This is a genomic window from Paenibacillus sp. FSL P4-0184, from assembly GCF_038004625.1.
Lineage (GTDB): Bacteria > Bacillota > Bacilli > Paenibacillales > Paenibacillaceae > Paenibacillus_AQ.
Window position 1 is genome coordinate 1,038,084 of record NZ_JBBORN010000001.1, and the last position, 115,343, is coordinate 1,153,426.

Genomic DNA, 115,343 nt, shown 5'->3' on the forward strand with positions numbered 1-115,343 from the left:
GATCCTTGCCGCCAATTGAAATCGATAATTGCATCAGTTCTAGTAAGAGCTGCTGTTCCCGATAGCTGTATGTTGTTGTAATATTCTCCTGCAAGCCCCTTCGCAAGAGGAATGGCTGCCTCACCATCTTCTTCGGGAGGTGCCGGCGCTGGTGCAGCGCTAGGTGTCGGTGCCAGACCAGTATTTAATTTATCTCTGGTCAGGGTGTAGTTGCTATTCATAAATGTTTTGATTGTGTCTGCACTGTTATTCTCGTAAAGCATTTTTCCCCAGCTCATCATATACGTCCATTTACTTTGTGATTGCTGAAGCTTCTCCAGATTAGGCATTTCACCATTCTCCCCGATCGCAATCGGTTTGCCTGCGGCTAGACTCAACAAGCTGTCATAGTATTTTTGCTGGTAATCATTTTCGTATATATCTACTGCCAGAATATCTACTTTATCAGCACCTGGATAAGTTAGCGCATAAGGATCTGACCAAACATTGGGAGCATTCGGACTCCATACCCATAACAAATTATTTAATTTATGAACGTTAACAAAACGGTCATACATAATATTCCAAAGTTTAGAAAAGTTATTTTTCTTCCCCCACCAGAACCAGTTCCCGTTCATTTCATGATAGGGTCTCCAAAGCACCGGAACATTGGCATCGCGCAAGCTTTTTAAAGAGACTGCCACCTTATCAAGTTCAGCGATCAGACTGTTATATTGCTTGGTACCCGGTGTAACGTAACTATCGAACTCATTCTGACTAAGTGTTTTTTTCACATTATCCCAGTCATAAGAGGTGCCCGGCAGGTTAGCATGAAAAGTCATAGCTACGATCCCGCCCGCTTTATTCCAGTTGATGGCGCTGTTCACCACATTTTGACGCTGCCAGGTCATCGTTCCTTCTGACTGACCGCTGATCGCGCCCAGTTCATAACCGTGAAGAGCGGCATATTGTCCGCTGGTTCCCTTCAGCATATTGTTAATTTCATCTGGACTTTCTAAATAGTCATGTTGACCAGCAATAATACCTTTTCCTGAGATCGAGTAAAAATAGTTAAGCAGCTTTACGGCTTCAGGTGAGGCTCCTGGGGTAACTGGCGTTCCAGAATTTGAAGCAGCTATGACAACAGACGGCGAAATTCCAACAGTAAGCGGAAGTGCAGTCAGAAACAAGACGAGTGACAGAAATGCGCCAAATAATCGATACGTACGGTAAGCTTTCAAAATAATCTCCCTTTCGGTAGCCAGGCTGCCACTCTTTCGAAGGCCCTATAGCTTTGCGTCCCTACCTTTCGATAGGTTTGCCTTTTCAATTTAAGAGAAATAATCTCTCTTACCGTAAGTATCGACGACAATTAATGATATATTTAGTGTTTTTATGACTTTTTTTGATAATTGAGTCAATTTACCTGTTTCAAGAAATTTTGGATTGGTTAAATAGATAGGTTAGACCTATGAAATGAATTGTTGTAGTTCTATATCATTCCAGTCTAAAGTAATACGAATGTTATCTTCTTCTACTAATTCAGAACCCGTCTGTACCTCTATAAACTCGACATCCGTCAAAGCAAGGATCGCGTGCTTCGTTCCTTCCGGTATACGTACCACGTCCCCAGCCTTCACATTATGTTTTTTCTCATTCAGCACAATACTTGCTTCGCCGCTGACGATTGTCCAAATTTCACTACGCTTGCGATGTAATTGATAGCTGATATTATTCCCCTCGGATATAAAAATCCGTTTGGTCAGCACTTCATTGCCTTCATCATATTTCACATAATCAATAACTTTGTAATGGCCCCAGCGGCGTTCCTCGTACATCGGTCTTTGTTCAAAGGTCTTCAGCACTTCTTTAATCCGCGGGCTCTCAGCTTTATGGGTAACTAGAATCCCATCCGGGCTAGCCGCAATGATCAGATCCTTCGCACCAATTACCGTAATCGGAATATCCAGCTCATTAATCAAGCAAGTCCCCTCAGAATCCGCCGTTACAAAACCTTTTCCTACATGTTTGCTACTCATTTCCTCTGTCAGCGTATTCCACGTTCCAAGATCCTTCCAGAATCCATCATACGGCTGTACTACAATATGTTCTTCTTTCTCTACCACTTCATAATCAAAGCTGATGGAAGACAATAGCTTATACTGCTTCTGCAATTCTTCATATCCTAAAGGCAACCCTTTACGCTGCAAAATATCTAACAAGTACCCTAAGCGGAAGGCAAACACTCCACAATTCCACAATGCATTTTGCTCGATGAGCTGTTCTGCTTGTATGCGGTCTGGTTTCTCTTGAAAATGACTCACCTTCATAAAACCATTTCCCCCCGCCTCTTCGGTGGTAGGAATAATATATCCGTATTTCTCTGAGGCATGTTCAGGAACAACACCCATTAGTGCCAGATTTGCTCCACTTTCCAGCATGGTCCCCTCAAGCATAGCTATGGTATCGAAAAAGGATGCTTCTACATAAGGGTCAACAGGCAATATTGCTACCGTCTCCGCTGGAGAAACACCTGCCACTGAATAAAGATAGGTAGCTGTTAAGGCGATAGCCGGAAAAGTATCCCGACGCTCCGGTTCAACGATAATCGGCACATGACTTCCCAGTTGGCTTTGTATCATTTCTACTTGGCTGCGGCCGGTGGCCAGATAAGATGATTCTGCCATCCCCGCTTCCTCCAGCTGTCTCCAGACACGTTGTACCATGGATTCTGGTTCACCTTGAGGGCTTTCAAGTACCTTTAGAAATTGCTTTGAACGTGAGTCGTTGGACAACGGCCATAACCGTTTACCTGAACCGCCTGATAGAAGTACCATTTTCATAGAATGAACCCTCCTTGAATGGAATGTATTAAAAGCTATGTCTTTGTTAGGTAGAAACCACTCCAAGGGATTTTGGACTTCCGATCGCTGTTATCCTCAGATTTCCTGATTGGACCGCTTCTCGCGGTAGAAATCCGAGGATAAAGGCGAACACTCCGTTTCTACAGTTCCAAATTCCCTTTCCGTTCTTAACCTAACCAACTACTTTTTAACAATGATCCATGCGCACCGGGCTGTACCAGCCGGAAGCGAGCACGTTTTTCTAAAGATTCGCTTCTGCTCCGGGGGAGGCAGCTGCAACTGCAAGAACAACTGCAAGAACAACTGCAACTACAAGAGCAAGACTAGTTGCCACCACAGAGACAGAGACAATGACAACTACAAATGTTACTGCTACTGCGGTATATAATCAGAGTACCTAACTTTATAAATTGCTTAGAAACTTAAGATTAAGGGAATGGAGTGGCGGAAGAGAATTTTGGAACTGGAGGAGCGATAGCGTCCGCCTAAAAGCTTTCCGTAGGAAAGCTCACTTCGTAAGCATAAGCTTTTCCGGATTTCTACCGCTATTAGCGGTTAAAATCAGGAAATCTGCAGACAACAGCGGCCGGAAGTCCAAACATTCTCTGGAGTCACGCCTCATCCCTAAATAGAAAAATCTCAAGTTCAATATATATAGATTAAACCGCTCCAGCCACACTAGCAGAATAACCGCTCAATCCACCCATCTGCGGGCGGCCGACAGAATGATAAACGAGGCCGGTACCCTCGATTTGCTCCTTGGAATACACATTGCGTCCATCGATCAATACCCCATTACGCATGCTTTTCGCCAGCTGATGCAGATCAATCTCCTTGAGTAGGCTCCAATCGGTCAAGAGGCATACGGCATCGCTGCCCTCAGCCGCTTCCTCAGGCAGATTGCACCAGCGAAGCTGCGGATGATCGTATTGCAGCCTGAAATTTGTAGCTGCAATTGGATCATATAGTTTGACTGTTGCCCCCTCAGCCACCAGTGCCTCAACAATCTCTCTGGCTGGAGCTTCGCGGACATCATCAGTATTAGGCTTAAAGGCAAGCCCCCAAATCCCAATCGTCGAACCGCGCAGGCTGCCAAGTGATTCATGCAGCTTGGAGATGATCATAAACCGTTGTCCCTTGTTCACTTCGACTACAGATTTCAATAATTTGAATTCGTAATCGACGTTACCCGCAATTTGAATGAGCGCATTAGTGTCTTTCGGGAAACAGGAGCCTCCATAACCGATGCCAGCCTGCAGGAAGGATGACCCGATTCTTTGGTCCATACCCATTCCTTCGGCTACCTCGGTTACATCAGCTCCCACTTTTTCGCAAATATTGGCGATCTCGTTAATAAAGGAAATCTTCGTGGCCAAAAATGCATTTGAAGCATATTTGATCATTTCAGCACTGCGTATATCTGTTACAAATACATTTTCAGTGAAACCCTTATGAAGCTCGCGCATGGTTGGTTCCAGCTCTGGATTATCAAGACCAATGACAATTCTGTCGGGATGGAGGGTATCGCGAATCGCTGACCCTTCACGTAAAAACTCAGGTGCAGACACGATATCAAAAGAATGTTGGGTATACTTAGAGATCATTTGAGAGATTTTTTCATTTGTTCCTACTGGAACTGTAGATTTAGTCATTATAATTTTGTGCCCTTCCATCGCTTTGGCGATTTCAGCGGCTGCACCCTCAATGTAGGTTAGGTCTGCTTCACCGTTAGGCAATGATGGCGTACCTACAGCAAGAATGATAATATCTGAACGGCGCACCGACTCTTGAAGATCTGCAGAAAAAGATAACCGTTCCTCACGAAGATTCAGTTCAATCAGTTCCTCGATTCCCGGCTCATAGATAGGCGATTCCATCTGTTTCAGCTTCTTAATCTTTTCCTCGTCCTTATCCACACAGATGACATGATGTCCCCCCAGTGCAAAGCACACGCCAGATACAAGACCCACATACCCAGTACCGATTACTGTCAGCTTCATACAATCATCCTCCTTTTAGAAAATTGACGTAGGCCTGCTCAACATACTGCTTGAACTTAACCATAAACGCCTGCTCATCGAATTTACGTGCATGCTCCATGATTTGATCGATATCCCAAGCGTAGGACTCTACCTCATAAATAGCCTTAAGCAGATCCTCCACTTCTTGATGCTGAAAGAACACACCATTTACATAAGGAATAATAGTATCCAGTGCCCCACCTGCTTGATAAGCAATTACCGGTCTTCCTGCAGCGTTCGCTTCCAGCGGTGTAATTCCAAAGTCCTCTTCTCCTGGAAAAATAAACGCTCTACACTGTGCCATCATTCCAGTCACTTGCTCATCTTCTAGCCGGCCCAGAAACGATACATTATCCTTAGCCATGCCTTCGAGACGCTTGCGATCCGGTCCATCCCCTACGATATAAAGCTTAAGACCGTTACGATTGAAAGCCTCTACGGCCAGATCAATCCGCTTGTAGGAAACAAGCCGAGAGACAATTAAATAATAGTCACCAATGGTAGAAGAGCTTGTAAACCGGGCTGTATTAATCGGTGGAAATATGACATCTGCATCCCGGTGATAATAATTCTGAATCCTCGTCTTCACTACTGAAGAATTGGCTACGAACTGATTCACATTTTTGGAAGTCCGCTGGTCCCACGTTTTGAGCTGCTGCATGTATACCTTAAGCATTTTCTTGAACAACCCAGAATTCGACTGACGTTCCATGTAGGTGTCGTAATCCCATGCGAAGCGCATAGGTGTATGGCAGTAACAAAGATGAAACGTATGTTTAGGAACCTGAATACTTTTCATAAAAGCACTGCTGGAACTCAGGACGATATCGAAACCGCGAAAGTCCAAATCACGGATGGCCATTGGATAAAGTGGCAGCACCCCTTTAAAATTGGTCTTTACCCCCGGAATCTTTTGCAGCCAGGAGGCACGGATATCCGCATCTTTGAGATTGTCAGTAAGGCGGCTTCCGTTAAAAACCGTTGTGTAGATTGGAGCCTCGGGATACATGTGATGAAAGACTTCCACCACTCTTTCCGCGCCGCCCATTTGGATTAAATAATCGTGCGCTATCGCAATTTTCATGTGAATCATCCTCAAAGTTTTATGGAGCATCATCTTCAGAATTACCGCGTCATATCATCTGTCAGGTGCCCGCCAACAAACCTTTATAGTAGTCAACGATGTCCTTGACCGTATTCTCGATAACAAAATGCTCTTTCACTCGTTTCATCCCATTGTCCGCCATCCGCCGTCTTTCCTCTGGGTGATCCAGCATCCATTTAATGGAGTCTGCCAGTATCGCCGCGTCACCAGGCTCTATCAGTAGTCCTGTCTCACCTTGAACTACAATTTCTACCGGCCCGCCTTCATTGGAGGCGATCACCGGTAATCCCGCTGCCATTCCTTCAACGATAACTTGGCCAAAAGGCTCAGGAGTTACCGAAGTGTGAATCAGTAAATCAGCAGTATTCATAAGGCCTTGAATATCATCCACATGCCCTAGCATGCTCACATTAGTAAGCTCGTCGTTTTTTATCTTTTGCAGCAATTCCTGCTTATAAGCCTCTTCTCCAAACAGAGCGTCTCCGGCCAGCCAGAACTTCACACGAGGTTCGTTCTTAAAGCTTTTTGCGGCTTCCAGCACAATATGCTGACCCTTCCAATGCGCCAATCGACCAACTAGCAATACGTTAAAATCCTTCTGGTCCCGCATACCGATCCCATTACCAATCGCTTTAGCGAATGCGGAGTATACGACCAGCGTTTTTTTCGATCGCGGCAGCTCCAAAGCATTCAGTGTAGAATGTGAATTCGCGATGACTCCATTGGGGAGCAGGCGCGACAGCAAACGAATGCCTTTGGCAACGATAGGCTTTAAATAAGGGGCCCCAATATGATCCCGGATGTGCCAAATCAATGGAACGCCCGCTATTTTTGCAGCGATAGCTCCGTATAATGCAGATTTCAGGGAATTGGTGTGCACGCAATCTACCTTCTCCGCTTTTAAAAGCGGCGCAAGCTTGCGGCCATAAGCCAACAGCTTGAAGGCTGCAGCAGGTGCTCCCAAGTTGACTGCATTTCTCCCCCGACTTCTGATACTTTCATCCAGCGGAATAATACGGACATCCATCCCATTTTCTCGTAGCCGTTCAGCCAGCGCACCATCCTCAGCCAGAATTATCAGCGGATCAATCTGTTCTCCAATATGGGTAAGGATGTTAAACAGGGCTACTTCTCCACCACTCCATTTAGCAGTGTGATCTATATAGGCCACTCTAAGCATTACGTGGTCACCTCCTCTCCTAAGGCTTGCAGGAACACGGATTCTACTTGATCCGTAACATGCTCCCAGGTATATCTCTCCAGCACATGCTCTCTACATTCATCCCGGCTCGGAAGCAGCTTTCGATTGCTAAGCATATGGATCATACCTTCGGCCATGTGGTCACTACTTGAACTCTTAAATAGCAATTCCGGCCGGAAGCCTTGCAAAATTTCCTTATTTCCGCCAATCGGTGTAGCCATCACTGGCAATCCTGAGGATAAGGCTTCAACGGTAATCAAACCAAAGCCCTCCAATGCCTGTGAGGGAACCACGAACATGTCCGCTGCCTGATAATAAGAGGCCAGTTCATGATCAGGAATGTAGCCTAGCAGCCTTACCTTGTTGCTTAAGCCATAGTCGGCGATCTTTTCTTCCAGTTCCCCCCGCAACGGCCCTTTACCACCAATCAGCAGAATTGCATTCGGGAACCGCTCCGCAACTTGCTTCCAGGCTTCAAGCAGCTGGAGTAGTCCCATCCGATTGACCAAACGCCGGACAGTCAGCACGGTTGTTGCTCCCTCAGGTAAATTCAAGGTCCGGCGAATCGCCAATCGATTCGTAGCGGGGATAAAACGTTCCACATTAGCTGCGCCTGGAATCACAATAATTTTGTGTAGTGGCACTCCGTGCAGCTTATGGAGAATATCGCGGAACGTCTCACTAAGCACGATGAACTTATCCGCAAGCTTATAGGCTCTATGTTCAATGGATTTGGCGATGGTTGTTTTGACCCGGTGCTTAATGCCTTGGCCTTCGATTTTCATTTCTTCATTCCATGGGCCATGAAAAGTCATCACTACAGGAATCCCACGTTTCTTTGCTTCCAGGGCTGGACCAATACCATAAGGAGCAAAGTGAGTGTATAAAATATCTATACGGCCACTGCCCTCTCCCATCAGATCGGCCGCCTTACGCTGGAAAGCATCCTTACGTTTCCAGATCCCATCTTTTGGATCTCCGGCATTGTGAATAATCAATTCCTCAGGGGTAGCAGGCGTCTCTTGACTGCAAATCAGCGCATGCACCCGATTACGTGAGGAGAGTTGCTCGCAAACGGATTTGAAATACGTGTTAAGCCCACCCGGCTGTAGCGACGGCCAGCTAAGGCCTGTCGTCATAATGTTCAATCCGTCACTGTACGGCATAGCTTCTCTCTCCTTTATTCTCCTTCTCGGTCTGACTCGTCTTCGCATTGTGCTGAGTCAGCTTTCCCGATCTAATTAATTCGTAATGCTTGAAGCCGACCATGAATTCATACATGACCCAGAATACGGATACTCCGAAACCTGACATTCCCTTCTTGAACAACCCGTGTAAGAAATACTTTTGCAGGAAACGGGCTGGTGGTCTTAACAGCAGATGACTGACCCGAAATCGTTTGCCCTTGGCATACGCACTTTCAGCTTCCAAGTCAGTGTACTTATTGAAACGTGCCACATGATCGTTAATACTGCGGTAACCATAATGCCAGAGGGTTCCTGTCAAACGTATGGTTCGCTCTTCAGAGACCTCGGGCATCTCGTGCACCAAGCTATTTCGAATTCCATACGCTTTGCGGTTGTAAAGGCGCACAAGATATTCGCCACGATCCAGCCATCTGCCCATAAAATCACCGATCCGGTAGATAGAATAGGCAACCGATTGATCCATAAGCCCCGGTTTCAGTTCAAGAATACTCGCGGCCAACTCGTCGCTGACCACTTCGTCAGTATCAATAAGGAAGACCCAATCATGAACCGCGCGTTCTACTCCGAACTCCCTCTGTTTCGCATATCCGGGCCAAGGGTTGACGTATACACGACAATTCAAGCTTTCAGAAAGCTGTACTGTCCCGTCTTTGCTGCCTCCGTCAATCACAACCACCTCGTCGGCGAATAACCTGCAGGATTGTATGGCCTTAGATATTCGAACTTCGTCATCCTGAGCGATGATGACAGCCGATATTGGATAATTGCCTTGGCCGCCTACCACGCTTTTTACTGAATCCATGAAGGTTTCCTCCTTTGTCTTTCGCATTATCCATTCATATCCATCGGTTTCTTGCGAATGTAAGAATTCATCGTCGTCTTCATCCACTGGATGTCCTCCCGGGTAATGAGCAGCCGGGGTAGTTTAACTTTTAAGGTGTACTTTATATTGAGAACAATGAAGAAGAATCGCAGGATTGCTGATGACAACATCGCTATCCCTGCTCCGAGTAAGCCAAATTTAGGGATGAGCAGGAACAACATTGGGATAACCAAGAGTAAGCCAAAACCTTGAAGCATCGAAACAATTTTCGGCTTGCCTAGCGCCATAAAGGCCTGCGCCAGAATGATCGTCCCCCCGCTAATAGTCACTTCAAGGAGCAACAAACGAAACACGGTTAATGCCGCATTGAAGTCTTTGCCGTACATCAACGGAATTACTAAAGGGGCTAAGAGCATCAGGAATACTCCGCCAAGCATGGTGAAGGTCGTACTTATTCGGAAGGCTTTGAATGTTAACTGAACTGCTTGTTCTTTGGACAGCTCAGAAGCCTTAGGAAACAAGACGATCGTAATCGAACTTGAGAAAAAATTAACCATCCGCGATAGACTCACAGCCACTACATACAGCCCCAAATCAGCAGGTCTTAACAAACCGGCAATTACGATCTGATCGATATAGGTAGAGAAATTGCCAAGCAAGTCATTACCGTAGGAACCCAGCCCGTAAGTGAACAATCTTTTTAAATTTTGATAGGCCCCTCTCATCTTCACCTTATAGGTGCGAAGCAAGGAAATCGTCATTCCGATAAACAGCGGCGCTCCAGGAAGAAGATAGGCAACTGCAGTTGTAAATGGATTCATCTGATCCAGCGCGATCAATATCCCGATCATCGTCAGTGTAAGCAACGGCACTAGATAGCGAATCCAATTAAACCTCTTGTATTCACCTCTGAATTGAAAAGCTGCATTGTTAATTTGAGAGATCACTATAATCGGACACAGAATCATAGACCACTGAGCAAAGGTCACGACCTCCGGACTGAAGGATTTCAGCCAATAAGGCAAGACCACGATACCTATAATCATCGCTATGACCCCAAAAATGGTACCGAGCAGCAATGCCATACGATAAAGCACTCCGGCATCCTCCGGGTTTTTCTTAGCGTTATAGATGAGAGCTGATGGAATCCCAAAGCTCATGCTAAAGGCCAGAAACTGTGACCAGTTAATCATTGCCGTCTGTTCCCCACGTCCTGTCGGTCCAAGATAACGGGCGGTCAGTACACCCGTTAACATGTTAATCAGTAGGATCATGACACTGACAAACATTGTCTTCACGGCTGCCGAGCTGTTGTCCTTACTCTTCGCGAACAATCTAAAAGATGACCAGATTGTTCTAGCGGGGAGAGATTTTGCATTCAACTGCTGCATACGGTGTTCCCTTCCTTCTACTTTGTGTGATCTCCCTTGCGCTGAGGCCAAGACCGATCAGCATCCAGATTAAGTATCCCTTGAGTCCGGGAAACCCATTATCTGATACCAAACTGACTATCGCACCGGTCCAAGTAGCAAGAGCAAGTCGGGCGTATGGCTGCAATTGGTCCCTGCTGATTACTCTAGCGAATATCTGTTTGACAACTGCGCCTAAAGCTCCGAAGAAGAAAACAGCACCCAGAATACCAAAGGTAAGCAGTAAGGCGATAACTCCGTTATCCATAATTCCGTACTCTCCAAGCTCGCCGTCATTACCAAGCTTAGTCCCTTGGCCTACACTACCGATTCCCTGACCTACTGGATTGGCGGCGACCATCGGCAGCATGTTTTGCCATAAGCTTAGCCGTTCATTATAAGAGTGATCTTCCTGAACAGAAGAAAGTGTCTCTACCCGAGCAACCAGTCCTTCGGCACCCGGCAATTTCGGCACAACCCAGAACAACGCAGCAGCCACAAAAACTAATTGAATCAAAGTTTTCCACTTTCCCTTAGAAGGAGAGGTTCCAATGTACATGAGCAGCATCACCAGAAGAATCAGCCATGCCGCGCGTACTAAAGTAGTCAGCAGGCAGATTACAACCAGCAGTACGCCGATCCAGCGAAATGTTCCCCGCCATTTTTTCTCCAGTATCATCGGAACTAAAGCAAACGCTAAGAAGGTTGCAGCCGGTCCGGGCGAATTCAGCGTAGAGAACACTCGGATTTCCAATGGATATGGATTTCCGATGGACATCATATCCGCATGTTTCATCCAGAACACATCCCAAGGTGGCACCGTCAAATACTGAACAATCCCGTAAATGGCAACTAGGACTGCAATATTGGCAAAAGCGGTAAGCAATCGATCGATATCCTTCGGCTTGAACTTCGTGACGGCAAAGTACGGCAATAACAGCAGTGGCACAATATAATTCGCTAAGTCATAAACTGAGCCCATGCCATTCTTAGCCAAACCGATTAAAGCACCATAACCCAGCGCAACTGCGAACATTAACATGATCCGCGTGGAGGCTTTTTGAATATTATGAATCTCCTTCAGCAGCGGAATGATCAAGGTTACACCGGTTAACAAGGGAGCTAAGCTCAGCAAGGATACAGAGTGATACACTCCTTCTGACCAGTCAGCAATGCGGCGAAGCTCTGGAGCTACGGCCCAGATTAGCAAGGTATAAGCAACCAGCATTTTCGGTCTAAGTACGGCTAACAAGAAAGCCGGGAATAGGATGGCTGAGAGAATGGCTCCCTGCAGACTGTTCGATGAACTCAGCATCGCACTGGAGAAGCCGATGATCAGCGGAAGAGAGACACCTATAGCAGCAGTCCCCCCTATTAATCCAGCTGTCTTGATGAACCTAAGTGATGGGGGCGTAAATACACTCATTCCAAGCCTCCTTCCTTCACCTTATCCCGCTTACGCAGTTCCTTAAGTAATAAAAGTAGAAATTGTGCATCGTCCACAAGATATCTTTTCCAGAGCCGGCCCGGCTCCTGGCTAAGCCGCCAGAACCATTCGAACCCTGTTTTTTGCATGAAGCTAGGTGCTCGTTTCACTGAGCCTGACAGAAAATCAAAGGTCGCTCCCACTCCGATCGATATCGGAGCTTGATAAGAGGTATAGTGGCGATAAATCCACTTTTCCTGCTTAGGCGCTCCTACACCAACAAACACGATATCTGGCTGGCACTCTGTCAGCATTTCTATAATGCGTTCATTCTCCTCCTCATTGTGCTCGAATCCATAGGATGGAGAATAACAGCCAACCACATTTATTCCGGGATGCGCTGTTTTCAAATTCATCGCTGCCCGTTCCGCCACGCCTTCAGCTGAGCCTAAGAAGAACAGCCGGTACTTCCTTTGCTCAAAGGCGTTGCCCAATCGATTAAATAGATCCGCGCCGGATACCTTCTGCTTAAGCGGCTTGCCTAGCATTTTGGATGCCCAGATCAGTGGCATTCCGTCAGCAACAACTGCGCCTGCCTTGGAATATACCGTTTGAAATTCTTTATCCTTACGAAGCTTGATCACATGATCTACATTGCAAGTGAGGATATAAGACTGATTCCTCTCCTGAATGGTTTTATCAATGTAATCAAGCAAATCCATGAAATCATAGTTATCAAAATTGACATCGAACATATTCACTTGACTCATCGTATCACTTCTTTTTGTGGGGAATCGGTTGGCTGTGAAGATCGATACAGGCAGTTCAGGTACCAACAGAACGGAATAATAAATTGGACCGTCGACAGCGTGTTATCGGAGAATGAGTAGATTAAAAACGCTGCAATAAATAACAGATAATAAGGTTTGATCGGCGGAGCCAATGCTCTGTACACCAGAATAAATACAGCCAATAAAGAGAACATCAACAGAATAGCGCCAATATATCCCCCATCGAAGTAAAAGCGGATATACTCGTTGTGCGGAACTACAAAACCCTTATACAATGTTCCATCATTTGCTACCGTCACTGCTCCAAGCCCTCTACCAGACCAAGGAGAGTCCGCAGCCTTATTTAAAAAATACTCCCATGCCTCCGACCTTCCTGATAAATCAACAGCCGTATCTGTCTGTCTCTCAAAGGAACGTTTCTCAAAATTATCGAGCTGCCAGAAAACGGCGACCATAATCAAGAAAAATGCACCCATCAACGGAATTAGCAGATAGGTTCTGCCCTTCAAATATTGGCGGAGAATATCATAGAAGTAATAGAGAACGGTAAGTCCAAGTGCCAATATAGGCCCTCTTGTTCCTGTTCCAATCAAGATAAAGAAATTTAGAACTAACATGATATAGAAAAAGCGTGCTTGCTGCGGATTCCGCTTCACCTCTATAAATGGAATCGCTACTCCCATAAAGGCCAGCATCGCTAGATGCGCAGGAATATTAGCCCCCTGAATCCGTACAGCGCCTGTATACTCGATGTTGAGAAAATTATGAACATGCGCAAGCTGCAGCAACAAACCAACCACTACACTAACAAGGGGAAGCATACAGATAATTTTGATTTGCAGCTCGGCTACATTCTTTTTCCAGTTAATTAATAAAAATACGAATGGAATCGATAGACCGATAAAAGCTTTAACTGCAATGGATGAGGTCATTTCCGGCAGCCAGATCGAAGATCCAAAGGTAATCACTAGCAGCGCTACCATTGCCCACAAGGGGTGACTCAGACGAAACCGCAAGCCATTGACCAGAATACAAGGAACAAGCAGCATCACGATAACCAATTTATAAAGTGACAGTATCTCCATTCCGAACATGCTGCCGTCATATAAGAAGTTAATCGATATTGCCGTCGTGATTAGAACGAAATAACTGATCAGTTCAGGCCGTGAAATCGAGATTCCCAGCAAAATAATCAGAAGCACGGCAGCTATCGCAATCATCGGCTGGTAGATGACCGCCGTTCCAAAGAACAGGGCCGACATGAGATAGAGCATCCCGTATGGCAAAACATTTAATTTGGAGCCCCACTCAAAATTTGTCATGTTAATCCCTCACCCCGCTGCGGAATGCCTCTCCCGATTGAGAATCATATGAAGCGTTCCACGAATACTCTCCAGCCTACATTTGTTCAAAAGCCTTCTTCCTTTGCTCCTTGAGAGAATAGAATCAGCCAGGATATACACGAGCTTAGCGGCTGTCTTTCCCACTAGAATTAGCTTGCCTTTTAGTCCTTCGCTTTTCATAGCGTTAGAAATACCTTGGCTATAATAGCGCCTCATAATCCAGTCTTCCGTCAAACGGGCCGCCGGAACGAAATGGTCAACCGCCATTTCCGGATGGTAGAGGATGGAATGCCCTTCTTTTTGAATCTGTCCGAATAACCAGGTCTCTTCACCGGAGAGTAGAGAATCACCCTTTCTTCCGAGATCTAGGGGAAAAAGACTGATGTCGAATACGAGCTTCCGCATCGCCATATTGGCCCCACAAGGATGAAGTTGCTTGGGATATTCCTTAATCCGGCTACCTAAATCAACAATCGTATACGGAAGCTCAAAGGGTTTAATCAACCAGTCTGGACGTTTACTTTCGAATATCGGAGCGATTTTGCCTCCCATAGCCATGACCTCCGGTTTACTCTCGAAAGTACTGACAATCGTTGTTATCCAACGCTGGCAAGGTATCGCATCATCATCGAGAAAGGCAATCAGCGGCGATTTGGAAGCCAGAATTCCTGTATTTCTAGCCGCTGAAAGCCCCTGCATAGGTTCCATCATGTAGCGGATATCCATATCAGCTCCATGCTTTCCTATAAACTTTTTGACGCAAGCTTCAGTATCATCCTTGGAACAGTTATCCACAACAATGATCTCCGCCTGCTCTAAGTGATCCAGCTTTAAAAGTGACTGAAGCGTCTTGATCAATAAAGGTGCTCTGTTGTAGGTACAGATGATAATGGAAAGCTTAGGAACGTCTCCGTATTCACGCATCGGCATTCACCTAATTTCCACATTATTAATAAGCATCTTTTGAACCGAGTAACATCAGTCCGGTTTTAGCAATGATTTTTAGATCCAGCATGGTGCTCCGAATATGGATGTAGGTTAAGTCCAGCTGTACCATTTCGTCGAAGCCGACACTGTTTCGGGCATTCACTTGCCAATATCCGGTACAGCCTGGTGTAACCGTCAAACGCTGTTTGTCATATTCCGTATACTGAGCCACCTCTTCAGGCAGCGGAGGACGAGGACCGACCAGACTCATTTGACCTATCAGCACATTCCACAGCTGAGGCAGCTCATCAATGCTCGTCTTGCGCAGGAATCTCCCTATTTGTGTGATCCGCGGATCGTTCTTAATCTTGAACATGGCACCGCTCACTTCGTTATAGGCCATCAGGTTTTCTTTTAACTCTTCAGCGTTACTAACCATGGATCTAAACTTATACATCGGGAATTGCTTTTCATTCTTCCCAACCCGGTTTTGCCGAAAGAACACCTTTCCTTTCGGATCCTCCAGCTTGATCAGAATCGCCACTACAACAAATAATGGCATTAACACGAGAAGACCAAGAGCGGAAAAAAAGATATCGATCATCCGTTTCATTATCAAATAGGACTCCGCTTCTTTCCTTCTCTCATCGGTATGCAGCATGTAAAGTTTCGGCAGGACCGCCTCGTAGTCTTCCGGCAGTTTTTGCATGCTCATCCTCCTCATCTAAAATTTTGCGAACTCAACTTAACTACTCAAGCTGGTTTGTCCCATTTTATTCAGCCATTCCGCCATTGCATCCATCACCGGATAGCGCAAATCTTCGCTCTGCAGTGCAAATTCAAGTGTTGTCAAAATATATCCAAGTCGCTCGCCGACATCATATCTTGTTCCGTCAAAATTATAGGCATATACCCGTTCGCTCTGATTCAGCTTTTGAATGGCATCTGTCAACTGGATCTCTCCGCCAGCGCCTTCTTCCATCAAATCGAGATACTTAAAGATCTTCGGAGTAAACACATACCGGCCCATGATCGCCAGATTGGAAGGTGCCGTACCTAGTGGCGGCTTCTCTACAAAATTGTTAACCCGATACAATTTACCGTCCTGCAAATCGGGTTCAATAATACCGTAGCGATTCGTGAATTCATCAGGAATCTCTTGAACTCCGATAACCGAGTTTTGTGTTTCTTCATATTGATCGATCAACTGCTTAAGGCAAGGTACTGCTCCTGTGACGATATCATCGCCTAACATGACACCAAATGGCTCATCACCGATAAACCGTCTTGCACACCATACGGCATGCCCCAGACCCTTTGGTTCTTTCTGGCGGATATAGTGAATTTCTACCTTGGCTGAACGCTGAACCTCTTTAAGCAGATCCAGCTTTCCATCTTCCAGAAGCCTAGACTCCAGCTCAAACGCATTGTCAAAATGATCCTCAATGGCTCTTTTACCTTTACCAGTAACAATGATGATATCTTCAATACCGGAAGCAATAGCTTCCTCAACAATGTATTGAATGGTTGGTTTATTGATAATCGGAAGCATTTCTTTAGGCATGGCTTTCGTTGCAGGAAGAAAGCGCGTACCTAGTCCTGCCGCGGGTATGATTACTTTTTTTACCTTTTTCATCGCACTTTACCTCCTAAAAGTTTTGTGAGCATTAGCTTCAATGATCCCACTTCGTACAAAACTCACTTCGAAAGCATAAACTTAAGTTTTGTGAGCATTAGCTTCAATAATTTGACTTAGAGCAAAACTTACTTCGAAAGCATAAACATTTACTTCGCCTGGTTCATGGCAATTCCGATTAGATTAGAGCCGGTCTGTTCAAGCAGCGTCTTCGCTTTGCGAATCGATTCCCGTTTGGACTTTCCGTATCTGGCCACCAGGATCACGCCGTCCGCTTGAGGTGCCAATATACGAGCATCACTGAAATCGACTGCCGAAGGAGAATCCAGCAGGATCAGATCGTAGTTTTCTTTTAGTTCCTCAAGCAAAGCGGTCATTTTGGGGTTCCCCAGCAAATCCGGCGGACTAACATGAGTTTTTCCTGCCGGGATGACTGAAAGATTGGCTAAGTTTCCGAGGACAGCGATGTTATCCGCTTCCTCTTGCCCACTTAAATAAGCCGCAAGCCCGTCACTTCCCTCTACTTCAAACACTGTATGAAGACCGGGATGTCGCAGATTGCAGTCCACCACCGCTACCTTCTTGCCATCCTGGACGAAAGACACCGCTAGATTTGACAAAATCGTCGTCTTACCTGCTCCAGCTTCTGCTGACGTAAAGAGTAGCACTTTTCCTCCGCTACCCTGCGCTATTCCAAGCTGGCGTATATATGTGCGTAGCGATCGGAACGATTCCGAGATATGCGAGGATGGATTAACGTCCGTAACCAGACTCTTATTTAGCCGCAACATAAGCACCCTCCTTCACTCTTGTGTTGCCGCCTGCTGCCTTACCCAAATCGCTTTTACGAATGGTTGCGATCGAAGCAATTACCGGAAGACCAAGGTCATATTCCGCTTCCTTTTCAGACCTTAATGTGCCGTTAAGAGTTTCCATCAGCAAAATAATTCCTAGGGCAGCCATAAGCGATACAACAAAGCTGATGATGAGATTCATCGCAAACCCGCCGTTCGAGGGCCCTGGAACATCAGTCGGATCGGCCGGTGTCAGCAAGGTCACATTGTCTACCCTCATCAGCGATGGCAATTCACGAATGAATGTCTGCGAAACCGCATTTACGATCCCGGCAGCTTTGGTGTAGTTTTCATCCTGAACATTGAGGTTGATCACCTGGCTCTTCTCTGAAGTTTTAATCTCAAGCTTCTGACTTAGTTCATCAGCCGTCAGACCAAACTCCGGGTGATTTTCTATTACGTTTTTCATGATGGTCGGTGATTTCATAATTTCCTTGTAACTCTCAATTAAATTCAGGCTAAAGCTCAAATCGTTAAGATTGTTGCTCTCGGGAGCCTTGGCAATATTGTTGACAAGCAGCTGTCCGGAAGCGGAATAGACGGGTTCAACGAAGTTTTTACTAACGTAGTAAGTCGTAGCACAGGAGATCAAAACGAACACCATGATGAGCCAAAACCTTTTTTTAATCAGGTTAATGTAATCCAGAATCGTCTTTTCCACAGTAACCCTCCTTCCGCTAAAATTACATTCTGAAAGCATTCATGAAAGTTTCAGTTGTTGCTTTAATTCTATCAATCCACACCATTCGCCACATGGCTCATACCATCACTTTCCTCTTCACTTTGGAGTAAGACGTTGTACTCCTTAAGAGGGGGGTGGGGTATACTTTAGCGCCATATTTAGGGCTAATTTAAGTTTTGACGCACAAAAAAACACGGACATCCAGTCCGTGTTTATATACAATGCTTATAAATTAGTTCAACTTTCACTCATAAGACATTTCATATTTGGTCAATCCGACAGCATTTGCGTAAAGCGCTGCCTGTGTACGATCTGCCACCTGTAATTTCGCTAAAATCTGACTGACATGCTTTTTCACTGTAAATTCACTAATAAAAAGACGTGAGGCAATTTCTCTGTTGCAAGCGCCCTGTCCTAGTTCGATTAAGACTTCCTTCTCTTTCGGGGTCAATTCATCTGTCGGACTGCTTTCACTCATTCGCATCTTATCTTCCATCAGACCAGGATCATAATACTTTCTTCCTTTATGGACCAACTGGATAGCAAATAGTAACTCTTCTGGCAATGCCTCTTTCAGTACATATCCGTCTACCAGCACTTCCTCAGCTTTCAGAAAATCCTCTCTGCTTGCAGAGGATGTCAGCAGAATAAACTTACTAACGATTCCACGAGCACGCGCTTTCTTGATGACATCAAGTCCTGATTCATCCGCTAGTTTAAGATCAATGAGTACAAGGTCAGGCTGCGTCTCCTCAATCACAAGAAGCGCTTCTTGGCCGTTCGTCGCCTCTCCAGCAAACTTCACATTCGGTTGCATCGAAATAACGGATGCCAGCCCTCTTCTAACTAGAGGATGATCATCTACAATGACGATTTTCATTAGAAACGACCTCCCGCCCTAAAGTTTATGCATTCTTTAATTCAGCTACACCCACAGGAATGGAAATCAAGATTCTCGTTCCCATATTTTCATTACTGGACAGCTGGAAGTCGCCACCTAGCGACTGCGTCAAATATTGCATATTCTTCATGCCAAGCCCACTCGCACTATCTTCGGATTCAATCCATAACAAATCAGTATCAAAACCAACACCATTATCACAAATCAATAATCGAATCCAAGTCGGCTTCAGAGACAGTTCTACATCCACTCGACTGGCAGCACCATGCCTGATGGCATTACCAGTGGCTTCGGAGATAATTCGAAAAAGCGCCTTGTGGTAAGGATACGGGAGACTGAAATCATCTCCCGTTATTTTTAATTCAATATCAACATCATTTAATCTGGATAAGCTCTTCAAATGTGATCTTACCATACCGAGCCATGTAGGCCCGCCACTCTTCTTGGAGCTAAGACTGTAGATCGTGATCCGCAGTTCTTTAGCAACCTTTGTAGCAGAGTCATGAATAAGCTCAATTTGTTCTTCTAGCTCATGATCTGACATTCTCTTCCACGATTCCTTCAGCGAATGCGTCGCATACACAATACCAAAAAGGCTCTGGGATACACTGTCGTGCATTTCATCCGCAATCCGGTTCTGTTCGTTCGTGATGATCAACCGGTTCTCAATCACACCAAGCTCATGCCTTTCAAGAATATTCGCACTTAGCTCAGATAAGAATATCAATTGTTGAATATACCATCTGCGGCCTTCCAGCCCCTCTGTAGACTCCAGCTTGAGTCCAATCATCCCTACAAATCGGGTGCTCATCCGTACAGGCATCAGCAGGAAATCTCCTAATCCCGGAAGATTTCTAAAAATAGGCTCTCGCTGCAATCTCCATTCATGTTCATGTTTTCCCAGCTCTGAGAATAAGAACTGTTCCTCTTCCTGCTGCCAGCCGGTCTGCCTGCTCTGCGGTGCTGGTTCTCCGCTTTTCTTGGCGAACCAAAACAAAGCCTTATCCAGCTTCGTTAGCTTAACAACATAATCGGTGATCACTTGACCGATATTCATGAAATCATGTTGGCTTGAGGTTTCCACGATATGGTACAGCGATTTGATATGCTCCATCGTCTCTTTCGTGCGAGCATTCGATTCTTCACGTTGCCGCTTCATCCGATTAACGATCTGCATTATTATAACCGTAAGTACCAGTGTTAGAAACAGATTCCCATTTACAAATACAATTTCCAAAAAAGTTTTGTTCGCAGAATTAATAAAAAAATAACAGAGCACCGCAAAAATACTGATGTAACTTAAAAGCAGCGACCATCCAAAATAAATGGACAATGAGCCCGCAGCAATCAATACAGGGTTTAGCACATAGAGCCTAAAGGAACTCTCATACCCACCGGTAAACAAGGTCAATGCAATAATTCCCACCATCTCTATACTAACAGCCAGGACGAGGGTCTTTGGCCTGCTTCGTAACCTCCGATAAAAAAATGAGAACGTTTGTGCAAACAGAAAGAGTATGGCAATAACAAGGGATTTATAAATTACGGAAGGTCCCGTTTTATCTAGAAGATACATGAGCGATGTGAGGGACAAAGAGAAGTACCGGTAATACTCAATCAGTTTGTCTTCTGCAGTTGGTTTGATTTTCATCCCACCACCCTATTCTCCAGTTTTTTTGGAAAATGCGAGATTGTACTGTGCTCGATAAAAGCATCATACATGAGAAAAATCACAATAACAAGTTGACATCTTCCATGTTTGCGCTTCCATTTGAAAAATAGTTACAAAAAATTAATTATTTTTTTAGAAGGTTTTATACCTAAAATTTGTAATTTTATCCACTATAGTTATTAAGAACTAACGTATTTATGTAATATTAACCCATAATTTTCAACATATCTTATAAAACGACAACAATTATACAATTATAACAATTCACATTGGGACTCTAGTAGTATGATGTCGATTTAAATGTTACTACGACAAAGCTGTGGCGCAATCCCCATATACTTTTTAAATAAACGTGAAAAATAGAATGGATCATTATAATGAAGCATGCCCGATATTTCTTTCACTTGTAATGAAGTGTTGAGAAGCAGCTTTTTGGCCTCAGCCATTTTAAGGCGGTGAATATATTCATGAAGTGGATACCCGCTACTACGCCGAACAAGACGACGAAGGGTGGACATCGAGATATGATGTTTTGCCGCAATTTGCTCTAGGTCCATTTCACCATAAATGCATAAATTCAGGTCCTCCCGAATCTGACGCATATAATCTGCCTGAGCATTCCAACTTTTTTCTTCTATTATAAAAGAACACTCCAATAGCATCCTTTCAACGAGTAGTGCGGCCCGATCCGCATCTGCAGGTTCTCCACTCTCCATTCGTTGTAGTACCTCTTCAAATAAGGTCGAAAGACCTATGATCGAATTCGCTTGGAACACATTCCCGCCAGCGATTAGACCCGACTCCAGCCATTCCGATACACGTGTCCCATTAAAATTAATATAATACTCATCCCAGCTCCCTCCAGGTGGTGGGCCGAAATTGTAACTGTATCCTGGGCGAAAAAAGAATAAGCTGCCTTCACGCACCTGCTGTTCTTTCCCTGAAGTCTCCATATAGGTGCCACCACCTGATACTATGTAAACAATAGCCCAGTGTTCAAAAACTACGCCTGAACGGAATAACGTTCTTCCAGGCAAATGGCCGGCTTGTCCTACTCTAATATTTTTAAGCTTCAGCTTAGAGGACTCAACCTTCGGATCAATAATTCGTATTGGATATGGACTGATCATATAATCCATGCGCTTGGACATTATAGACATTCCCCCCTCTGTTTAGTAGTGATAAGGTTATTGTGAAGTTGATCATATTCTACATGAATAAGAGGTGTCCACGCTATGCTTAATCATTCTACACTACTGCTTCTACCTAATCCGCGTGAAATCACATTGTCACAAGACTCATACCGTTTCCCAATAAGCGGAAGCATTGTGCTTCCTAGTACGGGAGAGCAAAGTTCAATGCCTGCTGCACAAAAGCTGCAAGCAGTGATTAAACAAGCCTTAAATCTTCATTTGACCTTATCTATTGGCACACGTCCAACGGTTGTATCCGCTTGTATCTTTAGCTATGTGCCGTCATTATCTGAGCAGGCATACGAAATAGTTATTGATCAGAGCGGTATCGTTGTCTCCTATAGCTCACCTGTCGGTGCCTTCTACGCAGTAGCCACTCTGAAACAAATCATTGAACAAAGCGGCAGGTCTATTCCTCATCTGCATATTCGCGATGAACCTGATTTTGGAGCTAGAGGAATAACCGTTGATATCAGCCGCAATAAAATTCCAAAGCAAGAAACCTTGTACCGAATCATTGACCTTATGGCCGATCTAAAGATGAACCAGCTTCAGCTATATATAGAAGGTACGCCGTTCGCGTACGAATCTTTCCCTCAAGTGTGGGAGCTTGAGACTCCAATCACAGGAGAAGAAATCTTGCTTCTAGATGCCTACTGTAAGGCGCGTTATATTGAGCTTGTTCCAAACCAGAACAGCTTTGGACATATGGAAGGCTGGCTTTCCCGTCCTGAATTCAATGATTTAGCCGAAATTCCAGAGGGATTTATGCTTCCCAAGGAATTGTACATGGGGGATGTATATCCAGAAGGACTATTCATGCATCCCGGTACGTTTGATACCGAAGATCCCGCCGTGCTCCCTCTGCTAGAAAAAATGTTCGACGATCTGCTTCCATACTTCTCCTCTAATCAATTTAATGTAGGCTGTGATGAGACGTATGAGCTTGGTCTTGGCAAAAGCAAAGCGCTGGCTGAATCACAAGGTAAAGGTCAGATCTATTTATCTTTTCTTCAGAAGATTTATGAGCTTGTTACGAAACGCGGCAAGACGATGCAATTCTGGGGCGATATTATTATCCAACATCCCGAACTGATCCCTCACCTGCCTAAAGATATTATTGCTATGGAATGGGGTTACAGTGCAGAACATCCTTTTGAGTCGGATACCCTCAAATTCCGTGAAGCAGGCATTCCTTTCTATGTCTGCCCAGGTACCAGCTCATGGAACTCCATTACAGGGCGTAGCGACAATATGTTTGCCAATCTGCGTAGTGCAGCTATTCATGGCAAAAATAATGGTTCTATCGGCTATCTCATTACCGATTGGGGTGATCACGGGCATTGGCAGCATCTCCCAATCAGCTACACTGGATATGTTTATGGTGCTGCGCTTTCCTGGAATGTAGATAACAATCTAGATGTAGACACTGCAAAATATTTAAATACATTCATCTTCGCGGATCGTTCCGAGGGTATTGGTCAATTACTTCTCGATCTCGGCAATTACTATCAGCTTGAATCCGAGATTATTCGTTCAAATGATACGGAAATGTCCCTGCTTCTTCGTACTAATCTCGACAATTTATTAATTGTAGAGAAACTTACCGAAGAGCATTTCAACAATCTCGAAGAATACATGCTCTCTATCGAGGCACGTCTCTCGGGGCTTGATCTTCAATGTGATGATGCTGATCTTGTTCTTAAGGAACTGAGTAACGGAATCCATTTTGTGAAGCACGCTGTGCAGCTTGGAAGAATTAAACTGCAGTTGGCATCCGCGCCAGATTCGATTGACCCTAATCTGATTACGGAGCAAATCAATGATTTGAATGTTCTTCTTCATCAATATCGTCTATTGTGGACCGAGCGCAACCGAATCGGTGGCTTAGATCAAAGTATTTGGAGACTTCTACGTCTTAGAGGTCAATACGAAGCATTGAAATCGAAGTAATTTCCTTTTCATAGCTGCAATTGGCGAGTCGAACGTTGAATTCAACGTTTCCGACTCGCTAAGCGCAGCTCTTCATATTGATTTTCAAGCATTTCCCGCTCCCGCTTTTCATGCTTTTCTCTGCCAATTCCCTCTTTCATGCTTTCCTCATCCTCATAGATTTGCCACAGATCAGAGAACAAATAATCTTTGATTTTTACTGTTTTTCCATTCAATATCCCATTGGTCCAAATAAGTCCCGCAGAGGTACGCATCACAATGCGGCCGTCTGGCGTTTCAGCCTTTTGCCCCATTCGAATAGTCATAAGCATTTGTCCAAAAGTATAACACTCCATTCGTCCTTAAACCTCCTAAATTTTAGTTGTAATGGAATAAAGAGAAGGATATAATCAGGGCGAAAGAACCAGTTTTTTGCAATTTTATTGTAGGAGGGATGCAATGGATTGGCTAAATGATTACGAAGAAGAACTCCGCTTAGTATTTCAAGAAAGTAGAAAGATCATCTCCGAATTTCCTGAGCCTCTAAATTCACAAGGCATGTCCTATCTTGAACATTTTAACGTATTCAATGCGGAAAGCCACAAAAATTACATATGTTATCTATTGCCCTTTTGGCTTCAGAAAAGCTGTGGGCTCTCAGCAGAAATTACCCGTCAAATGTCGATGGGCAATGTCTTCTTCATGCTATATTTTTTCATACAGGATGACCTGATGGACAGCAAAGAATCCTCTACATACGAAAGACTACCTTTAGCGAACCTACTCTATGTTGAATTTTTGAATATCTACAGACTTTTGTTTCCGAATGACTCCTCTTTCTGGACATCGTTCAATCGTTATATCGCTCAATGGGCAGACAGTGTTAGTAATGAGACCACCAGTGATTATTTTCTTAATGATCGGATCAAGATCCCTTATAAAGCCAGTCCGCTCAAACTATCCAGTACCGCTGCCCTTCTGCTATCTGGTAAGGATTCTCTTGTACCGCAGTCTGAGGAAATGATCGACTCTGTTCTACTTACACTGCAAATGCTTGACGACTATGAAGACTGGAACCAAGATTTATCAGAAGGCAGCTATAATTGTCTCCTCTCACTCACACGAAGCTATCTATCCACTGATAAAGCAACCACACTCACATCAAAAGAGGTCGAATTCTTCCTGTTTACAGCAAACGGACTACGTACCTATGCTGAGCTAGCGCAGGATACGCATCGCAAAGTAATGGCTTCCAGCTTAGATATACCTCATCTCCTAGCATTCCACTCCATGTTGGTGACGAACTTACAACAGATCTCAGATTCTATCGAAGCAGAAAAGCAGCTTTTACAAGGTGGAGGCTTGTTTTATTATTTGTCAAAAAATATACAATAATTCTATTATTTTGTAATAAAAAGAATAGTATTAGCACAATTGCTATGTTATATTATTAAAGGTAAATATATACATTTCTGAAAGGGTGATTATTATGTCAGAAGCAGTTCTTAGAAATCAAGTCATTCAAAAGGCATGGGAAGATCCAAGTTTTAAGCAAAGACTACTCGCAGATCCAAAAGCAGCTCTCCAAGAAGCGCTAGGCGTAATCATTCCCGACAGCGTTACCTTGAAAGCCGTTGAAGAAGGTTCAAATGAATTCTATCTTGTAATCCCACCAAGTCCATCATCAGATGTATTGAAAGCAACCGCAGCACCACGCGGTTCTTGGTAAGACAGCAGGATTAACCTCATAGGGAGTAGGAATCATCCGGAGCTTCTGCCAATGGCAGTATGGTAATGGATTCGGTTCCTACTCCTTTTTTGCTTGTAAATCTCACTTCACCTTGCATAGCTTCAATGATGCGGAAGGTGACCATCAATCCTAAACCTGTTCCTTTATTTTTCTTGGTGAAATATGGTTCTCCCAGTCGGTGCAGAACATCAGGGTCCATTCCTTCCCCGTTATCTTTGATGTGAATAATCACTTTATCATCTTCACCGTACACCGACATATAAATGAACCCTTCTTCACTGAATGATTCAATGCTGTTCTTGATAATGTTAATGAACGCCTGCTTAAATTTCGAGGAATTTCCTTTTACCCATAATTGACCGGATACATCCAGAATCATTTTTCCTCCATTGATGTGACACAGGGGTTGCATAATACTCTCAATATGTTTGAATTCATCATATAAATTCAGACTAGAGATTGTCTCAAATTCTGGTTTAGCAAAGGTTAAGAAATCTGTAATAATATTGGATGCACGATCTAGTTCACTTAGGGCCATTGACATATAAATTTGCTCTTCGTTAACGGATTTCTCGCTAAGCAGCTGAAGAAATCCCCGGGTGACTTGTAGTGGGTTTCTTACTTCATGAGCTACGGATGCAGCAAGCTCGCTAATGATCTCCATTTTTTCCGAACGCTCCAATTCATTGTTGAAACGCTCTAGTTCTCTAAAGTAATTAACAACCTGTTGATGGTTATAGGCTAATCTTCGTTCCAGAATTACGATCAAGGAAATAATGAAAGCAACCAGCCCCCACTTCCACAAGAACAAATCATAATTCCCTTTTTGGATGTAATACCATAATAATTCTGCAACTACAGTAAACGCAGCGGTTCCAAATCCAATGGCAAACACAATAGCATCTTTATTTCCTTTAAGAGAGAACATAACCACACATGCGATCAGCAGGATGAATTGGAGGATAAGGATAAACCCTATAATGGTGGTAGAAATAAAATAATAGAACTCAATATAGCGATTATTTGATAGGAGATTGATTATAAGACATAACAAACAAAAAGAAGAGTAAAGCACTTGAAATTGACGAAATTTTCGAATGATACTGAATTTACCACTACCGAATAATTTCTCAAATAAAAAGGTAAGCGCTGGGAGAAGTGAAAAAAGGGCTAAGTCTAAGCATACGTTACTAATTGGCCCCAATTTATTATAAAAGGTATAGATGAAGGGGGAGTAGGTTATAGAAAGGATTCCGGTAGCCGCTATAACCACTGCTAGTGAAGCAACACTGGAGAAATAATCTCTGTTTATGTATAGAGCACTTATAAATAGAACGATAGCCACCAGAAAAAAAGCGCAGCCCAAAATCACATCACTTAGTCCATTCTCAATATATTCATTAATTAATTGACTATGTTCACCGATCATTACACTTTTTTTAATTCCAATTCTGTCTTGCATGGTTTCTGTCCAGATATATAGTGTTTTCCCGTTATCTTCTTTACTTAAAGGCAACAGCAAAGAATAGTTATCCTTGATATATTTACGATTTTCCTCGAAGATCAAACGATCCTCCACATACACTTTCACATGAAGAGCATATAAAGTATCGATATACACCGAAGGAGACACATAACTTAAATCGGGTAAGGAAATGCGGGTCCAAGAAGAGGATACTCCTGAAGGTAACTCTGGGAGTTCCTTCTTAGAATCTACGTTCATCCAGCTTTGCTGGCCTTCACTCCACGGAATCTCTTGTCCTGCATTTCCTGTTTCATCCCCCCATTTCATTTGCCACTTTGTAATTTCTTGGGATGAATTTGGGTTCGCTGCCGATACAATAATAGATCCACAACCTATCAAGAGGAGTGAAAGGGTGATTGTAATGTGGAGTATTCTAACCATCAAGCGCATATAGGCACCTCAGAAGGAAGTTTCAGAAACAATATTCTGTGTGTTACTACTTCGCTCACTATGCTACCCTTTCCTTCTAAAAAACGGAATAATCATTAAATTCTCCTAATTTTTTCTAGCCGTTGGCAATTTAATGATAATCTCCGTTCCTTCCCCCTTCTCACTTTGAAACTCAGTTGTCCCTTCCATCGCCTCAATTATTCGGAAGGTTACCATAAGTCCAAGTCCTGTTCCTTTTGTTTTATTAGAGTAATAAGGCTCACCCAATCGGGCCAGTTCACTACCATTCATCCCTTCTCCATTATCACGTACACTAATCATTACATGGGCTTCGGATTTCCAGGCCGTAACTCTAATAAGTCCATTATCCTGCAAAGCTTCGATGCTATTTTTTATAATATTAATAAACGCTTGTTTAAATTTGGCAGATGATCCAATCACGCAGAGTTCCGACTGCAGGTTGAGTTCAATGACTCCCCCTTGCAAATTCGCAAGCGGAGCGAGAATACCCGACACATGCCGTAACTCCTCGGATACATCAAGCCTCTCAATGGTCTCTAGCCCTGGCTTAGCAAAGGTAAGGAAGTCTGAGATAATAACCGTAGCTCTATCCAGTTCTGCGATAGCCATCTGCATATATTCCCTCTCCTTATAATCTGAGCGTTCTCCTAGGATCTGAAGGAAACCACGGGTTACCTGTAAAGGATTCCGTACCTCATGCGCTACAGAAGCTGCCAATTCACTTATAATCTCCATTTTCTCGGAACGCTGTAAATCATTATTAAACGTCTCAAGCTTACGAGAATATTCAACGAGTTGTTCATGGTTTCTCGTAAACCTTCTCCCCAGAATGACGATTAAGGATAATACGAAAACCATCATCCCCCACTTCCACCAATATAATTGATAGGATTCTCTGGATATGTAGTATACGATCAATTCGACAAGAGATATAAATGCAAAGATTGTAAATCCTGTAGTAAAAACAATAGCATCCCCATTGCCGCGATAAGTATGAATAAACGCTAAGCTTACCAATAATATAAATTGCACAATCATAATGATGCCTAGAATATCAGCAGTCATGAATCTATAAAAGTCTTCCAGCTGATACGACAGAAGGATATTAATAACCATTAGTGAAAGACAGAATATAGAATAAACCAATTGAAACTTACGGAATCGGGTGACGATTTGTTTTTTCCCTGAACCGAATATTTTCTCAAAATAAAAGGTTACGGATGGCAACAAGGTGTACAACGCTAAATCAAAGAATACAAGCACGATTTTCCCATAATCCCCGAGGATGATCGGCAAAAACGAAGAATACGTAACCACTATGACTCCAATGGATAAGAGAATTAACACCAACAAAAATCCGTCCGTAAAAAATCCTTTTCTCAAGAATAATGAACAAATAAACAGAACAATAGCTATAAAGATAAACGTCATCCCAATGATGATATCCATTAAGCCCTGCTTCACATAAATGGACAACAGCTTACTGTAGCGATCTACCCTTATTTCGCCTTCTATTCCTAAATCCTTGCTTCCTCCGTGTGTCCATATGTATAGTTCCTTCCCTCCATCTTCTGTGGATAAAGGAATTAGAATTTTGCTGCCGTTGAAATTGTATTTATTCTCAGAATCATATACTAACGCGTTATTCACATAAGCTTTGACGCTATTTCCATAAACCTTATTAATGAATAACGCGGATTTCTCGCTCATTTGCGGCAAAGAAAACCGGAGCCACGCTGAGGATGTACCTTTTGGCGTCTCTGGTTTGTGATTATGAGGCGTTACGCGAATCCATTCATCATCTGAAGCTGCTACAGCTTCTTCGACAGTCTCTGCTTCTGTATTTCCAAATCTAATCTCCCAACTTGGCAGCGCAGAGTCTGATGATCCAGCACTCACTATCGCCGCACCGTAAGGCACTATTGCTGTTAGCAATAGAAATAATAGCAAAGTAGCTGCTATCTTTGGTGTTGGCAACTTCATCGTAGCACCTCAGTAATTCATTAGTTGTTTAAATGATCATATATGATTCTTAATTTCGACAACCTTCGCACTATTCCTGCCTATTCTTGTAAATTTTCTCGAAAAAAGACGTTATTTATCGGCGTTATTACCCTGATTATTTATAAAACGATTCGATCATAGGCAATCGGGTAAAGATACATATGAGAAGTCCAAATCTTAACCTACCGAGGGAGTGAACGGCTATGGAAGATACACCTAATAAAACTGAAGCCGATTTTGCATATGAACGTTATATACAAGCTGATATTGATGTAGAGGATGTTGTCAATGAAGATGCCGACCCCGTGTTGGTTGGCGATAAATATTTAGCGGCGGATATTGGTTTAAACCAACCTGAGGAAACACTCGAAAGAAATGACTTACTGGAATCCGATGCATTCCTGGCTGCTGAAACGGCAGGACTAACAAGCAGCGATAATGCTGAGGACGAGGAGCTGTTAGAGATGGAAGAGGAGGATCCGCCACTGGAAGATATTCCTGATGCAGATGAGGTGTATCCAGGATCCATCATCGACCCTGCTTCACCACCAGTTGATGGCATGCCTGGAACGGACCTATTAAACGGATCACAGGGAGATTAGACTATATAAAGCCGCCGGGCTAGGATCCGGCGGCTTTATTTGTTTTTCAATATGAGCACTTTCCTCAGTAAGGGTTACTCTTGAGCTGCCGGTTATTCTACTGAACGCGCTGCTGCGATTTGAGCATCCAGCTTGCGGGTCTTCACCAATACCGCTGCTACAAGCAGCATCACCCCATTAATCACAAACACCCAGCGGATCTGGATAAAAGCCCCAAGTAAGCCGCCTATAATAGGCCCGGCCATTGTCGCGAGTTGAGATGCCGCTTGGTTGAGACCAAAAGCACGTCCGCGAAACCCGGGCTCAATCACTTGTACAATCATTGCATTTACAGATGGAAGCACACCTGCATAGAACAAGCCGTAGGCAAAACGAAGAACGGCGAATTCCACATACCCTGTAACAAAAAATTGCAGAATATTACCGATACCTCCACCGATTAATCCAATGAACAAGATCATCCCGAAGCCCTTCCGGCTTCCGATTCTCCCCCACTGCGGAGCCATTAGCACAGTAGCAATACCCACAGCGGAGAATACAATGCCTGAGCTTAGCGAGGCGCTGCTTTTGGCGATTCCCATGTCTAGCAGATGTATAGGAATAAGCGGCTCCAGAATCATAACAGAAAAGGTGCTTATCCCCGCCAGCGATAGCAAAGTCATAAATGCGCGATTGCTTCGCGCTTCCTTGATATCATCACTTACATGAGACCTCGGAGCAGATCGGTCAAAATTCTCTTCTTTAGCAAAAAAAGTAGCGATAAGTGCCGAAACGAGTACAATACCTGCTGAGAATAAAAAAGCAACCCGATTGCTTGTGTAAAAGCTCACTACGCCACCGATCAATGGACCAATGATACTGCCCGTTGCTCCGGCTGTAGACATAATACTCAGCGCATAACCAGTCTTATCCTCAGGTGTGTTCGTAGCCACCATGGCTATCGCAGCCGGAACAAATCCAGCAAGCAATCCTTGTAGTACGCGCACGATCAGAAAGACGTAAGGATCATGCACGAAGTAATTAATCAGATATAAGGCTGCCAAACTGAAGCCCGAGCGAATAAGCATCGGCTTCCGACCATATTTGTCGGCGAGGGAACCCCAGTAGGGAGAAATTAAAGCGCTGGCTAGAAAGGTTATGCCAAAGCTAACCCCAGACCAAATTTCCAAATGATTCGTAACCCCAAGCTCGTCACTCAAAAAAATAGAGAGGAACGGAATAGAGATCGAATACGCCGTACTGCAAAAAAAGACACCCACCCAAAGCACGATCAAGTTCCGTTTCCATGAAAAGCGCATGATCTACACATCCTTTCTTGATGTTCTCGCGGAAACATTCCTATTATTGTAAACCTCTTTTGAGAATGTGCCAATCCCACATGTCATAACTGACCTTTGCATGTAAAGGGACAAAGAGGTTATTATGAGAAGTACCTACGAGATTATTCAAGAAAAAGGAGAGATTGATTAGTGAAGTCTACACGAGCAAGATCTGCTATCCTAATGGTCATGTTATGCCTGGTGATGGTTATTGCAGCAGGTTGCGGTAATAAGCCTACCAATAACAATGCCAGCAGTAATAATGGAAGCAACAGTGGAGCAGCAGGAAATAACGCAAGCAGCGAGACAAATGCTGCGGCTAACGAAGGACTCCCTTCAGCTACAGCAAGCCACCCCATTGTGACCATTGAGATGGATAACGGAGGCATCATCAAAGCCGAGCTTTATCCTGAAGTTGCCCCTAACACTGTTAACAACTTCATCTCACTGATTCAAAAAGGATTTTATGACGGCACCATATTCCATAGAGTGATCCCTGACTTCATGATTCAGGGCGGTGACCCTGATGGTACCGGTATGGGTGGCCCAGGATATAGCATCGCTGGAGAATTCTCTGGAAACGGGTTTACTAATAACTTGTTGCATACGGAAGGTGTTCTGTCCATGGCAAGATCGCAGGCTCCAGATTCTGCCGGTTCCCAGTTCTTTATTATGGATGCAGCTTATCCTAGTCTAGATGGAAGCTATGCCGCTTTTGGTAAAGTTACCGAAGGCATGGACGTGGTTAAATCCATTGTTGGCTTGAAAACAGACAGTTCAGATCGTCCAGAAGAGCCACCAGTGATGAAGAAAGTAACCGTCGACACACTGGGCGTCACTTACCCAGAACCACAAAAGGTACAATAATAAGCAAAAACGCCGTTGGCGTCCTTAAAGGATGCCAACGGCGTTTTTGCTTGTGAAAGACTAATGAAAGTACCTAAGCGTCTTATCCCCGTAGTGATCTTCTGCTAAGAGCATGTTGACCGTTACGCAGGAAAGTACTACGAGTATTTCTTAATAAGGAAATCCGCTCCTCTGCAAGCTGATTTGCCGCAACAGAAGTAGGAATTCCATTTAGACGTGAGATTTCCAGCACGCGGGTGATGTTATCGTAAATTTTTGAAACCTGCTTAAACGCACGTTCCTTATTATAACCATTCAGTTCATCCGCAATATTAATAACGCCACCAGCATTAATCACATAATCAGGAGCATACACAATGCCCATTTCGTGCAGAGTATCGCCATGATAGGCCTCTTTTAACTGATTGTTGGCTGCGCCTGCGATCACCTTCGCCTTAATTACCCGGAGGGACTCATCATTGATCGTTGCTCCGAGTGCGCATGGAGCATAGATATCACAGTCTGTACTGATAATATCTGCGGGATCGACTGCTTTGGCGCCGTAAGCCTCTACTGCGCGCCCCACAGCTTCTTTATGAATATCGGTTACGATAAGCTGAGCGCCCTCTTCATGAAGATGCTTACACAGCGAAAAAGCCACATTCCCAACGCCTTGAACGGCTACAGTCTTTCCTTCGAGCGAATCACTGCCAAACGCTGCTTTGGCCGCTGCCTTCATCCCTTGGTATACGCCGTAAGCCGTAGCTGGTGATGGATTACCCGAGGAACCATAAGTAGGAGATGTACCTGTAACATAATCTGTCTCCTGATAAATAATGTTCATATCTTCTTCTGTAGTGCCAACATCCTCGGCTGTTATGTAACGTCCATTCAAGCCCTGTATGTATCTTCCAAAAGCACGGAACATCGCTTCATTCTTATCCTTCTTGGGATCCCCTATAATTACTGTTTTCCCACCGCCTAAATTTAGGCCGGATACTGCATTTTTGTACGTCATCCCTTTCGCTAATCGAAGCGCGTCAACAATCGCTTCCTCTTCTGTAGCATAGGTCCACATCCGTGTTCCACCCAGCGCGGGCCCTAATGTAGTGTCATGAATGGCGATGATTGCCTTTAATCCTGATGCTTTATCCTGACAAAATAACAGTTCCTCGTAATCGTCCCGCTCCAATGCTGCAAACAATTCCATTCTTAATATCCCCTATCTCTTTGTTATATTCCAGATGTTGGTTGTTACTCTTACCTCTCAAAGTATTGTAGCAGAATGTGTCGTAAAACAAAAAGAACCACGTCACCCTTATAACTTTCAATGGATGACGTGGCTCTTATATGAATGCTACTGCACCGAATAGAGTGCAATTGTCAAAATGCGTTACAGCTTAGCAATTGTTTCTGTAAGAACAGGAACGATTTGCGATTTACGGGATACTACACCTCTGAGAAGTGCTTTATTGTCATCAAGCTTAACATTGTACGCCGTTTCTACTGCACCTGCAACACGACCCAGAGCCAGACCCACAGAATCGTTATTGAGGATATCTGTAACTACAAACAAAAACAGATCCAATTCTTTTTCAGCAATAATGGAAGTAAGTGCAGTTTCCAGTTCAGCTTGTTTGGAGAGAACATCATTAACATCCACCGCGTTCACTTGAGCGATTTCAACTTTGTATTCACCCATTTTAAATTCCTTTGCATCCAAGGAAATCAGTTGAGCGATACTCTTGTCGCTAAGATCAGCTCCAGCTTTCAGCATGTCGAGACCGTAGCTTTCTGCATCTACACCAGCGATTTCAGCAAGCTCACGTGCTGCAGCTACATCTTCCGCAGTGCAGGTTGGTGATTTAAACAGCAAGGAATCAGAAATGATCGCAGACAGCATCAATCCGGCGATTTCTTTAGGAATAGCAACTCCGTTTTCTTTATACAACTTGTTAAGAATAGTAGCTGTACAGCCTACTGGCTCAGCACGATAGTATAACGGATGTGCAGTCTCAAAGTTTGCGATCCGGTGATGGTCGATAACTTCAACCACGCGCACTTGATCAATGTCATTCGCACTTTGTTGGCGTTCGTTATGGTCAACAAGAATAACCTGATTTGCTTCACCAGCTACGTTCTCTACCAGACGAGGAGCAGCGACTCCGAAATGATCAAGCGCAAATTGCGTTTCACCACTAACCTCGCCCAGACGAACGGCCTCAGCATCCCAGCCCAATTCCTTTTTGAGTGCAGTATAAGCAATTGCAGAACAAATGGTATCCGTATCCGGATTTTTGTGTCCAAAAACCAAAGTTTTTTCCATTTCCAATCTCCTTACTATGTTTTAGTGAGATTAATATACCATACATTGATAGCGGCTTCCAGATTGTGTGGTTTGAAAAATGCTTTATCGGCATTCAATTAGCCTCTTCTAAGGTTGCTCACGCCCTAGTCTTTGGAAGTGGTACCGGCTTGTCCTCCCCATGCAGTGGCTCATTATCCGAGAAAAGGTCCGGATTCTCTGTCAGCATCTGGCTTAGGATATCCGTCGTTTCTACCGCGCCACATACCCTGACTAACGCGTCTCCAAAGTTACCCTTGCGCATGGCACCGCCCTCTTCAAGCTCACGCTCCACCTTCCAAAAATGCTCCGACCAAGAGAGGCCACAATGTCTGCGAGAAGGCACCATGATTTCATCTCCACCCGGCGTCACCGTATATAGCTCCTCATGGGTATCCGTCATTCTGCCTGGAATATCGACCCACTCTTCAATGCCATGGATGAACGTATTCCGCCGAAGATCGACTCCCAGCAGTACAATTTCCGCCTTTCGATCAAGTAGCTTGCCCCATGCTGAACCACGGGCGCACGGCGTATCCCAGCGTTCATCCCCCGTAGTGAACTCCTCAGCATCTGCTCCTAAAGCCGCTACAGAATGTGTCGGATGCCAAGAGCGAATAACACCTGGACGTTTACGGAACAACTCCGGTAATATCCCTACACAAGATGGGGAATCTTGAACAGAGAACCTTGGATTGTCTGCATTAATATAAGCCCATGTATGAGTTGGCAATACGAGCAGTCCATCCTTCATATATTCACTGAGTACATCCAGTACTGTGTTCGCGCCTCCATCTACGTCCCCAATGCTTTTTAAAGAGGAATGGACCAGAATAGTCCCGTGTGGATCAAGCTTTAGCTCCTGCAATTGTTTCATCAAGCTAGTTGTTGTGTGCATTGTACGCTCTCCTTATGTATGAACTGGATTTTATGATTCATAAACATCTACTTGCAAAAATCGTATTTTACTATTAAAATTATAGCAACTTAATAATACTCACTAAATCTTTTAAAGATCACAATATAACTTACTCACATTTAGCATTTACACGGAGGTAATTACACATGACATTAACATTAAAAGGACTACATCACGTATCCGCAATTACAGGTAAAGCGCAAGAAAACTTTAGGTTCTATACCGAAGTACTTGGACTGCGTCTCATTAAAAAGACAGTAAACCAGGATGATATTTCAGTGTATCATTTATTCTATGGTGATGAGAAGGGTAATCCCGGAACCGAATTAACTTTCTTCGAACTCCCGATGGCGGGCCGCAACCGTGCAGGCAATAACAGCATCTCCGCGCTCTCCCTTCGAGTGCCAAATGATGCTGCACTTACCTATTGGGAGCAGCGTTTCACCGAGCTTAACGTAGAGCATGAAACGATTCAAACAATCGGTGGCCGCCAGACTTTAGCCTTCCGTGATCACGAAGGGCAACGTTTCATTCTAGTATCCGACGAAAATGATAATGGTGTTGCCGGCGGCATCCCTTGGGCTAAAAGCCCGGTACCTGCTGAATATGGGATTGTTGGCCTAGGTCCTGCACATCTTACAGTAGAAAGTGCAGAGCATACGGCGGTTGTACTGGAGCAATTGCTTGGCTTCCGCCGCAAAGGCACTTATCCTTCAACAATTGCGGGCCAGCCAGATGTGATTGTATTTGAGACTGGAGAAGGCGGATCAGGTGCAGAGGTTCACCTAGAGGAACGTAATGATCTAGAGCAGGAACATTTGGGACGAGGTGGTGTGCACCATGTAGCATTCCGCGTGGATAACGAGGAGGAATTGAAGCAATGGGTCGAGCATATACGCACAGCTCAGCTTCCTAACTCCGGATTCGTGGATCGTTTCTACTTCCGCTCCCTTTACTTCCGTGAGCCTAACGGCATTCTTTTTGAGCTAGCTACAGACGGGCCAGGCTTTGCAACAGATGAGCCAATGGAAAGTTTGGGCGAATCTCTTGCACTGCCACCATTTCTGGAATCGAAACGCCAGCAAATCGAAGCTTATCTGAAGCCGCTGGATACTCGGCAATAAGATTCTTCAGCTCACTTAATAAAAGGTGTGAGTCGCTGATGCGCTCACACCTTATTTTTTATTGAAGATCCGTTGTCTTGCCTACAATGTCTAAGAGCTCCGACAGAACTCGAATTTCATATTTCGGTTGAACACCCGACGTATTCTCTTTACCGAGCGGGTTAAACCAGCAAGTATCGATCCCATAATTGATTCCGCCTTGAATATCAGAGGTTAAGGAGTCCCCTACAATCAGTACTTTTTCCTTATCCCAAATCCTCAATTTGGCAAAAGCATAATCAAAAATCCCTGTTTCCGGCTTCTGACAACCAGCCTCCTCTGAAATAATGATCTGCTCAAATGTTTCACTAAGCGGTGATCCTTGGATTCTGGAAGTTTGCACTTCTTTAATTCCGTTCGTAATGATCGCTAATCGACAGCCGGCAAGCTCCTCGCACAGTTCAATCGCTCCCTGAATCAGAAAGGTCCCCTCGCCTAAGAAACGTAGATACGCTTCACTAAACGCCTCAGGATCTAGCTCCAGCGCATTCGCAGCGAATAACCGATTAAACCGTTCCACGCGTAATGCCGCAGAACTAATCTTCCCCTGCTCCAAATCCCGCCACAGCGCATGATTAATCTCCTGATAACTGGCAGCATAATCTTCAGCACCTGTGGGCATCCCAACATGTAGAAATGCGTTAGATAACGCGTGACTTTCTGCCATTCCGTAATCAAACAATGTATCGTCAGCATCGAATAAAATAACGTCGTATTTCATAAATATCCCCCAAACTCTTTTCTCAAAAAGGTACTACAGTGATACAATCAAGTCAACTTATCAGTCAGACGACAAAAATTTACTTTTTTAAGGTAGTTTTAAGCGAATTGTGTTATTTTAAAAAGAAAACGGTGGTGAGCGTCATATTATACGTTTTATCGTTTCTAATGTCTTTTTCTATCGTCTACTTTCTAATTCCGCCGCTCGGCAGACTAGCTTTCCGACTTGATTTTGTGGACAAGCCTCGTCAGGACGTTGAGCGTAAAATTCATAGAGAGCCTATACCGCTTACGGCCAGTTACGCCATATTCATTGGATTCTTCATTACCTATCTGGTATTTGCCCGTGAATTCTCCATGGAAACCGTCGCGCTGTTTGCAGGGGGCGTACTGCTGCTGACCATAGGCACCATAGATGATTGGTACAAAACAAAAGGTAAGGATTTCCCGGCACTGCCCAAAATGATTGTGCAGGTTAGTGCGGCTGTTCTTGTTTATCTTTCCGGCAACGCATTTACAGGCTTCTACAATCCCTTCTCAGGGGATTATATCGTTCTACCCGTTGTATTACAGTTTCTATTGACGATTATCTGGATCTTCGGCGTAACCACTGTCATTAATTTCTCGGATGGTATGGATGGTTTGGCTGGCGCCTTAACTGCTATTTCGGCCATAACACTATTTATTGTCGCATTAACTAAGGGGCAATCCTCTTCTGCGATTATGGCGATTGCACTCGTCGGTGTCACCATTGCTTATCTACGCTATAACAAACCGCCTGCCAAAATCTTTATGGGCGACGCCGGGGCTACCTTTCTAGGTTTCATCCTTGCGGTAATCGCACTCGACGGTGCGTTTAAGCAAGCTACGGCCCTGTCGCTGTTCATCCCGATTCTGGCGCTGGGCGTTCCGATCTTCGACAATATTTTTGTCGTCGTCAAACGCTTTATCCAAGGCAAGTCCATTTATCAGGCCGACGCTACCCAGGCTCATTACCGCCTGCTTCGTGCAGGTTTGAGCCAGAAGCAAGTCGTTGCCGTGTTATGCTTGATCAGCGTTTGTCTATCCTTATCCTCTATCATTCTGTTATTGATCGAGACTTGATGTATTATTTGCGGATTAGTATCGTACAAGAACAATCGCATCGGCTAGTCCATTGAAGTAATAAAAACGAGCAAGTTTCCAATCTGGAAACTTGCTCGTTTATTGTTTGAAGTTTATACGTCTTTAAGGCCCTACCTCTGCAGCCAAACACATCATCTCATCTGTCGCTTTCTTGCGTAAACTCAGCTAACCTACGGTAAATTCCTATGATTTCCTCCATAGGCATCCTCACTAATCCACTGGAAGAGGGAGCTACAAATTCACGTACACCGTCTACCTTCGGAGGTACATCCCCTTGAAATCCCCAGTTTGCTTTAGTCCTACGACTAAACTCTGTATATACACCTTTTCCTACAAAACAGGCGACCTGTGGGCGATACAATTCCAGCTTGGAGCGAAGAAATTCGCGGCCCTCATTATATTCCTCACGGGTAATATCGTCGATTCCGCGTGTAGGCCTGGAAACAATATTCGTAAAACCATAACCCAGCTTAAGTAGGTCCCCGTCCTCAGACGCGTCGTATAGCCGAGGAGTAAGTCCTGAATTGTGCAAGATTCTCCAGAAATTATTTCGTGGATTCGCGTAATGGTGCCCCACTTCACCTGAACGAATACTCGGGTTAAAACCAATAAATACAATCTGTAATCCATGATCTAGGTGATCTGAAATTCCATCCATGTGAGTATGCCTCCTAACCAAACGATGTTCTAATTCTACAATGGGGTATACACATTAAGACAGGAAGCCGGAATTGGGTCCGCCAGCCATACCTCATTACCCGCACAATAAAAAGTTACACCCATTTGACCAGCGCTAATCGTATCAACAGTCAGTAGAATCAATTTCCCTCTGCGGCTTCCGGCCAGACTGGCAAAATGTGTCCCTTCGGACAAATGAACATATTGGCGTCCCATTGATTGGAGTCCCTCCTCCAAAATAACTGAAAGAACGCCAGCATGAGTTCCGTGATAAAGCGTAGATGGCGGAATTCCCGGATCATAGGAAATTTTGGTATGACTATGCCCGTACCGAGCTTTGATCCGATCTCCATTGATTTCAAATCGTTGCTTCTCGCAGCCTGCAACCACTTGCTGAATATCTCCCACAGTCACCTCAGACCATCTAGGAGCTTTCACAAGTACGGACAACAAATCGTCCAACGTACAGGAACCATCCTCCGGGTCCAAAATAAGGCCATTCTGCTCTGGAGTATGCCGGAGCAATTTAGTCATAAATTTGCTTAACGACACTTCTGTAGCATTGCTTAACATTATATTTCTACCTCAATTCATAACTCATTTCTATTCTATTCTATTCTCTACAGCCGTGGATCTACAGGATCAGACTCCAAAGACAGCGCAGCAAGCACACATTCATGTACGCGTTCTATCGGCTCTTTACGAATAAAACGTTCCACCGATTCCCGGCTAAGCGCACATTCCATTAAGGCATTTCGCTCTTTTTTGCCTGTTTTGCGCTGCTTGAGGCGTACAAGATTGTCCGGCTGTAAATAATCTATTCCATAGATAATATGCAGATATTTACGCCCTCTCACCTTGAGTGCAGGCTGAACCAGTTTATCTCCATTACGTGTTATAAACGTTTCCGGTTTGATAACAATCCCTTCATGCCCATCCTCCGTCATCTCTTCCCACCAACGGATTATCTTTTCCTCGTCCGCTTCATTACAAACCGTGCGGTATTCAGTCTCCATAAATAAAGGTGACAACTCCGCTAGTTCACGATTATGCTCCATATGCCAAAGATGGCTGTGCTCAAAGAAAGTTTGTCCGCTATGCGCAAGCGTATGGAAGGGAGCAATCTTAATCCCCTCTAATCCACTTACGTCCCAGCAATACTTTTGGAAAGCTTCCTTAAAAAGATGAGCATTCTGGAGCTTCTCCTCCATTTCCTGTATCCACGAGGTAACATCTCGCCCTGATCTTTCAGCCTCACGCAGCTTCTCCAAAAGATGCTCCCGATCTAACAGTGCTGCTTCAGCCACATGTGCATATTGGGAGGAAATCAGCTCACGCGCTTTCAAGTTCCACGGTACGATCTCCGCATCTAGGAGCAGCAAATCCGTGTTATTTTTCGCAAAATAATTCGCCTGCACGAGATCCGCGTTCAGCCTACGTAACACTTCAGATTCAGTATCCCTGTCAAAAAAAGCTCGGCCAGTACGTGTATAAATCGTGCCTAACGACGGCCTGCCCACATACGGTAATGCTGCCTCTTCATCACGGAATAACAATAGGATGGCCCGGCTGCCCATATGCTTTTTCTCCGCGATCATTGTCTTCACACCTTGTGCGCGGAAATAAGCAAAAGCTTCACGCGGATGCTCCAGATAGTTCTCATCTATAGACACTGAAGGCGGCGGACTCATGGTCGGTGGGATATATACCAGTTCCTCAAGTGGAACCGTAAAGTGGGAGACCGTGTCTATGGCCGCTTTAACGAATTCTCCGCGCACAGTTATTTCACCATAAAGGTCAGTCTGGACTGAGTAGCCTCCCACGAATTTACGCAGGTTAGGCGGTGAGAATCTCCCCCGCTCCCAACGTATTAACGGACTGTCCGGATCACCTGCATAATCGCGTTTCGCTTTAACACTAACAAATTCCCCTTCAGGGTAACGGTACGCAGTTAAAGATCCACCAAATACAGCACCCTGGTCGATGTTCACTGTATTTTTTACCACGGTTGGGAAAGGTCTAGGATCATGCCCCCAGACGATGATCTCCCCAGATTCGTGTTCGACATACCATTCTTTCCTTACAGGAGCACCCTTGCCATCCATTCCATCAGTGTCCCCATATCGGCAGAAGTCCTGAATCCGTTTGGACTGCTTGCCGATAAATTCATCGCGAATTCCGGCATGGGTAACTACGACCCGCCGCACGCCATTGCGGCCAACCAACAAGTGGCTAGGCGCGGACAACAGAAACTGTTTAAGTTCATCCCTAAGCCTTTTTGCTTCCTCATCGCCTGCTTCTAGCGCAAATGCCTCCAGCTCAGCGGCGATATTCTCGTCTCCGTGACTTAATGTAACTTTGCGACCATCCAGGTAGCGGGCGATTTTCCAGCCATGGTTGCTGTCGATCATGCGGGCGATTCCAGCATCTACATGCTTTTTCCAAAACCTCATCGTCTTCAGCGATTCCGGGCCCCGGCTCATCACATCCCCCACAGAAATTAACTGCCTACCCTCGGGGTGTTTGTACAACCCTTTCTCGTCTTCCTTATATTCCAATCTTTCGAGTAGCTCGATCATCTCTTCATAACAACCATGAATGTCGCCGATTATATCAAGTCCTTTATCGATTTCAACCCAAAGCGGGTTCTGCTTACGTTCAAAAAGTACTGACTCCGTATTTTTAAAAAAATAAGTCGAGGCAAAGCCCTCGTCCTTAACACTCCGTAGCGAACGCTTGAACTGTCCATATTGTTGCTTGACCCGCTGGCGTCCTCGTGGATGCTCACGCTGTACATCCCGCTCCAGCAGCGTTTCCTCTGGAACATCGAGCACCCAAGCCATACATGGAACATTATACTTATCTGCTAAATCTAAATATTGCTTACGGTATTCCTCTTGCAGATGTGTAGCATCCACCACCGTCAGTTTTCCAAGTCGGCAGCGCATGGCAATGACTGAATTCATTGCTTCAAAGGCTAGACTTGAGAGCAACTGATAATCATTAAAAATAATATCTGCTTCTTCGCGGGGGCGATTCTTCCAATCCATAAAATCAGTGTCGCCAAGCATGCTACGGAAATCATCCGATGAGACGATTTCTGTCTGCAACAACGTGCCTTCATCTACTAATCTACGCAGTAAAGTGCTTTTGCCGCTATTGGAGGGACCCACCAATACAATAATTCCTGCATGCGGAAAAAGAATGGTTCGCTGCTTTTCTTTTTGCTCTTCTGTAGTCATTACAATGCTCCCTCCTTCCTAAATACCGCCATCTGCGTCGGGTATCCAAAAACGTCAGAACCCTCGCCAATTCCTTTAAAATCAACCGAATAATCAAAGGAGCTCGTCCAGCGCATACACCACTCGGAGAACTCTGCTCGTCCCCATTCAAAACGGTGATCACTATGCCGCATTTCTTCCGATTCCATCTCATACACCTCGTTATACTCCTTGTTCGGTGTAGTCAGCATCAATACCTTAGGACTATATTCCGCCAGAATAGTCTCCATCACTCGAGCCAGCCTATATTCGTCGATATGCTCAATAACCTCACATAGAATCATAATATCCTTGTTCCGCAGCGATTCATCGAAGTAGAACAAAGAACCTGTAACAGGCGTCGGCACGGTAACTCCTTCTCGGTCTTCAAGCTTCGAGAAGCGGTCTATTGCGCGTAGCTGTGCGTTTGCGGAAGGCTCAACCGCCCAGATCTGCTTAACGCCCGGCACACTTCCGAGCCTTGCCGAAAGTTTTCCTTCGCCGGAACCAAAATCAACAATACTACTCTTGAAAGCCAACCCTTCTACTGTTTCTGCAATCGCCGCATAACGCAGATCATTTAATCTAATTTTAGGCTCAGCTGAAACCTCAGCAGGAGTAACAGTCACTTTTTCAGAAGAAGGGGTGGATTCCTCACCATCAAATTGCTTAATAAGATTAGCAAATCGTAGTGACCGCTTGAGAATTAACCCACGCAACGGATGACTATCCAACCAGCCTTCGCCATAACGCCTGATTTTCTCAATCTCATCATCACTGATAAAATAATGCTTATCATCATCTAATGCCGGAATCAGAATGAACAGTTGACGAAGGGCCGTTTGCAGTGTCTGTTCTCCCCGCAACCTAATGTATCGTGCAGAACTGCGGCTTTTTAAATCAAAAGAATACACTGCATCTCCTCTTTCAAGCTCAAGCTCGTAGCCAAGTGCATGAAACAGTTCCTCAATCGTGTGATCAGGCAGGTTCGATGCTACTGGGCCAAAGGACAGCTCCAATTGAAATTTGTGAACTACCCAAGGCAAAAATACTTCCTTAGGCTTTCCATTAAGAGCTGTACCTAGCGCTGGACGGATATAAGAGCAGAACCGGCTGCTCGTAACAAACTCCCGATCGTTAATATATTGTGTGATGTCATTATGAGCTGTATTTCCTTTAACTAGAGCTATTGGATCTGGTGTGACATAGATAACGGCCTCTGTCTCTTCTTCGGAAGCTGCAGTGAATACTATACGCACTCTAGCTTCTTTATCGCTCCTGTCATATAAATTATGCGGGTTTTTAGCCAGCAGATGGGACAACATCCCCGCTCCTGACCCCGTCGCCTTGATGATTAAATGCATAAGCTTCATCTCTCCTTAATTAACAATTATTGAATTGTGAACTTACCAGTTCCATTGCCCCGTTTCTCCCCAGACCTCTATCAGTGCTGATCGGAACAAGATATCTAACGCTTCATCCATAACACCAACACTCTGTTCAAAAGCAGAAGCAACCGCCTCGTAATGAGCAATTCTCTCCTCCAAATAAGTATTGATAACATCTAAGCGCGGCTCCAGATTTAGTTCATCACCGGACATTTTACGAGATAACAGGTTCTGCACGGCTTCCTGTAATTCTGAACCTTGTGGAATCAAATCCTGTACAAGCACATTAAAATCGAGCGGCGGCACTTCGTTGTATTTTTCAATCCAAGCGCATGCTAAGAGTGGTCTTAATACGTAAAAATATTTCTTGATTTTAACCTCACTGCCTTGCAGATAATCCCGGTAATTTCCTCGCGCCATGTTCAAATAGTGGTAAATGCATGATTTTGGCGAAAAGCTATGTGGCGAGAGTTCGCGGATACTTTCGGCTACAGCGTATTTTTCTTCATAGCGAATCGGTGATTCTAACCATTCCAGCAGAGGCGGATTAGATTTCCGAAATAGATTAAGCCCCTTCTTCAAGTCCCAACCGTTAATATCAAGCATGTCACTGATCGGCCGTTCTATTACATCCCTGTGCTCAAAAATAGATAAATACGCCTCAGGTCTCCGTATGTATAGGAATCTAACATCATAATCACTATCTTTGGATGGAAATCCCCAAGCCCGGCTCCCCGATTCACACGCATACAAAATGCGGACTTGTTCTTCAGATTCAATGGTCCGAAGCTGCTGAATGATCGATTGATGTATTTCCGACATATTAACCCCTCCCTTAAACCTTCTAAATATGCAAAAAAGACCATGGACTCCATCGTCCATGGCCGGGCTTCACCTAAATACAGAACTCCTTACCGGTTAATATAGCGTTGTTGATTCACCGGAAATGAATACACTGATTCTAAGGCTGACCTGTAAGCCAAGGGAACAGATGGACGCAAATATGGATAAGCATTATACGATGGCTGATTATTCATATTGTTATTCATCTGTCCTTACCCCCAAGTCAAATTATATTTTATTCAGTACCATTTCATCCTTAACATATCTCCAAAAGCATAATCCAACTATCCAGTTTCTGTCAACCAGTAGTCTTTTTCTGTAATCTTTTACTTACCTTATTCTTAGCTTATTTCAGCAATACTTTCAATTCAGCCGTCATATCGGACGCTTTTAACATAACGAAATCACTATAACCCTCCTTATACAGCAACTTCACAATGTAGTTGCCATTCTCAACTCCATAATTGAAACGATGATCTAAAATATCCGTTAATAGTGCCTTATCCTTCGTAACAACTGTACGATTCTTTTCACGTGCAAGCACTACTCTTTGTTCAGGACTCGTAGGATTCTTAGGTGTTTGCTTATCCATAAAGTCGTCTTTTACAATCTCTGCCGATTGGATATCTCCAGCTGTTATTCGTATTTTATCGGCATAGCCTTTTTCGTTCATCCACTTTTCAAGCTCATGGAAAGAAGACTTCCACGGATAATAATAACCATAACTTGAAGAAACTTGGTTGCTGTCATCTTTTGCCTTTACCTCTGTTTGGATACCAGCCATATCAGGTTTCCCGTCCTTATCTATCTGTACTTCGTAGGACATATTCGAAATTTCGCGTTTGATAATCTCTTTTAGCTCTGAAATTTCCTGAGGATCAGAGATGGCTACTTTTTTATTCCTGTTAGTAACCCACATATAATCCAGGTCTTTGTCTAAGAGAGCTAAATTATACTTTTCATACTTGTAAGCTTCGGTATCCTTAACCGCCTTGAGCTCTGATTCAAACCCCTTATTAGGGATCCAGTATTCCCTCACTAGCTTGTGACCGTTCTCCAATTGATAGGCGATGGTAAAATATTCATAAGCGTATTGTTGTGAGGTATGTTCTGGACGTACCGCAATTACCGCTTGATGAAGTTTACGGACAGCTTCTATATAATCTTTATCATCGGAAAAAGGGTCCTGCCCCATATAGGGTGTAGTAGTGTACAAATCATCCGTGGGGGTATACCAACGGTAGTTAGATCCCATATACACACCACTAATCTTATCACCGGAAGGTACTCTAGCTTCATACCCGGTAACACTTGATATCGGGATATACAGAAGTAACCCCAGCATTACTGCATAAACCGCAAACTCTGCTAACACTTTACGCGTCATAATCTGCCATGTTTTCCGAATAATCATTTCCGCAGCAACATAGCCGATAATGGCTCCAATGGCATATCCACTAATTACCCAGCCCATTTGCTGTTGCTTCATTTGTGCAAAATAATTCCCAGAAATAAGCATAGTACATAACATAACCCCTGCTTTAAACAGCGGGTTGAAATATCCAAAAGCAATAGCCTGACCCGCTTTTTCCGTATTACGTTTACGGTATAACAGGTAGGATAATCCAATAAATAAAAGGGACAATACTCCATAAATCCACAATTCTGTATTGGTAAATGGTTTGCCGGTAAAATAATACACGATATGAACAAACGGAGACCACATCTGCAAACTAGAATCACGGAAGTTTACATTTGCATTTGCATAACCATAAAGATACATGACTAAGTGGCTATTGATTAATGAGATCAGTACAACAGGAAGAATAAGCAAAATATAAATGATAATTCCCTGAAGAATAGATTGGCCCGTGCATATTCCCACAAAAACACTAAAGCAGAAGAGGAACAAAGTCAGAATACTAACTGTGATACACCATTGCCAAATATCTGCGCCCTGAAAAACATAAAAATTACCACTCCATCGCTTAACAACCGCAACCACCCCTGCAGTTAACCAAACCGGTACCAACAGTAAGGTAAGTCCACTTGTCAGATGAGCCGTAAATAAATGCTCTCTGCGTAAAGGCAGGCTATGCCATAGATCTGATGGAGATTTTGCCTGAAGGTATCGGAATAAAAAGAGTCCAGCAGCAACAGGGATCGTAATAATGAACAATGCTTGCACATTACCAGAGATGCGGAATAAATGATCGATTTCCTGCGGTTTTGCATTTGGATCGATACTCATGAACAGCTGCAATGGAAGTGCGAACATTAGGCCAAGTGCATATATAATCCCTATCCAGCCATGCTGGCGGAAGTTCTGGCGAATAATACTGCTATTAAAGTAGTATCGGCTGCGCGTCATATCCGACATCCCCCATTTCATAAATAAAGATTTCTTCTAACGTCAATGGAAGCAAATCGAACACGTATGGCTCGTACACCTGAAAAGCCGCTTTGATTCGTTCACGATCTCCTTTTACTATGTACAGGTTCACGCTCCCCCGGCGTTCTTGATGTAATATTTGCAGCTTCGCTGCTAACGGAATTTCATGCCGTTCATCTCGGAAGGCCACTTGAATCTTATGTGTATCCGCCTTAAGATCATCCAGATCCTTCTCAATCAGCATCTTCCCACCATGCATAATCCCAACATGATCACACAGATCTTCGATCTCACGAAGATTATGTGAAGAAATGATTACCGTCAGCTCGCGTTCAGCAACCTCCTGAAATAGCAGGTTTTTGATCTGACGCCGCATCACCGGATCTAATCCGTCAATCGGCTCATCCATAATAAGCACATCTGGCATACAGCTTAAACATAACCAGAATGAGGCTTGCCGCTGCATCCCTTTGGAGAAACGACTAAGCTTGCGCTTCTTATCGAGCTGAAATACGGTTCCCAAATCTTCAAAACGCTTCTGATTCCAGCTCGGATAAATCGAGCGATAGAAGGCCGCCATTTGCAGCATGGTGGATTGCGGGAAAAAGTAAGGAGCATCCGGCATAAAAATAACCCGTTGCTTAGTCGTCGGGTGTTCGAATACCGCTTCACCATCCACCTTCACGGTCCCTTTATCTGGAGAGAAAATGCCCGCCAAGGTTTTCAGCAGCGTAGTTTTACCCGCGCCATTAGAGCCGAGCAGCCCATAAATCGCCCCTTTACGTACCGTTAAAGAGATATCGTCGACTGCCTTCTCCCCTTGAAATAACTTACTGACGCCTCGAATCTCAATCATCACTTTTCCCTCCTTCTCTCTGCTTCTCCACTTGCTCATACAATGAACTAATCTCAGCTGCGGTGAACCCAAGGTATACCGCTTCCGCCATCAGTCTAAGCAACTCAGCACGTACTTCGGCTTTTTTAATCTCATTCTGTTCTTTTTTCATTGGGGCTACAAAACTCCCTTTCCCTTGCAGTGAATAGATATACCCCTCACGTTCCAATTCACGGTAAGCCTTCTGAATCGTATTGGGATTCACGGTTAGCTGTTGGGATAATGTCCTTACCGAAGGCAGTTGTTCATCAGTCTGCAAAATACCATGTAAAATCATCTCCTTGACCTTATCGGTCAGCTGCTCATAAATCGGCTTGCGACTGCGAACGTCCAATTCGAACATAACCATCCTCCTTTCACTGTCTTCCCTTAGTTCATGATAATGTGTATTAACTGTACTACTATTATTAATACAGTTCAATCTTTATGTCAACGCAAAAACCCCCACAGTTATAAAAACCTGTGGGGGTTTTTTCTCATGAATAGACACTTTATTAGCCTGAGGAGGTATTCATACTCTCGTCTCTTGATTCAGAAAAATTCGAGTGCGCTCCTGCTGTGGACGATCAAAAATCTGCTCTGGTGTTCCAGACTCCGTAATCTCACCGTTGTCCATGAAAATCACACGATCAGCCACATCACGAGCAAAGTTCATCTCATGAGTGACAACAATCATCGTCATATTCTCCTCAGCAAGTTGACGGATGACGCGTAGTACCTCGCCCGTGAGTTCAGGATCAAGCGCGGAAGTGGGTTCATCGAACAATAGAATATCAGGATTGAGCATTAATGCTCTCGCAATAGCAACCCGTTGCTTTTGTCCACCCGACAGCTTTGCAGGATACACATCCGCTTTTTCAGCAAGTCCTACCTTAGAAAGTAAGTTCTCACTTCTAGCCGTAATCTCCTTCACGCTCTCCCGTTTCAACATCCTTGGAGCTAGCTCTAGATTGCCCCGCACCGTTAAATGTGGAAATAGGTTAAAGTGTTGAAACACCATTCCCATGGACGCCGTGATCTCACGAATACTTGCTCCACTAGCATATTTTCCATTCTCCACGAGCGGCTTGCCTTGGATGAAGATGCTTCCACCCGTAATTTCCTCTAGGTGTACTAGACTACGCAGCATCGTACTCTTACCTGAACCTGAAGGCCCGATAACAGCGACGGCTTCTCCCGCCTGGATATTGAAACTAACCTTCTTCAACACATCCAATTTGCCGAAGGATTTCTGTAAATCACTTACTTCTATCATGTTACTCATATTCAGACAGTCCCTCTACTCGAATTTAAAACGTTTCTCCAGTGCTTTGAAGAATAAAGTGAGCACCAGCGTCATCAGTAAGTAAATCACTCCCGCCACTACAAAGGGGGTTACAGTAAAGTCTCGATTCACTGCTGTTTTGGCATAGTTCAGTAGCTCAGGTACAGCAACGGCATACAGCAAGGCCGTATCTTTGACCAAGGAAATCGATTCATTGGCCACAGCTGGCAAAGCTACCCTAAACATTTGAGCTAGAATTACCTTGCGCAGCGTTTGCCATTTACTCAGTCCGAGTACTTTGGCTGCTTCATGCTGCCCTTTATCAATGGAGAGCATACCCCCACGGAAGATCTCCGCGAAATAGGCCCCATAGTTAAGAATAAATCCAAGACTCGCCGCAACGAAGCGGTCCATGACCAGATATTGCCCAATCACCGGAATCTGTGGTAACCCAAAGCAAAAAAATAACAATTGCAGTAAAAGTGGTGTTCCCCGCATGACATAGATATAGGTATGTGCAATCCAAGCCACGGGCTTGATCACACTCTTCGCCATCAAAGTGACTAGGAACCCGAGCGGAATCGACACCAAAATAACAATAAGAAACAATAAAATAGTTGTACGCGCGCCTTCTAACATCGGCCCGGAAATTTGTATTATATAATCCATTTTCATTTCTCCAATAAACTCTGTATATTGACCTTCTATTTCAATACCTTATTCTCACCAAACCACTTCGTGGAGATCTTCTCAGCTGTTCCGTCGTTGTTCATTTCATCCAAAGCCTTTTGAAGTTCTTCCAGTAGTGCCTCATTACCTTTCTTAATTCCAATACCGTACTGCTCAGGAGCAAGCGATTCATCTAGTAGCTTAAAGGTATTAGGCTCTTTTGACATATAATATCTGGCTACCACTTCATCAATGACTACACCGTCCAGGCGCTTAGTCTTCAAATCTGTGAGCGCTAGCACATTATCCGGAAATTCCGACAGATTAGCAATTTGGTCTTTAATCGGATTAGCATTTAATGCATCGGCAGCGGAGGATAGACTTTGAAGTCCTACCTCTTTACCAGCCAAATCCTCAAGCTTTGAAATAGAGGAATCCGCTAATACGACTACAACCTGACTATTCTCGAGATAGGGCTTAGTGAATAATACCTTTTCCTTACGTTCATCTGTGATGGTATAACCATTCCAAATCATATCAATGCGCCCACTATTCAATTCTGACTCCTTAGCTGACCAGTCAATAGGCTGAAAAGTGATTTCTTTGCCCATTTTCTCAGCTGCAGCTCCGGCATAGTCGATATCAAACCCAACAATTTCATTGTTCTCATCTCTAAAGCCCATCGGAGCGAACTTATCATCAATCCCAATCACCAGCTTTCCATCCTTGCTCCCAGAAGACGAACAGCCTGATAAAGCTGCAATAACCATGATCATAAATAAAACTAAAAGTGCATTTTTCTTCATCTCTTTTATCCCCCATCGTTGACACAGTGCTGTGTGCTTTAGTTCGCTAATACGTTATCAGAGTATCATGATAACATGACAAATTAACTACGTCGATAGATTAGAGAAGTCTACATGTGTCAAATCTACAAAGATTTCAGACAACAAAAAAAGACGACAGATCAAATCTGCCGCCTCAACAATATAAATGATTTAATTTCACTATCAGATTTAGCGCTTATCGTTCCAAAAATTGTTAGGCTCCATATCTGAAGTAATAATATGAAACGCATAGCCTTCTTTCTTCAGCGCCTCTAGGATGCGTGGAAGAACTTTAAGTGTAGCCTTTTGATCATGCATTAGAATCACTGGGCTGCTCTTCTTCAGACTATGAACTTCTCTCATAACCGTATTATAGATGGAATTACTATCGTTCTTATATCTCCAATCCTCAGAGTCAACGTTCCAATCCCACAGATGGTACCCTTGAGTTAGTATCTTATCTCTATAAGCTTTTGTTAAATAAGGCTTACTACCATAAGGTGTACGAATCAGCGTTGTACTTTGACCTGTAATCTTCTTCAGAATTGCATTATCGTCATTCATCTCTTTCAACGCAGAAGCTGGAGAAGCATAAAATTTATCTTTCACATGTGTCATGCCGTGCAAAGCAGGTGCATGTCCATCTTTCACTAAACGTTTCACTTGAGACGCGTGTGCGTTCATGTTATTTCCTAACATGAAGAAGGTTGCCTTCGCATCATACTTCGCCAAGATATCAAGTAGTTGAGAGGTTGTAGCGGATGGGCCATCATCAAAGCTAAGATACACAACTTTCCCCTTTGTGCCTGTCGTCCCTGTAGGTACATTTTGTTGCAAAGCCTTTTTATGTTGATTCACGAATGCAGCATCATCTAATTTAGCCCCGGAATTATACACTCTTAATAAAGATTGAGCTGGCTTAAACGAAATTGAAAATCCAAGATGAGAGGTCATCTTTACAGGAACCATCGTTCTACCATTTTCCACAAATGTTTTCAGCGGAATAGTCTTTCCATTAGGGAGAAGAGCCGTTGCGTGATCATTCAGCAGTTCGATGGAACCATTGTTCCCTTGAACATGAATTCCAACACCCTGAAGGGTAAGATTCAGATTCAGTTCTAGGGACAAATCACGCAGTGAAACATAATATGTATCCTTTATCGACACTGCATCAATTTTAGTTAATTTATCGTTCACCCCTAATTTCAGGGATCCTGCCGCACCCGCTGCATTCACTGTATCTATCTCTCGTACCAAACCCGTACATACGAATAATACTATAAATAATAGCCACACTTTCTTTTTAAACATCTCAAAAAATCTCCCATCTCGTATATTTACCTATAACATTATCATAGATTAATAGATAGAAATTTGAGAGATTGTAACTTAATACAGAATAATTTGTTACCCTTTTTAAGACTTGCAGATATTTCGACAAAATTCATCAAATACGGATTTCGGCCAAATCCTGTCACACCAACAATAAATGGTTAAATTCCAATGCTTTTGCACAAAATAGATGTGTCCAAATTAGCAACTTTAGTAAATTATTGAACAAAGTTTGAACAGAAATAAATAACCATTAAACAGCGTGGCTACAGTGATCTTTATCATATCATTAGGAACTTGTAACAAATTGATCACACATATTTAACTTGATCGCCATTATTAAGGTCTATTATGGCTCATATGGAAAAATAAGTCTTTTGCTTTCTTTCTCATTAGTTCTTACTATATATGAAGGTAATGATGAGGGTTAATTAATAGAAGTATTGAAGGAAGGAGCTTAAGCATGAACAAAAAGGGACCGTTATACGCTTTATTTCTCAGCCTAATTTTACTCTTGCCAGGATGCAGTTCAATCGCTGTTCTGAATCCGAAGGGGCCGGCTGCGAGAACTCTGTCTGACACGATCATCCTCTCCATTGTTATGATGCTCGGTGTTCTAGCAGTTGTCTACATCTTATATGTCTTTGTACTTTTGAAGTACCGCGCTAAGAAAAGTAATGAAGATTATATTCCTCCTCACGAGGAAGGAAACAAATGGTTGGAGGCCATCTGGATTACAATCCCGATTATTATCGTGGCATTCCTCTCCGTGGTCACTGTCAAAACGACAGTAGATGTAGAAAACGTTGCAGCGGATTATAAAGATCAGAAACCGCTTGTAATCTACGCTTCCTCCTCCAACTGGAAATGGCATTTCAGCTATCCTGAGGAAGGTATTGAAACCGTAAACTACGTGAACATTCCAGTTCACCGCGCTGTCGAGTTCAGATTGTACTCTTTCGGTACGATCTCAAGTCTCTGGATCCCTCAATTGGGAGGACAGAAATATGCGATGAGTGACATGCTTACCACTCTGCATCTTTCAGCGGATACTGTAGGTTCTTATACCGGAAGAAATGCGAACTTTAATGGTAAGGGTTTTGCCCACATGGAGTTCGAAGCCCTTGCGATGACTGATAAGGACTATCAAGAATGGGTAAAAGATGTTAAAGAAACAGCAGGTCCATTAACTGAAGACGAATTCAAAAATCTTTTGAAAATGGAATATGTCGGACGCAAAACATACACCAACACTCACTTATCCTTTAGCCCTCCTCCGGGAGAACATGGCGACCATATGAGTAATAATGGTAAAGAAATGGATATGGATAATGGAACTATGGAACATCAGGATAATAAAGAAATTCATCCGTCTCCTGCACCATCTAGCGAGACAGAATTTAACAGTGAACCTAATCCAGAACTGGATGAACAGAGCACTACACATGAAGGACATTAGTCCATGTTAATTGAGCAACTTGAAAGGAGCGTTTCCTAATGGATTGGGATAAATTTAAGGTCCATGGCGAACCCCTGATTTACGGGGCTATGGCAAGTATTGTTTTAGCTACAATCGGGATTATCGTCGGCCTAACCTATTTTAAAAAATGGGGATATTTATGGCGCGAATGGTTAACTACCGTTGACCACAAACGTATCGGGGTTATGTATATCCTTGCTGCGCTACTAATGCTTTTCCGCGGCGGCGTTGACGCTATTATGATGAAGCTGCAAACCGCAGCCCCAGACATGAAATTTCTTGACGCACAGCATTACAACGAGGTATTTACAACACACGGCTTGATCATGATCCTCTTTATGGCCATGCCGTTTATTATCGGTCTGATGAACGTTATCGTACCGCTACAAATCGGTGCCAGAGACGTTGCCTTCCCACGTCTTAACGCTGTCAGCTTCTGGCTCTTCTTCTTCGGAGCAATGCTGCTTAACATTTCGTTTGTTATCGGGGGATCACCAGATGCTGGTTGGTCTGCATACTTCCCACTAGCAAGTATAGAGTTCAGCCCTACGGTGGGTAACAACTACTACTCGCTCGCGCTACAAATATCAGGTATCGGTACACTCCTCACAGGCGTTAACTTTATTGTAACGATTCTGAAGATGCGTGCTCCTGGTATGAAGCTGATGAAAATGCCAATGTTTACATGGTCCGTGCTAATCACGAACGTAATTATCGTATTCGCTTTCCCAGTGCTTACGGTTGCGCTCGCTTTGATGATGTTCGACCGGTTATTCGGCTCTCAATTCTTCACGATGGCCAACGGCGGTATGGATATGTTATGGGCCAACCTTTTCTGGGTATGGGGACATCCAGAAGTATATATCGTTGTACTACCTGCCTTCGGTATTTATAGTGAAATTATCGCCACCTTCTCCAAAAAGAACCTGTATGGATATACATCCATGGTCTTTAGTATGTTGATCATCTCCCTCTTGTCCTTCTTAGTATGGGCTCACCATTTCTATACAATGGGTCAAGGCGCTATGGTTAACAGTTTCTTCTCGATTACTACTATGGCCATTGCCGTTCCAACAGGTGTGAAAATATTTAACTGGCTATTCACCTTACGAAAAGGGCGAATATCATTTACGACACCGATGCTATATTCGCTTGCCTTTATCCCGATCTTTACGATTGGTGGGGTAACAGGTGTCATGCTGGCCATGGCCAGCGCCGATTATCAGTACCATAATACAATGTTCCTGGTAGCACATTTCCATTACGTTCTCATTCCAGGTGCTGTATTCGCCGTTATCGCAGGTTTCCACTACTGGTTCCCTAAAGTATTCGGCTTCCGTTTGAACGAACGTCTTGGTAAACATGCCTTCTGGTGGATTATTATTTCCTTTAACGTATCGTTCTTCCCACTGTTCCTTCTCGGACTTAAGGGAATGACACGTCGACAATACACTTATTCTGCGGATACCGGATTTGGTCCGCTCAGTATGGTCTCGTTCATAGGGGCGATAGGCCTTACAGTCGGATTTGTAATTCTGGTGTATAACATCTACTGGAGTACACGTTATGAACCAAGAGATACAAATGGAGATCCATGGGATGCACGTACACTGGAGTGGGCAACGAAAAGTCCGATTCCAGCTTACAACTTCGCAGTGGTTCCAACCGTAAAAACACGCGATGCCTACTGGTTCTCTAAACAAGACAACGTACCTCTATACGAAGACAAGATTACTAAGATTCATATGCCTAGCAATTCAGGCAAACCATTTATTCTGGGTGTTATCTTCTTCATTGCAGGATTCTCTCTGGTATTCAGTCTCTGGATTCCAGCCATTCTCTCTGGAGTAGGTATCCTCATCGTTCTAGCTGCTATGTCCTTCGACCGGGATCATGGATTCTACATCCCTGCAGAAGAAGTTATTGCTACTGAAAAGAAATTGCGGGGTGAGACAATATGAAAATAGATGCGTCTAAGCCGCTTGAATACTCAACAGAAGAGAATAGTAATAAAATCTTTGGCTTCTGGGTCTTTCTAGGAGCAGAGATTGCACTGTTCGCTACGTTGTTCACTGTTTACTTTGTAATGGTTGACCGTTTTGCCAGCGGCCCTAGCGGGCCGGACCTTTTTGAAATTGGTCCCGTGATGATCGAAACATTACTGCTGTTGACAAGCTCATTTACGATCGGTCTTGCAGTTCATGCTATGCGGCATGGTTACCAGAAAGCTATGATGGTCTTTTTCGGACTAACCCTACTCATGGGTCTCGGCTTCCTTGGTATTGAAATCATGGAGTTTGTCACTTATGTTCACGAAGGGGCTACACTTCAAACCAGCGGATTCCTATCCAGTCTCTTTGTACTGCTGGGAACACACGGAGCTCACGTATCGTTCGGGTTCCTGTGGGGTGCGGCTATCTTAATCCAGTTGAAGCGTCAAGGTATTACTCCGGCTACGGCCAATAAATCCTTTATCTTCTCGCTGTACTGGCATTTCTTGGACGTTGTCTGGATCTTTATTTTCAGCTTCGTCTATCTGAAAGGACTGATGTAGCATGATGAAGCAACTGTTTCCAATTCGCCATGTGATGGGTTTCTTAGCCTCTCTTGTCCTTTCTGTGGCTGCACTTGCTGTAATCTACCTTGATCTATCTAATAGTGCGAACATGGCTATCCTGCTTATTACAGCGCTCATTCAGGCTTCCCTGCAGCTCTTCCTGTTCATGCATATTGGAGAATCAGCTGATACCAAGAAAGAACTCTACCTCAATATCGCCTATGCCTTATTCGTTGGCTTAGTTACGATCTTTGGTACGCTCTTCATCTTCGTATGGGGCTGGTATGCTTAACTCCATTCAATAACACACAAAAGGACGTCTCCAAAGCCTAAATGGCTCTGGGACGTCCTTTTTTTCATTTCGCGTTATAATTTAAATCGCGCTAAAGTCTTCTGCAGATCTTCCGCCAGCACCGCTAAATACTGAGCTGATGCGGACATTTCCTCCATAGCAGACAGTTGCTGCTGACTAGCTGCGCTGGTGTCCTGAACACCCACTGCCCCTTTATTGGATATTGCATTGACCTGTTCCATTGCTGCCGCTACACCTTGTGACTCTAAGGAGACATGCGCAACCGCCTCTCTAATCTCTTCCGTCTGCAGCGTAGCTTCTTTAATAGAACTTTGAATCTCATGAAACGCTTGAGATACGAGCTGACTTTGAGCTACGCCGTGAGAGACTAGCTCGGAGCCGAAAGCCATTGATTCTACTGCTCTTTCAGTTTGCTTTTGAATATGCGTAATAATATCCGTTACTTTCAGTGAACTGTTTCGCGTCGCTTCTGCAAGACCCCGAATTTCTCCAGCAACTACAGCAAAGCCACGTCCATGTTCTCCAGCTCTCGCTGCTTCGATAGAAGCATTAAGCGCCAGCAGGTTCGTCTGTGTTGCAATTCCGTTAATCGTAGTAATAATTGTATTTATATCCTGAGACAGCTGCCCAAGGTTACTAATAATCTCTTGGCTCTGAGTTACGCCGGAGTCGATTTCCTTCATCTGTTCAATGATGTTATCTACGGCGATTACCCCTTGATCTGTTGAACCAGAAGCGACTCCCATAAGGTCGGACATTTCAAAACTGCTACTTTCTACGGCCGAAATATTATTGGTCATAGCTTGTATAGACTGAGATGTACGATTAATGCTTTCCGTCTGTTCATCAAACCCTGCTGCAATCTCTCCAGAAGCTTCGGCGATCATTTGCGAAGCCAACGAGGTCTGCTCAGCACTAGCGCTCATCTCTTGCGATGAGGCTGATAACAATTCTGCACTCTCCGCAATGCCTTGCATCATCTTACGTAAGCTCTCCAGCATATTGTTAAATGAGCTATTAATTTGGCCGATTTCATCCTTTGCGGTATACGTTGCTGTGACGGTTAAATCTCCATTTTCCGCCCGCTTCATTAAACCTTGCAGTTCCTTAAGAGGTTTCGTAATCAGTCGAATGATTGCAACACTAAGTACGATACAAATGATCCAAGAGAACGATATCAACACTATACTTTTAGTCTTCATGCTCTTAGCGGTAGCCGTAGACTCTGAATTATGATCTTCAGCTCCCTTTAGCAGCGAATCGCTTATTCCTTTAAGCATATTGATCATTTTCTCACGAGAATTACTAAACTCACCTGTGAATACTTGAAAGGCCTCTTTGCTACCTTTGCTATCTGCTACCTGAATAATATTATCTCTTTGTGCACGATAGTCTGTTAAGGAGGACTCATATTCCTTTATTTTACTCACTACCGCACTATCATTGTACTGGACGGTCTTCAACTTGTTCAAAAGATTACTATTTTCCTGAACTTTCACCGCAATGCTCTCTTTCAGTTGTTTGTTCTTGTTTACATCAACGCTCATCAAGCGCTCCAAGAGAAAAGCTTCAATGGCCCGATTGTTTGTACGCATTTGTCCCACGTAAGAAACAGGCAACAAGTTTTCATTATACGTCTCTGTTGTTTTTTGAGCCATTTTGTCCATGGTGATAAAGCCAGTTACCCCCACAATGTTCAACATGACTACAGAAAATACCAATAGAATCCCAATTTTGAATTTCACTTTCATATTCTTCATCTGCACTCCGCCTTCACATGATCTTACTAACTATCTATTTTTATCGGTAAGAAAGGCGAATAGTGTGATGATTTTTAAATAAAATCATGAATAAAATGTCGAAAAAAAGTTTCTATTGTCAAATAATGCAACGAACGAAAACAAAAACGGACACTCGATCCGCTAATACTCCGAATCGTAGTGTCCGCCTAACGAATAATCAACCCTACTTATTCACCCGATGAATAGTACCAATATAATATATCACCATTCTCTAAAATGTAGCTGTCCGCGCTGATACTTGGATCAGCATCTCTATTCGTCTTATACTTCCATCCACTGCTAGGTCCGCCATCAAATTCGGACAAACCATCTATAGATTTCACGTATTTACTTCCAGCGTTTCCGGATGATACTACCTTATCGCCCAATTGACTAATCAATAAGCTATAAGCCGTTTCACCTTCTTTTAGCGATACTCTTGTACTGTTCAGAAGCGTACCCTTCTTGTTATCCCCAACGACTGAAATGGTAGCCGTAGCTTTAACAGGAGCAATAACATCTGAAGCAATGTTTAGTGACTGAGTATAACGCGCCACACTAGGCACACTATCTTTAGCATATCCGGTAACAATGATCGTATAGGTATTCGCTGGTAGACCTTGGTCAAATGCAGCTACACCCTTAGCATTTGTGATCGCCTTCTGATCACCGATCAAGACCTGCACGCCAGCGGCTGGAGAAGTCACTGGATCGGAAGTAAAGGTATCCTTATTCCACACCCATTTTTTCTGAGAAACCGTTACAGTGAAAGCTTCACCCGGCTTCGGCTGTCCAGAGGATACAACCGCAGTATCAACAACCTGTGTGGTTTCTCCGGCATAATATACAAGAACACGGTCGGATTCCTGTAATTCAAAAGCGTCCATACCCACACTTGGATAGATCCATTCACCGCTACGCCATACTACGAAGCTCCACCAGCCATCATAAAGGCCTTGAGTAACTCCATGAATACCCGATACAAAATTACCATACGACGATTTCGTGATATCTACTTTAAAATCATTGGATAACCCCAATTGCTGCAAAGCTTCAAGCGCATTGGAAGCCTTTAAAGTCCCCTCACCGATCAGTCCTTGCGGACCCTCAACGGTAAGTGAAGCCGTTACATTCTTAGGAATTACCTTTAGATCTTGAGTATATTTAGCTATCGATGGCGCTTTTCCTTCACGATAGCCTGTTACAGTCAGCTTGTAATCACCTGCTGGAACATTCCCTGAGAATAGCGCCTCGCCTTTAGCATTTGTTGTTACGATGCGATTTCCAATTTGGACCTGAACGCCAGATGCTTTGGCAGTTACCGGGGAGGATGTATTCGTTACAGCGTCCCATTTCCATGTCTTACTAGTCACTACTACAGTAAAAGAATCGCTCTCTTTAAGGCTTGCTTTGGACACCGTTACCGAATCTACAAGTTTAGTATCATCTCCAGCATAATAAACCAAGACCTGATCTGAATCTTTAAGCGCAAAATCACTCATTCCAACATCAGGGTTGATCCATTGAGAGTTACGGGATACGGCATACATCCATCCGTCATAGCCGCCATAGCTTCCGGCGGGAATGTTTCCAATTCCTGTGACATATGCACCGGAAGGATTCGTGATCGGCAAATTCGTCTGAAGAGCCAATTTCTCTAATGCACCAAGCACGTTGCTAGCATATCCATATCCTTGTGCTAAAGTATTCTTAGGACCCTCTACAGTAACAGGTGCATAGATTAAGGCATTCTGAACGGATGACTTAGAAAAATCGTATAACTTACTGTTACTGCCTTTATAGAGTAGATTGTAGGCTACAAGCGCCTGAAGGCCCTGCTCAGTAGCTAGAATATTACTGCTTCCGCCACGGCTATGAGCGAAGCTTCCGTCAGCTAGACGGTAGCTCAGCAGGTTACCGATCAGATTCACTTTATTCTTGGTATATTCTAATCCACTTGGATCTATACCGAAGGATGTGAGACCTAGAATAGCTTGTGCAGCACTCTCAGCACTATCTCCGTAACCTCCATGACTATCCTGAGCATTAGAGAGCCAAGATACGGCTTGTAGCCCTGCTGTGTAAGCTTCTGGATTACGCTTATGTGCCGCTAGAGCGGTCAAAGCTATCGCTGTCATATCTGGCTCACTAGCGCCTGTCGTTAAGGCAAAGCCGCCATCTTGATTTTGCTTGGAGAGAATCTCAGCAATGAGCTTATCCGCTGTCCATTTCGCGTTATATGGAATGTTATATTTACCAGAGTCCAGTGCGAGCAAAGCATATACTGGATTATTAAGTGTCTGTCCACTGATTTTGTCATGATTATAGATCTTCTCTATTAAGTTATAGCCAGGTGTTGTTCCGCTTCCAGCAAAGTTGGTAGGATCAGCACCTACCGCTCTTACTGCGAGTACAATTCTCGCATAATCCGTTACGTTCGCGAAATTCCCCTCTGCATCTTTCACCTTTTTCTCAAGAGCTAGAAGGTAACCTGCTGGCAGTTTGTATCCCGCTTGAGCCAGCCCAATCGCTTGCCAATCCGACTGCACGCCACCCTTTAGAATAAATTCTGCAGCTGTATAGGTCGCATCCGCAACATTAATCCGCTCCGCCTGAGCAGCTGCATCGCTAGATTCATCTAGTCCGGTGCTAACACCTGCCTCTGCAAAGATGGTTCCTGCCGGAGCAAGGGATGTTCCTAAAATTGAAATGACCATGAATATGGCCAGTCCAAGTACAAAAAACTTGGAGGTGACTATTTTCTTCATTGTTCAACCTCTTTCTATAAAGGAATGGATACTACATAAAATAAGAGCGCACAACATAAAGACCGCCCCTATAAAGGGCGGTATAACCTTATTTTCATAATCATATCTATTAATACATAGCATGTCTATAGAAAAGCTTTGTATGAGTAACAAAAAAAGAACAGCAGAACCAACCTTTCGGTATTGTTCTGCTGTTCAGAAATTCCTTTATTCAGCCGTTCCTTCCGGACTTGCAGTTGGAGAAGGTTCAGCACTTGAGTTAACACCCAGTGTATCCTTTGGAGCGGGATCTACAATCAATGTAAATCTTCCCGCCTTGATCATACTTTTCTCTACGATGGTCGCTCCCGGTTCTAAGGTAACCTCCACCTGATAGGATGGCTGTACCCCTTCTGTGACAGCTGTCGCGGATGGATCATCTGTGTTATTCTCCGCATCAGATGAAGGCGTTGGAGACGGTGTGGCATCGGCTCCTGAGTTAGTAGCGTCCGCACCTTCAGCCGTTTCAGAATTAGCGCCTGTGGCATCCGCTGACGGAACTGGACAAGTTCCATGGCTAGCAGCGACTTTATAGCTCTTATCCACCACATTGGATGAAGTCATCAGACTAATCTCCGTCGGATTAAATTGCACACAATCATCAGCTTTGGCAAACGTGAACACCAATATGCTGCTCCCCTTATCTCCTTCGACGCTCTGATCCTTCAAGTATACTGAAGCCGGAGGCAGCTCATTGCCTGCACTCTGAACGGGTGTCGGCTCAGGGCTTGTCCCCGGCAGAGCCGTCTTTGGATCATCCGGACGGAGCATACTGAATACAATAATTGCGATAATCACCAGAATGCCCGTGATGGAACCGGAGATCAGGAGTCGAAATCGACTGCGGCTGATCCAGCGCGCCAGCGGGGAAGCGAGCTGGGAGCGAGCTTCATTGTACACATTTTGAAGAGCAGGCCGTGCTGTAGCAACATAGCTTTTACGGAACTCACGATTCTTGAAGGCTTCGCGGTCACTGCTCTGGAAATACTTCAGAATCGCCCGGCGGTAACCCGGATAAAGCTTTTTATTCGATATCGTAAATAAAGAATTTCCTTGAGACCATGCAAAGAATCGATAGATAACATCCTTATCGGTACCGGCTTTATGCTTTACTAATTCCAAGAGTGCGTCATAATCCAGTGGACCACCCTCGCGCTGACTGGTGTAGTAGAAAGCTAGAGGCAGACGTTCAAAAGGCTCTAGCACTCGGGCTTCCTTCAGTAAACGGCGACCGAGCAGTTGTACATCGTCCAGCTCCTTTGGAGATAAGCCTGCAAAAATCTCTTCATTCGGCTTCTCTTCACCAAACCAGCGATAAGCAGCGCGGAGTGCATTTTCTTTCTGCTTGCTAATTCTATCTAGTGGCGGCTGCCAATCCACGACATTGCCATAACGTAAGAAAACAACCTCCAGTAAGTCCTCCTGCGTCATTTCAGTAAGGGATAGCCGGTTCAGCAAGAATCTGTCTGCAGATGCTGCCAGATCCTGCATGAGCGAGAGTACTTTAGGAGATACGCCTGTCCCTCTACGTCGATCTTTCTCCGCTTTATCTACAGTGCCATGAATTTCCGCCACCGCAGCAACCGGATCAGTCTCCAGTTGTAGCTTTTCTAGCAAATAATCCCTTACTGCATCCTGAGCAAAAGGCTGCTCTAACGCAGCTGGCAGAAAACGGCCCCAGTGGAGTACAAAATTCAGAATATCCACAGATTTAGATGCAGCAACTAGTCTTGATTCCATATAAGGCTCTAATAGCTGCTTGCGGAAATACGTTTCAGACATTACCCGTTGAAAAAAAGCAGCACTTAGCTCATCAGTACCCTCAATGATGCCGTAAGCTGCATTGAGAACATCTTTGCGTCCTGCTTCCACGCTGTGAAGCATTCCATTAATGAAATAATCAACGATTCTAACTTTGTAATTATGATCCTTGAGCAGAAAATAATCCTTAAAGCACTCCATAATCTCAGGATCCGGGACATTCCTTTGCCGGACTAAATCAAATTCTCGGTCGAATCGCTCCAAGAAAATATCATTCAGTCGGATTCTGGAATGAATAGCCCCCTCCGCTTTAAGATAAGAGAGCAATCCACTCAGCACCGCGCTCTTGTTCTCTGTATATAAGTGCTCATTCCCCTGCTCAATCTCATAAAATACGGCTAACTCATTATAGAGAGCGAGCGATAGTTTATGCTCAGAGCTTTCTCCACGCAGGATCTGATCGGCAAAACTTACGAAATCATCGAGATTTCCTGGATTCAAAAGTAAAAGCTTCCAAACCAGATCAGCATACGGCTGACGGGACTCGCCAAAATCTACATTCCCCATCCGACCTGAAACCAAATCGAATGTAAAGTCCTTCTCGATGCTGCGATCACCGGGACGGAGCGAGCCTTTTTCCACAAAGCTAAGATGAATATATTTACGGCTTTGCGGTTCATTCGCATACGTAATCACACCTAATCTGCGGCGGAATTCATACGGCAGCACGCTATATAAAATCTCTGTAAGCTCCACCGCACGTGCGGACAGCTCCGTGATAGGTACATTTAGAGCGATATAGATTTTTTTCTTACCTGCCACAGAGAGCATCACCGCTTGCAGCAATGCCTTAAATATCCCTTCATCAATCCCTAGCAAGCGTAATCCCGCTATAGGATCAGGTCGGCGATCCGTACGTATAACTGGAATAGCAGACAGCTCCGGCAAGGTTCCGCCCAGCTCTCCTTCATAACTTTTTGCGAAATCAGCATGCAGAAAGTCCCCGTAGCTCTGAATAATCTCCTCTGAACGTGAGGACGGAACTACAAAGTTATGTGCAAAAAAGGCGCTCCGCTGGCCCGTAAAATCCGTCGCTTGATAACGACTCGTCCCAAGAACCGTGTCACCATTCTCTGCATGGAACAGGTGTAGCGCACTAGGATATAGAGTCTCATCCTTCTCCCCACGCGCGGCCAGCTCTGCTGGAGCATCGTAAAGACAGAAGGGATGCAGTGTTTTTTTGATAAAATTATTGTCCAGACTGTCCGATTTCGCTACTGTATCAAAACCTTCAGTGGAACGAAATAATCCGCGGCGTTCGCGGGTATACATTTGTTGGGCGATCTTAGACCCTGAGAAAACATTCACGGGCCGTCGCTCCCCTCAATATACTTCAGCTTATGCAGCAGCCAAATAAACGGCTCGTCTACACGAATCGGGCTTACAACACCCTCAATCTTCTGATTCACAGGATTACTGCCCAACGCAGATACCGCAAAATAGCCCGTATTCGAGAAGTACACATCCATCGTATCTTTAAAAGGTCTGTCCACCTTACCAATAAATCTGCGGATTTCTCCGTCGATGTTATGGAATTCATCCATATTCAATGTTTTGCGATGGACATAGTTATTGAACACATTACTGTTGGACTTGATGTAATCGCCATCCTCATCCTTCAGTGAATGCAGCATATCACTTTTCGCAAGAACGACTGCTGTTGGAATGTCAGTTTTGCTCTTTTCCTGATAGGCGATAAAATCACCGAACATCGTCAGCACAACATCACGCGGCTCGTCATATTGCGAGACCCATTCGCCCGGGCGGTCACCGATGTTAATATGAATCTTCTCACGGATCGAACGGATTTGCAGCGGATCGACCATAAACAGAATACCGGCAGAGTTCTTAATATGTTGACCGTGTAGTCCGAGATAATCCTGATCCACCATGCCCTCACCCGCTACATCAAAGAACACAAGTGTCAGCGGCGGCTTTTCTTCATCCTTAAAAACAAATTGAAAGATAAACGGCTCCTGCATTTTCTCCTTCTGTGTGGAAGCTAGCAGATCCCCGCGTTCAAACAGCGGTTCTTCATAGAGCGTACGAAACTTACGGCTAATCTCCGCGTTGAGCGGCATACAAGCGGCATCAAAATGACCTGCTGTCGTATGCTGCAAGGTATGAATCAGCGCGGTCATGTATACCGACTTCCCGACTTGGGAGGCTCCGATAATCGAGATAATGTTACTTGGAACCTTACCTGCAGTCACAGGCAGCTCGTTATGGCAGGATGGACATAGCCGTCTGCGTGTAAGCACTCCATAACGATCCGTAAGCCCTGTTAACACATGATCGGTATAATGATGGTATTCTTCCGGAATATCCGCCGGATTAATGATTGCTTCTATGTCATCCACCGTATCGAGCCCAAAGCGCTCACGGTATTTATTCAAGGCATCATCCTCGCCCAGCGCGTAATTCTCATCGTCCTCTCGGCTATGCATAGCCCGAAAGACTACATCCTCCGGAGAGAACTTAGTGAAGCAATACGGACACACAATATCATAAAAAAGCGGCCTTGGCTCCGGCTGATTCTTTTTCATAAAACGGCTAAAAAAAGACATCTACTCATCCTCCCAAAAGTTGTATCTGCGTATCTTGCTATGGACAGGCATTGTCCAACACTCGCTTGTACGCATAGACTGATCTTACTCCGGCACCAGCTCGTAATAAAGCCCATACCTAGGACCGTCGGTGAAAAAGATGCGTACAAAATCATCCTTACCGATCTCAATCGGCGGGAGTACATTGCATCCAGGAGCGAAATCCTGTACAAAGGGAAAGAGAATACCATCCTCTTTCCCTGCCGGATGTCCTCCCCGTTTCTTAACATAACAGAGGACATCTCGAGCCACTGGAACTTCTGCCGTAATCGCCATATGTACGGTCTTTTGTTTTCCGAATAATCCTCTTTTTTGTTGAACGGAATAATAGATTCTGGCTTTGCCTGCACTGACCACCACACGGTTCGCACCGTCATTTTGCCTCACCAGCAGTGTCTCTCCGTTCTCAGCAAGGCGAGCGTATATGGTATAGAAGACTAGGCCGATCTCATCCAATCGATCACGGTATCCATTGTTAGATTTGTATTCCTCACGAGTGTAGAGCTTCATTCCGACCGGAGGAATATCCCCGGTGCCAATAGAAGCCTCTTCTGCGGAGGTCTTATGGATGTACACCGCCTGCACGCCGTCCGGCCAGCGCCATCTCAACGTACAGAACCGTTCATCCACTTGAGATGTCACATCCGTTATTACCAGAGCGGAAGCATTATCCTCGGCGTACCTCATCACTGTAAACCCCTTTCAACTACTAGAATCCTTTGCTATTCCGATTTCTCCGTCGATCAGGAAAGCTTTCTGACGGTGGATTAGGAGCTGCATTATTTCTTCTATTACGGTAAATACGTCCTTCACCTACCGGAATGACGCCTGTAAATAATGAGATGATTGCAGCCAATATAAGAACAGCAAGGAGGCGAATTAGGCCGTCAGTGAAATTGTGCCCGCTAAGTCCAAATTCCAGAATAAGCCCTGCGAACAACCCTGAGATTACGCCGCCAATCCCGAAGCTTTTTGCTAAATGACGGTTATCAAACATAATACCAAGACCGAGTCCAAGTGCAGCACCGATTAGCATCAGCGACAAAATACGAACTGCAGCATAGTATGGACTATCTGCCGTAGCATCACTACGCACCGTAAGCAATGTCCGATCTCCCAAACGATCATAGATTTGCTGGAATACATCACCCAAAAGAGCCGTATCTGTCACATCATAATAGTGACCGCCCGTTATTTTCGCAATATCCTGCAGCAACTGGGTACCGGCAGGATCCTGCATCCCCAGACCAATGGTATTTACGGCAATGCCACGATCTATATAGGTCTGTAATTCTCGTGAGGTGTCGAAATTACTCACTCCGTCCGACAGCAAGATGACCATAGCACCTTGATTTTTTCTGCCGTCACTGTCTATCTCCTTAAGTGCTTCCGAGATCGCACCACTTATGTTCGTGCCACCCTCAGTTGGTTTCAGATTATCAATGGCAGTCAACACCTTCTCACGATTCTGCGAATCAGAGAGTGGTGTTAACGGCTGGACGACTACAGCTTCGTGATTAAATGTCACCACCGCTACCTGATTGTCATTGTCCATTCTCGCAATTAACGCCTTAGCGGCTGAATAACGGCTGTTATCAGGATCACTCTGCGCCATACTGCCAGAGTCATCGATAGCCATTACAACATTTTTAACCGGTTTAGCACCGCCAAAATTCAGCTCATAAACGAATTCTGTTAATGCTCCAACTCCAAGTGCAAGGACAATCATCAGAGGCAGGAGCTTCCAGGATAAACCTAGGTAGCGCTGCTTCCACGAGGCTCCGTTCAGCCGTGGCGAGATCATTTCTGCAAGCAGACAACCGATGCCGATACCGAGTGCTACTATGGCAAAATAAATGCCTACGAGCAAGATGGAAGGCAGATCGTTGTACCAGCTTAGCAGCCACTCGCCAAAAAGAAAGGCGACCCCGCCGCCGATCAGACTGAAGAAGAGCAGGAGCAGATTGATTTTTCTCTGCATCGTTATACTTCCTTTCCGGGAGAAACCTGAATTGTACTCTTATGGCCTTAACATTGTTCGGGGGTTATGTAGCCCGATTAACGGGCTGCCCGGATGTGTAATCATCCCCCAGATTGCACTTTGTGCAATAGAATGGAATAAAAGAAACATCTATTTCTATTCTATTGCATAATGTGCATTGGAAATAAGGAGAAATGTCCCTATTCCAGAAATCCACTTAAATCTATTGTATCAAATACAACAGAACTCTAATTAAAGGTTATATCCGATGAATCTATTGCACAAAGTGCAATAAAGAGACTCAAAGTGAGGGTACCCATCTATTACGCCATCAGCGCATCTCGGGAAGCTGCTCTTCACTCACCCCATGAAGCTGATAGCCATTCTGAGCGTAGGTTTCATAATAAACCTTACCATTACGGTAATAGAGCAGGTCTTCTAAATGGAAACCACCCATCAGATTTAACTTCTCCACTCCGCTCCTACGCTGTTCATGCACGAAGCCTAAGCGATAGATGCGGGTCGTCTCATCCACACCAAATGCATAGCGCAGGAATTCAGATGCGCTGTCTCCGAAGAAATATTTTTCCTCATGACGATGCTCTTGCGTGTATTCGAACAGTCGAACATTGATCGTCGCGCTATCCTCCAGATTATGGTACAGACGCTTGAACAATTCTTCCTTGGATAGAACCTGACGGTTCTCATAAGCAGCCGCAACATTTGCACGCCGCAGCAATTCTTCTTCGAAAGATAGAGCAAACGGATCAGCCGTTAATATTTCCCGCTGACAAATGCCAATCAAACGCTCCGCTACCGCTTCTTTGCCTTGCTCTAAAAGCTTAGAAATGCTCCCCATGTACTTGTCACTAAAGAATATTCCTGGCCCACGCCGGGTCTCAATCTCTTTCATTACTTCTTCTGTGACAACTCGATAGTATTCCATCACGTTCTGGCCAGTGGTTTCATTCGTTCGCCCAATGCTGTCCATCACAGTAATACGTAACTCTTCTTCGAGCGTCTCCATAGCTTTCACACGGGCCACACATTCCACGTGAAGCTGCTCAAGTGCAGATTCCAAACGACTGCACAGTGCAAGCTCACTTTCCATACATAACAGCTCATATTTTTTGCCATATACCGCAGAGAATAAGTAATGAATGAAGTTGCGTACCGTTCGTTTGTCAAAAAGCGGCACACGCTGGAACGGTTGGCGCTCCACACTTTCCGCATAAAGATCCTCAAGCTCATCCTGCGCGGAGACAAGTGCTGAACGCAATCCAGTCATATGCTGACGCAAAGCATGCAGCACACTGCCACCCTCATCGCGATCAGCTGTCCAGTCCGCAAGCTGATAGAATGTTACTGCTGGCGTAGCTGTTTCCTGTGCCGCCAATAGGGTGCGCCATCCACGAAGAGGATGAATACCTTCTACTCTCCGGTTAGACTCTGCGACAAAATTATTACGGAAATAAGCTTCGCCCCCATCACCGAACAGCTGCTGTTCAGCTTCACGAAGTGACAACTGCTTCAGCTCATTGTAGGACGGACGTCCATGGCTCATTAGCCCCGTCATTTCACTGAGGCCGTCTTTCTCCGGGACTAGCAACGTCGCATGCTCCCGCAAACTATCAGGATCCAGCCCTAATAGAGATTGACGCTCGCGCATAGTCCATGGACTACCCTCACGCATATCCGCTACAAGACGCCGGAAGGCGTGATACAGCACGGCCAAGGCAATTTGGACATTAGGTCTTCTCACGCCAGAAAAGCCTGCGGAGGCGTAGCCTTGTCTTCCTGTGCTACCTCTAATACCGCTTTTGAAGGTCATATTGTTATAACCACCGTGTCCTGTAGCTTGATCAGAAGTAGGGCGGACACGATTCTTAAGTAGGCTAATATGGGAGATGATCTCATAGTTATCATCCATGCCGTGAGCCGACATCATGCCGCGCTCATTCTTATCGGAGAGCAGATACACAAGGTCAAATAAAGCGGAAGGACCATGACTCACTGGAATCGACAGACCATCCTCGGTTACAAGCAGCGGTGCATTAAACGTATAGTCCGTAGCTTGCATTCTGTCCAATTCACGCAGAAAAGCCAGCCCTACTGAGCTGGAATATCCAAAATTATCCCCTTGCTCCCGCTCATTGATTAAAGCGTAGAGATCCGTCTGTACCGACTTAAAGGACTGGCTGAGTATTGCTCGAGCCAGCAGTGTAATTTCTGGCAACAATACATTAAGCGGGTCATCGACCCGCGTAATGATAGAGAGATGGATCACGTCAAAAGATGAATATAGCCGTCCATAATCCGCTATACTATTGCTCAGCCGCCGAATAACTTTATTCATTTCAGCAAGATAACGTGTATCCTCATGAAACTTGCGGTAAAGTTCATGACGCACAGTGCGTGGATCTGACCCTGCCATATCCGGCAAGGCCATGGCCAGCACCCGTTCTTTTCCTCCTGCATCAGAGCCCTTCTTACTTCTCTCTGTGTCCTCACTCTTCGTGCCTGACACAGCATGTAATGCCATAACACCGCCGGCGTTATCCCATTTTCGTTCGCAGCTATCCAGCACCGGACCGATGGCCGGAGCAACCTTGTCGCCTACGAACAGAAACAGGGCAGGGTAATGGATGCTGCTGCGTCCATCCCCTTTACTGCGCTGTGCCTCTTCCTGTACCGCATATTGTTCACCATAAGATAATGCCAGTGTTTTGATCATAGGCCTATTTCAACTTTCTGCGGATGCTGCCGAGTTTGCTAGTCATACTCTTGTAGAAACTATACATCTCATCGCCGCTCTCATACTCTACCCGTTCATACTCCAAGCTGTCGCGTGCTTCAAGGAAGGATACATACAGCCCTTCCAGCTTATAGAGCAATGGGGTTACGTCTTCAGCAGCAGTCATTTCACTCGCACGACGAGCTGCCTTACGCAGCAGAACGCTGCGGCTCTTCTCATCCAGCTCCCGGAAATGACGGTACACGGCATATTCCACGTAGCTACGTTCTTTCATCAAGTTGGCAAACGGCTCCCAAGCGTCCTCTTCTTCATCACGATCATAAACGTAGAGTGCGCCTTTCTTGATAATGCTGTCCGTATACAACGCCTCGATGAATTGGTCCATCCACTTGTCTTCGTCCAGATATTGATGGAGCAGCCCTTCAAGCTCCGTTGCTTTTGCAGTCAGCTCAGCATATTTAGCTAGCTCAACACGAACACGAGAAATCAGCTGCGGTGAACGAATTAAATTCTCCTGTGCCATTTCTTTGTTAATGCTGCCAAAAATATCTTTAATGCCTTCGCGTTCCAAGCCCTTCTCGCGCAGATTCTTAAGTTCATCAGCCGCCTTCTTCACTTCTCCGAGATTCGGACGTGAAGAATTTAACTGCATATCAAATCCACTCAATAGAGCATCCATATCAAATGGTTTCGTGAACACAACAGAGTATCTGTTGCTTGTGTTCTCGTCTACACCTTTTTCGATGATCACTCCGCTTGCCAACGCCTTTGCAAAGTCTGCACGCACACGTGCGTTATAATCACGTACACGAGAATTGACGTAGGTGTCACCCCATGATTTTTCCGGAATCGGAGAAGGCAGATACGTCCAGTTATTCTTATCCGTCATCACCAGATGGCGGCCGATCCCTTCCTTATCGAGAATGGTCCGCTCATAGTTCTCTTCAAACACCCGCAGCGGCGTGTATACGAAGAGTGGCACACCGTTGCGGGTGTTAAGCCAGAAAATACGGTTTTTCACTTGGCTTTCTTTGATTGTAAATTGTGATTTTCCAAGCGCATTATTCTGATAATTACGAATCCCTTTCAGGATGCCAGGTGCTTTAACAGGTACGGAAACGAAGCCCCATGATGGGAAATGCAAGCTGCCCGAGCTGTTGCTAAGGTGGAAGGTAGGCACAGCCTCTTCGTCCAATTTACCGGCAATAATCCGCTCTACGAACTTATCCAGCGGCTCTTCATGGCCGAATTTCATCACAAGGAAATCTTCCATCGAACGGGTGATCAGATCCCCGAACTTATCACTAAGGAACTCTGAAATCGAGCGAACGATATCAATCTCCTGTTCCTTAACCCAACGTCCGGAATGCTTCAGCATTTCACGGGTGAAGTCGCGAATCAGGTCGTCGCCGTCCTTCTGATCCATGATTCTGGAGATCGTCGCCGAAATATCCGGCACGTTAACAATGTTCCAATAATAAGTTTTGTTTCCTTTATAATCCGCTTGCTCTTCACCATTGATAAGGATGTCCCCATTCTTGGCAAAAATCGAGCTAAGCGCACTAAGAATCTCCGTAAACACACCATAAATCCGGCTGTTTTCATCGTTTAAGAGCTCGTATAAGTCCTCATAAAATTGAATCATTTGCTCAGTACGTTCTACATCGGCATGCAGCCAATACTCATTGATTTTAGCGTCAATATAGGCATTTTTCTTCTTCTCTTTGGATACAAAAGCACTGCGTGCATCGCTCAGCTTCTCATCCGCACTGTCCTGTGCCGTCTCGATATCGCGTGGCAGACGCAGCAAGCTTTCACGTAAAGCCTCAATATAAGACTGAATCAGCTTCAAAATACAGAAGCCCTTCTCGGTGTACAGCAGGCGGGAAACGTAGAACGGCCCTTGCTCTGGGTGCAGGAAGATGCGCTCCAGCTCTTCACTGAAACGTCCAACAATTTCGCCAGGCAGCTGCTTTTTCGATTTAATATATTCCTCACGGGCACGAGCCAGGAAGTTCTGCTCCAGCTCTGTATCCATACTTACCACTTGATTCTTAACTACATTCGCATGACTCAGACGTTCGCTGTTCTCGTAACCTGGCAATGGCTCAGGCACGCGGGATTCAAAGGTTTTAATCATACTGTCGAGATCAATCCCAAGCTTACGTGCGAATTTCTCCACATCCTCTTGACCAGGCGCCTGCTGGAACATTTTTTCCATTTTATCAAACAAGCGGAAGGCCAGATAAGTCGTCATTTCCTCAATCGGAAGCACGGCAGACGAGGCACCGATAATGTTGTACTCATAGTTAGCTGGATAAGTCTTGTTCATCTGCGCAATATTGGTGCGGATATTACTAATATAGTCATGAATGGCGAATTCTTCGCCAGACGCTTTTTCTTCACTCGCCATAAAGTTCGTGATGTTCTCAGCTGTTACATTCATACAGTAATCATACGCATTCTCTAGCAGTTTACCTTCGGTATTCGTTGCAGAGATCAAATGGCATAGATTAAATGGAGCCAACGGTGAATTTACCGTCAAAATATTTCCGTATTGCTGTTGGAATCGCTCGCCACGGCTGTCCACATTCATCCAGTAATCCAGCTCTTTTAGCGCCGCATAACCGTTCTTGCGAATATATTCACGCGTGTGCTCGCTTAGGCTTTTATTAGACAGGTTCACGTCCGGTGTAAAGAGATAACCCAGAGTGTTCACACGGTCAATACCGGCTGATCCATAATCACGTTCAATAATACCGCGTACGATATAGGCAATATCAAGGAACGCTCCACTACCTGTACCCCCTGACAGACCTGTCAAAAGGAAGACCATCAGCTTTTTGTTCGTGCCTACGGATAAGGTCTTGATCTTCTTATCAATTGCTCCTACAACCTGATTAATCTTGGTGAACAAGAGCAGACGTCCAGCCTGCCGTACACCAGCGGCACCGTTCATACCATCTGTGATACTCAGCTCGGGTGACAGCCAATCCGTGATGTACGAATCAAGGATACTGCGGTTCTGCAGCAATCCGCCGATTTCAGCATTCGCCAGCAATACAAATTCATTCTGTGGATCGAGTCCGATCCCTTTGTATTTTTTTCCGCGATCCTGTTCATTCGTTTCAAAAGCTAGAAACTCTACATTATCCGGCTTGTCCCGCTTCTTCTTGGATATCGGATCTTCCGGCAGCTTAAAGCGGCGGTTAATCTGATATTTAAGACGCAGCAGGGCATCAATGCCCGTGCCGCCTAGTCCAATAATCAGGATCGGATTATCAATCGTATCCACCCTGATTTTATCGCTGACAATCCCGCCGCCTAGTGATACATCCAATTGCTGTATATGCTCTCTTACTACTGGTTTCATATGCTTTATCCTCCTAAAAGTTTTGCGGAAGCTGTACTTCAGATTTCTTGCAAAACCACTTCTATACTAAATATTCGAGATAAATCGTCTTATCTACCGTGTGCAGGGACACTGAAACGCGGTCACCACTCTTCAGCTCAAGACCACGCGAGGCATCCGCAGCACGTCCGGATCTCTCTACAGTAATACCTTCTCCACTGCGTAACAGCAATCGGTCATTCTTAGCTGGTGTGAAAATAATGCTCTCGCTTTCCTTCAGCTCAGGCGCTAATTGCAGCAGCTGATGAAGGGTGAATTTGCCTCTGAATCCAGCAAGTTTCTTATATTGTGGGTAGGTCTTCTCACCCGTATTGCCGTCTTTAACCTCAATTACCAGCTGTCCAACAAAACCACGTGCCGATTTCTTATTCAGCACATACCATGCGGCAGCGGCTGCCAACACCAGAAGAATACCACCAATAATGTAATACAAGGTATTGGACGAAGCTTCTTTCAGAGGTTCTTCTTTGCCCGTTCCTGTCGAAGGACTGGTAGTTGCAGCGCCACCTGCCTTCGCGCTGATTTTTACAGGAGCACTTTCACGATAGAAACTGCTTTCCTCTGCACGAACCTTCAGCTCATAGTCATGGCTTTCTTTTACCTCGAAGGTGCCCTTAAAAACATCCCCGGAGTTATCCAGTTCGATTTCCTGTACATCACCTGTATCGATATCTGTAGCAAGCAGTACCGCCTTCATATCTTGATACAAATTACTGAGCGTTACCTGAGTACCATTGCTGAACAGGTGAGAGGTAATATCAATTTTATCACCTTTTTTATAGGTTGCTGATGGCAACGCATCGATCTTAAGCTCCAAATCATAGTTAAAAACTAGATTAATATCAATTTTATCCTTTGGCACACCTTTGACCTGAAGCTTCCAATCTCCTTCTTGCGGTGACAACAGCTTGATCAAGCTATAAGTAGAAGACTTCGACAGCACAACATCCTTGGACGGGATGGCGACAGCATTTCCTGAAGGATCAGTTAGCTTCGCGGTCACAGGCTGTGACGACATAATTGAGATATTGGCTTCCAAAACACTGCCGTTAGGCACGTTAACGGTCACATCCTGATAATCCCCATTTGCAGTGATCGACTGCACAGGTACTACCTTTAGCTTCAGATGACTAGCAAAAATTTCACTAAGTATTTGCGGAAGATCATCTGCGGAGTCCGTCGAAAATGCTTTACCACCTGTCTCAGTGGACAGATCAGCGAGTTTCTGTTTATTCAGCTTGCCGTCTGCATTAAGCCCAATCGTATAAATGGGATAGCCATTCTTCTTGGCAACCTCCACAGCGGCGTTCAGTTCTTTATCCGATTCGCTTTGCGTCCGGCCTGTTGTTTTGTTGAAATCGTTATTGCCGTCAGCTAGCATTACGATGATTGGCTCATGTTTCGGATCGCTACCATTCTGGAGCACCTTCACAGCTTCTTCCACACCGACAGCAATGTCGGTATAAGCTCCACGGTCCAGTCCATCAATAAAATCCTTCAAATCCTGTTTATCTGTCTCTGAGTTAATTTCCAGCAGGGCCTTCTCCCGCTGTACCTTGTCGGTATAGGCAACAATACCTACTTTATCACCTTGGGTGGATAGCATATCTATGAACATTTTCATCGCTTCGTTCGCGACTTTGTTCTTGTCACTAGTCTTCATGGAGTTGCTGACATCGATAAGAAGCACCGCATCAATGTGAGATTGCGCCGACGTTGCCGCATAGGCCTGAACCGCTGCAAAAGGTGAGGCAGCAAGACATAGCGCCAGCAGTAATGCCGGGAAGATACGTTGAAAAAGTGTATTAGTTGTTCTGTTACTTTGATATTTACGAAGCATAAATAGGGCTCCTCTTGTGTTATATTAGGCACATATGACAGGTTCAGCACTGTCGCTAAAATCTGTAAATAGTATGCCATTATGATATAATTAAACCTTGTAAACTTCAACTTTAGGACCGCCGGACCAAAGTAGCAATGATGCATAGAGTGATCATTCTATGAGCCATCCAGACTGCGAGGCGTCTATGAGAAAGGACTGTTCCATGATTTCATACGTCATTCTTGGGATTACGTTCCTAATTGTCGTAATTCAGATTCCCATCTATGCTGCACGCCAACGTAAACCACTAACTCGAGATGATATTAACGATCGACTGCTAGCCGCTTTGAACGGAGGCGATAAAGGCCGTGAATAAGAAAAGACCCGTTACCTTCCGGCCTTTCAAGGCCCCGCGTTACGCTTATGACAAGCTTCGTATTTGTCGCCACTGCGGACAATACACCGCTCTCGGTGAAGATCGATGCACCAAATGCGGTAAAGACTCACTTATTACGGTAGAAAAGCAAGCTGCATCTATTGCAGGAAGAAAAATGCATACGCGCCTCCTATTCATCTTACTGCTTACACTAGCCTCCGTCTATTTTGGGAATAGCATAGAGCAGATGATGTTATGTGGTGCCGGAGGGATTCTCCTCGCTGGACTATTGTACTATACGCAGCGAAAAGCACGGCAGAACGAGAATCTTCGTTCTCTTAACGAGCTGCTTGGACGAGGGATTGGCATCATCAAAGAGGGACTGGAGATCAACCGTCAGGAGGCTGTCTCCGTACTCCGTGAGGATGATGTGCTTGCCTACGAGAAGCTACGCGAACTCTCCATCCTGCTTCGTGGTGACCGGATCGCACGTCAACGTATCGCCTTGCTGCATGGATTTTTGCTTCGCAAGGATATGGATTTAGAACTGGAGCAGCTTCTTCTTAAGGATTTCGAGCCGCTACTAGCCGAATATATCGGCGAGATCGCTAAGGTCCGTCCTGATCTGATCAAAGATCGTACACTACGATACGTAAAGAACTATGAAGTAGAAATTCGTCATATGAATAATGGTATGACCATCCTTACAGGAGTTGCCGGAGCTGCAGTAAGAATGAAGCGTTATGCCCTGCTCTACTCCAGTATGATCGGCCGATACGTGCAAGATCTACCTAAAGACCGCTTTATGCGGTTATCCAAACTCATTGCTGCTAATCCCCATGAACCGTGGAATGGCTTGGACCAAAGAGTAGCGGACATTCGCGAAGCCAAATACCGCTGGGACCCCGAAGTTCAATAGACATTCTTATATTTCAAGAAGAAACGGGATTGGCATCTTATTGATGGCAATTGTTTCTCGGTGAAATATAAGGATAAAGAATGATGTGAAACTATGCTTTCTTATATTTTGAAAAAAGAGGCTACTCTATATGACGTTCAAACCATTAATAACCCTGCGAAACTTTATGATCATTTTGTGTATAAGCATGTTTGTGATGCTTGGACAGAAGGTTTTTCTCATCGCCGACAAAATACAAATAACCAAGGAAGCCGACCGTCTCTATGCTGCTGGCGATCTGATAAGTGCAGAGAATCAGTATCGCCTAGCGGCGGCAAACCATTCCATTCTTTATATGGAAGAAAAGGTTACGAAGCGACTTGATGAGCTGTCACCAATCACGGCCATCCGCCAAGGTTTGAATGCCTTGGTATCTTCCGCTAAAGCACAAGCTGCGACTAAAGATTTCACCGGATTTATGAAAAGTTATGATACTCTCCTCAGCTTAAAAGCTACATATATGAAGCCCGGTGGTCCTTATGAGTCCTATTATCGCCAGTTATCGACCGATTCAGGCATTTCTGACCGGTTCACAACCTACTTCCGAGAATTTAAGGAGCAGTTTCTTACCGAACTTGCTCAGAGCCAAGATGGAAACACGAGTAAAGAAGACACTTTTAAATGGAATCTGTTGCAGATTCCCGATGCTTATTACGGAAGCGCTGCATCCAAGGAGGAGTTGCTAGCCTCAAAGTTCAAAAGTCATGATACAGCTAAACTAAAAGCCTTAGCAGGCACAGGAAACTTTACAGGCATGCTGGAGAGCACCCTCTCCATGATAAATGCTTACAGCCAGCATAGTTACGAAGCGCCATGGGTACTTGGGCAGGCAGAAAGTAGCGGAAAGATCATCCTGAACAAAGATCTAGAGAGCGATAACATCACCGCCTTTGCTGGGCATGCTGTTGCTTATCGTAATTTTGCAGGATCGGCAGGGATCACCTCATCCAAAGTACTAACCTTAGTAGATACTAGTAAAGCTAAACTACTTAAAAATGCCAAGCGTATGACCAGTAAAGGTCAATATGCTGAAGCTATTCAGCTATACAGTGATCTTGCTCCGCTAGAAGATACTTCTTCAATCATTGCCGCTACAAGATTGGCTTGGAATATTGCCGAGCCTGTGCGCCTTCTCCCGGGCGGTGAAGAGCAAGGCAGATATGGGAACGTCATCTCCAGCAAGGGACTACACGATAAGAAGGTCATTGTGGCTGGAACGGATAGCAATGGTGTCCTCTATTATGCAGCAATGAATAGCGACGAAAGTGTCATAACTTTAACTGGAAATATTTTACCGAAATTCGAGAGTCTGCGCAGTCTAACTTTTAATGACCAGCTTGCTGCCTCTTCAGATTCTGGTGCCCCCGTGGTTCTGGCTGAATCTGAGGTCGAAGGTGGACGTACCCTTTTTACAGCATATGAAATGAAGTCGGATGGTATTTCGCAGTTGTTTTCAGTGTCTGGAGATAGCTATGAACTGCAGTCCGTTGATTCCTTACTCGTATCTAACGCGGATCTCGGAGACGGTGTCGTTGGACAGACGGCACGTTATCGTAAAGCAGATGGCAGCTATCAATTTGCTGAGATTGTTCAGGAGTATGCGGTAATTTCAGCTTCCGATGTAGCGCTTCATCCTTTTGAAAAGGTATCTTTTCACTGTGAAATCGTCGCAGATAACTTCGGTAATAAGCTGGCTTACTCGAATGGGGTTTATATTTTGCTTCAAGGAGACTTGGGTTCCGTTACAGGTAACGCGTTAGTTAGTGGTCAATATCAGAACGGTTATCAGCTTGTTGGAACGGACATGGGAGAGCAATATGTGCCTGTGTTTGTGGTGGAATCCGTGGGTAGTATGAGTTTTGGACAGTAGAATATATGAGATAACTGCTTAGTCGAATTGTGGGATCGCTCATCGTGACGAATGAGAAACTTTATATATACATGAACCTAGGATCACCATGTCCGCTTAGTTTTTTTGTCCAAGGGGTGTCGGTAGCCCGTCTATACTTGTGGTGTTCTTCTCTTGTCTATATTCTTTCAGACCTGCTTCGCCCTTTTGGATAGACCAACGTTGTAACGACTCTCGCTCACCGTCATAACTCATGAATGGGACCGAAAATCCGCAGGAAGTCTGTACCTTATGAACATCAATTAAAATGATCTGTCTAGCTCCAGGCAGAGGTGTAAAAATAGGGTACAGTGCTTCCCATTCAAATGAACCAGGCAGGATTACTGTCCCTGTTCCATACAGTCTCAGAATGTTCGGCGGTCCTTCAAACGCACAAAACATAACCGTCACTCTTCCATTTTCCAGCAGATGTGCGCTCGTCTCATTGCCACTACCGGTCATATCGAGATAAGCCACTTGATTAGGAGACAAAATCCGCAAGCAATCATGACCCTTAGGTGAAAGGTTAACATGCCCCTCTTCAGATAGCGGCGCTGACCCTACGAAAAAAAGATGCTGCCGAAGAATAAACTCCTGATGTGCAGGTAATATAGCCGTGAATTGTTTTCCCATTTGGTGTTCTCCGTTTCATTTTGGTTTGTGTGTGATTTGTTTGGTGGGACTGTCATGCTCCATCGAACATATTAACTCAACCAGCTACTTCGTCTACACTTCCTTAGTTCAACTCCATCAAAATTCATCCACTTCACTCAACAAGTTATTTCATTTACACTCCACTTGCTCCATCTCCTCCCAAACGGTTTGGAGCATCATTAGGGTAAATGTAGGGTATTTTTACCCCTCTTTCTTGCTTTTTGGGCTCTTTGCGGCAAATATAGGGTATTTTTACCCCTCTTTCTCGCTAATTTGGCTCTTTAGGGTAAATGTAGGGTATTTTTACCCCTCTTTCTCGCTAATTTGGCTCTTTAGGGTAAATGTAGGGTATTTCTGCCCCTCTTTCTCGCTATTTGGGCTCTTTGGGGCAAATGTAAGGTATTTTTACCCTTCTTTCTTGCTAATTTGGCTCTTTAGGGTAAATGTAGGGTATTTCTGCCCCTCTTTCTTGCTATTTGAGCTCTTGAGAGTATTGTAGGGCATTTTTACCCTTCTTTCTTGCTATTCTAGCTCTTAGAGCCTAATAGGTGGCATATTTACCGTTCTTTTGAGCGGACTCATTTGTTAAGTATTTACTCATTCCTTCTATTGATATATATTCGTTTTAATCGTTGAGTAACCCTTCACCCTCACCCGAGGGATTCAGCTCATCCGCGAAAAAAGGAACTGCCTCTCGGCAGCCCCCAAATCCCCACGAAACATTTCTTTTAGCTAAAATATCTTTCACCCGATCTACTCAATCGCAATATAAATCTCAACCTGCGTGTTAGCAGGATCAAAATTCCGCGAATCGTAAATTTCAAAATCGCCCGTATAAGTTCTTGCCTCTGTAGAGCCCTTAAAATAAGCCCAAATCTCCCCCCATGCTTGCGAGACTACTTCAAATACCGGACCTTTTTTCGTCGTAAAAACCATATACTTGCTCTCTGGTACAGCCGCACTCACGATGCCGCTATCCGCTAAATATCTCTCCCCAGCGACTTCATGCCCAATCACAACGGTATAAGCTCCTGACGCATCACTCTCATAATCTGTATACAAGGCATAGATATACTCAGGCTTAACCGTATCCATCTGCCCCGCAATATTACTTTGAAAATACGTTTCCCACAGCCGCGATAAGCCCCCATCGGGACCCATTTCTACTTCATTTGTCGTACGTATGCTAACCCCAGCCAATGTCATCTTCGGTTTTTGTGAAAAATAAGTATTCATTATTCTCCCTCATTTCCTGTAATTGAGTTCAGTATACACAAGGGAAGTGGACATCTGTCTGTCCAGTTAGAGCAGAATTATCGATTTGGGTTATAAAAGCATCAATGGGGTAATTAATAGTATGGAACTACACTCGAAGGGAATGACTCCAGCATGTCAAAAATTAAATTAGCCGTCATCTACTACAGTGCCACAGGAACTAACTACCAGCTAGCACAATGGGCCGCGGAAAGCGCCGAGAAAGCGGGAGCTGAGGTAAAGCTGCTGAAGGTGCAGGAACTGGTTCCCGAGGATAAAATCGCGGCCAATCCGGCCATGAAGGCTCTGGCTGAGAAGACAAAAGATATCCCCGTTGCAACACCTGATGATATTGTGGAGGCCGATGCGATTATTTTCAGTTCTCCAACCCGTTACGGTAACATTGCTTCTCAAATGAAGCAGTTCATTGATACAACCGGAGGGATTTGGGGCAAAGGACTCACCGTAAACAAAGTTGTCAGCGCCATGAGCTCAGCACAGAATCCACATGGCGGACAGGAAGCAACGATCTTGGCACTCTACACATCCATGTATCACTGGGGAGCGATTGTCGCAGCACCAGGTTACACAGATCCCGTCACATTTGGAGCGGGAGGCAACCCGTACGGAACAAGCGTCAGTGTAGATGGAGACGGTAAAATGATCGAAGAGCAGGATCGGATCCGTGATGCTGTTTTTCATCAAGCGAAGCGCACCGTTGAAGTGGCCGGCTGGGTCCAAGCAGGCAAAAGTAAAAACGCCAATAGTCAGAACTAGACGCCCACCTTCGATCGATATATCAAACACCCCTCGGAGCTACCTACGTAGCATATAAACCGAGGGGTATTATTATTTTTAAAAATTACTCTCCAGGATACTTAAGACCCCACTGCGCACGTATTTGATCCAGCAGTTGCAGAATCGCTAACGATTCATCCAGTGACATGACTGGGCTTTCTGTTAGCCCTGCTTGTAGACAACGTCCTACTTCCTCTGCTTCAAAACAATATCCAATAGAAGCTCGATCATCCACAAAGCTCTCTACCTTCTCATCCCCTATATAAAGCGAAGCAGATTTCGGGTTCACTAACGTCCCTTCAACAATTATACGGCCCTCTGTTCCAAACACATGCGCTTCCTCCAGCGTATTAAGACGAATACCACCGTTCAACGAAGCGGTTTTCCCATTGCCATAATTCAGCAGCAGGGAGAAATGCTCATCCACTCCAGTCTCACCAATATGCACCGTACTGGAGATAGATTCAGGATGAGGTCCAAACACCATCGAGGCAAAAGAAACCGGATAAATCCCAACATCCAGCAGCGCGCCTCCGCCCAGCTTCGGATTCAGCAATCTGCTTTCCGGATTCCAGTCGGTGCGAAATCCTAAGTCTGCCTTCACCAAGCGAACTTCACCGATTCTACCCTCGGCGATCCATTCTCTAACCTTCACAATCGCCGTGATGTAACGACTCCACATAGCCTCCATCAGGAACAGCTTATGATCTCTAGCGTAGGCCACTACTTCTTCCAATTCTCCGCTATTCACGGTAAAAGGCTTCTCACATAGGACAGCTTTGCCTGCACGCAGCGCCAATAGTGCATTTTCTTTGTGAAAAGGATGTGGCGTTCCAATATATACCGCGTCTACATTCGGGTCATTTACCAATTCCTCATAGGTAGCATAAGCATGTGGTACTCCATGATCCCTCGCGAATTTATCTGCACTTTCCTGTGAACGCGACCCCACGGCATATGCCACACCATTGCTGGCGTGAGCTAAATCAGTAACAAACTGATGGGCAATCCAGCCTGTACTGAGAATTCCCCATCTTACCTTGTAAGCGTTATCTATTTTCATTTGCATGTTCCTCCTAATCCTTCTGCTAAGCCTCTTTAATTCTATCAGACCATTCTAATAAATGTATAGGAACTGATGCCAGCAAATACCACTGTCACCACCAAAATAGCAATATTCCAGATCCTGCTCAAAGCCGCTGAAGGCTCGTTAGAGCTCTGAATAAACGCTTTTTGCAGAAGGAACTGGAGAAGCTTCATGATTATGAATCCCAAACATCCAAGCCCGCTTTGCAAAATAACCTCCAGACTAGACTTACTTACAAATCTATCAGCCATGTTCCCATCGTAATGGATCGGGACCCTATCAGGCATTTTGGAATATAGGAATAAATAAATAGCTACAGGGATTAAGGCTACCACACCGCTTAAGATCATCATCAGTTTGGTTTTGGACAACATTAATAACCTCCTTATACAGAACAATAATCTCTAGTTATTCTCCTTCCACTTCAATTAAAAATATCCGTTCCTTAAATCCACCACGACGTTCAGCTTTCTCCGCACGAAGCTCCTCCAGTTCTGCGCTGTTACTTCCATGGGTCTCCGCCAGCGCTTGAATTACTTCCAGCATGTCGGCAAGCTCCTCTAGAGCTTCTTCATTACTCACTGCCCGAAAATACTCCTCCGACTCTTCTTTCAATTTTTTACGTAGTTCAGTTATGTATTCTTTGGACTCTAATATCCTTGTTTTAAAGTCTTTACCTTGAGAAGCTATCAGGTTGGGAATTCCGTCACGCACTAGCTTTTCATATACGGGCACTTAAGTTCTTCCTTTCTACTTGATGTTCAGACTGCCTTCACACTTGATCTGATTCCACCATTAGCCGTACTACAAAAGGAATATCTGCAGGAGCAAAAGTGAACTGACCGAGTGCAGTTGGAAACACCCACCTATATTCATCGTGATCGACAAGTTCAATTACACCTCCCATATATCGGGCTTTCCAAGCAAACAGTCTGATCTCGACACTTCCATAGTTGTGCTCGTTCACGCCAAAGCTTTCATAGGGAAGGATTGTTATCCCCATCTCCTCCTGAAGCTCTCTCTGCAGACAATCTGCGATGCTTTCACCCTGCTCTATTTTGCCGCCAGGAAATTCCCACAGACCTGCCTGAGATTTACCTTGCCTGCGCCGAGCAATAAGAATCTGTCCTTCTTCATTATGTATAATCGCTGCCGCCACCTGAATCACAAGGAACACCTCCTTTATTGCTATTTATTAGACAGATACTTCTATTAAAACATACATTTCATTCCAAACCAAAGAGACTCTCCCAAAAGCTATTAGGCCCGGGAAAGTCTCTTCCGTACAGTTTCTCTATAAATTCACAGCAAAGTCTTCTTTACGGAAAGACTGCTATTTCGTCAATACAAGCTCTAATCGAACCTCAAGATTGTTCTCCGTATCCAGCACAACGGTGTGTGGATTGCTTAAGCCAAAATCAGAAAAAGCCACTGTTGTTGTACCCGACAGCATCAGCTGTCCACCACTGTAAGCTGCTTGAGACTGGAAGGTAACATCCTTTTCTACACCCTTCACTGTAAGCGTTCCTTGCATTTCAACCGGCACAGTGGCTCCTTCGGTCCATTCCGTTGGCAGCTCCGAGAATGATTTAACGACAAACGTAGATTGTGGGAATTCCGTAACGGCTAGAAAATCTTCCCCTTTTACATGCTCATCTCTTTGACCATTGCCAGAGTCCAGAGCGCTCATATCTACTGACCCTTCTCCAACCATCGAAGTAGAATCTTCTATATTAACTTTCCAGGTACCTTGAACTTTGTTATCCACGAAGTTTACTGTTTCTTTAGAAGTGGTTACTGACCAATATACTTTAGAAGCATCCGTAACCGTCCAATCACCGTTTAATTGATCGGCTGTGACCGTCGCTCCTGCTGATGCTCCAGTGTTAGTCGCGCTTTCTCCATTACCGGCTGTTGTGGCTTGCCCTGGAATCACGGACTCGATCTGTACATTATTGCCCAGCGATTTATCCAGCAATGTATAACCTGTGACTACTCCTACGATAATGACTCCGGCCGCGATCAAGGCTATTCTTTTTCTCTTCATCCTGTTCCCTCCAATATTCAAAATATTCTGTATATTTTCAAGCTCGTCCCTCATTCTAACAAAGCAATAAGTCGGGAAGAAGTCAGAGCAGAGCGAGCTATGATGTGTTAAACTTGTCGTAATTTTATAGATTGGAGGACCACCACATGATGAGATCCATTCTAATTGTTGAAGATGAGGAAGCTATCTCCAGGGTCCTCAGTGCCTATCTGAAAAAAGCAGGCTTCCATGTCACCCGTGTAGCCGACGGACGTGCTGCGCTGGAGTCGTTTGCTATAACACCTCCCTCATTAGTATTACTCGACATCATGCTGCCAAACATGGACGGCTTTGAACTGCTAAAGCTGATCCGTGAAAAAAGCAGCTGTCCCGTGATCATGCTCACCGCAAGGGACGGGATCAATGACCGACTAGCCGGTCTCGACGGTGGTGCGGATGATTATATGTCTAAGCCCTTTATTCCTGAGGAAGTGGTGGCACGCGTGAATGCTGTGTTACGCCGTCCTTCGCAGTGGTCCGATGGCAGCCGCAAACGGCATTATGGCAGTTTGTTTATCGACTTTACTGCACGAGCTGTCTTTTTAAACGGGGTTGAGCTGAGTCTTAGTCCACGTGATATGTCGGTCATGTTATTTCTGGCTGAAAGACCTAATCAAATATGTACTCGCGAGCAATTAATAGAACATGTCTGGGAGATGGATTACGAAGGAAGTGACCGAGCCGTGGACTTGTCTATCAAAAGACTTCGCCAAGCGCTGTCGCATTGGCCAGTAGATGAGGGGGAAATCCGTACCCTGAGAGGGACAGGATATCAATTATGGACAACCTAAAGAAAAGCAGCCCCAAACGTACTTCGATTCTCTCCTATTGGACGATTCGTTACCTGCTCATCATTAGTGTTGGCCTCCTGCTAACTGCACTAACGACGTTCTGGTGGATCCAACAAGAAGCTATGAGTAACCGGATGCAGACTACTGGATTATTAGCACAGGAGATTGCCGACCGGAGCGTAAATCGTGAGGGATCAATAGAGATCAGCCAAAATCTTGGAATGCTCATTGAAGACCGAAAACGATTCTTCAAGTTAACCGTAGAAATGTGTGTAATCATTACGGATCAGCAAGATCAGATGCTGTTCTCTATGCCACCACTAACTGAAGATGAGATGAGGCATAAACTTAATGATAGTCTTAACGACTCTCGCAGTCCGGAGTTCAAAGCTGCAGTAGCGTCCATAAAATCGGATGGGGAAACGCTGGGACAGGTGATTGTCCTTCAATCCAAGAAATCGCTGAGGCATATCCCGCAGGAAGAGATCATTTTTTTCTCCATTCTGTTGCTATTTCTAATCATATTAAGTTGGCTAACCATTTACCTCTTGTCTCGTAAACTGGCAAAACCGATCCAGAAAGTAGCCAAAGCAGCCGCTCAAATCAGTCATGGCCGTTATGATATCGTTCTGGATAAGGACGCCAAAGAACGAGAAATCCATGAACTGATGTTGTCTTTTGAAGAGATGGCAGGCAAGTTACAACAATTTGAGCAGTCCCGTGCGGTTATGTTAGCCGGTGTATCCCACGAACTAAAGACACCAGTGACCTCTATTAAAGGCCTAATCCATGCCGTTCGTGAAGGGGTCGTGGAAGACGATGAGGCGATGGAATTTCTAGATATTGCTTTGCAGGAAGCTGGACGATTGCAACGGATGGTTGCCGATCTTCTGGATTACAACGCACTGACTGCAGGAATCGTCTCTGTCCGTCACGATCGACTGGATGCCGTGCCACTGTTATCAGAAATCGTGTATCAATGGAAGCTGACACAAGCGGATGAAGTTGCGGAGCCTATGCTCCATATGCCAAGAACTCCCTTATTTTTGTGTGGGGACCCGCTACGTATCCAACAAATCATCGTCAATTTACTTAATAACAGTGTACAAGCCAAAGCCCCAGACCGAATGGTGCAGCTTACAGTAGAGCTGCTTGAACAGCAAGGTCATGGCATGGCGGAGATTCGTGTTCAGGATAATGGGCTGGGCATCTCATCAAATCATAGTGAGCATGTCTTCGAGGCTTTTTTCCGAGGTAGCGACAAACAGAGCACACTACGTGGTCTGGGACTCGGTCTCACCTTCAGCCGTCTTTTGGCCGAATCTATGAATGGAAGCCTTGTGCTTGAGAAGCACTCCCAGGAAGGCTGTACCTTTGTGCTGTCTCTGCCGCTTGATCACTAAAAAATAGTCTGCGGGCCATCGTCATGGTATAATCATGTGCACAATCACACCGAAAACCGGAGGCTGTATATGCTTACTTTTGAACAAAAATTAGCGATTCTCGACTCTTACCCCCAACTGGAACGTAAAAACGTATCCCTTGGGCGCGTGAACTATCACTACGAGGAAAGCCAGCATGATAAGAAAACCGTTGCTTACCATCTGCATCCTAATGGGAATGGTTATGTGTTCGCAGGCTTATTGCGGGGCTATGAGGCAGATGATAAGGGCTTTGTGAACATTCGCGACTACTCGGAATCCGAGCTGCGGAGTCTGTTGGATGCCTCCATCACCTCACTCTCTATTTACATTCCAGACGCCCCTGTAGCCAGCAAAAGAAAGAAAAAGGCTGCGGCAGCCGCCGACTCACTCTGGACTAATGATGAGGGTCATACACTTACTCTAAAACTTGAGGATGATTTATGGTATGTCTATGCCGACCTTAATCTAGAAATGGCCTTTGAGACCCTTGAGGAAGCTAAAGAATATTTAGCAGAAGAGGGATTTACAGCACAGGAGTAAGCAGGGGTAATAATAACTCCTATCAGAAAAAAATAAAAAGAGGTGTCCTAACAGCCATTTGTTTTGGCGATTTGGACACCTCTTTTCAGTTGTACACTTGCAAGCTCTACCCATAACTTCGCTAATAAAAAACATTAATATCCCCTCTAACTGCCGAGACCATCATTCAATAATTTGTAGTATAAAAAGAATACTACCACTAAAACCCAAATTATGGTTAGATGAAGGGGAAGCTATATCCTAAAGGGAAAGAAGCGTGAACGCACATGAGTTTTGAAATCGTAGAAGCCACTATACCGGAGATCCAAGCAGCATTAGAAGCCGGAGAACTTACGTCAAAACAACTAGTTCTCATGTATTATGAACGCATAGCTGATCATGACAAAAATGGCCTGACGATTAACTCTGTGCTGGAGATCAATCCTGATGCATTATTTATCGCAGAATCTCTAGATGTTGAACGTACGATCAACGGCTCCCGGGGACCCCTGCACGGCATACCTGTGTTATTGAAGGATAACATCAATACCGGGGATAAAATGCATACTAGCGCGGGCTCGCTGGCTTTGGCGAATTCTTTTGCCGGGGAAGATGCGTTTATAGTTACCAAACTGCGTGAAGCCGGAGCAATCATTATGGGTAAAGCCAATATGACCGAATTCGCCAATTTTATGACAACCGGCATGCCCTCCGGATACAGCTCCCGCGGCGGGCAAGTCCTTAACCCCTACAATATATCTACACCAACAGGTGGCTCCAGTGCTGGTTCCGCGGTAGCTGTCGCTTGTAACTTTTGTACAGTTTCTGTTGGCACAGAGACCTCGGGATCGATCCTTAACCCTGGTAACTTGGGCTCCATTATTGGCATTAAGCCAACCGTTGGACTGCTCAGCCGTTCGGGAATCCTTCCGCTATCCAATACACAAGATACTGCTGGCCCTATGGCCAGAACCGTTCGTGATGCCGTTCTGCTGCTAAACGCATTGCTCGGCAATGATACTCAAGATGCAGCAATGGGAACGAATATAGGTAGAATCCACAAGGATTACACTGTATTCCTAGACGAGAATGGCTTGCAAGGCGCCCGAATAGGTATCCCGCGTGATTATTATTTCGAGGAGCTGACAGAAGAACAACTTGCACTGTTCAATGCTTCTGTAGATAGAATGAGAGAGCTTGGAGCTACTATTATTGATCCTGCGGATATTAAGACCGCCCGGGAAATTAGTTATTCTTCTGTGGTATTGAATGAATTCAAAACAGCTTTGAACGCTTATTTATCTCGTTTGGGCCCTGGGGCACCGATGCGAACGTTGAAGGATATTATTGATTTTAATCATGCACATCCTGTGGAGACTTTGAGATATGGTCAAGCTACGTTAATAGATGCGGAATATACCTCTTCCGGCACACAAACCGAACCAAAGTATTTGCTGCACCGTGCGACTGACCTAAAACTATGTAAGGAAGAAGGCATCGACGCCACCATGAAGGAGCACAATCTGGATGCCCTGCTGTTCCCCGCCGATTTCGGCGCCAGAATTACCTCCAGAGCAGGATATCCGTCCATCGTTGTGCCTTCCGGTTATACATCAGCCGGCGCCCCCTTCGGTGTAACTTTCTCAGCGAAAGCTTATCAGGAGCCTACACTCATCAAGCTCGCCTATGCTTATGAACAAAACTACAAGGTGCGAAAAGCACCATCGCTAAAGAGTTTTATCTGATCACTTCTTATATCAAAAAGCCCGTAAACGGTGATGGTCTCATTCACTGTTTACGGGCCTTTACTTTTCCAAAATCTACATATACTTACTCATAGTCACGTTGATTCTCTTCATCGGCAATATTCTGAATTTCATCAGAGTGAATTAGAAACAACTCATACTCTCCTTCAGCATGCAGCTTCAGCGCCCGCTCTTTAAAAAACTTCGGACTCCCCTCCGCCGCATCCTCATCATAAAAGAGCAATATTCCATCACTTTTGCGGAACAACAAATCGTCTCTAGCCCGAAACTGCCAGCTACCGTCATAAGGAGCATTACTGACCGCCCCGAAGAAATCCGCACCCGCAATAATACGCCGATACTCGTTCTGCTTTTCTTCTTTCCATTTCTCTTCCTGTCCAGTATGCGCTGTAATGATCCCAAGCTTTAAGTCCGGATATTGTAGCTTAAGTTCGCTCACCACTTCGCATGCCCACAGATCCACACCATATTGCCCGGGTGTAATCACCCATTCCACGCCTTCTTCTATTAGAGGTTTTAATCGGTTAGCTAGTGCTTTTTTGATATAAGGAATCCCTTGATGCTTATTGTCAAAAATACCGAGCTCGTGCGCACGATACCCCGTTACTAGTAAAGTCTTCATGTGCTGCCTCTTTCCTGAACGTTGGCTTATCCTTTAAGTCTACATATTTGTTCATTATATAACATTTGCACACTTCATTTCTTTAGGCAAACTTTCAGCTAATATTAAGCAATCTTTCAGAACCGTTTGTTATATTTCTTCTAAACCATTTTTTAAACGACTTAGGTTTATGCTTTCGAAGCTAGTTTTGTACGAAGTAATTCGAAGTAGCAAGCCTTACAAAACTTTTAGGAGGAGAAAAAAATGAGGAGATTCATCCCTTTTATGATCTCAGGAAGCCTTCTTGCTTCTCTATTGTTAGCCGGCTGCAGCTCGGATTCTGAGAAAACAGATTCTGCACAGTCTGATAGTTCATCAGCGCAGCAACCACAAGCAAACGGCGATCAACAGAATGGCGGACCTAATATGTCCATGAATTTCGGTAAGATTAAGAGTGTAAGCGATACTACCCTTACCATCTATAAATCGGACATGTCTATGCCCCGACAAGGTGCTGGAGAAGGTGACGGGCAGAACAGTCAAGGCGGTACCCCGCCGGAAAGACCTGATGGCGATCAAAGTACAGGAAATGGCGCTGCGCCCGAGGGTGGGATGCCACAAGGGGAAATGCCGGAAGGTGGCGGACAAGGCGGTGGGCCACAGGGAGGTAGAATGCAGCAAAGATTCTCCGATGAAACCACAGACATTACGATTGATGCGGATACTAAAATCGTAGCGGTTACCTTCGACAATGGCACGCGTCAAGAAAATGCGATCACCTTAGCAGAACTGAAGGCTGATGATATTATCCAATACACACTTAAATCAGATTCCACCGTGGCGGAGAGCATTACATTAAGTAATGGCAATCTCGGTGGAGCTACTCCAGATGACAGCGCGAGCAGCAGCAGCTAATGAAATGCTGCACCACAAAAAAAGATCTCCGGGGACAAGTTGGTTCCCCGGAGATCTTTTTATATATACTACGAATTAGTTCTTATCCGACAAAATCAACACTCCACGGGCTGGCACAACAGCAGAACCGTTAACCTTATTGCCAGTCAGAAGATCCGTACGCTCAGTAGCACCAATATCCGCACTCAAATCACCAGTAGTGTGGTTCAGCAAGAATAGGTAGGATACGCCTTCCTTCACACGTTGCACAGATTCGATACCTTCCGGTGCAGTTACTAGCGGCTGAATGTTCTTGTCGGCACACAGATTGGCTAAGAATCCTTTCAAGAATCCCGCTTCTGGGCTGGTAGCCACGTAATACGCTTTACCTTCACCAAAGTTATTCACAGTCAAGGCTGGCATTCCTTTATAGAAATCAGATCCGTACTCTGCCAAAACCTCAGCGCCTTCGGCATGAATCAGATCGCAGAGCAGATCACATTTGTAAGAACCACTCAAATTGCCCCACGCTTTGTCCATCACAATCTCATTGCTCATCCCTGGCAGCAGTGCATCAATTTCCTCTGCCCAGATCCCGAGTACGTTGCGCAGTTCCCCAGGGTAGCCACCTACGGTTACGAGGTCGTTCTCATTAACAATTCCGCTGAAATAAGTCGTAATGAATGTACCGCCTGCTTTTACAAAAGCTTCAACCTTCTCAGCAAAACCCGGCTTAACCATATACATCACAGGTGCGATTACAATCTCATATTTGAACAGATTCTCTTCTACACCGATCATATCGGCTTCGATATTTTGTTGGTAGAGTGCATCATAATATTTATGAATCTCATTCACATAATCCAAGGCTACGGATGGTCCGCTTGAAAGGTTGATGGCCCAGCGGTTTTCCCAGTCATAAATAATCCCTACTTTAGCTACACTCCGCGCATCCAATAGCTGATCTCCAAGCTGTCCCAGCTCTTTACCTAGCTCAGCGCATTCACGGAATACACGCGTATGCTCATGTCCCACATGCTCAATAACAGCTCCATGATACTTCTCACATGCACCAATTGAACGACGCAGCTGGAAGAACAGAACAGTGTCTGCACCACGCGCAACAGCCTGATAACTCCACAAGCGCATAACCCCTGGACGTTTCAAAGAGTTATATGGCTGCCAGTTCTGCTGGCTTGGCGTTTGCTCCATCAGCATGAAAGGTTGTCCATTCTTCAATCCACGCATGAGATCATGCGTCATGGCTGTGAAGCTGACTGGTGTATCCAGTGAAGGATAGTTGTCCCAAGAAATGACGTCCATATGTTTAGCCCACTCAAAATAGTCCAATTCATCATAAAAGCCCATCAAGTTAGTGGTAACAGGTACGTTAGGACTGTGCTCCTTAATCGCATCGCTCTCAATTTTGTAGCATTCCAGCAAGCTATGAGACATAAATCTACGGAAGTCTAATGAAATGCCTTGGAAGTTGGTGCGGTTGCCATCCCATTCTTCACTCAGCTCACTAGGCAGTACAATTTCTTCCCAATCATAAAACGTATGTCCCCAAAAACGTGTATTCCATGCTTTGTTTAATGCATCCAGAGAACCATAACGATCCTTCAACCAGACACGGAACGCCGCTTCAGATAAATCAGAATAATCATAGTTACTGAACTCATTCGAAACGTGCCAAGCTACAAGCGCCGGATGATCCTTATAACGTTCAGCCAGCTTTCCTGCCAGCTTCGCTGCAAACTTGCGGTAAACCGGACTGTTTGGATTCGAGTTATGACGTCCACCGAACTTGCGTTTTCTACCCTTCACATCAACACGAGTAACTTCAGGATAACGATGAGCCATCCAAGCTGGGTGCGCTCCTGTACCTGTTGCCAGACATACGTAAGTACCATTTTTATATAGTCTATCCATTAATTCATCTAGTGATGAGAAATCATAAGTGTCTTCGGAAGGTTGGATCAGCGCCCAGGAAAACACATTAATTGTGGCAACATCAATTCCTGCCAGCTTAAACATACGCTCATCCTCTGCCCATACAGGCGCATCCCATTGCTCTGGATTGTAATCTCCACCGTACCAAATCTTAGGTAATTTATCGTTAATCACACTTCGCACATCCTTTATAGTATAATTATATATATATTGTAATCGGTTAACCTTACGCTATAAATATAAAATAATCTTCCCAGCATATAAGAATATGGAACCAAGAGGAGATGGAGTCATTGAAGGGAATCGTGCATCGTAGAATTGTGTTCCCCCATGAGGGTGGACAAGATCTACCTATCACAATAGACAGTATCGGTCACAATCATCAACAGGAAAAAGTATCCCGCTTAGATGGCTACGAAACCTATCATTGGCTCCAAACGGCGTCTGGTGAAGGGGTGATTCATTTTGAGAATAAAAGCTTCTCCCTTCCCGCAGGCAGTGGTGTATTACTTCTCCCCTATACTCCACATCGCTATAAAGCTTCGGCTGCTAACTGGAGCACCTCTTATTTAACGTTCGGAGGCAGCTCTGCAGGGTCTATTTTGGAGACGCTGGGGATGAATATGAATTCTTTTTACCGCTGGGAAAAAGAGGCGCCTCTCTCCCAGCTGCTAAGAGAAATACTTGATCAGTATGATGCCTCACAGGACATGTTTGGTCTGACTGCCTCCACTGATGCTTATCGCTTTCTGCTTACTTTAAGCAAATATGGGCAACTGCATAACAACACAACGATATCCCGCAATGTGGATAAGCTGCAGCCGCTTCTGAAATGGATGGACAGCCATTATGGTGATCCTGATCTCGGACTTAACGATCTAGCCGATCAGCTCGGCGTCTCAGGGCGATATCTCAACAATCTATTCATACAAACCTTTGGGCTATCTCCTTATGCCTATTTCGTACGGCTACGTATCCGTAAAAGCAAAGAAATGCTTGTAAGCCAGCCGGATCTTACTGTAAAAATCATCTCGCAGAGAGTCGGCTTCCGTGATGTTAGCCATTATGTTGCCACCTTTCGCAAGCAGTCAGGGACTACACCGGAGCAGTTTAGACGACTTCACTAATACTCTAAGGTGTACTGCTTAATCGCCTCCTGCGTAGTGAAATGCTACATAAGGTTGCGTATGACAGAGCTCATCGCTGTGTGGATCTCATTAGTATGGCATGTGTGTCAGAGTAACTGCATTTTGTACACTTAAATCAGCCTGTTCAGCACAAAATATCCATATAAGTGTATTCTGTGCAGTTATATCCTCGGCATTTGGCTGTGAACCGCGATACTTCGCATTATAGCTGCACTAAATACACCTAAATCCATTTCATAGCCCGAGAGCGTAAAATAAGTGTAGAAAGTGCAGCTATTCCGCACCGTACAAACTCACCCTCCACTCCAAACGCAGCATTCTTCACTGCACTAACTGGCTTGTCTCGACAGCTCTCCCGACCCAAGGAGTACATTTAATTGCACTTCATGCAATAGAATTTGCCTTTTTGTCTCATTTCGAGCATTCTATTGCACTTCGTGCAATAGAAACTGGTGAAACCCATCAAAATGGACGTTTCCTGCCAATCTGATTGCACAATCTGCAACAGATCTCAAATCCACCCACCCAAAAAGGAATTCTATTGCACAGAGTGCAATTACTTAGAATCTTTTACATCTCCAGAATATCCACACCATACGGCTCAAGCTGCAGCTCTCCTGAACAAATCAAGTGATCCAGCAGACTGCTATACTCCCGTGGCAACGGGACCGTCACCGGCTTACGGCTCAAATTAAGCAAGAATAAGAAGCTTCCTTGATCTCCCGAACGCACAGAGGTCTGTACTCCATCCGGCAAACCCTCAAATCTAAACAGCCCCTGCTGTTTGGAAAGGCGCTCCAATAAAACTGACCAGAATCTCTCTTCCATATGAGTCCCAAAGTAATAAACCTGACCTTTTCCAAAAGCATTCACGGTTACAGCCGGCGTTCCACTATAGAAATCATCGCCATACCAAGCAATCGGCCATGCCACAACAGGTCTTAGGATATCGCACCACTGTGTGCATTCATATTGGTTCCCCTCAGCATCAACGACCTTATGGGTTTCAGCACCTATTGGATCATACTCCAGCACTTCAACCCCTGTGCAATAGCTCAGTAGCCCCGGTAGTGGTTGCATGACTGCGATGTTATTTGTAGTTTTCACGCCACTTCGATTGGTAATAAGCAAAGTTCCGCCAGCTAGTGCAAAATCCTCCAAACTACGTACGATCTCCTCATCCAGCAAATATAAATTCGGAGCAATCACTACTTTATAACCATCCAGCGATTGTCTAAGATCGATAACATCGCAACCCATACCGAGCTTCGTCACCGCACGGTGTATCTGTTTAATATTCTCATAGTAATCGAATCCTTCAGCCTGAGGCTGAATATCCAGCGCTGCTTTTTCTTCATGAGAATGAAGTATAGCTACTTCATTCTTTAGCGTCGTTCCAGTCAGCTTCTCCCCTAGTGTATTAACCTCATGGCATAACTGAGTGAACTCCGCAAACCTTCGTCCTGGGACATTGCTGTGATCAATCAGTCCGTGCCAGAATTGCTCTGCTCCCGCGACTGCATTACGCCAGCGGAAATGAACGACGGTATCCGCACCTCTGGCTATTGTCTGCCACGCATAAGCACGAATCATCCCAGGATACGGCGTTCTCCACATCGGCATCCAACAACCTGGTGAACCACTTAGCTGCTCCATGATCCAGAAGTTTTGACGTTTAATACCACGGGTTACATCTAGTGAAAGTGCTCCGCTATTTGGTGTTGTCGCTTGCTTGGTTGGCGAAGTATTCGGATAATAGTCAAATGCAGCGAAATCCAGATCAGCACCGACTGCGTACATATCCAGACGCTGCGGATAGCTATGAAAGTTATGAGTGATAAAATGCTGCGGACAAACAGACCGCAAAATATCAATCTGCGTCTTCTGGAATGCTACCACCGAATCCCACTGAAACCGCTGATAATCTAGCAGGAATGATGGATTCTGGTGTGGTGATCCGCCCAGTGGAACAGTAAGCTCATTCCAATCGCTATATTCTCCACTCCACACAACCGTTCCCCACTCTGCATTCACCCGATCAAGGCTGCCATATTTGGCTTTCACCCAATTGCGAAACGCTATATTACAAGCATCACAATGACAATCTAACATCCCGAATTCATTATCAGTCTGCCAACCAATAACGGCCGGGTGTTTACTATAGTGCTCCGCAAGTCGCTGCGTGATACGACTTCCGTATTCGCGCAAAGATGTACTATTATAGCAGCGGTGTCCGCGTACCCCTGGATGAAAGGTCTCTCCCTTCGCAAATACCGGCAACACGTCCGGAAATTTCGTAGTTAACCATCTAGGAGGTGTAGCTGTGGGCGTACCAATCACAACCTGTAATCCATACTTATGAAAAAGATCCAGCGCGCGGTCCAGCCACCCGAACTGGTAATTGCCCTCCGCTATCTCTAACCGGCTCCATGCAAACTCGGCGACTCGAACTACCTTGACACCTGTTTCCTTCATTAATCTGATATCCGGTTCCCACATGGATTCTTCCCAATGCTCCGGGTAATAGTCCACACCTATCTGAATAAGATCATATCGTTTCATCGACGTCCTCTCCCCCTATCTTGTTATCATCAAAATAAAAGGCGCTCCCCGTCTCATAATGATGAGGTATACGGAGAACGCCTTTGTTAACCACTAGTCCATTTTAATCTTCTTTATGAACGAGCTTCACTTATTTCTTAAGCTTGTCCCAAGCTGCTTGCATGCCTGTCATCCAGCCATTCACATCAACCTTGCCAGCGATCATCTGTTGAATCACACTAGCAAATTCTTGAGTTACACCATCAGGGAATTTAGAGGATTGCAAACCATACACTTTGTCTTCTTTTACATAGTTCCATACGTCAGATCCAAGCTTACCGATATCTTCAGGAGTTGCTTCGATGGTGGACAACGCAGGGATGAATTTCCATTTTTTAACGATGTACTCTTTACCCATATCTGAAGTTACCAACCAGTTCAAGAATGTTTTAGCTTCTTCTTTAGATCCGGAATCTTTGTTGATAACAAGGTTTGCAGGAATACCTACAGTCATTTTGTCATTCTTTGCAGCATCTTCATTGATTGGCATAGGGAACATACCGATGTTCATGTCAGGTGTAATGTTATCAACAAGGGTTTGTGCCCAGTTACCTTCTTGCATCATTGCAGTTTCACCTTTAGCAAACATAGCCAAGTGAGTGTTAGCATCTGTAGTCAACGGATTTTTTTGTCCGTATTTCAAAGTCAAGTTGAGCAAGTTGCTCCAATCTTCAAACACTTTGTTACCTACGATTGTACCCGTACCGTCATTCAAGCTCTTAATGAAGCCATTTACATCATCTTGTTGAGCAAATGCTACGCTGATCCCTTGGTTACCAAGGAGCCACCATTCTTGATACGCATTACCAAAAGGAGTTACGCCAATCGCTTGCAATTTCTTAGCTGCATCTTCTAGTTGTGACAATGTTTTAGGAGTTTCAGTGATGCCTGCTTTTTCGAACAGGTCCTTGTTATATACAAAACCAATTCCTTCAAGGTTCATTGGCATACCGTATACTTTACCGTCTTTAGTCATTGGCTCTGCTGCCATAGGAATCAGATCTTTCACCCAAGGTTGATCGGACAGATCTTCCATCTTATCTCCCCAAAGCTCCATTTCAGCATATCCACCATTTGAGAAAATGTCAGGCGCGTCGCCGGAAGCAAACTTAGTCTTCAGTGCTGCAGCGTAATCGGCACCACCACCAACGGTTTGAATATCCAGCTTGATGTTAGGGTGTTCTTTTTCAAATTCAACCTTAAGCTCATTAAGACCTTCAACGATTTCAGTTTTGAATTGAAAGATCTTAACCGTCTTTACTTCACCTTTATCTGTGCCAGCGCTTCCATTTTGTGAGTTACTAGAAGCGTTATTGCCTCCACCGCATGCTGTTAATGCTAAACTCATAGCCATTACTGCCGAAAGTGCAACTGCCGAGCGTTTCTTATTCATTATATTTTCCCCCTTAAGATAGTGGACTACTTATGAAATATTTGGAACGGAGGGCTCGGTGTTAACCTTTCACCGAGCCAGCCGCTATTCCCTCAACAATGTAACGCTGCATGAATAGATAGAAAATGATAATTGGAGCAATCCCGATTACGAGAGCTGGAAGCGCCATATCCCATTGTTTGGTGTATTGACCAAAGAAGGAGAAGGTCGCCAGCGGAATGGTCCGAAGTTCTGGTGCCTGAAGAATCAAGGAAGGCAGCAGATAGTCATTCCATATCCCAAGTGCATTAAGCACGATCGTTGTCATTACCATTGGCTTCAGCAAAGGAAGTACTATGCGGAAGAATACGGTAATCGGATTACATCCATCAACTGTAGCCGCCTCTTCAATTTCAAGCGGAACGGACTTGATAAAGCCGTGAAACAGAAAGATTGCCATTGGAACACTGATCCCTAGATTCGTAATAATCAAACCCAGGAAGGAGTTGTTTACTCCCATTACATTTACAACTTTCAAGATTGGAATCATGATCGTTTGAAACGGAACAACCATTGCGGCTACGAACAACAGTAACAAAAACTGATTAAATTTCGTATTCGCCCGAACCATACGATAAGAAGCCATCGCACTAAACAGAGAGATTAGAATAACACTGATAACAGTTATGATAACCGAATTTCGGAAAGCTTCACCGAAACGTGCCAATTTCCAAGCACTTGTATAGTTCGACCACATAAATGTCTGTGGCCAGCTTGCAGCATCACTCAGAATTTCACCGAAGGATTTCACTGAGTTTGCTAGCAAGAAATAAAATGGAGACAGGAAGAGCAGGGCCAGAAGAATCATCAACACTTCCACGCCGATATTCCATCTGCTTTTTGTCTTGGCGTTCATTAAGCTTCTACCTCCTTGCTCTTCGTAATACGGACTTGAATCAGGGTGATAATCGCCACAATAACGAAGAACAGCAGCGCTTTAGCAGTACCCAGACCGTAACGATTGTTCAGGAAGGCTTCATTGTAAATATTCATAGCAACCGATTCAGTAGATTTGAACGGTCCACCTTTCGTTAAGGAAAGGTTAAGGTCGAACATTTTGAAGGACCAAGAAATAGCCAAGAACAAACCAATAGTTACAGCAGGCATTATTAATGGAACTACAATGTTGCGTAGTACCTGCCAACGAGAGGCACCATCAATATCAGCCGCTTCCAGGACTTCTTTCGATACGTTACTGAGAGAAGCGATGTAGATAACCATCAGATAACCGGAAGACTGCCAAACAAAAACCATTACAATCGCCCAGAAGCCGGTTGTTGCATCACCCAGCCAAGGAAGATTAAAGAACGACCAGCCTGTGAGTTCTCCCATTGTTGCGAACCCTTTGATGAAGATAAATTGCCAGATGAACCCGAGCAATAATCCCCCAATAACGTTCGGCATAAAGAAGATCGTCCGAAGCATGTTACGTGTCTTTAATGGTTTCGTTAACAGATAAGCTAGGAAAAACCCTACCACGTTAGTCAAAATTACACCTAACACAGTAAATCTTACGGTAAACCAAAAGGAAGACCAGAAGTCGGGGTCATTCGTAAATATAGTGGTGAAGTTTTGAAATCCGACCCAACTTACATTACCGGATACACCGTTCCAGTCTGTGAAGGAGTAATACATCCCCATGATAAATGGGATAATCGTTATTAAGGTAAAAAACAAAACTGCAGGACCAACGAAGAATACCTGTTGACCTAACTGGGACAACTTAGTGCCGCGCATTTATTGTCCCCCCCTTTCTTTTGCTCACTTACTTGTTTATGCTTTATACACATATTATCTGTTTTTTTGAGCGCACCTCACACCTACGGAAGTGATCTTTCAGGTGTAAAATATTGATCGGATGTGACAAATTTCGATGAAATGGAACACGATTCGCACAAAAATGATCGTTTTCATCCTACTTCCAACACTAATTTGTATTATGGCCACGATGTTTATAAGCTACCACTTTAGTACTCAATCCTTAAGAACAAGAGCAGTAGATGAGAACACGAACCTTCTCTTTCAAGGTACTAGAAACATTGAAAGTCTGATTCAGGAAATCAATCGACTCTCCCTTATCGTCTATTCAGATTCAGAATTCTACAGATCTCTCGAAGCTGGATACGAGGATATGCTAGCAAATGCACGAATTTATTCTTCTCTAAATTACATTTCATCATCTATGCCTGACATATCTCAGGTCTATTTATACGGTGTCAAGGACAGCAAAGCCACTCTGCTCACCCAAAATACACCAAAACGTTGGCAGGGTGTTCCACCTTATCCTGACTCCAAGATATCTACCGATTCTGCGGTATCCTTACAGAGTACGCATTTAAGTCATAGCTACGGCCTAACGGCACCGATCCCGCAATTTATACCGGAGCCAGTGTTTACCTTACACAGAAGAATCGAAAGAGTCCCTACCACAAAAGCGCTTGGCTACCTGTCGATTGATGTCAAGCTAACGGCTCTAACCGACATCATCAGTCAGTTATCTGATCAGAAGCAGGAGAAAATCTGGCTGCTGGATGGCAACGGAAACATTGTCTACGGGGACAATAGTGAAGAATACGGCAAGAAACTGAATGCAGCTTGGTACGATACGAATATCAGGGACAAGCAAAGCTCACAAGGATACTTTGAAGAGGACAAAGCTATGTTTATCTACCAGAATATCGAAGGTCCAGGGTTAAATTGGACGCTGGTGAAGCAGATTCCCGTATCTTATCTTTTCCGAGAAGCCAATGAGGCGGCAACGATCAATATAGCACTGATGGTCCTGCTGCTGATTACAATTACAACGTTAACGATCCTAATCTCTTTTCGAATCACCGCCCCGATTAAGCAGTTGACCCGCTATATGAATCAGGTCCAGACCGGGAAGCTTGATATCGATATCCGCCCCATGGGCAAAGACGAGATCGGTGTCGTTACAGAACGGTTCCGCAGTATGATGGATACGATCAACAATCTGATCCTGAGAGAATACAAGCTGGAATTAACTAATAAAACGAATGAATTGCGGGCTTTGCAAGCGCAAATCAATCCGCATTTCCTTAACAACACCTTGCAGATCATCGGTACGCTTGCCTTGGAGCTTAAAGTACCCCAAATCTACTCACTTCTTTCTGCACTAGCGAAAATGATGCGCTACAGCATGTACAATGAGGAGAAGATTGTCACGGTTAAGGATGAACTGGATCATGTCAAAGCTTACATCGAACTACAGAAGGAACGTTTTGAAAATAAATTCAGTTTCCGTTACGATATGGAGGAAGCTCTTTTAGAGAAATTTATGCCTAAGATGATTCTGCAGCCTATTGTAGAAAACTATTTCAAACACGGTTTTAACCATTCCCGCTCAGACGGATTTGTTGAGATCACCGCGGCCAAATTGGGCGACAAGCGAATGGAAATCTGTATTCAAAACAACGGAAATGCTATTCCTTCAACGAAACTGGATCTTTTGCGGCAGAAGCTTCAACATTCCACTAGAACAGATATAGATTTATTAAGAAATACAGAGCAAGACAAGGAAGCTACTGGATCTGGTATTGGTCTGCCGAACGTTCTGGCTCGGCTCAAGCTCGTATGCGGAGATAGCGCCATCTTGACGGTGGACAACCTCAGAGCAGGTGGAGTGGTTGTAAGACTGGAAATAGACATTATAGCGGAGCGTGAGACGATATGAAGGCGTTAATTGTTGATGACGAGGCGAGAGTTAGAAAAGCTGTTAGACTTCTTGTCGACTGGAACGCACATCAAATAGATGAAATTCTGGAAGCCGGAAACGGAAATGAAGCTATTGAGATCATTCGGCAAGCGAAACCAGCCTTGGTCATTATGGACATGATGATGGAATCCGGTAATGGCGTAGAATTAATGACATGGGTTAACGAATTTGCCGGCAACATCAAATTCATTGTGGTCAGCGGACATAATGATTTCGAGTTCGTGCGCCAGACTGTTCGTCATGGTGGAATTGATTATATCCTTAAGCCCATTGAAGCGGAGGCAATCAATGTAGCAATCGCTAAGGCAGTGGCTGCTTGGCGTTCAGAGGAAGCTGACCGTAGCGAACGACAGAAGCAGAACATTCAGCTTAATGAGTTCAAGCCCATCTACGGAGAAAAACTGCTATCCGCGCTAATCGATGATCCGATCAACTCGGAATTATCTCTTCGAAGGTTGCGAAGCGATGGCATTATCCCGGACAACGTCCTCTCTTCGCGCCTAATACTGGTGCAGACAGATACAGGAAATAATCTCCTACTTAACCGTTTTGGAGGAGACACCGGTCTCCTGAACTACGCTATCGTCAATATTTGTAATGAATTTTTGCAAGGTCAGCGTAAGGGTGTGGCTTTTCGTTACTGGGGAGGTCCTTCGGAGATTGCCATCATTCTATGGGATATCCAAACGTCTGTTGTCGAGCTTATAGGGAGAATTAATCAGGGTATCTACTCTACTTTGCAGGTCCGAATGCATTTCGGAATTAGCTGCATCGGCAGCCTGCCTAAGCAATTATCTTATCAGCGTGCAGAGGTGGCTGAGGCCTTACAGCGTAGAAATTTATTAATTCATGAGGATTACTGCCATTTTTCTACTTCCTCCGAAGAGTTTAAAGAGCGCAATGAAACCGCAAAGACAGAAATTCAAGGACATGCATCGCCGACGATCTTCGCACATGTGAAGGAAGATTGGAAAATGGCGGTCATCAGCGGAAGCTCTGATGTATTGTCCGCGGCAGCACAGCACTGGGTGGACGAGCTTAGCCGATGCGGAATTGTTACACCGGAGATTCTAAACTCGTGGAAGAATGATGCACTCTTATTTCGTTCCCAGTTGGTACGGGAAACGTTAGGTCCTGATGCCGATAGCGCACTAGCCGAGTTAGAACAGGCCGACCAGCTTCACCCAGCTCCTTATACGAATGGTTACTCGTTCTCCTTATTTGCTTGGCGTGACTGGTCATTTGATCTGATGGAGCGAATATCAAAAGTGATAGCCGCTAAACAAGCTAAAGAAAGCAATCCTATGCATGATATCGTGAAATATATCGAACTCAATTATGCCTCTGATCTATCCTTACAGGAGATTGCCGGAAAGTTTTTTGTTAGCCGCGAATATATTTCACGCCGATTCAAACAGGAATACGGCATTAATTTCTCCGATTTCATCGTTAACGTCCGGATAGATAAAGCTAAATTGCTTATGCAGAACCCTCGTCTAAAGCTGTCGCAAATTTCCGAAATGGTGGGGTTTCATGATGTGAAGTATTTTAGCAAGGTATTCAAGAAACAGGTTGGTGTATCACCCAAGGACTATCGAAACCAGTTTTAAATTTAATTAATACCACGCTACGAGAAACGGTTGTCTCCTTTATGGAAGACAACCGTTTCTCGTAGAAATATAAAGATAATGTATAGCGTGAAACTTATATTTTCTTATATTTTTAAAAAGGCGTCCGCGACCGTCTTACCGGCTATGCCGTTCGGATGTGGGTCGTCTGTTCCACTCATAAACTCTGGTCTGATCCGGTGATCGTCTGGTGCAGACAATGACAATAGGCTTGCTATATCAAACACCCGGCTCACACCTATAGGCGGATTAGACAAAATCTCACGATTCACCTTGCGCCAAGTTTCTTCTCTTTCACCCTGAAAATTGAACGGTGGCACCGTACTTAGAATAATATTAGCTTCAGCATTTGCCCCCTTGATCTTAGAAATAATGGTCTGCAAGTCACCAAGAAGCTCGTCCGCCGAACGGCAGCCAATATCAATATCATTTACTCCGAGTACGATCATCACTTCATCACTTTGCTTAGTTTTGTTTAGCCATGGACCATCCGCGGCGACATCATAAGCTCTAGCCCAGCCAGAGCCAAGATTCCATACACCAATATCCGTGCCAAGGCCATCCGCAATTCTCGCGACCCAATATTCGTACTCATCCTTTAATGTCCGCACACCTTGAGTAATCGAATCCCCCAAGAATACTAGTTTCTTGGTAACAGATTTCTTATACCCAATGAAGCTTGGCAGTACCAAAAGATTATCAGACGCTGTAAAACCATCCGCTGATTGTTGTGCGGCAAGATTTCCGGGCGCGTCATAAGCTGAAACCAGCATCCCTTCAACATTGAAAGGAATCGATTTACCTGCAGTGAGTGTCTTAATCGTCCACGTAAACGCCAAGTAATGACCCTCCGGCAGAACAATGCTTGTCTCATCACTCCAGAAACATTCGCCAGCCGCAACGGATTTTGAGGCTTTGCCCTCAAAGGTAAGCGCATGCTGTGTATTTTCAGTTATCGTTCCGTCTGGTTCTGTTCCTCCGTCAGCGATATAAGCTGTCTCGATAACCCAGTCGCCTCCAGGTTCACTGCCTACAGCTTCTTGCCCTTGATCCCATGTAGAATCCACCGCGTTGCTATGCCAGAACTTTAACTTCAACGTACCATTTTCCCTTAAACGAATAAAAGTCCGGAAGGTATGCGTAAACGGTTCTTGCCTATTCATTATAAAATTCGCTGCAGTTGAAAGAACCGTTGCTGAGGTATATTCCATCTGGTTCAATACTCCACTTCCCTTTGTTAAATTAGTATCCATAACGTTCCCCCGTTATTCAATAAGATTGTAACACTAAAACCTCTCCAATAAACCAAGGGAACAGATCGTCCACCCAGTTTACAAGAGAGGTAATGGCTATATCAATATGCTTTAAGAAACAATCTTATTTCAATGTAATCGTAAACGATACGGTTTTTGCACCTGCGTTTACTTTTACTGTAGTTTCATCTACTTGCTCTGCACCTTCTACAGAAGCGATAGCTCCCAGATCTTTAAGTGAAAGCGAGAATTCTTTACCGCTACCTTCCGCAGTAACTGTTACCGTACTGCCTTTACGGTCAGCCTTCACAGTCAATTCAGGAGTACCTTTGAGATCACGAACGGTTGCAGAAGTCGTAGTGCCATCTTCAAGTGAATATAAGCCGAATTTAACGCCATTCGCATAGTCGTAATCCGGTTTGTTATCCACACTGCCGATTGCCAGCAAGGAATTCTGGCGAACGAATAGTGGCAGGCTAAAGAAATCATATTTCTCTTTGCGCCATGATCCACCTTGTACGGTTTCACCAGTAAGCAAGTGAGTCCAGCGACCAGCCGGCAAGTAGTACTTCGCCTCGCCGTTTTCTTGGAAGATTGGGGCTACAAGCAAGGATTCACCTAACATGTATTGACGATCCAATACCTCACAAGTAGGATCTTCCGGGAATTCCATAACCATAGCCCGCATAGAAGCCCAGCCATGTTCATGAGCCTGTCCTGCTACATCATACAGATAAGGCATCAAGCTACATTTGAGTTTGGTGAAGAAACGGGTAACATCACAAGCTTCATCATCATAAGCCCAAGGCACACGGTACGAAGTGCTACCATGCAGACGGCTGTGACTGGACAATAGTCCAAACGCCAACCAGCGTTTGAATACATGTGCCGGAGCCGTGTTCTCAAAGCCCCCGATATCATGACTCCAGAAACCGAAACCAGACAATCCTAGAGACAATCCACCGCGAAGGCTCTCTGCCATGGATTCATAATCTGCGTAGCAGTCACCGCCCCAGTGAACTGGGAACTGTTGGCCACCGGCAGTTGCAGAACGTGCGAACAATGCCGCTTCATTTTTACCAAGCTTCTCTTCTAGCACTTCAAATACAACCTTGTTATACAATTGAGTGTAGTAGTTGTGCATTTTCATCGGATCAGATCCGTCGAAGTAAACTACATCTGTAGGAATACGCTCGCCGAAATCTGTCTTGAAGCTATCTACGCCCATATCTACCAAATCACGCAGGTAGCCGGCATACCATTCACAAGCCGCAGGGTTGGTGAAGTCCACCAGTGCCATACCTGCTTGCCACAAATCACATTGATAAACGTCACCGTTAGGTTTTTTGAGCAGATAACCATTTTTCTTGCCTTCTTCAAACAAGCGGGAACGTTGCCCGATATAAGAGTTGATCCATACGCAGATCTTCAGCCCTTTATCTTTCAGGCGTTTCAGCATGCCTACTGGGTCAGGGAATACGCGCTCATCCCACTGGAAATCGGTCCATTGATATTCACGCATCCAGAAACAATCGAAGTGGAATACGCTCAGTGGCAGATCGCGCTCTGCCATACCATCTACGAAGGAGTTTACGGTTGCTTCATCGTAGTCGGTAGTGAAAGAGGTCGTCAGCCACAGGCCGAATGTCCAAGCTGGAGGAAGTGCAGGTTTGCCAGTAAGTGATGTGTAGTTGCTGATAACTTCTTTGATGGTAGGACCATCAATCACGAAGTATTCTAAGCTTTCTCCAGCTACGCTGAATTGCGCTTTTTTCACTTTTTCCGAAGCGATCTCATAAGAAACCAACTCAGGATGGTTAACAAATACGCCATAGCCTTTGCTGCTTACATAGAAAGGAACATTCTTATAAGCTTGCTCGGAGCTAGTGCCACCGTCTTTGTTCCAAAGATCTACGGTCTGTCCATTCTTTACAAAAGCGGTAAAACGCTCACCCAAACCATATACGAATTCACCTACACCGAGATCCAGCTCTTCACGCATATACGTGTTGCCGTCTTGATCCGTGATATAAGCCATGGACTTGAAACCGCTGCCTGTAATTCTCTCGTCTCCACGATAGAAATCCACAGCCCATTGTTGGCCTTTGCGAATCACTACACGCAGTCCGCCGCTGATCAGCACAGTCTCGGAATCGTTTTCTTCAATCTTAACGTGATCTCCAGTACCTTTCGTGAGTTCGAAGACTGGACCGCGTTCTTGTACGCCATCATGATGAATAATCTTAACCCCTACCACACCTGGAAGCGGGGAATGAAATTTTACAGTAAGCAGGGTTGAATTCAGCGTCGCTGAACGCCCTGTGATTGGAGTTGTTTGAGTAATTGCTGTTAATCCATCTGGAGTCTTTTCTACAACATAATTTTGAACTGCACCGTTAATCGTGATACCATCACGCACCAGCCAGAGACCATCAGTAAATTTCATTGTGTACTTGCCACCTTTCAATTTGGTGTTTATAGTTGCATTATACCGATAAAAAATAAACAAAACTAATACTATATAGCTCATTTATAACACTATTTTGATGTTTTATCCGAAAGGAGTGGCATTTATGGACCGTACAACCCAGAGTTTGCTAAAAGAAGACAGAGTGCATGGCGATAGCATGTTTCCGCTTGCAGCTTATTGGATAGAATTACCGGCTGGAACACATGTCCTCGATACCCATTGGCATGAAGAAGCGGAGTTTTTTATGCTGCTCGAAGGAGAAATTCTGTTTCAGGTGGATACCGAATATTTCCCACTTAAAGCCGGTGAGGCTGTATTTATCGAGTCCGGTGATATTCATGCTGCCTATGTACTGAACGAAGATACGCCCTGCAAATTTTGTGCGCTCGTGTTTCTTCCTGATCTTCTCGCTAGTGCCCAATATGATACGATCCAGCAGAACACCATCTTACCCCTTCAGGAGAAAAGACAAAGCTTTCCTCGCCACCTAACACCGGCTGTGAAATGGCAGCATGAACTTCTGCGACACTTAGAACGCATGATGGACGCCTACGCTGCGCAATCTCCCGGGTTTGAAGCTTTTATTAAAGGCACGTTACTCATCATGCTCTCGCTGATTGCTCCAGAGGATCGTTTTGTAAACCGCAGCCAGCTGGATGACGCTGATACTACTAAGATCAATCGACTTAAGAAGATTATTCTCTATATTCAGGATAACTATCAGGAGCCGATTCGAACTCGGGACCTCTCCGACCTTATTCCCATGAGTGAAGGACAGTTCTGCCGCTTTTTCAAAGAAATGACCCGTAAGACTCCAGTAGATTACATTAACTCTTACCGAATTCGCCAAGCCGCCGATCTACTGCAACAAAGCAACAGAAAAATATCCGACATCGCATTCGAGGTCGGATTTGATAATGTGAGCTATTTTATTAAAGTGTTTCGCAGAGCGATGAAATGCTCACCTTCGGAGTTTAGGAAGGGGTCCCGTTGACATCTTGTTGTTCGACTTCTATTCATCGGTCGCTTCTTGAATCCAAACTGTCATCTCACCAATCCCGCGGTTTGCCCAGGTAAAGTATGGGATGAATTTCAACTCCGCAGGTTCCATGCTCCAGAGAGAATCACTGCGGTATAGTTCATCCGCCCATTCCTCCGTGGGTTTCATACGCTGTCCGGCTGCCCGAATCACTTTCACGCCTCCTGGGGAGCCCATCTGTTCTGAGATCGTAAACTCCGTCTTCCGTGGAAGCTGAAGCTGATACAAACCTTTACCGTTATCCACCTGCTCCATGCAATATACGAACGGCCCGCGCTGCAGTGCGACTTTGCTAAACGTCTGTCTGACTTGCGGATGACTCTTCATGATCTGGACCGGCATAGAGAATGAGATTTCAACCTCTTCTCCGGGTTTCCATTCACGAGTCAGCTCGATATAACCATTCTTATCTCCTGCAAAATAAGTCTTGTTCCCTCCATCCACTGTAACCTCAGCTTGGTCGCACCATTCCGGCATACGAAGTGCGAGCGTGAACTCACTGGTCTGTTCAGGAGTGATAATAAATCTGGATTTTCCTTCAGAGATGTATAGAGACTGTTGCTCAATCCTAACCGATGCCCCGTTTATTACGGCTTCCAGCTGCCCGCCAATGTAAAGCTGCACATAGATAGAAGCATCTTGAACGGTATAAACATACTGTCCGAGCGAAGCGAGTAGACGAGAGACGTTCGGAGGGCAACAAGCACAGCTGAACCACCCCTGACGTTCGGCCTTCACATGGTTATAATTTTTATTTTTACCAAGTACCTCCGGATAGACCTCCAGCGGATTCACGTAGAAGAATTTCGTCCCGTCCAGTGACATCCCGCTGATTACGGTATTGTATAACGCCCTCTCCATCACATCAGCATATTTGGAGTCTTGGTGTAAACGCAGCATACGCTTGGCGAAGAATATCAGTCCAACCGATGCACAAGTCTCAGCGTATGCTAAATCACCCGGTAAGTCATAATCGGCGGTAAAGGATTCTCCTTGCTCCATCGAGCCAATACCGCCGGTGATATACATTCGTTTATTGACGATGTTATCCCATAATTCGCAGCAAGCTGCCAGCATTCCAGCATCCCCGGTTTCAGCAGCGATATCTGCCATCGCTGTACACATATAAACCAAACGTACCGCATGTCCTTCAGCCTTGCCCTGTTCCCTCACAGGCAGATGAGACTGACTGTACTGATGATCGTGAACCATCGACAATTGGGGAAAATGTAATCCTCTTCCCCTCTTCTCCCACTCCTGCTCAAAATAATGAGGTTTCTCCCCCCGCTGATCCAAGAAATAGCGACTCAGGTTCAAATACTTCTCATTACCTGTGGCATGGTACAGTTTGACGAGAGCCAGTTCAATTTCCTGATGCCCATCATAACCCTTCAGCTTCCCTGGCTCCTGTCCAAATACCGTATCTATGTAATCCGCAAACCGCGAAACGGCATCCAGCAGCTTTCTTTTACCCGTTGCCTTATAATAGGCTGTCCCAGCTTCAATCATATGCCCTGCACAGTACAGCTCATGGCATTCCGCCAAATTACTCCACTCACGACCTGGTTCCTTAAGCGTGAAATAAGTATTAAGATACCCATCCTCCCGCTGAGCCTTGACGATAATATCAATAACACCGTCTACGACCTTCTCCAGCACAGGATCACGTTTTTCCTCTATTAAATAGGCTGCTGCTTCTAACCACTTAGCCACATCGCTGTCCTGAAATACCATGCCGTAGAATTCGCCCTGCTCAAGTCCAGCGGCGATTTTAAAATTGTGAATGGCATGGCTTGGCTCTGCTCCTGGTATACGATCGTTCAGCGCCTCCCATTGATAGGGAACCATAACCTCACGCACTAGACGAATATATTCTGACCAGAACGGGTCCTGAATTTGATTTTTCCTTACCTCGTGTGTTGCAACTGACTGACTCATGTTAGAATCTCCTCTCTTCTCTGTAGGGTGTAAATTCACACTACATCTGGTCTATCCCTTGACTCCGCCAACCGTCAATCCTTCAATAAAGAAACGCTGGAAGAACAGAAACAGAAGTAAAATAGGCAGGATGGCTAGCACCGCACCCGCAATCAGCGCATCATAATTGTTACCTAGTGGGGACACAAATGAAGCGAGCCCAATGGGCAGAGTGAATTGTTCGGTTGTCCGTAGCACAATAAGTGGCCACAAGAAGTTATTCCAGCTGTTCATCGCTTGCAGAATCGTAATTGCACCAAAGGCCGGAGCCATCAGCGGCACCATGATTCTGAAGAAGATCCCGTATTCTGTGCATCCGTCTATTCGACCAGCATCCATGAAGTCTCGCGGTAGACCCAGTGCAAACTGGCGAAAGAAGAATATCGGCAGCGGCGCCACCACAAACGGCAAGATAACGCCCCAAATGGTGTTAATCAGCTTCAGTGAGATGGTCAATTTATAAAGTGGAAGAATAATGATCTCCACCGGAATCATCATTACAACAAGAACGAGCGTAAAGATCAGGCTCCGGCCTTTGAATCGGTACATTCCTAGCCCGTAACCTACCATAGAGGAGAGCAGCAAGCTCAACAATGTAAAGAGTGTTGTAATCACTGCACTATTCTTATACCATGCAAAATAATTACCTGCCGCACCCACACCTGAAAAAATACTCTTATAGTTATCCAAACTCATCAGATTGAAATCTAGCCTGACATTCAATCCATAGCGGAATAATTCTGTAGCCGGTTTAAGGGATGCTAGAAATAATGCATACAATGGAAACAGCATGAACACTGCAAGAATAAGGAACAAGAGTAATAGTAGTATGGAGGCCGCAGAAAATTTATTTTTTTTGTTATCCTGCATCATCTTATTCCTCCTTCTTAAACAAGCCGGTAAGTGTTAATTGCACCAAGCTGACCACCAGTGTAATCGCCAGCAGTGTAATGCCAATTGCCGCCCCAAAACCGAGATCGAAATACTGGAAACCTTGTTGATAGATGTAACCTACCATTGTAAGCCCGATATTTTGCGGCGATGGCTTACCCGCCCACAGCATATAGCTTTCTGTAAACATGGCGTAACCGCCATATATAGTAATCGTCACGACATACACCGTGATCGGTTTCAAAAGTGGAACCGTAATCCTCATGAATTTACGCATTTTACCTGCACCATCGATTTCAGCTGCCTCATAGAGTTCACCGGGAATACTCTGCAGTGCAGATAAGAAGTACAGTACATTAATGCCTATCCATCGCCAGCCCGCGAGCACAAGCAGCGCAAACATTGCTAGATTCGAACTGTACAACCACTGCTTGCTCTCGAGCCCAAACAAATGAAGAATCGTGTTCATCAAAGCCCCATCCAATTCACCGAAAATGAGACGGAAGATCACCCCAGCAACAACTACGGAAGTCAAAGCAGGAATAAATATAGTCGATCTAAAAAAATTACTTGCTACCATTTTCTTCGAATTCAAAAATACAGCCAGCACCATCGGAACTGGTATTAAAAGAAGCAACGTCCAGAGTGTATACCTCGTGCTGTTAAACAACGCTGCCCCGAAATTTTCATTCCATAGCTTTTCATAATTATCTAAACCCACGAAGGATGTTTCTCCGGGTAATACTTCCTGAAAGCTCATAATGACAGCGTTAACCAGTGGATAAGCAAAGAAAATAAGAAAAGACAAAATAAAGGGTAACACGAATACATAAGGCGCTATTTTTTGCGAATTGCCCAGTTGATATCTTCGCTTTGTAGTGTGAACGATCTCCCTTTCTATTTGCATAACGTTACCTCCAGTCGGGTTAAATCCCCCCACATCCGCGGGTTCTTTCGTCTACTTATTGTCTGTCACCCCGTGTCTCGTACTCGCTCACTTATAACGGTACTCTTTATCGTGCAGGGGATGACAGACAACCAATAGAACATGATGCTTTATGATTCCTACTTCAGACTAGCCTGCACGTCTTTAAGTACTTGGGCCGGATCTTTCAGATCTTTAAAAATTTCTGGCATCGCCTTATTGCGAACGGCATCAAATACTTCAGGTGATTTCTCACGGATATTAACTGGAGCGATCTCATCTTTAACGCTAATGAGCGTATCAAAAATATCAGTCCCAAAATAATCAGTGAATTTATTCGCTTCTTTCATCGCCGGATCTGTCCATACATCCGTACGAATCGGGTCAAACCCGAGCTGTTTCCAAATTTGAATATTGCCTTCTTTAGACAATTTGGCATAAGACAAGAATTTCTTTAGTAAAGCCTCTTCTTTGGTTTGGTTCGTAATAGAAGTTGCTGTACCGCCCATCCCTGCTGAACGATTACCGCCTTCTTCCCATGCTGGCATTGGACGAATAATCACTTTTCCCTTCAGATCAGGAATATGGTCTGTGAAGCGATTCATAAACCAGAAAGGCATAAATACTGAAGCTGCACTGCCGGAATCCATGTATCCAAAATACTCCTCAGTATCGTGACCCGCGCCCGGAGCTACAGCAGCAACACCCTCCTTCACTAGCTTTTGAAAGAACTCCATCGTCTTCACATTAATCGGATTGTCAACGGTTACATTTCCGTCCGCATCCACTTGGTCTGAACCCTGTTGACTAATCGCTGGCCACCAAGACCAGTTTCCGTTCCCTTCAAAGGTAATCATCGGCTTGCCTGTTTTCTCAAGCACCTGTTTACCTGCCGTTTCCAGATCACTCCACAGCTTAATATCATCTGCGTTCACACCAGCTTGATCCAGGATTTCCTTGTTGTAGTACATTACAGTTGCGCCTACATGATAATCAATCCCGTAATAAGTGCCGTCTTTACTGTATATGTCTACTCTCGATTTGACGATATTTCCGAGCTCAGGCTCCAGTATGTCGTTCAGAGATACAAGCTGCGGTTTCCCTTTCATGAAATTCGGAAATTTACTTTGCTCAATATCAACTAAATCCGGTGCACCCACGCCTGATTGCAGTGCCAACAGTAGCTTGGTATGCATGTCATCATAAGGAATGGTTGTAGCTTCTAGAGCAATCTGTTCATCCGGATGACTTTCATTCCAGCTGTCCGCCATACTCTCATAGAATTTTTGGTGCGCATCCACAAAGGTCCAGAAGATGACTTTTTTCGCTTCCGTCTTAGTGGCGGTATCCGTATTCCCTTTGCTTTCGTTCGTTTTTGCTGGCTGGTTGTTTGAAGTTTTTTCTTTATTTCCTCCACCACAACCGCTGAGCCCCATAACTACAATCAACAATATAACCATCGTGAAAAGTGATGCCTTTTTCATTCAGCTTCCTCCTTGAATGATTTATATACTTAACCCCTTAGGGAGTAAGTTGGGGAGCGCTTACACAACGTAGCTTGTACCAAAATACCGCTTCAACATTGTGCATTGGATTACATTATTACAACATTAAAAGGAAACGCTTTATTTATAATAATACATGTTATATCATGAAAATAAACGATCGATTACAACCTGATTTTTAAAAATTACAACCTTTTGGAGGTGTAAGATGAGCTCCCCGATTCTCCACTTTATCACACCACCTATTCCTTATTTCATAGACTGTGGCCGTGCCCATTACGATGCTGGAGACTATCATATCAGTCGAAACTGCATCGGTGTGTTTGATCTCATCATCGTTAAGAAGGGCATCCTGCCAATCGCAGAGAACGATTTGCAGTGGGAATTAAAAGAAGGCCAATTTCTCATCCTTCGTCCAGACGCACATCATTATGGCTTCGCCCCCTGTCCTATAGAAACCGAAATCATTTGGATTCATTTTCAGACCTTTGGTAGCTGGAAAGAGTGTCAGGATATGAACGAATGTCTGGATAATCAGAGCGAGCTCATCGAGAACCATAAACAGAAAGCATATTTGAATCACTGTGATGTATGTTCGATCTTTATTCCGAAACATATGGAAATCTCACAAAAAGCAATGGAGGTGCTGGAGTTCTTTTTCCAGCTGGAACAGGAGCCCCAGTCGATGCGTAACTGGAAGCGTCAAGCCTCCTTCCAACAGTTCCTGCAATTCTTAGACCGTGATCTTGCCGAGGCGTCAGATGCAACCGCCATTCAACTGGCTGAGAAGATTGAGCTGTTCATTCGGCAAAACTACACACGTGAGGTGACCAACTCCCTCCTTCAAAAGGAGCTCAACTATCATCCCAACTACCTCGCTAAAAATATGCTGAAAATATACGGTGTAACGCCTATGGGATACCTTCTGTCCTATCGCCTGGAGCAATCCAAAAGACTGTTAATCCAGACCTCCTGGTCCATTGCACGTATTGCTGAAGAGGTTGGCTTTCATCATATTACTTATTACTCTTCCTGCTTCTCCAAGAAAGAAGGGATCTCTCCCTCAAATTTCAGACGAAAATTCACCTGTAAATAGACAAGAAGAAACGGTTGGCGCCCTTAAAAGGACGAGAACCGTTTCTTCAATTAATCACTTAAGCACGTTGCAAGCGAATAACATTCCAAGATAATTTAGATAAGGACGCCGTGAGGTGCCCGTCGACCGCTTTTGCATCCCCACGATCATGTGGTGTTACCGTAGCTTGCTGTGCTACTGTATTTACTGCTTTTACATCCGCGTTCTCCAGCACGGTATGCTGAATCACACGATATCCCTCAAATCCTCGAATATCACATTCCAGCAGCAACATGTCTTCCAGACTTTTATTTACCGCAAAAATAACCAGTTCCTCATTCTCTTCGTTATAAACTACACTGGAATCTAGCAGCGGTACATCCGTATAATCCTTACTGTCATATAAAGGTGAAGACACGATAGGATGCAGCACCGTTCCCCGGCCATACAAGGACGTATGCATATAGGGATAGAAAATACTTTGACGCCAAGCTAAGCCTCCACTTACGGTCATTATAGGTGCAATCACATTAACCAACTGAGCCAAGCAAGCAATCTTTACTCGGTCGGCATTGTTCAGTAGCGTGATCAACATACTTCCGACCATCAGTGCATCTTCAAATGTATACTGGTCCTCCAGTTGAGCTGGTGCTACTTGCCAAGGGTCAATCTGCTTGTCTGACTCCAGGGTATGAAACCAGACATTCCATTCATCGAAGGAAAGATACATCGTCTTCTTACTGCGTTTCTTTGCCTTGATACAATCACATACAGCGACGATTTCTTTTATAAAAAGATCCATATCCAGTGATTTAGCAAGATAGTTTGCCGTATCGTTCTCTGCATTTCCGTAATAGGTATGCAGGGACAGATAATCAACCTGCTCATAAGTATAATCCAGCACAGTAGCCTCCCACTCAGCATAGGTAGGCATGGAACGGAATGAGCTTCCGCAAGCCACCAGCTCTATGCTCGGATCAACCAGTCTCATCGCTTTAGCGGTTTCGCTTGCTAGTCTCCCATATTCGGTTGCTGT

At 44.7% G+C, this 115,343-nt stretch carries 93 protein-coding genes and 1 riboswitch (2 of these 94 cut by a window edge); of the genes, 25 read left to right on the plus strand and 68 right to left on the minus strand.

The features are described 5' to 3' along the window. The 19 genes from MKY52_RS04435 to MKY52_RS04525 form a co-directional block, all read right to left on the minus strand. On the minus strand, window positions 1-1,220 hold the 5' portion of the coding sequence (locus MKY52_RS04435; RefSeq protein ID WP_341050067.1) for a glycosyl hydrolase. It extends 331 nt beyond the left edge of the window; only the first 1,220 of its 1,551 coding nucleotides appear in the window; it begins with the start codon at window positions 1,218-1,220; the stop codon falls past the left edge of the window. 12 nt (window positions 1,221-1,232) lie between these two features. Then, window positions 1,233-1,312, minus strand: a riboswitch (cyclic di-GMP riboswitch). Between the two features lie 136 nt (window positions 1,313-1,448). Next, on the minus strand, window positions 1,449-2,822 hold the full coding sequence (locus tag MKY52_RS04440) for a sugar phosphate nucleotidyltransferase (protein ID WP_341050069.1): 1,374 nt from the start codon (window positions 2,820-2,822) through the stop codon (window positions 1,449-1,451). Between the two features lie 680 nt (window positions 2,823-3,502). Further along, the gene (locus MKY52_RS04445) at window positions 3,503-4,843 is read right to left on the minus strand and encodes a UDP-glucose dehydrogenase family protein (RefSeq protein WP_341050071.1); all 1,341 of its coding nucleotides are present in this window, start codon (window positions 4,841-4,843) and stop codon (window positions 3,503-3,505) included. Window positions 4,844-4,847: 4 nt separating this feature from the next. Next, the gene (locus tag MKY52_RS04450; RefSeq protein WP_036676592.1) at window positions 4,848-5,948 is read right to left on the minus strand and encodes a glycosyltransferase; all 1,101 of its coding nucleotides are present in this window, start codon (window positions 5,946-5,948) and stop codon (window positions 4,848-4,850) included. 61 nt (window positions 5,949-6,009) lie between these two features. Then, the gene (locus MKY52_RS04455) at window positions 6,010-7,149 is read right to left on the minus strand and encodes a glycosyltransferase family 4 protein (protein ID WP_341050073.1); all 1,140 of its coding nucleotides are present in this window, start codon (window positions 7,147-7,149) and stop codon (window positions 6,010-6,012) included. After that, a complete protein-coding gene (locus MKY52_RS04460; protein WP_036676596.1) occupies window positions 7,149-8,336 on the minus strand; it encodes a glycosyltransferase family 4 protein in 1,188 nt (395 codons plus the stop codon). Before MKY52_RS04460 ends, MKY52_RS04455 begins: the two co-directional genes overlap by 1 nt. Beyond that, the gene (locus MKY52_RS04465) at window positions 8,323-9,180 is read right to left on the minus strand and encodes a glycosyltransferase family 2 protein (protein ID WP_038568901.1); all 858 of its coding nucleotides are present in this window, start codon (window positions 9,178-9,180) and stop codon (window positions 8,323-8,325) included. Before MKY52_RS04465 ends, MKY52_RS04460 begins: the two co-directional genes overlap by 14 nt. 26 nt (window positions 9,181-9,206) lie before the next feature. Continuing rightward, window positions 9,207-10,592, minus strand: coding sequence for an oligosaccharide flippase family protein (locus tag MKY52_RS04470; protein ID WP_341050075.1), 1,386 nt, complete (start codon window positions 10,590-10,592; stop codon window positions 9,207-9,209). After that, complete coding sequence (locus tag MKY52_RS04475) at window positions 10,558-12,036, minus strand: O-antigen ligase family protein (protein WP_341050077.1); 1,479 nt, start codon at window positions 12,034-12,036, stop codon at window positions 10,558-10,560. The genes MKY52_RS04470 and MKY52_RS04475 overlap by 35 nt, the downstream gene beginning before the upstream one ends. Continuing rightward, on the minus strand, window positions 12,033-12,806 hold the full coding sequence (locus tag MKY52_RS04480; protein WP_036676606.1) for a WecB/TagA/CpsF family glycosyltransferase: 774 nt from the start codon (window positions 12,804-12,806) through the stop codon (window positions 12,033-12,035). The genes MKY52_RS04475 and MKY52_RS04480 overlap by 4 nt, the downstream gene beginning before the upstream one ends. After that, entirely contained in the window at window positions 12,803-14,149 is a 1,347-nt protein-coding gene (locus MKY52_RS04485) for an O-antigen ligase family protein (protein WP_036676609.1), read from the minus strand. Before MKY52_RS04485 ends, MKY52_RS04480 begins: the two co-directional genes overlap by 4 nt. A gap of 9 nt (window positions 14,150-14,158) precedes the next feature. Next, window positions 14,159-15,094 (minus strand): glycosyltransferase, encoded by a 936-nt coding sequence (locus tag MKY52_RS04490; protein ID WP_341050079.1) that lies wholly within the window; start codon window positions 15,092-15,094, stop codon window positions 14,159-14,161. 25 nt (window positions 15,095-15,119) lie between these two features. After that, window positions 15,120-15,812: a sugar transferase gene (locus MKY52_RS04495; RefSeq protein WP_042124430.1), complete on the minus strand. Its 693-nt coding sequence runs from the start codon at window positions 15,810-15,812 to the stop codon at window positions 15,120-15,122. A 30-nt stretch (window positions 15,813-15,842) separates the two neighbouring features. After that, on the minus strand, window positions 15,843-16,733 hold the full coding sequence (gene galU, locus MKY52_RS04500) for a UTP--glucose-1-phosphate uridylyltransferase GalU (RefSeq protein WP_042185171.1): 891 nt from the start codon (window positions 16,731-16,733) through the stop codon (window positions 15,843-15,845). Between the two features lie 149 nt (window positions 16,734-16,882). Further along, complete coding sequence (locus MKY52_RS04505) at window positions 16,883-17,524, minus strand: CpsD/CapB family tyrosine-protein kinase (protein WP_042185169.1); 642 nt, start codon at window positions 17,522-17,524, stop codon at window positions 16,883-16,885. After that, complete coding sequence (locus MKY52_RS04510) at window positions 17,508-18,248, minus strand: YveK family protein (RefSeq protein ID WP_341050080.1); 741 nt, start codon at window positions 18,246-18,248, stop codon at window positions 17,508-17,510. The genes MKY52_RS04505 and MKY52_RS04510 overlap by 17 nt, the downstream gene beginning before the upstream one ends. 265 nt (window positions 18,249-18,513) lie before the next feature. Continuing rightward, a complete protein-coding gene (locus tag MKY52_RS04515) occupies window positions 18,514-19,149 on the minus strand; it encodes a response regulator (RefSeq protein WP_042185164.1) in 636 nt (211 codons plus the stop codon). Between the two features lie 25 nt (window positions 19,150-19,174). Further along, window positions 19,175-20,821: a sensor histidine kinase gene (locus MKY52_RS04520; protein WP_042185158.1), complete on the minus strand. Its 1,647-nt coding sequence runs from the start codon at window positions 20,819-20,821 to the stop codon at window positions 19,175-19,177. A 317-nt stretch (window positions 20,822-21,138) separates the two neighbouring features. After that, window positions 21,139-21,993: an AraC family transcriptional regulator gene (locus MKY52_RS04525; protein ID WP_341050082.1), complete on the minus strand. Its 855-nt coding sequence runs from the start codon at window positions 21,991-21,993 to the stop codon at window positions 21,139-21,141. 84 nt (window positions 21,994-22,077) lie between these two features. On the opposite strand from MKY52_RS04525, the gene MKY52_RS04530 reads away from it, so the two are divergent. Beyond that, window positions 22,078-23,988 carry a family 20 glycosylhydrolase gene (locus tag MKY52_RS04530; RefSeq protein WP_341050083.1) on the plus strand — a complete coding sequence of 637 codons (1,911 nt, stop codon included), beginning with the start codon at window positions 22,078-22,080 and terminating at the stop codon, window positions 23,986-23,988. A gap of 41 nt (window positions 23,989-24,029) precedes the next feature. Here MKY52_RS04530 and MKY52_RS04535 read toward each other — a convergent pair whose 3' ends face one another. After that, window positions 24,030-24,323, minus strand: a complete 294-nt coding sequence (locus MKY52_RS04535; RefSeq protein ID WP_341050084.1) for a hypothetical protein — start codon at window positions 24,321-24,323, stop codon at window positions 24,030-24,032. 103 nt (window positions 24,324-24,426) lie between these two features. Between MKY52_RS04535 and MKY52_RS04540 the strand changes: the two genes are divergently transcribed. Together MKY52_RS04540 and MKY52_RS04545 are read left to right on the plus strand one after the other, a co-directional pair. Next, the gene (locus tag MKY52_RS04540) at window positions 24,427-25,362 is read left to right on the plus strand and encodes a hypothetical protein (RefSeq protein ID WP_341050085.1); all 936 of its coding nucleotides are present in this window, start codon (window positions 24,427-24,429) and stop codon (window positions 25,360-25,362) included. 94 nt (window positions 25,363-25,456) lie between these two features. Then, window positions 25,457-25,696, plus strand: coding sequence for an NHLP leader peptide family RiPP precursor (locus MKY52_RS04545; RefSeq protein ID WP_170880314.1), 240 nt, complete (start codon window positions 25,457-25,459; stop codon window positions 25,694-25,696). Between the two features lie 16 nt (window positions 25,697-25,712). Here MKY52_RS04545 and MKY52_RS04550 read toward each other — a convergent pair whose 3' ends face one another. Beyond that, the gene (locus MKY52_RS04550) at window positions 25,713-27,623 is read right to left on the minus strand and encodes a HAMP domain-containing sensor histidine kinase (RefSeq protein WP_341053337.1); all 1,911 of its coding nucleotides are present in this window, start codon (window positions 27,621-27,623) and stop codon (window positions 25,713-25,715) included. A gap of 114 nt (window positions 27,624-27,737) precedes the next feature. Beyond that, window positions 27,738-29,636 carry an ATP-binding protein gene (locus MKY52_RS04555; RefSeq protein ID WP_341050086.1) on the minus strand — a complete coding sequence of 633 codons (1,899 nt, stop codon included), beginning with the start codon at window positions 29,634-29,636 and terminating at the stop codon, window positions 27,738-27,740. A 224-nt stretch (window positions 29,637-29,860) separates the two neighbouring features. Between MKY52_RS04555 and MKY52_RS04560 the strand changes: the two genes are divergently transcribed. After that, entirely contained in the window at window positions 29,861-30,259 is a 399-nt protein-coding gene (locus tag MKY52_RS04560; RefSeq protein ID WP_341050087.1) for a hypothetical protein, read from the plus strand. Between the two features lie 92 nt (window positions 30,260-30,351). Here MKY52_RS04560 and MKY52_RS04565 read toward each other — a convergent pair whose 3' ends face one another. Continuing rightward, complete coding sequence (locus MKY52_RS04565) at window positions 30,352-31,557, minus strand: MFS transporter (protein ID WP_341050090.1); 1,206 nt, start codon at window positions 31,555-31,557, stop codon at window positions 30,352-30,354. Between the two features lie 204 nt (window positions 31,558-31,761). Here MKY52_RS04565 and MKY52_RS04570 point away from each other — a divergent pair, with 204 nt between their 5' ends. Beyond that, window positions 31,762-32,445 (plus strand): peptidylprolyl isomerase, encoded by a 684-nt coding sequence (locus MKY52_RS04570; RefSeq protein WP_341053338.1) that lies wholly within the window; start codon window positions 31,762-31,764, stop codon window positions 32,443-32,445. Window positions 32,446-32,527: 82 nt separating this feature from the next. Here MKY52_RS04570 and MKY52_RS04575 read toward each other — a convergent pair whose 3' ends face one another. The 3 genes from MKY52_RS04575 to MKY52_RS04585 all read right to left on the minus strand — a co-directional run bounded on the left by MKY52_RS04575 (window position 32,528) and on the right by MKY52_RS04585 (window position 35,666). Then, a complete protein-coding gene (locus tag MKY52_RS04575; RefSeq protein ID WP_076283886.1) occupies window positions 32,528-33,634 on the minus strand; it encodes a Glu/Leu/Phe/Val family dehydrogenase in 1,107 nt (368 codons plus the stop codon). Window positions 33,635-33,817: 183 nt separating this feature from the next. Beyond that, window positions 33,818-34,750 (minus strand): manganese-dependent inorganic pyrophosphatase, encoded by a 933-nt coding sequence (locus tag MKY52_RS04580; RefSeq protein WP_341050092.1) that lies wholly within the window; start codon window positions 34,748-34,750, stop codon window positions 33,818-33,820. 118 nt (window positions 34,751-34,868) lie between these two features. Continuing rightward, the gene (locus MKY52_RS04585) at window positions 34,869-35,666 is read right to left on the minus strand and encodes an AAC(3) family N-acetyltransferase (protein ID WP_341050093.1); all 798 of its coding nucleotides are present in this window, start codon (window positions 35,664-35,666) and stop codon (window positions 34,869-34,871) included. Window positions 35,667-35,833: 167 nt separating this feature from the next. Between MKY52_RS04585 and MKY52_RS04590 the strand changes: the two genes are divergently transcribed. Further along, window positions 35,834-36,811, plus strand: a complete 978-nt coding sequence (locus MKY52_RS04590) for a ring-cleaving dioxygenase (RefSeq protein WP_341050095.1) — start codon at window positions 35,834-35,836, stop codon at window positions 36,809-36,811. Between the two features lie 58 nt (window positions 36,812-36,869). Here the strand turns inward: MKY52_RS04590 and MKY52_RS04595 are convergent, their stop codons facing one another. Then, a complete protein-coding gene (locus MKY52_RS04595) occupies window positions 36,870-37,571 on the minus strand; it encodes a YjjG family noncanonical pyrimidine nucleotidase (protein WP_341050097.1) in 702 nt (233 codons plus the stop codon). A gap of 167 nt (window positions 37,572-37,738) precedes the next feature. On the opposite strand from MKY52_RS04595, the gene MKY52_RS04600 reads away from it, so the two are divergent. Beyond that, the gene (locus MKY52_RS04600) at window positions 37,739-38,674 is read left to right on the plus strand and encodes an MraY family glycosyltransferase (protein WP_042124401.1); all 936 of its coding nucleotides are present in this window, start codon (window positions 37,739-37,741) and stop codon (window positions 38,672-38,674) included. Window positions 38,675-38,831: 157 nt separating this feature from the next. Here MKY52_RS04600 and MKY52_RS04605 read toward each other — a convergent pair whose 3' ends face one another. From MKY52_RS04605 to MKY52_RS04660, 12 genes are all read right to left on the minus strand, one after another. Next, on the minus strand, window positions 38,832-39,353 hold the full coding sequence (locus tag MKY52_RS04605) for a mismatch-specific DNA-glycosylase (protein ID WP_341050100.1): 522 nt from the start codon (window positions 39,351-39,353) through the stop codon (window positions 38,832-38,834). 35 nt (window positions 39,354-39,388) lie between these two features. Beyond that, a complete protein-coding gene (locus tag MKY52_RS04610) occupies window positions 39,389-39,946 on the minus strand; it encodes an RNA 2'-phosphotransferase (protein ID WP_341050102.1) in 558 nt (185 codons plus the stop codon). A 47-nt stretch (window positions 39,947-39,993) separates the two neighbouring features. Next, a complete protein-coding gene (locus MKY52_RS04615; RefSeq protein WP_341050104.1) occupies window positions 39,994-42,615 on the minus strand; it encodes a polynucleotide kinase-phosphatase in 2,622 nt (873 codons plus the stop codon). Next, window positions 42,615-43,997 carry a 3' terminal RNA ribose 2'-O-methyltransferase Hen1 gene (locus MKY52_RS04620; RefSeq protein WP_341050106.1) on the minus strand — a complete coding sequence of 461 codons (1,383 nt, stop codon included), beginning with the start codon at window positions 43,995-43,997 and terminating at the stop codon, window positions 42,615-42,617. The genes MKY52_RS04615 and MKY52_RS04620 overlap by 1 nt, the downstream gene beginning before the upstream one ends. A gap of 42 nt (window positions 43,998-44,039) precedes the next feature. Next, complete coding sequence (locus MKY52_RS04625) at window positions 44,040-44,843, minus strand: nucleotidyltransferase domain-containing protein (protein WP_341050108.1); 804 nt, start codon at window positions 44,841-44,843, stop codon at window positions 44,040-44,042. A 367-nt stretch (window positions 44,844-45,210) separates the two neighbouring features. Beyond that, window positions 45,211-47,235, minus strand: coding sequence for a hypothetical protein (locus MKY52_RS04630; RefSeq protein WP_341050110.1), 2,025 nt, complete (start codon window positions 47,233-47,235; stop codon window positions 45,211-45,213). Then, the gene (locus MKY52_RS04635; RefSeq protein ID WP_341050112.1) at window positions 47,210-48,112 is read right to left on the minus strand and encodes an ABC transporter ATP-binding protein; all 903 of its coding nucleotides are present in this window, start codon (window positions 48,110-48,112) and stop codon (window positions 47,210-47,212) included. The genes MKY52_RS04630 and MKY52_RS04635 overlap by 26 nt, the downstream gene beginning before the upstream one ends. Then, entirely contained in the window at window positions 48,105-48,494 is a 390-nt protein-coding gene (locus MKY52_RS04640) for a GntR family transcriptional regulator (RefSeq protein WP_076283874.1), read from the minus strand. The genes MKY52_RS04635 and MKY52_RS04640 overlap by 8 nt, the downstream gene beginning before the upstream one ends. Window positions 48,495-48,662: 168 nt before the next feature. Next, window positions 48,663-49,415 (minus strand): amino acid ABC transporter ATP-binding protein, encoded by a 753-nt coding sequence (locus MKY52_RS04645; RefSeq protein ID WP_445670978.1) that lies wholly within the window; start codon window positions 49,413-49,415, stop codon window positions 48,663-48,665. Window positions 49,416-49,430: 15 nt separating this feature from the next. Further along, complete coding sequence (locus MKY52_RS04650) at window positions 49,431-50,090, minus strand: amino acid ABC transporter permease (protein ID WP_149646444.1); 660 nt, start codon at window positions 50,088-50,090, stop codon at window positions 49,431-49,433. Window positions 50,091-50,119: 29 nt separating this feature from the next. Further along, a complete protein-coding gene (locus MKY52_RS04655; RefSeq protein WP_076283872.1) occupies window positions 50,120-50,890 on the minus strand; it encodes an amino acid ABC transporter substrate-binding protein in 771 nt (256 codons plus the stop codon). Between the two features lie 210 nt (window positions 50,891-51,100). Beyond that, on the minus strand, window positions 51,101-52,222 hold the full coding sequence (locus MKY52_RS04660; protein ID WP_341050115.1) for a polysaccharide deacetylase: 1,122 nt from the start codon (window positions 52,220-52,222) through the stop codon (window positions 51,101-51,103). 484 nt (window positions 52,223-52,706) lie between these two features. Here MKY52_RS04660 and qoxA point away from each other — a divergent pair, with 484 nt between their 5' ends. The 4 genes from qoxA to qoxD are packed head-to-tail and all read left to right on the plus strand — an operon-like array spanning window position 52,707 to window position 56,572. Beyond that, entirely contained in the window at window positions 52,707-53,702 is a 996-nt protein-coding gene (qoxA, locus tag MKY52_RS04665; RefSeq protein WP_076283870.1) for a cytochrome aa3 quinol oxidase subunit II, read from the plus strand. Between the two features lie 38 nt (window positions 53,703-53,740). After that, window positions 53,741-55,684 carry a cytochrome aa3 quinol oxidase subunit I gene (gene qoxB, locus MKY52_RS04670; RefSeq protein ID WP_042185110.1) on the plus strand — a complete coding sequence of 648 codons (1,944 nt, stop codon included), beginning with the start codon at window positions 53,741-53,743 and terminating at the stop codon, window positions 55,682-55,684. Next, window positions 55,681-56,277: a cytochrome aa3 quinol oxidase subunit III gene (qoxC, locus tag MKY52_RS04675; protein WP_076283869.1), complete on the plus strand. Its 597-nt coding sequence runs from the start codon at window positions 55,681-55,683 to the stop codon at window positions 56,275-56,277. The genes qoxB and qoxC overlap by 4 nt, the downstream gene beginning before the upstream one ends. 1 nt (window position 56,278) lies before the next feature. Then, window positions 56,279-56,572 (plus strand): cytochrome aa3 quinol oxidase subunit IV, encoded by a 294-nt coding sequence (qoxD, locus tag MKY52_RS04680; RefSeq protein WP_179085737.1) that lies wholly within the window; start codon window positions 56,279-56,281, stop codon window positions 56,570-56,572. Window positions 56,573-56,646: 74 nt separating this feature from the next. Here the strand turns inward: qoxD and MKY52_RS04685 are convergent, their stop codons facing one another. The 9 genes from MKY52_RS04685 to MKY52_RS04725 all read right to left on the minus strand — a co-directional run bounded on the left by MKY52_RS04685 (window position 56,647) and on the right by MKY52_RS04725 (window position 75,596). Next, window positions 56,647-58,353, minus strand: a complete 1,707-nt coding sequence (locus MKY52_RS04685; RefSeq protein ID WP_341050117.1) for a methyl-accepting chemotaxis protein — start codon at window positions 58,351-58,353, stop codon at window positions 56,647-56,649. Window positions 58,354-58,562: 209 nt separating this feature from the next. Beyond that, the gene (locus MKY52_RS04690) at window positions 58,563-61,142 is read right to left on the minus strand and encodes a DUF4430 domain-containing protein (RefSeq protein ID WP_341050121.1); all 2,580 of its coding nucleotides are present in this window, start codon (window positions 61,140-61,142) and stop codon (window positions 58,563-58,565) included. A 207-nt stretch (window positions 61,143-61,349) separates the two neighbouring features. Next, complete coding sequence (locus MKY52_RS04695; protein WP_341050122.1) at window positions 61,350-64,310, minus strand: GAP1-N2 domain-containing protein; 2,961 nt, start codon at window positions 64,308-64,310, stop codon at window positions 61,350-61,352. Beyond that, window positions 64,307-65,569 (minus strand): TRAFAC clade GTPase domain-containing protein, encoded by a 1,263-nt coding sequence (locus MKY52_RS04700; RefSeq protein ID WP_042124368.1) that lies wholly within the window; start codon window positions 65,567-65,569, stop codon window positions 64,307-64,309. The genes MKY52_RS04695 and MKY52_RS04700 overlap by 4 nt, the downstream gene beginning before the upstream one ends. Before the next feature lie 84 nt (window positions 65,570-65,653). Continuing rightward, a complete protein-coding gene (locus tag MKY52_RS04705) occupies window positions 65,654-66,295 on the minus strand; it encodes a beta-mannanase (RefSeq protein ID WP_341050124.1) in 642 nt (213 codons plus the stop codon). A 22-nt stretch (window positions 66,296-66,317) separates the two neighbouring features. Beyond that, window positions 66,318-67,589: a vWA domain-containing protein gene (locus MKY52_RS04710; protein WP_042185102.1), complete on the minus strand. Its 1,272-nt coding sequence runs from the start codon at window positions 67,587-67,589 to the stop codon at window positions 66,318-66,320. Window positions 67,590-67,920: 331 nt separating this feature from the next. Further along, a complete protein-coding gene (locus MKY52_RS04715; RefSeq protein WP_341050126.1) occupies window positions 67,921-70,323 on the minus strand; it encodes a transcription initiation factor TFIID in 2,403 nt (800 codons plus the stop codon). 4 nt (window positions 70,324-70,327) lie between these two features. Continuing rightward, window positions 70,328-73,717: a tubulin-like doman-containing protein gene (locus MKY52_RS04720; RefSeq protein ID WP_341050129.1), complete on the minus strand. Its 3,390-nt coding sequence runs from the start codon at window positions 73,715-73,717 to the stop codon at window positions 70,328-70,330. A gap of 61 nt (window positions 73,718-73,778) precedes the next feature. Further along, window positions 73,779-75,596: a vWA domain-containing protein gene (locus MKY52_RS04725; protein ID WP_341050131.1), complete on the minus strand. Its 1,818-nt coding sequence runs from the start codon at window positions 75,594-75,596 to the stop codon at window positions 73,779-73,781. A gap of 187 nt (window positions 75,597-75,783) precedes the next feature. On the opposite strand from MKY52_RS04725, the gene MKY52_RS04730 reads away from it, so the two are divergent. From MKY52_RS04730 to MKY52_RS04740, 3 genes are all read left to right on the plus strand, one after another. Further along, complete coding sequence (locus MKY52_RS04730; protein ID WP_341050134.1) at window positions 75,784-75,954, plus strand: hypothetical protein; 171 nt, start codon at window positions 75,784-75,786, stop codon at window positions 75,952-75,954. Then, entirely contained in the window at window positions 75,947-76,873 is a 927-nt protein-coding gene (locus MKY52_RS04735; protein WP_149646435.1) for a hypothetical protein, read from the plus strand. The genes MKY52_RS04730 and MKY52_RS04735 overlap by 8 nt, the downstream gene beginning before the upstream one ends. A gap of 130 nt (window positions 76,874-77,003) precedes the next feature. Continuing rightward, entirely contained in the window at window positions 77,004-78,782 is a 1,779-nt protein-coding gene (locus MKY52_RS04740) for a hypothetical protein (RefSeq protein ID WP_341050137.1), read from the plus strand. A 96-nt stretch (window positions 78,783-78,878) separates the two neighbouring features. On the opposite strand, the gene MKY52_RS04745 is transcribed toward MKY52_RS04740, so the two are convergent. Further along, a complete protein-coding gene (locus tag MKY52_RS04745) occupies window positions 78,879-79,433 on the minus strand; it encodes a pyridoxamine 5'-phosphate oxidase family protein (RefSeq protein ID WP_341050139.1) in 555 nt (184 codons plus the stop codon). 774 nt (window positions 79,434-80,207) lie between these two features. Beyond that, window positions 80,208-80,690 carry a GyrI-like domain-containing protein gene (locus MKY52_RS04750; protein WP_341050141.1) on the minus strand — a complete coding sequence of 161 codons (483 nt, stop codon included), beginning with the start codon at window positions 80,688-80,690 and terminating at the stop codon, window positions 80,208-80,210. A 153-nt stretch (window positions 80,691-80,843) separates the two neighbouring features. Between MKY52_RS04750 and wrbA the strand changes: the two genes are divergently transcribed. Continuing rightward, a complete protein-coding gene (gene wrbA / locus MKY52_RS04755) occupies window positions 80,844-81,485 on the plus strand; it encodes an NAD(P)H:quinone oxidoreductase type IV (protein ID WP_076299112.1) in 642 nt (213 codons plus the stop codon). 85 nt (window positions 81,486-81,570) lie between these two features. Here the strand turns inward: wrbA and MKY52_RS04760 are convergent, their stop codons facing one another. The 5 genes from MKY52_RS04760 to MKY52_RS04780 all read right to left on the minus strand — a co-directional run bounded on the left by MKY52_RS04760 (window position 81,571) and on the right by MKY52_RS04780 (window position 84,640). Continuing rightward, window positions 81,571-82,569 (minus strand): Gfo/Idh/MocA family protein, encoded by a 999-nt coding sequence (locus MKY52_RS04760; RefSeq protein ID WP_341050143.1) that lies wholly within the window; start codon window positions 82,567-82,569, stop codon window positions 81,571-81,573. Between the two features lie 44 nt (window positions 82,570-82,613). Next, the gene (locus MKY52_RS04765; protein ID WP_341050144.1) at window positions 82,614-82,967 is read right to left on the minus strand and encodes a DUF1648 domain-containing protein; all 354 of its coding nucleotides are present in this window, start codon (window positions 82,965-82,967) and stop codon (window positions 82,614-82,616) included. 34 nt (window positions 82,968-83,001) lie between these two features. After that, window positions 83,002-83,328, minus strand: coding sequence for a nucleoside triphosphate pyrophosphohydrolase (locus MKY52_RS04770; protein WP_341050147.1), 327 nt, complete (start codon window positions 83,326-83,328; stop codon window positions 83,002-83,004). A gap of 37 nt (window positions 83,329-83,365) precedes the next feature. Next, window positions 83,366-83,761 carry an 8-oxo-dGTP diphosphatase MutT gene (mutT, locus tag MKY52_RS04775; RefSeq protein ID WP_341050149.1) on the minus strand — a complete coding sequence of 132 codons (396 nt, stop codon included), beginning with the start codon at window positions 83,759-83,761 and terminating at the stop codon, window positions 83,366-83,368. Window positions 83,762-83,926: 165 nt separating this feature from the next. After that, window positions 83,927-84,640, minus strand: a complete 714-nt coding sequence (locus MKY52_RS04780; RefSeq protein WP_341050150.1) for a YceI family protein — start codon at window positions 84,638-84,640, stop codon at window positions 83,927-83,929. 149 nt (window positions 84,641-84,789) lie between these two features. Between MKY52_RS04780 and MKY52_RS04785 the strand changes: the two genes are divergently transcribed. The 4 genes from MKY52_RS04785 to MKY52_RS04800 all read left to right on the plus strand — a co-directional run bounded on the left by MKY52_RS04785 (window position 84,790) and on the right by MKY52_RS04800 (window position 89,158). Continuing rightward, entirely contained in the window at window positions 84,790-85,470 is a 681-nt protein-coding gene (locus MKY52_RS04785) for a response regulator transcription factor (RefSeq protein ID WP_042193322.1), read from the plus strand. Continuing rightward, the gene (locus MKY52_RS04790; RefSeq protein WP_341050152.1) at window positions 85,458-86,873 is read left to right on the plus strand and encodes a HAMP domain-containing sensor histidine kinase; all 1,416 of its coding nucleotides are present in this window, start codon (window positions 85,458-85,460) and stop codon (window positions 86,871-86,873) included. Before MKY52_RS04785 ends, MKY52_RS04790 begins: the two co-directional genes overlap by 13 nt. 69 nt (window positions 86,874-86,942) lie before the next feature. After that, window positions 86,943-87,434, plus strand: a complete 492-nt coding sequence (locus MKY52_RS04795) for a hypothetical protein (protein ID WP_149646426.1) — start codon at window positions 86,943-86,945, stop codon at window positions 87,432-87,434. Window positions 87,435-87,700: 266 nt separating this feature from the next. Next, window positions 87,701-89,158: an amidase family protein gene (locus MKY52_RS04800; protein ID WP_341050153.1), complete on the plus strand. Its 1,458-nt coding sequence runs from the start codon at window positions 87,701-87,703 to the stop codon at window positions 89,156-89,158. A gap of 85 nt (window positions 89,159-89,243) precedes the next feature. Here the strand turns inward: MKY52_RS04800 and MKY52_RS04805 are convergent, their stop codons facing one another. Continuing rightward, the gene (locus tag MKY52_RS04805) at window positions 89,244-89,801 is read right to left on the minus strand and encodes a DUF1273 domain-containing protein (protein ID WP_234534519.1); all 558 of its coding nucleotides are present in this window, start codon (window positions 89,799-89,801) and stop codon (window positions 89,244-89,246) included. Window positions 89,802-90,044: 243 nt separating this feature from the next. On the opposite strand from MKY52_RS04805, the gene MKY52_RS04810 reads away from it, so the two are divergent. Next, the gene (locus MKY52_RS04810; RefSeq protein ID WP_341050155.1) at window positions 90,045-90,695 is read left to right on the plus strand and encodes a hypothetical protein; all 651 of its coding nucleotides are present in this window, start codon (window positions 90,045-90,047) and stop codon (window positions 90,693-90,695) included. A 75-nt stretch (window positions 90,696-90,770) separates the two neighbouring features. On the opposite strand, the gene MKY52_RS04815 is transcribed toward MKY52_RS04810, so the two are convergent. After that, complete coding sequence (locus MKY52_RS04815; RefSeq protein ID WP_341050157.1) at window positions 90,771-92,801, minus strand: beta-galactosidase; 2,031 nt, start codon at window positions 92,799-92,801, stop codon at window positions 90,771-90,773. 119 nt (window positions 92,802-92,920) lie between these two features. Here MKY52_RS04815 and MKY52_RS04820 point away from each other — a divergent pair, with 119 nt between their 5' ends. After that, a complete protein-coding gene (locus tag MKY52_RS04820) occupies window positions 92,921-93,754 on the plus strand; it encodes an AraC family transcriptional regulator (protein ID WP_341050159.1) in 834 nt (277 codons plus the stop codon). Window positions 93,755-94,345: 591 nt separating this feature from the next. Here the strand turns inward: MKY52_RS04820 and MKY52_RS04825 are convergent. From MKY52_RS04825 to MKY52_RS04840, 4 genes are all read right to left on the minus strand, one after another. Next, window positions 94,346-96,337, minus strand: coding sequence for a beta-galactosidase (locus tag MKY52_RS04825; protein ID WP_341050162.1), 1,992 nt, complete (start codon window positions 96,335-96,337; stop codon window positions 94,346-94,348). A 130-nt stretch (window positions 96,338-96,467) separates the two neighbouring features. Then, on the minus strand, window positions 96,468-97,769 hold the full coding sequence (locus tag MKY52_RS04830; protein ID WP_042185065.1) for an ABC transporter substrate-binding protein: 1,302 nt from the start codon (window positions 97,767-97,769) through the stop codon (window positions 96,468-96,470). A 61-nt stretch (window positions 97,770-97,830) separates the two neighbouring features. Then, on the minus strand, window positions 97,831-98,664 hold the full coding sequence (locus MKY52_RS04835) for a carbohydrate ABC transporter permease (RefSeq protein ID WP_042185063.1): 834 nt from the start codon (window positions 98,662-98,664) through the stop codon (window positions 97,831-97,833). Then, the gene (locus MKY52_RS04840; RefSeq protein WP_076283845.1) at window positions 98,664-99,545 is read right to left on the minus strand and encodes a carbohydrate ABC transporter permease; all 882 of its coding nucleotides are present in this window, start codon (window positions 99,543-99,545) and stop codon (window positions 98,664-98,666) included. Before MKY52_RS04840 ends, MKY52_RS04835 begins: the two co-directional genes overlap by 1 nt. 136 nt (window positions 99,546-99,681) lie before the next feature. Between MKY52_RS04840 and MKY52_RS04845 the strand changes: the two genes are divergently transcribed. Both MKY52_RS04845 and MKY52_RS04850 read left to right on the plus strand, forming a co-directional pair. Continuing rightward, entirely contained in the window at window positions 99,682-101,502 is a 1,821-nt protein-coding gene (locus tag MKY52_RS04845) for a cache domain-containing sensor histidine kinase (protein ID WP_341050164.1), read from the plus strand. Continuing rightward, on the plus strand, window positions 101,499-103,154 hold the full coding sequence (locus MKY52_RS04850; RefSeq protein WP_341050165.1) for a helix-turn-helix domain-containing protein: 1,656 nt from the start codon (window positions 101,499-101,501) through the stop codon (window positions 103,152-103,154). The genes MKY52_RS04845 and MKY52_RS04850 overlap by 4 nt, the downstream gene beginning before the upstream one ends. A 104-nt stretch (window positions 103,155-103,258) precedes the next feature. Here the strand turns inward: MKY52_RS04850 and MKY52_RS04855 are convergent, their stop codons facing one another. Both MKY52_RS04855 and yicI read right to left on the minus strand, forming a co-directional pair. Continuing rightward, complete coding sequence (locus MKY52_RS04855) at window positions 103,259-104,425, minus strand: SGNH/GDSL hydrolase family protein (RefSeq protein WP_341050167.1); 1,167 nt, start codon at window positions 104,423-104,425, stop codon at window positions 103,259-103,261. Between the two features lie 124 nt (window positions 104,426-104,549). Beyond that, complete coding sequence (yicI, locus tag MKY52_RS04860; protein ID WP_340974210.1) at window positions 104,550-106,871, minus strand: alpha-xylosidase; 2,322 nt, start codon at window positions 106,869-106,871, stop codon at window positions 104,550-104,552. Between the two features lie 127 nt (window positions 106,872-106,998). On the opposite strand from yicI, the gene MKY52_RS04865 reads away from it, so the two are divergent. Continuing rightward, window positions 106,999-107,889, plus strand: a complete 891-nt coding sequence (locus MKY52_RS04865; RefSeq protein ID WP_076299101.1) for an AraC family transcriptional regulator — start codon at window positions 106,999-107,001, stop codon at window positions 107,887-107,889. Window positions 107,890-107,907: 18 nt separating this feature from the next. Here the strand turns inward: MKY52_RS04865 and MKY52_RS04870 are convergent, their stop codons facing one another. The 4 genes from MKY52_RS04870 to MKY52_RS04885 form a co-directional block, all read right to left on the minus strand. Further along, window positions 107,908-109,872 carry a glycoside hydrolase family 127 protein gene (locus tag MKY52_RS04870; protein ID WP_341050168.1) on the minus strand — a complete coding sequence of 655 codons (1,965 nt, stop codon included), beginning with the start codon at window positions 109,870-109,872 and terminating at the stop codon, window positions 107,908-107,910. Between the two features lie 51 nt (window positions 109,873-109,923). Then, complete coding sequence (locus MKY52_RS04875; RefSeq protein WP_149646412.1) at window positions 109,924-110,784, minus strand: carbohydrate ABC transporter permease; 861 nt, start codon at window positions 110,782-110,784, stop codon at window positions 109,924-109,926. Between the two features lies 1 nt (window position 110,785). Further along, window positions 110,786-111,709 carry a carbohydrate ABC transporter permease gene (locus MKY52_RS04880; protein WP_081382818.1) on the minus strand — a complete coding sequence of 308 codons (924 nt, stop codon included), beginning with the start codon at window positions 111,707-111,709 and terminating at the stop codon, window positions 110,786-110,788. A gap of 158 nt (window positions 111,710-111,867) precedes the next feature. Next, a complete protein-coding gene (locus MKY52_RS04885; RefSeq protein ID WP_341050170.1) occupies window positions 111,868-113,211 on the minus strand; it encodes an ABC transporter substrate-binding protein in 1,344 nt (447 codons plus the stop codon). Between the two features lie 229 nt (window positions 113,212-113,440). Between MKY52_RS04885 and MKY52_RS04890 the strand changes: the two genes are divergently transcribed. Continuing rightward, window positions 113,441-114,328 (plus strand): helix-turn-helix transcriptional regulator, encoded by an 888-nt coding sequence (locus MKY52_RS04890; RefSeq protein ID WP_076299098.1) that lies wholly within the window; start codon window positions 113,441-113,443, stop codon window positions 114,326-114,328. Window positions 114,329-114,386: 58 nt separating this feature from the next. Here the strand turns inward: MKY52_RS04890 and arfA are convergent, their stop codons facing one another. Further along, window positions 114,387-115,343 carry the 3' portion of an arabinosylfuranosidase ArfA gene (gene arfA, locus MKY52_RS04895; RefSeq protein WP_445670979.1) on the minus strand. 558 nt of this gene lie beyond the right edge of the window, so 957 of the gene's 1,515 nt are visible here — the last part of the coding sequence; its start codon lies off the right edge, out of view; its stop codon occupies window positions 114,387-114,389.

Excerpts from the sequence above, each read along its gene's own strand:
- MKY52_RS04440 (WP_341050069.1), bottom strand. The coding sequence starts at position 2,822 with ATGAAAATGGTACTTCTATCAGGCGGTTCAGGTAAACGGTTATGGCCG.
- MKY52_RS04445 (WP_341050071.1), bottom strand. The coding sequence starts at position 4,843 with ATGAAGCTGACAGTAATCGGTACTGGGTATGTGGGTCTTGTATCTGGC.
- MKY52_RS04450 (WP_036676592.1), bottom strand. The coding sequence starts at position 5,948 with ATGAAAATTGCGATAGCGCACGATTATTTAATCCAAATGGGCGGCGCG.
- MKY52_RS04455 (WP_341050073.1), bottom strand. The coding sequence starts at position 7,149 with ATGCTTAGAGTGGCCTATATAGATCACACTGCTAAATGGAGTGGTGGA.
- MKY52_RS04460 (WP_036676596.1), bottom strand. The coding sequence starts at position 8,336 with ATGCCGTACAGTGACGGATTGAACATTATGACGACAGGCCTTAGCTGG.
- MKY52_RS04465 (WP_038568901.1), bottom strand. The coding sequence starts at position 9,180 with ATGGATTCAGTAAAAAGCGTGGTAGGCGGCCAAGGCAATTATCCAATA.
- MKY52_RS04470 (WP_341050075.1), bottom strand. The coding sequence starts at position 10,592 with ATGCAGCAGTTGAATGCAAAATCTCTCCCCGCTAGAACAATCTGGTCA.
- MKY52_RS04475 (WP_341050077.1), bottom strand. The coding sequence starts at position 12,036 with ATGAGTGTATTTACGCCCCCATCACTTAGGTTCATCAAGACAGCTGGA.
- MKY52_RS04480 (WP_036676606.1), bottom strand. The coding sequence starts at position 12,806 with ATGAGTCAAGTGAATATGTTCGATGTCAATTTTGATAACTATGATTTC.
- MKY52_RS04485 (WP_036676609.1), bottom strand. The coding sequence starts at position 14,149 with ATGACAAATTTTGAGTGGGGCTCCAAATTAAATGTTTTGCCATACGGG.
- MKY52_RS04490 (WP_341050079.1), bottom strand. The coding sequence starts at position 15,094 with ATGCGTGAATACGGAGACGTTCCTAAGCTTTCCATTATCATCTGTACC.
- MKY52_RS04495 (WP_042124430.1), bottom strand. The coding sequence starts at position 15,812 with ATGAGCATGCAAAAACTGCCGGAAGACTACGAGGCGGTCCTGCCGAAA.
- galU (WP_042185171.1), bottom strand. The coding sequence starts at position 16,733 with ATGAAAAAGGTAAAAAAAGTAATCATACCCGCGGCAGGACTAGGTACG.
- MKY52_RS04505 (WP_042185169.1), bottom strand. The coding sequence starts at position 17,524 with ATGTTGCGGCTAAATAAGAGTCTGGTTACGGACGTTAATCCATCCTCG.
- MKY52_RS04515 (WP_042185164.1), bottom strand. The coding sequence starts at position 19,149 with ATGAAAATCGTCATTGTAGATGATCATCCTCTAGTTAGAAGAGGGCTG.
- MKY52_RS04520 (WP_042185158.1), bottom strand. The coding sequence starts at position 20,821 with ATGAAAATCAAACCAACTGCAGAAGACAAACTGATTGAGTATTACCGG.
- MKY52_RS04525 (WP_341050082.1), bottom strand. The coding sequence starts at position 21,993 with ATGTCCAAGCGCATGGATTATATGATCAGTCCATATCCAATACGAATT.
- MKY52_RS04530 (WP_341050083.1), top strand. The coding sequence starts at position 22,078 with ATGCTTAATCATTCTACACTACTGCTTCTACCTAATCCGCGTGAAATC.
- MKY52_RS04535 (WP_341050084.1), bottom strand. The coding sequence starts at position 24,323 with ATGGAGTGTTATACTTTTGGACAAATGCTTATGACTATTCGAATGGGG.
- MKY52_RS04540 (WP_341050085.1), top strand. The coding sequence starts at position 24,427 with ATGGATTGGCTAAATGATTACGAAGAAGAACTCCGCTTAGTATTTCAA.
- MKY52_RS04545 (WP_170880314.1), top strand. The coding sequence starts at position 25,457 with ATGTCAGAAGCAGTTCTTAGAAATCAAGTCATTCAAAAGGCATGGGAA.
- MKY52_RS04550 (WP_341053337.1), bottom strand. The coding sequence starts at position 27,623 with ATGGTTAGAATACTCCACATTACAATCACCCTTTCACTCCTCTTGATA.
- MKY52_RS04555 (WP_341050086.1), bottom strand. The coding sequence starts at position 29,636 with ATGAAGTTGCCAACACCAAAGATAGCAGCTACTTTGCTATTATTTCTA.
- MKY52_RS04560 (WP_341050087.1), top strand. The coding sequence starts at position 29,861 with ATGGAAGATACACCTAATAAAACTGAAGCCGATTTTGCATATGAACGT.
- MKY52_RS04565 (WP_341050090.1), bottom strand. The coding sequence starts at position 31,557 with ATGCGCTTTTCATGGAAACGGAACTTGATCGTGCTTTGGGTGGGTGTC.
- MKY52_RS04570 (WP_341053338.1), top strand. The coding sequence starts at position 31,762 with ATGGTCATGTTATGCCTGGTGATGGTTATTGCAGCAGGTTGCGGTAAT.
- MKY52_RS04575 (WP_076283886.1), bottom strand. The coding sequence starts at position 33,634 with ATGGAATTGTTTGCAGCATTGGAGCGGGACGATTACGAGGAACTGTTA.
- MKY52_RS04580 (WP_341050092.1), bottom strand. The coding sequence starts at position 34,750 with ATGGAAAAAACTTTGGTTTTTGGACACAAAAATCCGGATACGGATACC.
- MKY52_RS04585 (WP_341050093.1), bottom strand. The coding sequence starts at position 35,666 with ATGCACACAACAACTAGCTTGATGAAACAATTGCAGGAGCTAAAGCTT.
- MKY52_RS04590 (WP_341050095.1), top strand. The coding sequence starts at position 35,834 with ATGACATTAACATTAAAAGGACTACATCACGTATCCGCAATTACAGGT.
- MKY52_RS04595 (WP_341050097.1), bottom strand. The coding sequence starts at position 37,571 with ATGAAATACGACGTTATTTTATTCGATGCTGACGATACATTGTTTGAT.
- MKY52_RS04600 (WP_042124401.1), top strand. The coding sequence starts at position 37,739 with ATGTCTTTTTCTATCGTCTACTTTCTAATTCCGCCGCTCGGCAGACTA.
- MKY52_RS04605 (WP_341050100.1), bottom strand. The coding sequence starts at position 39,353 with ATGGATGGAATTTCAGATCACCTAGATCATGGATTACAGATTGTATTT.
- MKY52_RS04610 (WP_341050102.1), bottom strand. The coding sequence starts at position 39,946 with ATGTTAAGCAATGCTACAGAAGTGTCGTTAAGCAAATTTATGACTAAA.
- MKY52_RS04615 (WP_341050104.1), bottom strand. The coding sequence starts at position 42,615 with ATGACTACAGAAGAGCAAAAAGAAAAGCAGCGAACCATTCTTTTTCCG.
- MKY52_RS04620 (WP_341050106.1), bottom strand. The coding sequence starts at position 43,997 with ATGCATTTAATCATCAAGGCGACGGGGTCAGGAGCGGGGATGTTGTCC.
- MKY52_RS04625 (WP_341050108.1), bottom strand. The coding sequence starts at position 44,843 with ATGTCGGAAATACATCAATCGATCATTCAGCAGCTTCGGACCATTGAA.
- MKY52_RS04630 (WP_341050110.1), bottom strand. The coding sequence starts at position 47,235 with ATGACGCGCAGCCGATACTACTTTAATAGCAGTATTATTCGCCAGAAC.
- MKY52_RS04635 (WP_341050112.1), bottom strand. The coding sequence starts at position 48,112 with ATGATTGAGATTCGAGGCGTCAGTAAGTTATTTCAAGGGGAGAAGGCA.
- MKY52_RS04640 (WP_076283874.1), bottom strand. The coding sequence starts at position 48,494 with ATGTTCGAATTGGACGTTCGCAGTCGCAAGCCGATTTATGAGCAGCTG.
- MKY52_RS04645 (WP_445670978.1), bottom strand. The coding sequence starts at position 49,415 with ATGAGTAACATGATAGAAGTAAGTGATTTACAGAAATCCTTCGGCAAA.
- MKY52_RS04650 (WP_149646444.1), bottom strand. The coding sequence starts at position 50,090 with ATGAAAATGGATTATATAATACAAATTTCCGGGCCGATGTTAGAAGGC.
- MKY52_RS04655 (WP_076283872.1), bottom strand. The coding sequence starts at position 50,890 with ATGAAGAAAAATGCACTTTTAGTTTTATTTATGATCATGGTTATTGCA.
- MKY52_RS04660 (WP_341050115.1), bottom strand. The coding sequence starts at position 52,222 with ATGTTTAAAAAGAAAGTGTGGCTATTATTTATAGTATTATTCGTATGT.
- qoxA (WP_076283870.1), top strand. The coding sequence starts at position 52,707 with ATGAACAAAAAGGGACCGTTATACGCTTTATTTCTCAGCCTAATTTTA.
- qoxB (WP_042185110.1), top strand. The coding sequence starts at position 53,741 with ATGGATTGGGATAAATTTAAGGTCCATGGCGAACCCCTGATTTACGGG.
- qoxC (WP_076283869.1), top strand. The coding sequence starts at position 55,681 with ATGAAAATAGATGCGTCTAAGCCGCTTGAATACTCAACAGAAGAGAAT.
- qoxD (WP_179085737.1), top strand. The coding sequence starts at position 56,279 with ATGATGAAGCAACTGTTTCCAATTCGCCATGTGATGGGTTTCTTAGCC.
- MKY52_RS04685 (WP_341050117.1), bottom strand. The coding sequence starts at position 58,353 with ATGAAGAATATGAAAGTGAAATTCAAAATTGGGATTCTATTGGTATTT.
- MKY52_RS04690 (WP_341050121.1), bottom strand. The coding sequence starts at position 61,142 with ATGAAGAAAATAGTCACCTCCAAGTTTTTTGTACTTGGACTGGCCATA.
- MKY52_RS04700 (WP_042124368.1), bottom strand. The coding sequence starts at position 65,569 with ATGTCTTTTTTTAGCCGTTTTATGAAAAAGAATCAGCCGGAGCCAAGG.
- MKY52_RS04705 (WP_341050124.1), bottom strand. The coding sequence starts at position 66,295 with ATGAGGTACGCCGAGGATAATGCTTCCGCTCTGGTAATAACGGATGTG.
- MKY52_RS04710 (WP_042185102.1), bottom strand. The coding sequence starts at position 67,589 with ATGCAGAGAAAAATCAATCTGCTCCTGCTCTTCTTCAGTCTGATCGGC.
- MKY52_RS04715 (WP_341050126.1), bottom strand. The coding sequence starts at position 70,323 with ATGATCAAAACACTGGCATTATCTTATGGTGAACAATATGCGGTACAG.
- MKY52_RS04720 (WP_341050129.1), bottom strand. The coding sequence starts at position 73,717 with ATGAAACCAGTAGTAAGAGAGCATATACAGCAATTGGATGTATCACTA.
- MKY52_RS04725 (WP_341050131.1), bottom strand. The coding sequence starts at position 75,596 with ATGCTTCGTAAATATCAAAGTAACAGAACAACTAATACACTTTTTCAA.
- MKY52_RS04730 (WP_341050134.1), top strand. The coding sequence starts at position 75,784 with ATGAGAAAGGACTGTTCCATGATTTCATACGTCATTCTTGGGATTACG.
- MKY52_RS04740 (WP_341050137.1), top strand. The coding sequence starts at position 77,004 with ATGACGTTCAAACCATTAATAACCCTGCGAAACTTTATGATCATTTTG.
- MKY52_RS04745 (WP_341050139.1), bottom strand. The coding sequence starts at position 79,433 with ATGGGAAAACAATTCACGGCTATATTACCTGCACATCAGGAGTTTATT.
- MKY52_RS04750 (WP_341050141.1), bottom strand. The coding sequence starts at position 80,690 with ATGAATACTTATTTTTCACAAAAACCGAAGATGACATTGGCTGGGGTT.
- wrbA (WP_076299112.1), top strand. The coding sequence starts at position 80,844 with ATGTCAAAAATTAAATTAGCCGTCATCTACTACAGTGCCACAGGAACT.
- MKY52_RS04760 (WP_341050143.1), bottom strand. The coding sequence starts at position 82,569 with ATGAAAATAGATAACGCTTACAAGGTAAGATGGGGAATTCTCAGTACA.
- MKY52_RS04765 (WP_341050144.1), bottom strand. The coding sequence starts at position 82,967 with ATGTTGTCCAAAACCAAACTGATGATGATCTTAAGCGGTGTGGTAGCC.
- MKY52_RS04780 (WP_341050150.1), bottom strand. The coding sequence starts at position 84,640 with ATGAAGAGAAAAAGAATAGCCTTGATCGCGGCCGGAGTCATTATCGTA.
- MKY52_RS04785 (WP_042193322.1), top strand. The coding sequence starts at position 84,790 with ATGAGATCCATTCTAATTGTTGAAGATGAGGAAGCTATCTCCAGGGTC.
- MKY52_RS04790 (WP_341050152.1), top strand. The coding sequence starts at position 85,458 with ATGGACAACCTAAAGAAAAGCAGCCCCAAACGTACTTCGATTCTCTCC.
- MKY52_RS04795 (WP_149646426.1), top strand. The coding sequence starts at position 86,943 with ATGCTTACTTTTGAACAAAAATTAGCGATTCTCGACTCTTACCCCCAA.
- MKY52_RS04800 (WP_341050153.1), top strand. The coding sequence starts at position 87,701 with ATGAGTTTTGAAATCGTAGAAGCCACTATACCGGAGATCCAAGCAGCA.
- MKY52_RS04805 (WP_234534519.1), bottom strand. The coding sequence starts at position 89,801 with ATGAAGACTTTACTAGTAACGGGGTATCGTGCGCACGAGCTCGGTATT.
- MKY52_RS04810 (WP_341050155.1), top strand. The coding sequence starts at position 90,045 with ATGAGGAGATTCATCCCTTTTATGATCTCAGGAAGCCTTCTTGCTTCT.
- MKY52_RS04825 (WP_341050162.1), bottom strand. The coding sequence starts at position 96,337 with ATGAAACGATATGATCTTATTCAGATAGGTGTGGACTATTACCCGGAG.
- MKY52_RS04830 (WP_042185065.1), bottom strand. The coding sequence starts at position 97,769 with ATGAATAAGAAACGCTCGGCAGTTGCACTTTCGGCAGTAATGGCTATG.
- MKY52_RS04835 (WP_042185063.1), bottom strand. The coding sequence starts at position 98,664 with ATGAACGCCAAGACAAAAAGCAGATGGAATATCGGCGTGGAAGTGTTG.
- MKY52_RS04840 (WP_076283845.1), bottom strand. The coding sequence starts at position 99,545 with ATGCGCGGCACTAAGTTGTCCCAGTTAGGTCAACAGGTATTCTTCGTT.
- MKY52_RS04845 (WP_341050164.1), top strand. The coding sequence starts at position 99,682 with ATGAAATGGAACACGATTCGCACAAAAATGATCGTTTTCATCCTACTT.
- MKY52_RS04850 (WP_341050165.1), top strand. The coding sequence starts at position 101,499 with ATGAAGGCGTTAATTGTTGATGACGAGGCGAGAGTTAGAAAAGCTGTT.
- MKY52_RS04855 (WP_341050167.1), bottom strand. The coding sequence starts at position 104,425 with ATGGATACTAATTTAACAAAGGGAAGTGGAGTATTGAACCAGATGGAA.
- yicI (WP_340974210.1), bottom strand. The coding sequence starts at position 106,871 with ATGAAATTTACTGATGGTCTCTGGCTGGTGCGTGATGGTATCACGATT.
- MKY52_RS04865 (WP_076299101.1), top strand. The coding sequence starts at position 106,999 with ATGGACCGTACAACCCAGAGTTTGCTAAAAGAAGACAGAGTGCATGGC.
- MKY52_RS04870 (WP_341050168.1), bottom strand. The coding sequence starts at position 109,872 with ATGAGTCAGTCAGTTGCAACACACGAGGTAAGGAAAAATCAAATTCAG.
- MKY52_RS04875 (WP_149646412.1), bottom strand. The coding sequence starts at position 110,784 with ATGATGCAGGATAACAAAAAAAATAAATTTTCTGCGGCCTCCATACTA.
- MKY52_RS04880 (WP_081382818.1), bottom strand. The coding sequence starts at position 111,709 with ATGCAAATAGAAAGGGAGATCGTTCACACTACAAAGCGAAGATATCAA.
- MKY52_RS04885 (WP_341050170.1), bottom strand. The coding sequence starts at position 113,211 with ATGAAAAAGGCATCACTTTTCACGATGGTTATATTGTTGATTGTAGTT.
- MKY52_RS04890 (WP_076299098.1), top strand. The coding sequence starts at position 113,441 with ATGAGCTCCCCGATTCTCCACTTTATCACACCACCTATTCCTTATTTC.